At 58.6% G+C, this 114,500-nt stretch carries 107 protein-coding genes, 1 other RNA gene and 1 pseudogene (2 of these 109 cut by a window edge); 58 read left to right on the top strand and 51 right to left on the bottom strand.

Features of this window, described 5'->3' with window-relative positions:
• The 28 genes from fliI to ACP7E4_RS09800 all read left to right on the top strand — a co-directional run.
• Positions 1–815, top strand: partial view of a flagellar protein export ATPase FliI gene (gene fliI / locus ACP7E4_RS09935; protein ID WP_426113166.1) — the 3' portion only. The gene continues 544 nt to the left of window position 1, outside the view; the window shows 815 of its 1,359 coding nt (coding positions 545–1,359); the start codon falls outside the window, past its left edge; its stop codon occupies positions 813–815.
• Between the two features lie 6 nt (positions 816–821).
• Complete coding sequence (gene fliJ, locus ACP7E4_RS09930; RefSeq protein WP_065833570.1) at positions 822–1,271, top strand: flagellar export protein FliJ; 450 nt, start codon at positions 822–824, stop codon at positions 1,269–1,271.
• Between the two features lie 122 nt (positions 1,272–1,393).
• Positions 1,394–1,696, top strand: a complete 303-nt coding sequence (locus ACP7E4_RS09925) for an STAS domain-containing protein (protein WP_426113169.1) — start codon at positions 1,394–1,396, stop codon at positions 1,694–1,696.
• 4 nt (positions 1,697–1,700) lie between these two features.
• A complete protein-coding gene (locus ACP7E4_RS09920; protein ID WP_426113171.1) occupies positions 1,701–3,407 on the top strand; it encodes a SpoIIE family protein phosphatase in 1,707 nt (568 codons plus the stop codon).
• Positions 3,408–3,494: 87 nt separating this feature from the next.
• Complete coding sequence (locus ACP7E4_RS09915) at positions 3,495–3,866, top strand: Hpt domain-containing protein (protein WP_426113578.1); 372 nt, start codon at positions 3,495–3,497, stop codon at positions 3,864–3,866.
• 67 nt (positions 3,867–3,933) lie between these two features.
• Positions 3,934–5,370, top strand: coding sequence for a flagellar hook-length control protein FliK (locus ACP7E4_RS09910; RefSeq protein WP_426113173.1), 1,437 nt, complete (start codon positions 3,934–3,936; stop codon positions 5,368–5,370).
• Positions 5,371–5,919: 549 nt separating this feature from the next.
• Positions 5,920–6,420, top strand: coding sequence for a flagellar basal body-associated protein FliL (gene fliL / locus ACP7E4_RS09905; RefSeq protein ID WP_426113174.1), 501 nt, complete (start codon positions 5,920–5,922; stop codon positions 6,418–6,420).
• Positions 6,421–6,429: 9 nt separating this feature from the next.
• Positions 6,430–7,398 carry a flagellar motor switch protein FliM gene (gene fliM, locus ACP7E4_RS09900; protein ID WP_331151072.1) on the top strand — a complete coding sequence of 323 codons (969 nt, stop codon included), beginning with the start codon at positions 6,430–6,432 and terminating at the stop codon, positions 7,396–7,398.
• A gap of 60 nt (positions 7,399–7,458) precedes the next feature.
• A complete protein-coding gene (gene fliN, locus ACP7E4_RS09895) occupies positions 7,459–7,929 on the top strand; it encodes a flagellar motor switch protein FliN (protein WP_426113177.1) in 471 nt (156 codons plus the stop codon).
• Positions 7,930–7,935: 6 nt separating this feature from the next.
• A complete protein-coding gene (gene fliO / locus ACP7E4_RS09890; RefSeq protein ID WP_426113179.1) occupies positions 7,936–8,382 on the top strand; it encodes a flagellar biosynthetic protein FliO in 447 nt (148 codons plus the stop codon).
• Entirely contained in the window at positions 8,382–9,128 is a 747-nt protein-coding gene (gene fliP / locus ACP7E4_RS09885) for a flagellar type III secretion system pore protein FliP (protein WP_426113181.1), read from the top strand. The genes fliO and fliP overlap by 1 nt, the downstream gene beginning before the upstream one ends.
• A 25-nt stretch (positions 9,129–9,153) precedes the next feature.
• Positions 9,154–9,423 carry a flagellar biosynthetic protein FliQ gene (locus tag ACP7E4_RS09880; protein ID WP_020290721.1) on the top strand — a complete coding sequence of 90 codons (270 nt, stop codon included), beginning with the start codon at positions 9,154–9,156 and terminating at the stop codon, positions 9,421–9,423.
• 62 nt (positions 9,424–9,485) lie between these two features.
• A complete protein-coding gene (gene fliR, locus ACP7E4_RS09875; protein ID WP_426113580.1) occupies positions 9,486–10,214 on the top strand; it encodes a flagellar biosynthetic protein FliR in 729 nt (242 codons plus the stop codon).
• Entirely contained in the window at positions 10,214–11,350 is a 1,137-nt protein-coding gene (gene flhB, locus ACP7E4_RS09870; protein ID WP_426113183.1) for a flagellar biosynthesis protein FlhB, read from the top strand. Before fliR ends, flhB begins: the two co-directional genes overlap by 1 nt.
• A 692-nt stretch (positions 11,351–12,042) precedes the next feature.
• Positions 12,043–14,172 carry a flagellar biosynthesis protein FlhA gene (gene flhA, locus ACP7E4_RS09865; RefSeq protein WP_065833561.1) on the top strand — a complete coding sequence of 710 codons (2,130 nt, stop codon included), beginning with the start codon at positions 12,043–12,045 and terminating at the stop codon, positions 14,170–14,172.
• Positions 14,173–14,183: 11 nt separating this feature from the next.
• The gene (flhF, locus tag ACP7E4_RS09860; RefSeq protein ID WP_426113185.1) at positions 14,184–15,512 is read left to right on the top strand and encodes a flagellar biosynthesis protein FlhF; all 1,329 of its coding nucleotides are present in this window, start codon (positions 14,184–14,186) and stop codon (positions 15,510–15,512) included.
• A gap of 115 nt (positions 15,513–15,627) precedes the next feature.
• Complete coding sequence (gene fleN, locus ACP7E4_RS09855; RefSeq protein WP_020294161.1) at positions 15,628–16,461, top strand: flagellar synthesis regulator FleN; 834 nt, start codon at positions 15,628–15,630, stop codon at positions 16,459–16,461.
• Entirely contained in the window at positions 16,458–17,198 is a 741-nt protein-coding gene (gene fliA / locus ACP7E4_RS09850; RefSeq protein ID WP_020294162.1) for an RNA polymerase sigma factor FliA, read from the top strand. Before fleN ends, fliA begins: the two co-directional genes overlap by 4 nt.
• Before the next feature lie 291 nt (positions 17,199–17,489).
• Positions 17,490–17,864, top strand: a complete 375-nt coding sequence (locus tag ACP7E4_RS09845; protein WP_177325461.1) for a chemotaxis response regulator CheY — start codon at positions 17,490–17,492, stop codon at positions 17,862–17,864.
• Between the two features lie 19 nt (positions 17,865–17,883).
• Positions 17,884–18,672 carry a protein phosphatase CheZ gene (locus tag ACP7E4_RS09840; RefSeq protein WP_426113188.1) on the top strand — a complete coding sequence of 263 codons (789 nt, stop codon included), beginning with the start codon at positions 17,884–17,886 and terminating at the stop codon, positions 18,670–18,672.
• A 33-nt stretch (positions 18,673–18,705) separates the two neighbouring features.
• On the top strand, positions 18,706–20,973 hold the full coding sequence (locus tag ACP7E4_RS09835; protein ID WP_426113190.1) for a chemotaxis protein CheA: 2,268 nt from the start codon (positions 18,706–18,708) through the stop codon (positions 20,971–20,973).
• Positions 20,974–21,024: 51 nt separating this feature from the next.
• Positions 21,025–22,161 carry a protein-glutamate methylesterase/protein-glutamine glutaminase gene (locus ACP7E4_RS09830; protein ID WP_426113192.1) on the top strand — a complete coding sequence of 379 codons (1,137 nt, stop codon included), beginning with the start codon at positions 21,025–21,027 and terminating at the stop codon, positions 22,159–22,161.
• On the top strand, positions 22,161–22,901 hold the full coding sequence (locus ACP7E4_RS09825; RefSeq protein WP_426113194.1) for a flagellar motor protein: 741 nt from the start codon (positions 22,161–22,163) through the stop codon (positions 22,899–22,901). Before ACP7E4_RS09830 ends, ACP7E4_RS09825 begins: the two co-directional genes overlap by 1 nt.
• Before the next feature lie 6 nt (positions 22,902–22,907).
• Positions 22,908–23,798 carry a flagellar motor protein MotD gene (gene motD, locus ACP7E4_RS09820; RefSeq protein ID WP_426113196.1) on the top strand — a complete coding sequence of 297 codons (891 nt, stop codon included), beginning with the start codon at positions 22,908–22,910 and terminating at the stop codon, positions 23,796–23,798.
• 44 nt (positions 23,799–23,842) lie between these two features.
• Positions 23,843–24,631, top strand: coding sequence for a ParA family protein (locus ACP7E4_RS09815; protein ID WP_426113198.1), 789 nt, complete (start codon positions 23,843–23,845; stop codon positions 24,629–24,631).
• 114 nt (positions 24,632–24,745) lie between these two features.
• Positions 24,746–25,585, top strand: coding sequence for a CheW domain-containing protein (locus tag ACP7E4_RS09810; protein WP_426113200.1), 840 nt, complete (start codon positions 24,746–24,748; stop codon positions 25,583–25,585).
• Between the two features lie 56 nt (positions 25,586–25,641).
• Positions 25,642–26,121, top strand: a complete 480-nt coding sequence (locus ACP7E4_RS09805) for a chemotaxis protein CheW (RefSeq protein WP_020294171.1) — start codon at positions 25,642–25,644, stop codon at positions 26,119–26,121.
• Positions 26,122–26,523 carry a DUF2802 domain-containing protein gene (locus ACP7E4_RS09800; protein WP_426113203.1) on the top strand — a complete coding sequence of 134 codons (402 nt, stop codon included), beginning with the start codon at positions 26,122–26,124 and terminating at the stop codon, positions 26,521–26,523.
• A 417-nt stretch (positions 26,524–26,940) separates the two neighbouring features.
• Here ACP7E4_RS09800 and ACP7E4_RS09795 read toward each other — a convergent pair whose 3' ends face one another.
• Together ACP7E4_RS09795 and ACP7E4_RS09790 are read right to left on the bottom strand one after the other, a co-directional pair.
• Positions 26,941–27,264: an EscU/YscU/HrcU family type III secretion system export apparatus switch protein gene (locus ACP7E4_RS09795; RefSeq protein ID WP_331148833.1), complete on the bottom strand. Its 324-nt coding sequence runs from the start codon at positions 27,262–27,264 to the stop codon at positions 26,941–26,943.
• Positions 27,264–28,916 carry a flagellar hook-length control protein FliK gene (locus ACP7E4_RS09790; RefSeq protein WP_426113205.1) on the bottom strand — a complete coding sequence of 551 codons (1,653 nt, stop codon included), beginning with the start codon at positions 28,914–28,916 and terminating at the stop codon, positions 27,264–27,266. Before ACP7E4_RS09790 ends, ACP7E4_RS09795 begins: the two co-directional genes overlap by 1 nt.
• A gap of 198 nt (positions 28,917–29,114) precedes the next feature.
• Here ACP7E4_RS09790 and ccmA point away from each other — a divergent pair, with 198 nt between their 5' ends.
• The 10 genes from ccmA to ACP7E4_RS09740 all read left to right on the top strand — a co-directional run bounded on the left by ccmA (position 29,115) and on the right by ACP7E4_RS09740 (position 36,763).
• A complete protein-coding gene (gene ccmA, locus ACP7E4_RS09785; protein ID WP_426113207.1) occupies positions 29,115–29,756 on the top strand; it encodes a cytochrome c biogenesis heme-transporting ATPase CcmA in 642 nt (213 codons plus the stop codon).
• Positions 29,753–30,424, top strand: coding sequence for a heme exporter protein CcmB (gene ccmB / locus ACP7E4_RS09780; protein WP_065833547.1), 672 nt, complete (start codon positions 29,753–29,755; stop codon positions 30,422–30,424). Before ccmA ends, ccmB begins: the two co-directional genes overlap by 4 nt.
• 72 nt (positions 30,425–30,496) lie before the next feature.
• Positions 30,497–31,309: a heme ABC transporter permease gene (locus ACP7E4_RS09775; protein ID WP_426113209.1), complete on the top strand. Its 813-nt coding sequence runs from the start codon at positions 30,497–30,499 to the stop codon at positions 31,307–31,309.
• Positions 31,306–31,482 carry a heme exporter protein CcmD gene (gene ccmD, locus ACP7E4_RS09770; protein WP_065833546.1) on the top strand — a complete coding sequence of 59 codons (177 nt, stop codon included), beginning with the start codon at positions 31,306–31,308 and terminating at the stop codon, positions 31,480–31,482. The genes ACP7E4_RS09775 and ccmD overlap by 4 nt, the downstream gene beginning before the upstream one ends.
• On the top strand, positions 31,479–31,946 hold the full coding sequence (gene ccmE / locus ACP7E4_RS09765) for a cytochrome c maturation protein CcmE (protein WP_426113211.1): 468 nt from the start codon (positions 31,479–31,481) through the stop codon (positions 31,944–31,946). The genes ccmD and ccmE overlap by 4 nt, the downstream gene beginning before the upstream one ends.
• A 3-nt stretch (positions 31,947–31,949) precedes the next feature.
• Positions 31,950–33,923 (top strand): heme lyase CcmF/NrfE family subunit, encoded by a 1,974-nt coding sequence (locus ACP7E4_RS09760; protein WP_426113213.1) that lies wholly within the window; start codon positions 31,950–31,952, stop codon positions 33,921–33,923.
• Positions 33,920–34,456, top strand: coding sequence for a DsbE family thiol:disulfide interchange protein (locus ACP7E4_RS09755; RefSeq protein ID WP_426113215.1), 537 nt, complete (start codon positions 33,920–33,922; stop codon positions 34,454–34,456). Before ACP7E4_RS09760 ends, ACP7E4_RS09755 begins: the two co-directional genes overlap by 4 nt.
• 227 nt (positions 34,457–34,683) lie before the next feature.
• A complete protein-coding gene (locus ACP7E4_RS09750) occupies positions 34,684–35,154 on the top strand; it encodes a cytochrome c-type biogenesis protein (RefSeq protein WP_426113582.1) in 471 nt (156 codons plus the stop codon).
• On the top strand, positions 35,151–36,356 hold the full coding sequence (gene ccmI, locus ACP7E4_RS09745) for a c-type cytochrome biogenesis protein CcmI (RefSeq protein WP_426113217.1): 1,206 nt from the start codon (positions 35,151–35,153) through the stop codon (positions 36,354–36,356). Before ACP7E4_RS09750 ends, ccmI begins: the two co-directional genes overlap by 4 nt.
• A gap of 11 nt (positions 36,357–36,367) precedes the next feature.
• On the top strand, positions 36,368–36,763 hold the full coding sequence (locus ACP7E4_RS09740; protein WP_426113219.1) for a hypothetical protein: 396 nt from the start codon (positions 36,368–36,370) through the stop codon (positions 36,761–36,763).
• Positions 36,764–36,965: 202 nt separating this feature from the next.
• On the opposite strand, the gene ACP7E4_RS09735 is transcribed toward ACP7E4_RS09740, so the two are convergent.
• From ACP7E4_RS09735 to ACP7E4_RS09715, 5 genes are all read right to left on the bottom strand, one after another.
• Positions 36,966–37,724 carry a hypothetical protein gene (locus ACP7E4_RS09735; RefSeq protein WP_426113221.1) on the bottom strand — a complete coding sequence of 253 codons (759 nt, stop codon included), beginning with the start codon at positions 37,722–37,724 and terminating at the stop codon, positions 36,966–36,968.
• Between the two features lie 315 nt (positions 37,725–38,039).
• The gene (locus ACP7E4_RS09730; RefSeq protein WP_065833538.1) at positions 38,040–39,038 is read right to left on the bottom strand and encodes a sulfate ABC transporter substrate-binding protein; all 999 of its coding nucleotides are present in this window, start codon (positions 39,036–39,038) and stop codon (positions 38,040–38,042) included.
• A gap of 104 nt (positions 39,039–39,142) precedes the next feature.
• Entirely contained in the window at positions 39,143–39,976 is an 834-nt protein-coding gene (locus tag ACP7E4_RS09725) for an ion transporter (RefSeq protein WP_426113223.1), read from the bottom strand.
• A 159-nt stretch (positions 39,977–40,135) separates the two neighbouring features.
• Entirely contained in the window at positions 40,136–41,767 is a 1,632-nt protein-coding gene (locus ACP7E4_RS09720) for a methyl-accepting chemotaxis protein (RefSeq protein WP_426113225.1), read from the bottom strand.
• 668 nt (positions 41,768–42,435) lie between these two features.
• Positions 42,436–43,041 carry a TetR/AcrR family transcriptional regulator gene (locus tag ACP7E4_RS09715; protein ID WP_426113227.1) on the bottom strand — a complete coding sequence of 202 codons (606 nt, stop codon included), beginning with the start codon at positions 43,039–43,041 and terminating at the stop codon, positions 42,436–42,438.
• Between the two features lie 144 nt (positions 43,042–43,185).
• Between ACP7E4_RS09715 and ACP7E4_RS09710 the strand changes: the two genes are divergently transcribed.
• Positions 43,186–44,094: a DUF808 domain-containing protein gene (locus ACP7E4_RS09710; RefSeq protein WP_426113229.1), complete on the top strand. Its 909-nt coding sequence runs from the start codon at positions 43,186–43,188 to the stop codon at positions 44,092–44,094.
• An 18-nt stretch (positions 44,095–44,112) separates the two neighbouring features.
• Positions 44,113–44,349, top strand: coding sequence for a hypothetical protein (locus ACP7E4_RS09705; protein WP_426113231.1), 237 nt, complete (start codon positions 44,113–44,115; stop codon positions 44,347–44,349).
• A gap of 27 nt (positions 44,350–44,376) precedes the next feature.
• Here ACP7E4_RS09705 and ACP7E4_RS09700 read toward each other — a convergent pair whose 3' ends face one another.
• From ACP7E4_RS09700 to puuE, 11 genes and pseudogenes are all read right to left on the bottom strand, one after another.
• Positions 44,377–45,150, bottom strand: coding sequence for a hypothetical protein (locus ACP7E4_RS09700; protein WP_426113233.1), 774 nt, complete (start codon positions 45,148–45,150; stop codon positions 44,377–44,379).
• 144 nt (positions 45,151–45,294) lie between these two features.
• The gene (locus ACP7E4_RS09695) at positions 45,295–46,071 is read right to left on the bottom strand and encodes a phosphatase PAP2 family protein (protein WP_426113584.1); all 777 of its coding nucleotides are present in this window, start codon (positions 46,069–46,071) and stop codon (positions 45,295–45,297) included.
• Positions 46,072–46,168: 97 nt separating this feature from the next.
• On the bottom strand, positions 46,169–46,864 hold the full coding sequence (locus tag ACP7E4_RS09690; RefSeq protein WP_426113235.1) for a histidine phosphatase family protein: 696 nt from the start codon (positions 46,862–46,864) through the stop codon (positions 46,169–46,171).
• Between the two features lie 247 nt (positions 46,865–47,111).
• The gene (locus ACP7E4_RS09685; protein ID WP_426113237.1) at positions 47,112–47,897 is read right to left on the bottom strand and encodes an outer membrane protein OmpK; all 786 of its coding nucleotides are present in this window, start codon (positions 47,895–47,897) and stop codon (positions 47,112–47,114) included.
• A 381-nt stretch (positions 47,898–48,278) separates the two neighbouring features.
• Positions 48,279–48,875, bottom strand: a pseudogene (locus tag ACP7E4_RS09680) (solute carrier family 23 protein); the annotation flags it as partial.
• The gene (locus ACP7E4_RS09675; protein WP_426224889.1) at positions 48,863–48,946 is read right to left on the bottom strand and encodes a hypothetical protein; all 84 of its coding nucleotides are present in this window, start codon (positions 48,944–48,946) and stop codon (positions 48,863–48,865) included. The gene ACP7E4_RS09675 and the pseudogene ACP7E4_RS09680, both read right to left, overlap by 13 nt.
• 232 nt (positions 48,947–49,178) lie before the next feature.
• Positions 49,179–50,468, bottom strand: coding sequence for a urate hydroxylase PuuD (locus tag ACP7E4_RS09670; protein WP_426113241.1), 1,290 nt, complete (start codon positions 50,466–50,468; stop codon positions 49,179–49,181).
• Between the two features lie 205 nt (positions 50,469–50,673).
• Entirely contained in the window at positions 50,674–51,186 is a 513-nt protein-coding gene (locus ACP7E4_RS09665) for an ureidoglycolate lyase (protein WP_426113243.1), read from the bottom strand.
• Positions 51,187–51,238: 52 nt separating this feature from the next.
• Positions 51,239–52,234, bottom strand: coding sequence for an allantoicase (alc, locus tag ACP7E4_RS09660; protein ID WP_426113245.1), 996 nt, complete (start codon positions 52,232–52,234; stop codon positions 51,239–51,241).
• 63 nt (positions 52,235–52,297) lie between these two features.
• On the bottom strand, positions 52,298–52,813 hold the full coding sequence (gene uraD, locus ACP7E4_RS09655) for a 2-oxo-4-hydroxy-4-carboxy-5-ureidoimidazoline decarboxylase (RefSeq protein ID WP_426113247.1): 516 nt from the start codon (positions 52,811–52,813) through the stop codon (positions 52,298–52,300).
• Positions 52,810–53,745 carry an allantoinase PuuE gene (gene puuE / locus ACP7E4_RS09650; RefSeq protein WP_426113249.1) on the bottom strand — a complete coding sequence of 312 codons (936 nt, stop codon included), beginning with the start codon at positions 53,743–53,745 and terminating at the stop codon, positions 52,810–52,812. The genes uraD and puuE overlap by 4 nt, the downstream gene beginning before the upstream one ends.
• Positions 53,746–54,128: 383 nt before the next feature.
• Between puuE and uraH the strand changes: the two genes are divergently transcribed.
• Positions 54,129–54,482 (top strand): hydroxyisourate hydrolase, encoded by a 354-nt coding sequence (gene uraH / locus ACP7E4_RS09645; protein ID WP_426113251.1) that lies wholly within the window; start codon positions 54,129–54,131, stop codon positions 54,480–54,482.
• 191 nt (positions 54,483–54,673) lie between these two features.
• On the opposite strand, the gene ACP7E4_RS09640 is transcribed toward uraH, so the two are convergent.
• Positions 54,674–55,300, bottom strand: a complete 627-nt coding sequence (locus ACP7E4_RS09640) for a LysE family translocator (RefSeq protein WP_426113253.1) — start codon at positions 55,298–55,300, stop codon at positions 54,674–54,676.
• Between the two features lie 27 nt (positions 55,301–55,327).
• Positions 55,328–56,674 (bottom strand): NCS2 family permease, encoded by a 1,347-nt coding sequence (locus ACP7E4_RS09635; RefSeq protein ID WP_426113255.1) that lies wholly within the window; start codon positions 56,672–56,674, stop codon positions 55,328–55,330.
• A gap of 387 nt (positions 56,675–57,061) precedes the next feature.
• Between ACP7E4_RS09635 and ACP7E4_RS09630 the strand changes: the two genes are divergently transcribed.
• Entirely contained in the window at positions 57,062–57,820 is a 759-nt protein-coding gene (locus ACP7E4_RS09630) for a GntR family transcriptional regulator (protein WP_426113257.1), read from the top strand.
• A gap of 26 nt (positions 57,821–57,846) precedes the next feature.
• Here the strand turns inward: ACP7E4_RS09630 and guaD are convergent, their stop codons facing one another.
• The 4 genes from guaD to xdhA form a co-directional block, all read right to left on the bottom strand.
• Positions 57,847–59,154, bottom strand: coding sequence for a guanine deaminase (gene guaD, locus ACP7E4_RS09625; protein ID WP_426113259.1), 1,308 nt, complete (start codon positions 59,152–59,154; stop codon positions 57,847–57,849).
• Positions 59,155–59,161: 7 nt separating this feature from the next.
• Entirely contained in the window at positions 59,162–60,001 is an 840-nt protein-coding gene (xdhC, locus tag ACP7E4_RS09620; protein WP_426113261.1) for a xanthine dehydrogenase accessory protein XdhC, read from the bottom strand.
• Positions 60,002–60,108: 107 nt separating this feature from the next.
• A complete protein-coding gene (xdhB, locus tag ACP7E4_RS09615; RefSeq protein ID WP_426113263.1) occupies positions 60,109–62,520 on the bottom strand; it encodes a xanthine dehydrogenase molybdopterin binding subunit in 2,412 nt (803 codons plus the stop codon).
• Positions 62,513–63,967 (bottom strand): xanthine dehydrogenase small subunit, encoded by a 1,455-nt coding sequence (gene xdhA / locus ACP7E4_RS09610; protein WP_426113265.1) that lies wholly within the window; start codon positions 63,965–63,967, stop codon positions 62,513–62,515. The genes xdhB and xdhA overlap by 8 nt, the downstream gene beginning before the upstream one ends.
• A 274-nt stretch (positions 63,968–64,241) precedes the next feature.
• Between xdhA and ACP7E4_RS09605 the strand changes: the two genes are divergently transcribed.
• From ACP7E4_RS09605 to ACP7E4_RS09585, 5 genes are all read left to right on the top strand, one after another.
• Positions 64,242–64,901 carry a GntR family transcriptional regulator gene (locus ACP7E4_RS09605; RefSeq protein ID WP_426113267.1) on the top strand — a complete coding sequence of 220 codons (660 nt, stop codon included), beginning with the start codon at positions 64,242–64,244 and terminating at the stop codon, positions 64,899–64,901.
• 4 nt (positions 64,902–64,905) lie between these two features.
• A complete protein-coding gene (gene smc, locus ACP7E4_RS09600) occupies positions 64,906–68,394 on the top strand; it encodes a chromosome segregation protein SMC (RefSeq protein ID WP_426113269.1) in 3,489 nt (1,162 codons plus the stop codon).
• 251 nt (positions 68,395–68,645) lie between these two features.
• Positions 68,646–69,485 (top strand): cell division protein ZipA, encoded by an 840-nt coding sequence (gene zipA, locus ACP7E4_RS09595; protein ID WP_426113271.1) that lies wholly within the window; start codon positions 68,646–68,648, stop codon positions 69,483–69,485.
• 177 nt (positions 69,486–69,662) lie between these two features.
• Positions 69,663–72,011: an NAD-dependent DNA ligase LigA gene (ligA, locus tag ACP7E4_RS09590; protein ID WP_426113273.1), complete on the top strand. Its 2,349-nt coding sequence runs from the start codon at positions 69,663–69,665 to the stop codon at positions 72,009–72,011.
• 212 nt (positions 72,012–72,223) lie between these two features.
• On the top strand, positions 72,224–73,390 hold the full coding sequence (locus ACP7E4_RS09585) for a zinc-binding metallopeptidase family protein (protein ID WP_426113275.1): 1,167 nt from the start codon (positions 72,224–72,226) through the stop codon (positions 73,388–73,390).
• A 124-nt stretch (positions 73,391–73,514) separates the two neighbouring features.
• On the opposite strand, the gene ACP7E4_RS09580 is transcribed toward ACP7E4_RS09585, so the two are convergent.
• Entirely contained in the window at positions 73,515–74,000 is a 486-nt protein-coding gene (locus tag ACP7E4_RS09580) for a GNAT family N-acetyltransferase (protein ID WP_426113277.1), read from the bottom strand.
• Between the two features lie 481 nt (positions 74,001–74,481).
• Between ACP7E4_RS09580 and ffs the strand changes: the two genes are divergently transcribed.
• Positions 74,482–74,578: signal recognition particle sRNA small type (gene ffs / locus ACP7E4_RS09575), an RNA gene on the top strand.
• Positions 74,579–74,716: 138 nt separating this feature from the next.
• Positions 74,717–75,256 carry a DinB family protein gene (locus ACP7E4_RS09570; RefSeq protein ID WP_426113279.1) on the top strand — a complete coding sequence of 180 codons (540 nt, stop codon included), beginning with the start codon at positions 74,717–74,719 and terminating at the stop codon, positions 75,254–75,256.
• 175 nt (positions 75,257–75,431) lie between these two features.
• Here ACP7E4_RS09570 and ACP7E4_RS09565 read toward each other — a convergent pair whose 3' ends face one another.
• The 3 genes from ACP7E4_RS09565 to ACP7E4_RS09555 all read right to left on the bottom strand — a co-directional run bounded on the left by ACP7E4_RS09565 (position 75,432) and on the right by ACP7E4_RS09555 (position 78,545).
• On the bottom strand, positions 75,432–75,926 hold the full coding sequence (locus ACP7E4_RS09565; protein WP_426113281.1) for an N-acetylmuramoyl-L-alanine amidase: 495 nt from the start codon (positions 75,924–75,926) through the stop codon (positions 75,432–75,434).
• A 104-nt stretch (positions 75,927–76,030) separates the two neighbouring features.
• A complete protein-coding gene (acpA, locus tag ACP7E4_RS09560) occupies positions 76,031–77,707 on the bottom strand; it encodes an acid phosphatase (protein ID WP_426113283.1) in 1,677 nt (558 codons plus the stop codon).
• Between the two features lie 67 nt (positions 77,708–77,774).
• Positions 77,775–78,545: a substrate-binding periplasmic protein gene (locus ACP7E4_RS09555; protein ID WP_426113285.1), complete on the bottom strand. Its 771-nt coding sequence runs from the start codon at positions 78,543–78,545 to the stop codon at positions 77,775–77,777.
• Positions 78,546–78,709: 164 nt separating this feature from the next.
• On the opposite strand from ACP7E4_RS09555, the gene dnaX reads away from it, so the two are divergent.
• From dnaX to recR, 4 genes are all read left to right on the top strand, one after another.
• Positions 78,710–80,860: a DNA polymerase III subunit gamma/tau gene (gene dnaX / locus ACP7E4_RS09550; RefSeq protein ID WP_426113287.1), complete on the top strand. Its 2,151-nt coding sequence runs from the start codon at positions 78,710–78,712 to the stop codon at positions 80,858–80,860.
• Between the two features lie 64 nt (positions 80,861–80,924).
• Complete coding sequence (locus ACP7E4_RS09545) at positions 80,925–81,251, top strand: YbaB/EbfC family nucleoid-associated protein (protein WP_020292807.1); 327 nt, start codon at positions 80,925–80,927, stop codon at positions 81,249–81,251.
• A 158-nt stretch (positions 81,252–81,409) separates the two neighbouring features.
• On the top strand, positions 81,410–82,444 hold the full coding sequence (locus ACP7E4_RS09540; protein ID WP_426113290.1) for an NADP-dependent oxidoreductase: 1,035 nt from the start codon (positions 81,410–81,412) through the stop codon (positions 82,442–82,444).
• A 63-nt stretch (positions 82,445–82,507) separates the two neighbouring features.
• Positions 82,508–83,110, top strand: a complete 603-nt coding sequence (recR, locus tag ACP7E4_RS09535) for a recombination mediator RecR (RefSeq protein WP_426113292.1) — start codon at positions 82,508–82,510, stop codon at positions 83,108–83,110.
• A gap of 128 nt (positions 83,111–83,238) precedes the next feature.
• On the opposite strand, the gene ACP7E4_RS09530 is transcribed toward recR, so the two are convergent.
• Together ACP7E4_RS09530 and fnr are read right to left on the bottom strand one after the other, a co-directional pair.
• Positions 83,239–83,784: an adenine phosphoribosyltransferase gene (locus ACP7E4_RS09530; protein WP_426113294.1), complete on the bottom strand. Its 546-nt coding sequence runs from the start codon at positions 83,782–83,784 to the stop codon at positions 83,239–83,241.
• 78 nt (positions 83,785–83,862) lie between these two features.
• The gene (gene fnr, locus ACP7E4_RS09525; RefSeq protein ID WP_426113296.1) at positions 83,863–84,597 is read right to left on the bottom strand and encodes a fumarate/nitrate reduction transcriptional regulator Fnr; all 735 of its coding nucleotides are present in this window, start codon (positions 84,595–84,597) and stop codon (positions 83,863–83,865) included.
• A 155-nt stretch (positions 84,598–84,752) separates the two neighbouring features.
• Here fnr and ACP7E4_RS09520 point away from each other — a divergent pair, with 155 nt between their 5' ends.
• Positions 84,753–85,232 carry a chemotaxis protein gene (locus ACP7E4_RS09520; RefSeq protein WP_426113298.1) on the top strand — a complete coding sequence of 160 codons (480 nt, stop codon included), beginning with the start codon at positions 84,753–84,755 and terminating at the stop codon, positions 85,230–85,232.
• A 35-nt stretch (positions 85,233–85,267) separates the two neighbouring features.
• Here ACP7E4_RS09520 and hemN read toward each other — a convergent pair whose 3' ends face one another.
• From hemN to ccoN (ACP7E4_RS09450), 14 genes are all read right to left on the bottom strand, one after another.
• Positions 85,268–86,650 (bottom strand): oxygen-independent coproporphyrinogen III oxidase, encoded by a 1,383-nt coding sequence (gene hemN / locus ACP7E4_RS09515; protein WP_426113300.1) that lies wholly within the window; start codon positions 86,648–86,650, stop codon positions 85,268–85,270.
• Between the two features lie 73 nt (positions 86,651–86,723).
• Entirely contained in the window at positions 86,724–87,407 is a 684-nt protein-coding gene (locus ACP7E4_RS09510) for a sulfite exporter TauE/SafE family protein (RefSeq protein ID WP_426113302.1), read from the bottom strand.
• 126 nt (positions 87,408–87,533) lie between these two features.
• The gene (ccoS, locus tag ACP7E4_RS09505; protein WP_426113304.1) at positions 87,534–87,749 is read right to left on the bottom strand and encodes a cbb3-type cytochrome oxidase assembly protein CcoS; all 216 of its coding nucleotides are present in this window, start codon (positions 87,747–87,749) and stop codon (positions 87,534–87,536) included.
• Positions 87,750–87,774: 25 nt separating this feature from the next.
• The gene (locus ACP7E4_RS09500) at positions 87,775–90,222 is read right to left on the bottom strand and encodes a heavy metal translocating P-type ATPase (RefSeq protein WP_426113306.1); all 2,448 of its coding nucleotides are present in this window, start codon (positions 90,220–90,222) and stop codon (positions 87,775–87,777) included.
• A 78-nt stretch (positions 90,223–90,300) separates the two neighbouring features.
• Positions 90,301–90,840, bottom strand: a complete 540-nt coding sequence (locus ACP7E4_RS09495; RefSeq protein WP_426113308.1) for a FixH family protein — start codon at positions 90,838–90,840, stop codon at positions 90,301–90,303.
• A gap of 26 nt (positions 90,841–90,866) precedes the next feature.
• The gene (ccoG, locus tag ACP7E4_RS09490) at positions 90,867–92,282 is read right to left on the bottom strand and encodes a cytochrome c oxidase accessory protein CcoG (protein WP_426113310.1); all 1,416 of its coding nucleotides are present in this window, start codon (positions 92,280–92,282) and stop codon (positions 90,867–90,869) included.
• A gap of 348 nt (positions 92,283–92,630) precedes the next feature.
• Positions 92,631–93,608: a cytochrome-c oxidase, cbb3-type subunit III gene (ccoP, locus tag ACP7E4_RS09485; RefSeq protein ID WP_426113312.1), complete on the bottom strand. Its 978-nt coding sequence runs from the start codon at positions 93,606–93,608 to the stop codon at positions 92,631–92,633.
• Positions 93,605–93,793, bottom strand: coding sequence for a CcoQ/FixQ family Cbb3-type cytochrome c oxidase assembly chaperone (locus ACP7E4_RS09480; RefSeq protein WP_020292821.1), 189 nt, complete (start codon positions 93,791–93,793; stop codon positions 93,605–93,607). The genes ccoP (ACP7E4_RS09485) and ACP7E4_RS09480 overlap by 4 nt, the downstream gene beginning before the upstream one ends.
• Before the next feature lie 5 nt (positions 93,794–93,798).
• Positions 93,799–94,407 carry a cytochrome-c oxidase, cbb3-type subunit II gene (ccoO, locus tag ACP7E4_RS09475; protein ID WP_065836327.1) on the bottom strand — a complete coding sequence of 203 codons (609 nt, stop codon included), beginning with the start codon at positions 94,405–94,407 and terminating at the stop codon, positions 93,799–93,801.
• The gene (gene ccoN, locus ACP7E4_RS09470) at positions 94,407–95,849 is read right to left on the bottom strand and encodes a cytochrome-c oxidase, cbb3-type subunit I (RefSeq protein WP_047577856.1); all 1,443 of its coding nucleotides are present in this window, start codon (positions 95,847–95,849) and stop codon (positions 94,407–94,409) included. The genes ccoO (ACP7E4_RS09475) and ccoN (ACP7E4_RS09470) overlap by 1 nt, the downstream gene beginning before the upstream one ends.
• A 502-nt stretch (positions 95,850–96,351) precedes the next feature.
• Positions 96,352–97,302 carry a cytochrome-c oxidase, cbb3-type subunit III gene (ccoP, locus tag ACP7E4_RS09465; RefSeq protein ID WP_426113315.1) on the bottom strand — a complete coding sequence of 317 codons (951 nt, stop codon included), beginning with the start codon at positions 97,300–97,302 and terminating at the stop codon, positions 96,352–96,354.
• Positions 97,299–97,517, bottom strand: coding sequence for a CcoQ/FixQ family Cbb3-type cytochrome c oxidase assembly chaperone (locus ACP7E4_RS09460; RefSeq protein WP_047577851.1), 219 nt, complete (start codon positions 97,515–97,517; stop codon positions 97,299–97,301). Before ACP7E4_RS09460 ends, ccoP (ACP7E4_RS09465) begins: the two co-directional genes overlap by 4 nt.
• Positions 97,518–97,520: 3 nt before the next feature.
• On the bottom strand, positions 97,521–98,129 hold the full coding sequence (gene ccoO, locus ACP7E4_RS09455; RefSeq protein WP_047577850.1) for a cytochrome-c oxidase, cbb3-type subunit II: 609 nt from the start codon (positions 98,127–98,129) through the stop codon (positions 97,521–97,523).
• A gap of 10 nt (positions 98,130–98,139) precedes the next feature.
• The gene (gene ccoN, locus ACP7E4_RS09450) at positions 98,140–99,564 is read right to left on the bottom strand and encodes a cytochrome-c oxidase, cbb3-type subunit I (protein ID WP_426113318.1); all 1,425 of its coding nucleotides are present in this window, start codon (positions 99,562–99,564) and stop codon (positions 98,140–98,142) included.
• A 90-nt stretch (positions 99,565–99,654) separates the two neighbouring features.
• On the opposite strand from ccoN (ACP7E4_RS09450), the gene ACP7E4_RS09445 reads away from it, so the two are divergent.
• Positions 99,655–100,347 (top strand): alpha/beta family hydrolase, encoded by a 693-nt coding sequence (locus tag ACP7E4_RS09445; protein WP_426113320.1) that lies wholly within the window; start codon positions 99,655–99,657, stop codon positions 100,345–100,347.
• Between the two features lies 1 nt (position 100,348).
• Here ACP7E4_RS09445 and ACP7E4_RS09440 read toward each other — a convergent pair whose 3' ends face one another.
• The 3 genes from ACP7E4_RS09440 to ACP7E4_RS09430 all read right to left on the bottom strand — a co-directional run bounded on the left by ACP7E4_RS09440 (position 100,349) and on the right by ACP7E4_RS09430 (position 104,765).
• Positions 100,349–100,807: a hypothetical protein gene (locus ACP7E4_RS09440; protein ID WP_426113322.1), complete on the bottom strand. Its 459-nt coding sequence runs from the start codon at positions 100,805–100,807 to the stop codon at positions 100,349–100,351.
• Between the two features lie 95 nt (positions 100,808–100,902).
• Entirely contained in the window at positions 100,903–102,831 is a 1,929-nt protein-coding gene (locus ACP7E4_RS09435; RefSeq protein ID WP_426113323.1) for a hypothetical protein, read from the bottom strand.
• 65 nt (positions 102,832–102,896) lie between these two features.
• A complete protein-coding gene (locus ACP7E4_RS09430; protein ID WP_426113325.1) occupies positions 102,897–104,765 on the bottom strand; it encodes a hypothetical protein in 1,869 nt (622 codons plus the stop codon).
• Positions 104,766–105,600: 835 nt separating this feature from the next.
• Between ACP7E4_RS09430 and ACP7E4_RS09425 the strand changes: the two genes are divergently transcribed.
• Positions 105,601–107,514, top strand: a complete 1,914-nt coding sequence (locus tag ACP7E4_RS09425) for an autotransporter outer membrane beta-barrel domain-containing protein (protein WP_426113586.1) — start codon at positions 105,601–105,603, stop codon at positions 107,512–107,514.
• Between the two features lie 349 nt (positions 107,515–107,863).
• Here ACP7E4_RS09425 and ACP7E4_RS09420 read toward each other — a convergent pair whose 3' ends face one another.
• From ACP7E4_RS09420 to ACP7E4_RS09405, 4 genes are all read right to left on the bottom strand, one after another.
• Positions 107,864–108,382, bottom strand: coding sequence for a hypothetical protein (locus tag ACP7E4_RS09420; protein ID WP_426113327.1), 519 nt, complete (start codon positions 108,380–108,382; stop codon positions 107,864–107,866).
• 1,037 nt (positions 108,383–109,419) lie between these two features.
• Complete coding sequence (locus tag ACP7E4_RS09415) at positions 109,420–110,985, bottom strand: methyl-accepting chemotaxis protein (protein WP_426113329.1); 1,566 nt, start codon at positions 110,983–110,985, stop codon at positions 109,420–109,422.
• Between the two features lie 101 nt (positions 110,986–111,086).
• Positions 111,087–111,878, bottom strand: a complete 792-nt coding sequence (locus ACP7E4_RS09410) for a CPBP family intramembrane glutamic endopeptidase (protein ID WP_426113331.1) — start codon at positions 111,876–111,878, stop codon at positions 111,087–111,089.
• 220 nt (positions 111,879–112,098) lie between these two features.
• Positions 112,099–113,436 (bottom strand): MFS transporter, encoded by a 1,338-nt coding sequence (locus tag ACP7E4_RS09405; protein ID WP_426113333.1) that lies wholly within the window; start codon positions 113,434–113,436, stop codon positions 112,099–112,101.
• Between the two features lie 270 nt (positions 113,437–113,706).
• Between ACP7E4_RS09405 and ACP7E4_RS09400 the strand changes: the two genes are divergently transcribed.
• On the top strand, positions 113,707–113,889 hold the full coding sequence (locus ACP7E4_RS09400; RefSeq protein ID WP_426113335.1) for a hypothetical protein: 183 nt from the start codon (positions 113,707–113,709) through the stop codon (positions 113,887–113,889).
• 111 nt (positions 113,890–114,000) lie between these two features.
• A protein-coding gene (gene quiC / locus ACP7E4_RS09395; RefSeq protein ID WP_426113337.1) for a 3-dehydroshikimate dehydratase QuiC crosses the window boundary here: on the top strand, positions 114,001–114,500 show its 5' end (the start). It continues 1,408 nt past the right edge of the window; only the first 500 of its 1,908 coding nucleotides appear in the window; its start codon is at positions 114,001–114,003; its stop codon lies off the right edge, out of view.

Below are 114,500 nucleotides of genomic sequence, written 5' to 3'. Positions count from 1 at the left end.
GCGTACTGCTGGGAATGATGACGCGCTTCACCGAGGCCGACATCATTGTCGTTGGCCTGATCGGTGAGCGGGGTCGTGAGGTCAAGGAATTCATCGAACACAGTCTCGGTGAAGAAGGCCTCAAGCGTTCCGTCGTCGTGGCTTCACCTGCGGATGACGCACCACTGATGCGTTTGCGCGCGGCCATGTATTGCACGCGCATCGCCGAATATTTTCGCGACAAGGGCAAGAATGTCCTGCTGCTGATGGATTCCCTGACCCGTTTCGCCCAGGCCCAACGGGAAATTGCCCTGGCGATTGGCGAGCCGCCAGCGACCAAAGGCTATCCGCCGTCGGTGTTCGCCAAGTTGCCCAAGCTGGTCGAACGCGCCGGTAATGCTGAAGCCGGTGGCGGATCGATCACGGCTTTTTATACGGTGCTCTCGGAAGGCGATGACCAGCAGGACCCGATTGCCGACTCGGCGCGGGGCGTGCTCGACGGGCACATCGTCTTGTCGCGGCGTCTGGCCGAAGAGGGGCATTACCCGGCCATCGACATCGAAGCTTCCATCAGTCGAGTCATGCCTTCGGTGGTCAGCCCGGAGCACATGGGACAGGCCCAGCATTTCAAGCAGCTGTGGTCGCGCTACCAGCAAAGCCGGGACTTGATCAGCGTCGGCGCCTATGTGGCCGGTGGCGATCGGGAAACCGATATGGCCATTGCCTTGCAACCGGTGCTGGTGCGTTATCTGCGTCAGGGTCTGAACGACAATGAAAGCATGCAGGAGAGCAGCGCACGGCTCGCGGCAGTCTTCAATCCGGCAGCGGGCGGCTAATAACTCATGGCCAAGAGTCGTGCCGAGCGTCTGGCGCCCGTGGTGGATATGGCCGAATCCGCCGAGCGCGCGGCAGCGCAACGCCTGGGGCACTTTCAAGGTCAGGTTCGCCTGGCAGAAGGCAAGCTCGATGAGCTGGAAAATTTCCGTCTCAGCTACCAGCAGCAGTGGATCGACAAAGGCGGCACCGGCGTCTCCGGGCAATGGCTGATGAACTATCAACGCTTTCTCAATCAACTTGAAACCGCAGTCGGTCAGCAACGCAAAAGCCTGGAGTGGCATCAGAACAATCTGAATCAGGCGCGGGGCACCTGGCAACAGGCGTACGCGCGGGTCGAAGGGTTGCGCAAGCTGGTCCAGCGCTATGTGGATGAGGCGCGCAAACTTGAAGACAAGCGTGAACAAAAATTACTTGATGAATTGTCCCAACGGTTGCCGCGACACGAGCCGTTCTAGACACGTCTCCGGTTGCAGCACGTGATGCTTTCACCCGTAGCGATTCAAATCCGGTTTGCTGTCGTTGACGGGCGGTGTTAAACCTTCGTTACGTTACGAAGACCCACTGAGGAATTTCACCTATGTCGGTAACCTCCGAGCTCTCTCAAGACGAACTGCAACTGACCATCTTTATTTCCGGTCGTTTCGATTTCGCTTCTCATCAGGATTTTCGCAACGCCTACGAAAATCGGACCAATGTGCGCAATTATGTCGTCGATCTGAAGGGCGCCAATTACCTGGACAGCTCTGCGTTGGGGATGCTGTTGCTGCTGCGCGATCATGCTGGCGGCGAGCATTCACGGATACAGCTGGTCAATTGCAGCTCTGATGTCATCAAGATCCTGACGATCTCCAATTTCTCAAAACTGTTCAAGATAGGCTGAGCCTGTGCAGCCTTCAGCAGAAAGCCTGTGCATCCTGATCGCCGACGACAACACGACGGATCGCTATCTGCTGTCGACTATCATCAGTCGTCAGGGCCACACGGTTCTGTGCGCCAGTAACGGTGCCGAGGCCGTCGAGCTTTTCGAATCCGGGCGTCCGCAACTGGTATTGATGGATGCGGTCATGCCGGTCATGGACGGCTTCGAGGCGGCGCGGCGGATCAAGAAAATGGCCGGCGAGTCGCTGGTGCCGATCATCTTCCTCACCTCGATGACCGAGGGCGAGGCACTGGCCCGTTGCCTGGATGCCGGAGGCGACGATTTTATCGCCAAGCCCTACAACCAGGTGGTTCTGACCGCAAAGATCAACGCCATGAACCGCCTGCGCGTGTTGCAGGAAACGGTTCTGCAGCAGCGAGACCTCATTTCCCGCCATCACGAGTACCTGCTTAACGAGCAGCGGGTCGCCAAGGAAGTCTTCGATCAGGTCGCCCATTCCGGTTGTCTGGATGCGTCCAATATTCGTTATCTGCAATCGCCTTACGCGCTATTCAACGGTGATCTGCTGCTCGCTACCTACACGCCCGCCGGGCATATGCATCTGTTGCTCGGGGATTTTACCGGGCACGGCTTGCCGGCTGCGGTGGGCGCCATGCCCTTGGCCGAAGTGTTCTACGGCATGACCGCCAAGGGCTTCGGGCTTGCCGAAACCCTGCGCGAAATGAACGCCAAGCTCAAACGCATCCTGCCGGTGGACATGTTTTGCTGTGCGACGCTGGTGTGCATCAACTTTCAGCAGCGCCATGTCGAAGTCTGGAATGGCGGGCTGCCTGAAGGCTATCTGCTGCATACCGGCAGTGGTGAACGTACGCCGCTGGTGTCGCGGCATCTGCCGTTGGGTGTGCTGGACGTCACTGCCTTCGATGACAAGACCGAGGTCTACCCGATCGCAGCCGGCGACCGGATCTTCCTGCTCTCGGACGGTGTCATCGATACCAGCGATAGCGAGGACCGTCTGTTCGGTGCCCAGCGTTTGCATGAAGTGTTCGACGCCAATCGCCAGCCGCAGTTGTTGATTGGCGAGATCCAGCAGGCATTGACCGCCTTCGGTGGGCAGGCGCGCGATGACGTCAGTATGGTGGAGATCACTGTCGTCGATCAGGCAACGCTTGGGCCGCAAACCGTCACGTATTCCGACAGCGGTGCGTCGAGCCCGCTGGACTGGTCGGCGACGTTCGAGTTTCGCGCCTCGACGCTGCGGCGCTTCAACCCGTTGCCTTATCTGCTGCAACTGCTGCTTGAGGTGCATGGTTTGCGCAGCCAGAGCGGCGAGCTGTATAGCGTGCTTTCCGAGCTGTACAGCAATGCACTTGAGCACGGCGTTCTCGGCCTGGATTCGAAGCTCAAAAGAGATGCGGCAGGGTTTGCCCGCTATTATCGCGAGCGGGGCGAACGCCTGGTTGAGCTTGAAGAGGGCTTCATTCGAGTGCATCTGCGGGTTGTTCCGGCCGAGCGGGGCGGGCGGCTTACCCTGCAAGTCGAGGACAGCGGCGCCGGTTTCGACGCCGATACAATTCTGGCGTTGCCCCCGGTGGGTAATGAGTTGTACGGTCGCGGTCTGGGGCTGGTACGCCAGTTGACCGAGCAAGCGTCCTGGTCCCGGGACGGTCGCACTGCCAGCGTGGAGTTTTCCTGGGAGGGAATGGCATAATCCCTGAGTCTTTCGCCATTCAATGCGGCTTGCGTCGAACGGCAGCAGATTCAAGGTTCTTGATCAAGGAGTGAACAAGTGTCGGCTATGCATTTGGATTACAGCGTATTGAGTACGTTGCAGGAAATCATGGAGGATGAATATCCGACATTGCTCGACGTGTTCCTGGATGACTCAGAACACCGCATCACGCGGTTGCAGCAGATGCTGCAGGGTTACGCGGGAGGCAGTGGAGCCTTCGACCTCCAGGAATTGAGCCTGATGGCGCATAGTTTCAAGGGCAGCAGCGGCAACATGGGAGCGTTGCACCTCGCGGACCTGTGTCGCGAACTGGAAGAACGCAGCCGTCGCGAAGAGGTTTCAGGCCTTGAAGAGTTACTCACCAGAATCGATCTTGAATACGTGACCGTGCGGCGGTTGATCGATGTCGAGCGTCAGTTGTATGGTGTCCTGCCGTAAACTGGCCCGTATCTTGCTCAGGCATTAGGTAATACGCTCGCAACCAGCGATTCACGCGGAGACCGACATGCCCCTTGCCTCTAATCCACTCCTTCAGACCGCCCCGATGGCGGCGTCCAAGACCAACGCTACCAATAGCGTGGCCAAGGCGGCTGACAACGGCAAGGACGACAGTTCGAGCTTCTCCGACGTCTACGCCAAGCAGGCGCAGGCTAAATCCGCCGCCAACAATGACGTGCCGGCCAAGCCTGCGCGGGACAAGACGGTTCCAGCGAAGGACAAGGATGTTGTCGCGAAGGACCCGGCAGCCAAAGACGATGCCGCCGTGGATCAGACGACGGTTGCCGATAGCGGCAATGCCTTGCCTGCCGACGCTGCCGCCAGTGACAAAGACGCCAAGCCTGTCGACGATGCGGTCGCCATATTGCCGGTGGAAACGCCTGCCCCTGAAGTAGCTCTGGATCCAGCGCTTGACCCGGCCTTGCAGGCCATGGTCCTGCCAGTCGCAGTGCCCGTGCAGGACGCGCCTGTTGCTGATCCGGCAGCAGCGGTTTCTTCCGCCACCGCCACGATGGTGGCGGCATCAGCTGCAGCGCCTTCGGCACCGGTCGCATCCAGCACTGATTTGGCGAATGATGCGTCGTTCGATCCCGAGGCCGACCCCTTGGCAGGCTTGCCCGCCCTGCAGTTTGCCCTGGAGAACGCCAGCGCGAAGGCTCAGGCGGCGACCCAGCAAGCCAATGGCAGCAATCATCCTGACAAGACCGGCAAGTCCAGCAATAACGACTCTGCTGACTCCACGCAGAACATCGCCAATAACCTGACGGCCCTGGCCGATCAGCTGCCCACTGATGAAGCCAGCACGGAGAGCAGCGACAAATCTTTCAGTGGCTTGCTTGATGATGGGCTCAAGGATGTCAAAAGTACCGGCGGCGATACGCGCATGGATAACTTCGCCGAGCGTCTCGCGGCGATGAGCCAGGCTGCGCAAGCACCGCGAGCAGCCCTGACACCAACCGTTCCGCTGATCAACCAGCCACTGGCCATGCATCAGAGTGGCTGGAGTGAAGGGGTTGTTGATCGGGTCATGTACTTGTCCAGCCAAAACCTGAAGTCGGCGGAAATCCAGCTGGAACCGGCCGAACTCGGGCGTCTGGACATCCGCGTCAACATGGCGACGGATCAACAGACCCAGGTCACGTTCATGAGTGCCCATGTGGGCGTGCGTGAAGCGCTCGAAAACCAGATGTCGCGCCTGCGTGAGTCGTTCAGCCAGCAAGGGCTGGGCCAGGTGGACGTCAACGTGTCCGATCAGAATCGCGGGTGGCAGCAACAGCAGCAGAATCAGGACCAGGCCAGCAATAGCCAGCGCAGTTCCGGCACCACTGGCAGTTCTTCAAGCCTGGAGGGTTCGGGTGATGACGCTATTGTCGACGCCGGCATCCCGGTCAGTCAGCCTGCGGCGCGGGTGATTGGCAGCAGTGAGGTCGATTACTACGCTTGATGGGTGAATGCAGGGGCCAACTTGTTGGCGAGACTTTGATCCTGCTTACCCAGAAATACCGCCACGCGAATTATTGCTCTTATATTGAAATGCGTTTCGTCAGACACCGCCAAACGCGCGTCGGTAGGCTGAGCGCAGGTGTCGTGGTGTGGGGCGACCGGCATGGATGCCGGTCGAGCGCCGTTGCGCCATGGATGGCGCGTCGGCACGTACCCACACCACGGCGCCGGAGTCGAAGGAACTCCTGCGAAGCAGGGGCCGGACGTCAGCGCAGAATGGTTTCCCCCTTTGCCGAAACAAAGGGGGGCGACCGTCAGGGCGAAACCGATCTTGGCAGCGCCGCCAGTGCTGTTGGTGCCACACGATGTGAGGTTCGACATCAACAGGCGCGGTATCCGACTCAATGTCTCGCCAACAAGTTGGCTCCTACACGATATCGAATCCCCGCCGTTTACCCCGGCACAGCACTTCCCCCGCAACTCTGGCATAACACTTGCTCACCCTCTGTCACGCATCAACGAACCCCCCGAATAGTGACGGATTATTGGCATGGCGAAGAGCGACGACGTTAAAGACCCCGCCTCCAAAGGCAAACTCAAGCTCATCATCGTCCTGGTAGTGGCTTTGTTGCTCGCTGTCGGCCTGTCGGTTGGCGCGACCTGGTTTTTCATGCACAAGGCTGAGAGCAAACCGGATCCAGCGGCTGCTGCTGCAGAAACCGGCGTCAAGCATCCTGCGATCTTCGAAGCCATGACCCCGGCCTTCGTGGTCAACTTCAACGCCAATGGTCGTCAACGCTACATGCAGGTCAGCATCACCATGCTGGCGCGTAATCAGGCCGACCTTGAAGCGTTGAAGGTGCACATGCCGGTTATTCGCAACAATCTGGTGATGATGTTTGCGGGTATTCCGTTCGAGTCCCTGGCAACCCCGATTGGCCAGGAAATGCTCCGTCAGAAAGCGACGGCCAGCGTTCAAGAAGTAGCTCAGAAAGAACTCGGTAAAACCGTGATCGAGCAGTTGCTTTTCACTAACTTCGTACTGCAGTAGGACCACGACATGGCCGTGCAAGACCTGCTGTCCCAGGATGAGATCGATGCGCTGTTGCATGGCGTGGACGATGGTCTGGTCCAGACCGAACAAGTAGCCGAACCGGGTAGCGTCAAAAGTTACGACCTGACCAGTCAGGACCGGATTGTGCGGGGTCGCATGCCGACCCTGGAAATGATCAACGAACGTTTCGCCCGTTATACCCGGATCAGCATGTTCAACCTGCTGCGCCGCTCGGCTGATGTAGCGGTCGGCGGTGTCCAGGTCATGAAATTCGGTGAGTACGTGCATTCGCTGTACGTACCCACCAGTCTCAATCTGGTGAAGATCAAGCCGTTGCGCGGCACCGCATTGTTTATCCTCGATGCCAAGCTGGTGTTCAAGCTGGTGGATAACTTCTTCGGCGGCGACGGCCGTCACGCGAAAATCGAAGGCCGTGAATTCACGCCGACGGAACTGCGGGTCGTGCGCATGGTGCTGGATCAGGCGTTCATCGACCTGAAAGAAGCCTGGCAGGCGATCATGGAAGTGCATTTCGAGTACATCAACTCGGAGGTCAACCCGGCCATGGCCAACATCGTCGGGCCGAGCGAAGCGGTGGTGGTCTCCACGTTTCACATCGAACTCGATGGCGGTGGCGGCGATCTGCACGTGACCATGCCGTATTCGATGATCGAGCCGGTGCGGGAAATGCTCGATGCGGGCTTCCAGTCCGATGTCGACGATCAGGACGAACGCTGGGTCAACGCCCTCAAGCAGGACGTGATGGATGTGTCCGTGCCGCTCAGCGCTACGGTCGCCCGTCGTCAATTGCTGTTGCGCGACATTCTGCACATGCAGCCGGGTGACGTTATTCCCGTCGAGCTGCCGGAATCGCTGGTCATGCGCGCCAATGGCGTGCCGTCCTTCAAGGTCAAGCTGGGTTCGCACAAGGGGCATCTGGCCCTGCAAGTGATCGAACCAATAGAGCGACGTTGACCTTTTGTCTGCGTCGAAATTTTGCTGTGTAACTGAAACACTGTTCGCCGAGGACAACCGATGGCTGATGATAAAGAAATGACCTCTGCTGAAGATCAGGCATTGGCCGATGAATGGGCTGCGGCACTGGGTGAATCCGGTGATGGCGGTCAGGACGACATCGACGCACTGTTGGCAGCGGATGCCGGTAACTCGTCGGCTTCCAGCCGTCTGGCCATGGAAGAGTTCGGCAGCGTGCCGCGCAGCAACGGCGGTCAGGTAAATCTCGATGGTCCGAATCTGGATGTGATCCTCGACATTCCGGTCTCGATCTCCATGGAAGTGGGCAGCACCGACATCAACATTCGTAACCTGCTGCAACTCAACCAGGGTTCGGTGATCGAACTGGATCGTCTGGCCGGTGAGCCGCTCGACGTACTGGTCAACGGTACCTTGATCGCCCATGGCGAGGTTGTGGTGGTCAACGAGAAATTTGGCATCCGTCTGACCGATGTGATCAGCCCTAGCGAACGTATCAAGAAGCTGCGCTGAGTGAACATGATGAAGCTTGCTGGAGCATTGCTGTTCATGCCGCTCAGCGCGCTGGCGGCGGAGCCTGCGGTGCAGGCCGCCGCGCCACAGGTGGTCGGCTCGCTGCCGGTGGGGATGGGCGGGCAACTGATGCAGCTGCTGTTCGGGCTGCTGCTGGTCATCGGCCTGATCTTCGCGCTGGCCTGGACGATGCGACGCGTGCAACGCAGCGGGCCGGGCAATGCCCAGCTCATTGAGCTGCTGGGCTCGCGGGCGCTGGGTCCGCGTGACCGGCTGGTGCTGGTGCAGGTCGGCAACGAGCAAATATTGCTGGGTGTCACGCCTGGGCAGATCACGCCATTGCACGTGCTCAAGGAGCCGGTGCAGGTTCCGGTTCGCGAGCAGGCTACTCCCGAGTTCGCACGGCGCCTGATGGAAATCATGGGCAACAAGGATCAGAAGGATAAGAAGTAATGCCGCGCATTCTGTTGACGCTTCTGCTGGTGCTGGCGGCGCCTGTGGCGTTCGGCGCCGATCCGTTGTCGATCCCTGCGATCACGTTGTCCAACGGCGCCAACGGCCAGCAGGAATATTCGGTCAGCCTGCAAATTCTGCTGATCATGACGGCGCTGAGCTTCATCCCGGCATTCGTCATGCTGATGACCAGTTTCACCCGGATCATCATTGTCTTCTCCATTCTGCGTCAGGCGCTGGGCTTACAGCAGACGCCATCGAACCAGATTCTCACCGGCATGGCGATTTTCCTGACCATGTTCATCATGGCGCCCGTCTTCGACCGGGTGAACCAGGACGCCTTGCAGCCTTATCTGGCTGAAAAGCTTACCGCTCAGGATGCCGTGGCCAAGGCTCAGGTGCCGATCAAGGACTTCATGCTGGCGCAGACGCGCACCAGCGATCTGGAGCTGTTCATGCGCCTGTCCAAGCGCACCGATATCCAGTCTCCCGATCAGGCGCCGCTGACCATCCTGGTGCCAGCATTTGTGATTTCCGAACTCAAGACCGCTTTCCAGATCGGCTTCATGATCTTCATTCCGTTTCTGGTCATCGATCTGGTGGTTGCCAGCGTATTGATGGCGATGGGCATGATGATGTTGTCACCGCTGATCATTTCCCTGCCGTTCAAGATCATGTTGTTCGTGCTGGTTGATGGCTGGGCGCTGATCATTGGCACCCTGGCCAGTAGTTTTGGTGGTGTATGACCTCTCTTGAGCAGGAGTGCGTGCGATGACGCCAGAAGTAGCCGTCGATCTGTTTCGTGAGGCGTTGTGGCTGACCACGGTGCTGGTGGCGATCCTCGTCGTGCCCAGTTTGCTCTGCGGTTTGCTGGTGGCGATGTTCCAGGCCGCCACCCAGATCAACGAACAGACCTTGAGCTTTCTCCCGCGTCTGATCGTGATGCTGATTACCCTGATTGTTGCCGGTCCGTGGTTGCTCAAGGTGTTCATGGAATACATCCTGGCGCTCTACACCAGCATTCCAACCGTGATCGGCTAGCGCTTGTGGATGCTGTCCTTGCACTGACCGACGGGCAAATCGGCACCTGGGTCGCCAGCTTCATGCTGCCGATGTTTCGCATTACCTCGTTGTTGATGACCATGCCGATTTTCGGCACGACGCTGGTGCCCAGGCGCATTCGCCTGTACTTCGCGCTGGCCATTACCGTGGTGATCGCCCCCGTGTTGCCGCCCATGCCGCAGGTCAACGCGCTGGACCTCAGTGCGCTGTTGCTCATCGGCGAGCAAATCATCATCGGTGCCGGGCTGGGGTTGTTTCTGCAGTTGTTCTTTCAGGCATTCGTGATTGCCGGGCAGATCATCTCGACGCAGATGGGCATGGGCTTTGCTTCCATGATCGACCCCACCAACGGCGTCTCCGCCGCGGTGATCGGGCAGTTCTTCACCATGCTGGTCACCCTGCTGTTCCTGGGCATGAACGGCCATCTGGTAGTCCTGGAAACGCTGGTTGAAAGTTTCACCACGATGCCGGTTGGCAGCGGGCTGCTCGTGTCCAACTTCTGGGCGCTTGCCAACAGCCTCGGCTGGGTGATGGGTGCCGCGCTGACGTTGGTGTTGCCGGCGATCACTGCGCTGCTGGTGGTCAACATTGCCTTTGGCGTGATGACGCGCGCCGCGCCGCAACTGAACATCTTCTCTATCGGTTTTCCCCTGACGCTGGTGTTGGGTATGGGCATTTTGTGGATAAGCCTGGGCGACATTCTCAATCAGTACCAACCGCTGGTGGCTGATGCGTTGCGAACGTTCCGCGATATGGTGAGGGCGCGCTGATGGCCGAGGACGAGAATGGTCAGGACAAGACAGAAGACCCCACGGAAAAAAAGAAGTCGGAGGCCCGAAAAGATGGACAGATTGCTCGATCCAAGGAGCTCAACACTCTGGTGATCATGCTGGTCGGTGCCGGCGGGTTGTTGTCCTTCGGTAGCGATATAGCGCAAATGATGATGGAGTTGATGCGCTCCAACTTCATCATCAGTCGCGAAATGCTCATGGATCAAAGCTACATGGCCAGGATGCTCCTGAGCTCCGGCAAGCTGGCGCTGGTCGCCATGCTGCCATTTTTGGTGGCGCTGATGCTCGCCTCCCTCATTGCCCCGATTTCCCTGGGTGGCTGGCTATTCTCGGCCAAGACCATGGCCCCCAAGTTCAGCCGCATGAACCCGGCCTCGGGCCTCAAGCGCATGGTGTCGGCCTCGGCGCTGATCGAGTTGCTCAAGAGTTTCGGCAAGTTTCTGATTGTTCTGGTCGTCGCCCTGGTGGTGCTGGACAAGGATAAGGCCGACCTGATCTCCATCGCTCACGAACCTCTGGAAATGGCGATTATCCACAGCTTGCAGGTGGTTGGCTGGAGCACGCTGTGGATGGCCTGCGGTCTGATGATCATTGCCGCCATCGACGTGCCGTATCAGATCTGGGAAGCGCACAAGAAGCTGTTGATGACCAAGCAGGAAATCCGCGACGAGCATAAGGATGCGGAAGGGCGGCCGGAGGTCAAGCAGCGCATACGCCAGTTGCAGCGTGACATGTCCCAGCGTCGCATGATGGAGTCGATCCCCACTGCGGATGTGATCATCACCAACCCGACCCACTTCGCCGTCGCCCTCAAATACGATCCGGAGCAGGGCGGCGCGCCGATGCTGGTGGCCAAGGGTACGGATTTCATCGCCTTGAAAATCCGCGAAATCGGCGCCCACCATCAGATTCTGATTCTCGAATCGCCAGGGTTGGCGCGCTCGATCTATTACAGCACTGAGCTGGACCAGGAGATCCCGGCCGGGCTGTATCTGGCGGTGGCTCAGGTGCTGGCGTATGTCTATCAGATTCGCCAATTCCATTCGGGTCGCGGCAAACGGCCCGATCCGTTGGGGGATATCTCCATTCCGCCGGATTTGCAGCGTGATTCCTGATTGCGTTGCGCACAGCCGTAGGGGCGAATTTATCCAGATTCCGTTGGAGATTCTATGTCTGGGGGCAACCGCCAGGCGCCGCAGATGTATTGTCTGAACCGACGCCTTCCCGGCTAAAGCCGGTCCCACTGGATCGCGCTGATTGTGTGGGACCGGATTTATCCGGGAAGACGGCATTCCAGTAGACACAAATACAGCGGCTGTACGTCCTATCGTGAATGTTGCGTAGATCCGTTGGCGAGGCTTGCCCGCGAATCGATTTGGCGCACGCCTCAATCTCCGACTAAAGCTGACGCACCTTGAATGGCGCTGCGCCAACAGCATTTGCGGTGCGGCTTAGTCCGGTTTCGCCCTGACGGTCGACCCCCTTTGTTTCGGCAAAGGGGGGAAACCATTCTGCGCTGACGTCCGGCCCCTGCTTCGCAGGGGTTCCTTCGACTCCGGTGCCGTGGTGTGGGTACGCGCCGACGCGCGTTTGGCGGTGTCTACCAGATCGCGGCACGGAAAAGCGAAAATCAAAAGCCGAAGCCTCGGTTTCGTTACGACAGGTTGAGTCGCAATAGCCGACGCCACGTCCTACAGCCAATTCCCCAAATAATGGCCCTTTGTCCACTGTTGGAAAGCTTCTTGCAATAGGTCAATTCAGGTCGCCTTCGGCGTCAAAGTTTTGGTTTAGTGCAGGTGAAGAATCGGTGGATCGCTCTCAATTAATCAGTAGCGCACGCAGTAATCTCGCGGGTCTCGGTCGGGGCCAGTTAGGTGTGCCGTTGTTGCTGTTGGTCATGATGGCAATGATGATGTTGCCAATGCCGCCGTTCCTGCTGGACGTGTTTTTCACCTTCAACATCGCGCTGTCGATTGTGGTCCTGCTGGTCTGCGTCTACGCCTTGCGCCCTCTGGATTTCTCGGTATTCCCCACCATTCTGCTGGTGGCGACGCTGCTGCGCCTGGCGCTCAACGTTGCCTCGACGCGCGTGGTCATGCTCCACGGTCAGGATGGTCACGCCGCAGCCGGCAAGGTGATCCAGGCCTTCGGTGAGGTGGTTATCGGCGGTAACTACGTGGTCGGTATCGTGGTTTTCGCGATCCTGATGATCATCAACTTTGTGGTAATCACCAAGGGTGCCGGGCGGATTTCCGAGGTCAGCGCGCGTTTCACCCTGGACGCCATGCCCGGCAAGCAGATGGCAATCGATGCCGACTTGAACGCTGGGCTGATCGATCAGCCTGAAGCCAAGCGTCGCCGTCTCGAAGTTGCCCAGGAAGCCGAGTTCTACGGCTCCATGGACGGTGCCTCGAAATTTGTTCGCGGTGACGCCATCGCCGGTCTGTTGATTCTGTTTATCAACCTCATTGGCGGCATTCTGGTCGGCATGCTGCAGCACAACATGACGTTTGCCGATGCGGGCAAGATCTACACCCTGTTGACCATCGGTGACGGTTTGGTGGCGCAATTGCCATCACTGCTGCTGTCCACCGCTGCGGCGATCATGGTGACCCGTGCTTCCGGTTCGGAAGAAATGGGCAAGCTCATCAATCGGCAGATGTTTACTTCCCACAAGGCGCTGGCGGTTTCTGCCGGGATCATGATTGTCATGGGCCTGGTCCCGGGCATGCCGCACTTTTCCTTCATCAGCCTCGGGCTGGTGGCGGGCGGTGTCGCTTACTTGCTGTGGAAAAAGCAGAACGTGGTCAAGGTCCAGGCGTTGGAAGAGGTCAAGCGCCAGCAGGAAATGCTGCCGTCGCCAACCCGGGTTCAGGATTCCAAGGAGCTGGGCTGGGATGACGTGACCCCCATCGACATGATCGGCCTGGAAGTGGGCTACCGCCTGATTCCGCTGGTGGATCGCAATCAGGGTGGTCAGTTGCTGGCGCGCATCAAGGGCGTGCGCAAGAAGCTCTCTCAGGAGCTAGGCTTTCTCATGCCCACTGTGCATATCCGTGACAACCTGGATCTGGCGCCCAGTGCCTATCGTTTGACACTCATGGGCGTGACCCTGGCCGAAGCCGAGATTTACCCGGACCGGGAATTGGCGATCAACCCCGGTCAGGTGTTCGGCACCCTCAATGGCATTACCGCCAAGGACCCGGCGTTTGGTCTGGAAGCGGTCTGGATCGAAATCAGTCAGCGCAGTCAGGCGCAGTCCCTGGGTTACACCGTGGTGGATGCCAGTACGGTAGTGGCAACGCACCTTAACCAGATTCTTTATAAACACTCTCATGAGCTGATTGGGCATGAAGAAGTCCAGCAATTGATGCAATTACTGGCTAAAAGCTCGCCAAAACTGGCTGAAGAGCTGGTTCCGGGGATTCTTTCGCTGTCGGCGTTGCTCAAGGTCCTGCAGTCGCTTTTGGCCGAACAAGTGCCTGTTCGCGACATTCGCAGCATCGCCGAGGCCATCGCGAACAATGCCATGCGGAGTCAAGATACCGCCGCGTTAGTCGCGGCAGTACGCGTCGGATTAAGCCGTGCAATCGTGCAAAGCATTGTAGGGATTGAGCCGGAGCTGCCAGTTATCACTCTGGAGCCAAGGTTGGAACAGATATTGCTCAATAGTTTGCAGAAGGCAGGTCAGGGTCAGGAAGAAGGCGTTCTGCTTGAGCCAAGCATGGCTGAAAAGCTCCAGCGTTCGTTGATCGACGCGGCGCAGCGGCAGGAGATGCAGGGTTTGCCGGTTATTCTTTTGGTTGCAGGCCCGGTTCGCGCCATGTTGTCACGCTTTGGACGACTGGCTGTGCCGAACATGCATGTGTTGGCGTATCAGGAAATTCCTGACAACAAGCAAGTCACCATCGTAGCGACTGTCGGGCCTAACGGCTGAGGTAGTGAGTCATGCAAGTTAAGCGATTTTTCGCCGCCGATATGCGTCAAGCCATGAAACTGGTTCGCGATGAGCTGGGCGCAGAAGCGGCCATCATCGGCAACCGGCGGATTGCCGGTGGCGTGGAGCTGACTGCTGCGCTGGATTACAAGCTGTCTGCCCTGGCGCCTCGCGTGCCGAACATCGAGCTTGAAGACGAACTGCGCAAAACCCAGTCGCGGATTGTTTCCGCTCAGGCTGAACTGAACAATCGTGGCGACAGTGACCCGTCAGTCAACCGTCAGTTGTTCGCCGGCATGCCGCTCAGCGCTGCCGACACGCATATCGAACCGACACTTGAAGAACCACCGCGTCCATTCGTGCAAGCTCAAGCAGCCCCGTCCGAACCGGCTGGCGGCCAGCGCGCTTACGAAAACATGCGCTTCGAATTGAATGGTCTGCGTGAACTGCTGGAAGTCCAGCTGGGTTCGCTGGCCTGGAATCAACTGCAAGGCAGCCGTCCGCAGCAGGCCAATCTGTGGCGTCGCCTGCAACGTATCGGTCTGTCCGGCCCGCTGTCCCGCGATCTGCTGGCGATGGTCAGCGAAATTGAAGAGCCTCGTCAGGCCTGGCGCATGCTGCTGGCGCACCTGGCGCGGATGATTGCCACCCCGGAAATCGAGCCCCTTGAAGAGGGTGGCGTGATTGCCATGGTCGGCCCGGCTGGCATGGGTAAAACCACCACACTCGCCAAACTGGCAGCGCGCTATGTGTTGAAGTACGGCGCACAGAATATCGCTCTGGTGAGCATGGACAGTTTTCGCATCGGCGCTCAGGAGCAACTCAAGACTTTGGGTCGCATCCTCAATGTGCCGGTGACGCATGTCGATCCAGGCCAGTCGCTGGCTCAGGCACTGGAGCCGCTGCTGCGCAAACGCGTGGTGTTGATCGACACCGCAGGTCTGCAAGCCAGCGATCCGGCCCTGCGCATGCAACTCGAAAGCCTCGCCGGGCGTGGCATCAAGGCGCGTAATTATCTGGTGTTGGCAACGACCAGTCAGAAGCAAGTGCTGACCGCGGCCTACCACAGTTACAAACGTTGCGGTCTGGCCGGGTGCATCCTGACCAAACTGGACGAAACCGCCAGCCTGGGCGAAGTGCTCAGCCTGGCGATCAGTCATGAGCTTCCTGTTGCCTACCTGACTGACGGACCGCGAATACCTGATGATTTACACCTTCCGCGTCGGCACCAATTGGTGACTCGTGCGGTCAATGTGCAGATGCAGGAAGAGCCTAGCGAAGAAGCGATGGCGGATATGTTTGCCGACCTGTATCACAACCCCAGCAAGCGGGTGGGTTAGGTGAAACGAACTACTGGAATTTACCTGCATCGATGGTCTGCCACGCATTGTTCCTCAGCGAACGTGCAGCCCCCAATGTGGCTTGGGTCTACGCAAGACAAGGTAATGAAATAACATGGGCAGCATGCATCCCGTACAGGTGATCGCGGTGACCGGCGGCAAAGGTGGCGTCGGTAAGACTAACGTGTCAGTGAACCTCTCGCTGGCCTTGGCCGAGCTTGGCCGGCGCGTCATGCTGCTGGACGCTGACCTTGGCCTGGCCAATGTCGACGTGTTGCTGGGGCTTACGCCCAAGCGCACCCTTGCCGATGTCATTGAAGGCCGTTGCGAATTGCGCGACGTACTGCTTCAAGGGCCGGGCGGGATTCGCATCGTGCCAGCCGCTTCCGGCACGCAGAGCATGGTGCATCTGACGCCGGCGCAGCATGCCGGTCTGATTCAGGCTTTCAGCGATATTGGCGATAACCTTGACGTACTGGTCATCGATACGGCCGCCGGCATTGGCGAGTCGGTGGTGAGCTTTGTGCGGGCCGCCCAGGAAGTCTTGCTGGTGGTGTGCGACGAACCGACCTCGATCACTGACGCCTACGCGCTGATCAAGCTGCTCAACCGCGACTACGGCATGAATCGCTTCCGGGTCCTGGCCAACATGGCCCAGAGCCCGCAGGAAGGCCGCAACCTGTTTGCCAAGCTGACCAAAGTGACCGACCGTTTCCTCGATGTTGCCCTGCAATACGTCGGCGCCGTGCCTTACGACGAGTGCGTGCGCAAGGCGGTGCAGAAGCAGCGTGCCGTTTACGAAGCGTTCCCGCGTTCCAAATGCTCCCTGGCCTTCAAGGCCATCGCGCAGAAAGTCGACACCTGGCCGCTGCCGGCCAATCCGCGCGGTCATCTTGAGTTCTTCGTCGAGCGACTTGTCCACCAGACATTTGCGGGGCCTGTCCAATGACAGCCAGCGGCTATCAGATGTATAGCAAGACCTCCAAGAACTCTCAGTACGAGCTCATCGAGCGCTATGCGCCGCTGGTCAAGCGCATCGCCTATCACTTGCTGGCGCGTTTGCCGGCCAGTGTCCAGGTCGAGGACTTGATCCAGGCCGGGATGATCGGGCTGCTTGAAGTGTCGACCAAATACGACTGCACAAAAGGCGCGAGTTTCGAAACCTATGCGGGTATCCGGATTCGTGGCGCGATGCTCGATGAAGTGCGCAAAGGTGACTGGGCACCACGTTCGGTTCACCGCAATACGCGCATGGTCAGTGACGCAATTCGCTCAATTGAAGCTAAAACAGGTCGTGACGCTAAAGATCACGAGGTTGCGGCCGAACTCCAATTGAGTCTCGATGATTATTACGGGATTTTGAACGATACCCTGGGCAGCCGCTTGTTCAGTTTCGACGACCTGTTGCAGGACGGCGAACATGAAGGGCTGCACGAGGACGGCGCAAGCGGTTCGCTTGAGCCGTCGCGGGATCTGGAAGACGAACGTTTCCAGGCCGCGTTAGCAGATGCGATTGCCAATTTGCCAGAGCGCGAGCGACTGGTGTTGGCGCTGTACTATGACGAGGAGCTGAATCTCAAGGAAATCGGTGAGGTCCTTGGGGTCAGCGAGTCGCGAGTCAGCCAGTTACACAGCCAGTGCGCAGCTCGTTTGCGAGGGCGTTTGGGAGAGTGGCGAGCGCGTTGACAGGTATGGCGCATCCGTAGGGTTGCGCTGTGCGTGTAAGCCGGCTGTGCAAAGCGTTGTGTGGGGAGATGGACAAGGCGGGAACCGGTCATTGGCGCTACTGCGAGCTGTTGGAAGGTGGTTTACCTCTCTGGCGGCAAGTCGAGCTGCTGCCCGGTTTCTTGACTGTTGATTTACCAAGCCCGTCGTCGTTTTAGTACAGCCGATGTGAGCTGTGCCGGTATTGATTGAACAGCGCGTTCAGGTGCTGAACGCGTTAAAGACTGCTTGGAGGTCGAATTGGACAAGAACATGAAAATCCTCATCGTTGATGACTTCTCAACGATGCGGCGGATCATCAAAAACCTGTTGCGTGATTTGGGATTCACCAACACGGCCGAAGCCGATGACGGACTCACCGCGCTGCCAATGTTGCAGAGCGGTGCTTTCGACTTTCTGGTCACTGACTGGAACATGCCAGGCATGTCCGGCATCGACCTGTTGCGTCAGGTGCGCGCCGATGAACGACTCAAGCACCTTCCGGTGCTGATGGTCACGGCCGAAGCCAAGCGCGACCAGATCATCGAAGCGGCCCAGGCTGGCGTCAACGGTTATGTCGTGAAGCCATTTACGGCCCAAGTGCTGAAAGAAAAGATCGAAAAGATCTTCGAGCGCGTCAATAGCTGATGTTTGCCGCGAGGGCGCTATGGAGCATAAAGAGACATCTCAGGGCGACTTTGAGTCAACCCTGAAAAAACACGCGCATGAGCTGGTGATGTGCCTTGAAAAAGGCCGTTTCGGCGAAGCCGTGCAATTGATCCATGAGCTGAACCAGACGCGTGATCGCGGCTTGTATCAGGAAGTCGGCAAGCTCACCCGCGAGCTGCACAGCGCGATTGTCAATTTCCAGATTGACCCGAACATGCCTCAGGCCGAAGAAGTGTCCCAGATCACGGATGCTACCGAGCGTTTGTCGTATGTTGTCAGGCTTACCGAAAATGCGGCCAACCGCACGATGGATCTGGTTGAACAAAGTACGCCCTTGATGAATGGCTTGAGTAACGACGCCAAAGCGTTGAGCCAGGACTGGGGACGTTTCATGCGTCGGGAAATCGGCGCTGAAGAGTTTCGTGAGCTGGCCAAACGTGTCGACGGCTTTTTGACGCGCAGCGAGCGGGAAACTCACGAAGTCGCTGCCCACCTCAATGACATTCTGCTGGCTCAGGATTACCAGGACCTTACCGGTCAGGTCATCAAGCGCGTCACGCAATTGGTCACTGAAGTTGAGAGCAACCTGCTCAAGTTGGTGCTCATGGCCAGTCAGGTCGATCGCTTTGCAGGCATCGAACATGACGATGAATCCATCCTCGCAGAAAAAGATCCACAAAAAGGTCTCTCTCAGGGTGAAGGTCCGCAGATTCATGCCGATAAACGGGAAGACGTTGTGTCCGGACAGGACGATGTAGACGATCTGCTATCGAGCCTTGGCTTCTAGGTCTGTTGACGGTTAATTTTAGGGAGCACCCCAATGAGCTTCGGCGCCGATGAAGAAATCCTTCAGGATTTTCTGGTAGAGGCCGGCGAAATTCTGGAGCAATTGTCCGAACAGCTGGTCGAGCTGGAAAGCCGACCTGATGATGCTGACTTGCTTAATGCAATTTTTCGCGGTTTTCACACTGTAAAAGGCGGCGCCGGCTTCCTCCAGCTCCATGAGCTGGTGGAGTGCTGCCACATCGCCGAGAACGTCTTCGACATCCTGCGCAAGGGTGAACGTCGCGTCGACTCCGAATTGATGGACGTGGTGCTCGAAGCACTGGATGCGGTCAACGGTATGTTCAGCGAAGTTCGCGAGCGTACCGAAGTCACACCCGCCACGCCGGAATTGCTGGCGGCGCTGGCGCGTCTTGCCGAGCCTGCAACCGCAGACGAAGTAGCCGCTGCGCCCGCTCCGGCAGTGATCGAGGAAGCGCCGCCTGCTTCCGACGAAATTACCGACAACGAATTCGAACTGCTGCTGGACTCGCTGAATGCGGTCAAGGCTCAGGCAGCCGAGTCAGCCAGTGCGCCTGCTGCGGCAGCGCCGGTTGCTGCCCCTGCTTCGGCAGCGGCCAGCGATGAAATCAGCGACCAGGAATTCGAATCGCTGCTCGATCAATTGCATGGCAAAGGTCAGTTCGCGGTCGATGCCGTCGCAACGCCAGTGGCTGCTGCGGCTCCGGCTGCCAGCACCGGCGCTGCGGCGAGCAATGAAATCACCGACGATGAATTCGAAGCCTTGTTGGATCAGCTGCACGGCAAGGGCTCGTTTGACGCCACTGCTGCGGTAGCGCCTGCGCCTGTCGTTGCAGCGCCGGCTGCTCCGGCTGCTTCGAAAAGCAATGAAATCTCAGATAACGAATTCGAAGACCTGCTGGATCAGTTGCACGGCAAAGGCAAGTTCGAGCCTGAAGCCATAGCTGCTGCGCCAGTCGCGGCAGCTGTTGCCAAGCCAGCGCCTGCTCCGGTTGCCGCAGCCAAACCGGCGCCAGCTCCGGCTCCGGCAGCTGCGCCAGCGCCCGCCAAGGCCGCTGCACCTGTTCCAGCCAAGGCTCCGGCTGCGGCGAGTCCGGACAAGCCGGCTTCCGAAGCGGAAACCACTGTGCGGGTTGATACCGCGCGGCTGGACGAGATCATGAACATGGTCGGCGAGCTGGTACTGGTGCGTAACCGTCTGGTGCGCCTGGGCCTGAACAGCGGCGATGAAGCCATGTCCAAGGCGGTGTCCAACCTGGATGTGGTCACCGCCGATCTGCAGACTGCGGTGATGAAAACCCGCATGCAGCCGATCAAGAAAGTTTTCGGGCGCTTCCCGCGTCTGGTTCGCGACCTGGCCCGCCAGCTCAAGAAAGAGATCAACCTGGAACTGGTCGGCGAAGAAACCGACCTGGACAAGAACCTCGTCGAGGCCCTTGCCGATCCGCTGGTCCACTTGGTGCGCAACGCGGTCGACCACGGTATCGAAACCCCGGAAGAACGCGAAGCCTCAGGCAAGTCCCGTGGCGGTCGTGTGATTCTCTCGGCGGAACAGGAAGGCGACCATATCCTGCTGTCGATTTCCGATGACGGCAAAGGCATGGACCCCAATGTCCTGCGCGCCATCGCGGTCAAACGCGGTGTGATGGACAAGGACGCGGCCGATCGCCTGAGCGACAGCGACTGCTACAACCTGATTTTTGCACCGGGTTTCTCGACCAAGACCGAGATTTCCGATGTGTCGGGTCGTGGCGTGGGCATGGACGTGGTGAAAACCAAGATCGCCCAGCTCAACGGCACGATCAATATCTACTCCACCAAGGGCCAGGGCTCGAAGATCGTCATCAAGGTGCCATTGACCCTGGCGATCATGCCGACGCTGATGGTGATGCTCGGCAACCAGGCTTTTGCTTTCCCGCTGGTCAACGTCAACGAGATCTTCCACCTGGACCTGTCGACCACCAACGTTGTCGATGGTCAGGAAGTGGTCATCGTGCGCGACAAGGCGCTGCCACTGTTCTATCTCAAGCGCTGGCTGATCAGCTCGGCCGCTCACGAAGAGCAGCGCGAAGGTCATGTGGTGATCCTGTCGGTCGGCACCCAGCGAATCGGTTTTGTCGTCGATCAGCTGGTAGGTCAGGAAGAAGTGGTAATCAAGCCGCTGGGCAAGATGTTGCAAGGTACGCCAGGCATGTCGGGCGCCACCATTACCGGTGACGGTCGCATTGCCTTGATTCTCGATGTACCGAGCATGCTCAAGCGTTACGCCGCCCGGCGTATTTGATTCCGGTGTCGCGGGCGACGTCTGTCGCCTGCGTAACCTAATGGAGTGTTTATGGCAGTCAAGGTCCTGGTGGTGGATGATTCCGGTTTTTTCCGCCGCCGCGTCACGGAAATCCTTTCTTCGGACCCGAACATCCAGGTTGTCGGTACGGCAACCAACGGCAAGGAAGCGATCGAGCAAGCTCTGGCGCTCAAGCCTGATGTGATCACCATGGACTACGAAATGCCGATGATGGATGGCATCACTGCCGTGCGTCATATCATGCAGCGCATTCCGACCCCGGTATTGATGTTCTCCTCGCTGACTCACGAAGGTGCCCGCGTTACGCTGGATGCACTGGACGCCGGCGCGGTGGATTTCCTGCCCAAGAATTTCGAAGACATCTCGCGCAACCCCGAGAAGGTCAAGCAAATGCTGTGCGAAAAAGTGCACAGCATTTCTCGCAGCAATCGGCGTCTGGGCAGTTACAGCGCGTCAGCACCGACACCGGCGGCGCCTGCGCCGGCCACCACCAGGCCCGGCACGCCTGTCACGGCGCGCAGCACTCTGGCCTCGCGTCCATCGGCTTCGTCAGCGCCAGCCGCGGCAAGCAGCCACGCGCCTTCGTCCCCGGCACCCAAACGCAAAGCCTACAAACTGGTCGCCATCGGCACGTCCACCGGCGGCCCGGTCGCGCTGCAACGGGTCCTGACCCAACTGCCCGCCAACTTCCCGGCGCCTATTGTGCTGATCCAGCACATGCCCGCAGCGTTCACCAAGGCGTTCGCCGAACGCCTGGACAAGCTGTGCCGCATCAACGTCAAGGAAGCTGAAGACGGTGACATCCTGCGTCCGGGGCTGGCCTTGCTGGCGCCGGGTGGTAAGCAGATGATGATCGACGGCCGTGGAGCGGTGAAGATTCTGCCCGGTGACGAGCGCCTCAATTACAAACCCTGCGTAGACATTACCTTCGGTTCCGCTGCCAAGTCCTATGGCGACAAAGTGCTGGCCGTGGTGTTGACCGGCATGGGCGCTGACGGCCGTGAAGGTGCGCGCCTGCTCAAGCAGGGCGGCAGTCACATCTGGGCTCAGGACGAAGCGAGCTGCGTGATCTACGGTATGCCCATGGCCATCGTCAAAGCCGACCTGGCCGACGCGGTGTACAGCCTGGATGATATCGGCAGGCATCTGGTCGAGGCGTGTATCTGATGGATGTATTGAGTCTGATCGGCCTGACCCTCGCATTTGTTGCAATCATTGGCGGTAATTTTCTCGAAGGCGGACATCTGGGCGCGTTGCTCAATGGCCCGGCGGCGCTGATCGTGCTGGGCGGGACGCTCGGTGCGTCGATGCTCCAGTCACCCATGAGCGCGTTCATGCGCGCCATGCAAATTGTCGGCTGGATTCTGTTTCCGCCGCGCATCGACCTGGCAGGCGGCATCGACCGGGTCGTCAACTGGAGCCTGACCGCGCGCAAGGAAGGCCTGCTCGGTCTGGAAACGATTGCCGACACCGAACCGGATTCCTACGCCCGCAAAGGCTTGCAATTGCTGGTCGACGGCGCGGAGCCGCAAGCGATTCGCAGCATTCTGGAAGTGGATTTCATCACTCAGGAAACCCGCGATATCCAGGCGGCCAAAGTCTTCGAAAGCATGGGCGGCTACGCACCCACTGTCGGCATCATCGGCGCAGTGATGGGCCTGATCCATGTCATGGGCAACCTGGCCGACCCGAGCCAGCTGGGCAGCGGTATCGCCGTGGCGTTTGTCGCAACCATTTATGGCGTCGCGTCGGCCAACCTGATTCTGTTGCCGATTGCCAACAAGCTTAAAGCGATTGCCCTGCGCCAGTCGCGCTATCGTGAAATGTTGCTGGAAGGCCTGCTGTCCATCGCCGAGGGCGAAAACCCGCGCTCCATCGAACTCAAGCTGCAAGGTTTCATGGAGTAACACGCTATGGCTCGCCGTCGTCAGCCTGAAGAGCATGAAAATCACGAGCGTTGGCTGGTGTCCTACGCCGACTTCATCACCTTGCTGTTTGCCTTTTTCGTGGTGATGTACTCGATCTCGTCGCTGAACGAAGGTAAGTACAAAATTCTGTCTGAAGCGCTGGTCGGCGTCTTCAACGAAAGCGAACGCAGCGTCAAGCCGATCCCCATTGGCGAACAACGTCCGCTGACCGTCAAGCCCGCGCAGCCGCTGGTCAAGGACAGCGAGCAGACCGATGCCGGCATTGGTCAGAACTCCTCGGATCCACTCAAAGCCATCGCCGATGATGTGCGCGATGCGTTCGGCGACTTGATCAAGTCCAATCAGATGACGGTGCGTGGCAACGAGCTGTGGATCGAAGTGGAGCTCAATTCCAGTCTGCTGTTCGGCAGCGGCGACGCGATGCCCAGTGACAAGGCGTTCGCGATCATTGAAAAGGTTGCGAAGATCATCAAGCCGTTCGACAACCCGATTCATGTCGAAGGGTTTACCGACGACCAGCCGATCAACACGTCGCAGTTTCCAAGCAACTGGGAGCTGTCATCGGCGCGTTCGGCCAGCGTGGTGCGAATGCTGGCCATGGACGGCATCAATCCGGCGCGCATGGCCTCGGTCGGTTACGGCGAGTTCCAGCCCGTGGCGCCCAATACCACGGCCGAAGGGCGAGGGCGCAATCGCCGGGTCGTGCTGGTGATTTCCCGCAACCTGGATGTGCGTCGCAGCCTGACCGCGACGGGCACGGCGGCCAATGCACAGCCAGATGCCGCAATGCGTCGTGCTGGCACACAAACTGCAATCACGCCAGTCAAGCCAGCGGTGCGCAGCAATACCGTCAATTCTTCGTCACCCGCCCCCTAGTCATTCTCGTTATGGCCATTGCCATGGCGGGAGGAAAAAACACAATGAGAGTCTGGGCAGTAGCCAACCAAAAAGGTGGCGTCGGTAAGACCACCACTACGATCGCGTTAGCCGGATTGCTGGCTGACGCGGGCAAGCGCGTGGTCGTTGTCGATCTGGATCCCCATGGCTCGATGACCAGCTATTTCGGGCATGACCCGGACTTGCTGGAGCACAGTGTCTACGATCTGTTTTTGAACAAGGGCGCCATCACCGATGGCCTTCCCGGTCAGCTGCTGTTGCCCACCAGTGACCAGCGCATCTCGCTGTTGCCTTCAAGCACCGCGCTGGCCACGCTGGAACGGCAGTCGCCCGGGCAGAACGGGCTGGGCCTGGTCATCGCCAAGAGCCTCGCGCAGTTGTGGCAGGATTACGATTACGCCCTGATCGACAGCCCGCCGTTGCTGGGCGTGTTGATGGTCAATGCGCTGGCGGCGAGCCAGCAGTTGGTGATTCCGGTGCAGACCGAATTTCTGGCCGTCAAAGGCCTGGAACGCATGGTCAACACCCTGGCGATGATCAACCGCTCACGCAAGACGCCGTTGCCGTACACCATCGTGCCGACCTTGTTCGACCGGCGGACCCAGGCCTCGATGGGCACCCTGAAATTACTTCGTGACAGCTTTCCGGAACATGTCTGGAAGGCCTACGTGCCGGTCGATACACGTCTGCGCGATGCCAGTCGGGCCGGCGTCACGCCGTCGCAGTTCGACAACAAGAGCCGCGCGGTGCTGGCCTATCGCGCTCTGCTTCAGCATCTGTTGTCCGAGCAGCTTCTGGCGCAGGTGGCCTGACGTGGACCTTTGCTCATTCTTGCCGCGCAATGTGCAGAAGCATTCAAGTCGCGCCTCATTGCGGCCGATAACTCAATCAAGCGGTCATCGCGTCAATCATTGTGTGGCATCCGTATGAATCTTCGGCCTGTTCAAATCGCAACACGACCGCAACTGGCGCTCCAGTCCTATCTGGATGCGCTGCTTCAGGATGCCACTGAAGACCTGCCTGAACTGTCCAGCATCGATGAATTCGAGGCCGCGGTTCTTGAGGAGCAGGCTTATGACGCCCGGATGCTGGCAACTGCTGCTCCGATCGCCATTGCTGTCGCGGCTCCCGTGCCGGTTGCTGTTGCGGTGCCAGTTGTAGCGCGGGTTGACATCGCGCCGGTGCCCATCGTCGAAGAAATCATTGTGCCGGTGGTGGATTTGGTCGAGCCGGTGGCTGAGGTGTATTTGCCTTCGGCGCAACGTACGCCAACGCCGCCGCCCACCACTGACGGGCGACCTGCCTGGGCAGAAGAGCCATTCGAGTGTCTGTTGTTTGATGTTGCCGGTTTGACGCTGGCGGTCCCGCTGGTGTGCCTGGGATCGATTTATCCGCTGGCCGGGCATGATCTGACGCCATTGTTCGGTCAGCCGGACTGGTTCCTCGGCATCCTGCCCAGCCAGGGCGGCAATCTGAAAGTACTGGATACCGCGCGCTGGATCATGCCGGATCGCTACCGCGACGATTTCCGGCAGGGCTTGCAGTACGTGATTTCAGTTCAAGGCTATGAGTGGGGTCTGGCGGTGCATCAGGTCAGCCGTTCGCTGCGCCTTGATCCCAGCGAGATCAAATGGCGCGCCCATCGCGGGCAGCGCCCCTGGTTGGCGGGTACGGTCATTGAACACATGTGCGCGTTACTGGACGTTTCCGAGTTGGCCGAGCTGATTGCCAGTGGCGCGGTCAAGCAGATGCAAAAAATCAAATAATCATGGGATGACGTTTTGACGTCGCCTGCACAGCACACACGTGAGGGGTTAGGGGTATGAAGAAGTCGTCCGCACAAGGTTCCGAAGATCCTATTCTGCAGTGGGTTACCTTCCGCCTGGATAATGAGTCGTATGGCATCAACGTGATGCAGGTCCAGGAAGTGCTGCGCTACACCGAAATCGCTCCGGTGCCGGGTGCGCCGAGCTATGTGCTGGGCATCATCAACCTGCGCGGCAACGTGGTCACGGTCATCGACACCCGCCAGCGTTTTGGCCTGGAGCCGGTGGAAGTCAGCGACAACACGCGTGTCGTGATCATCGAAGCCGACAAGCAAGTGGTCGGGATTCTGGTCGACAGCGTGGCTGAAGTGGTTTATCTGCGTCAGTCGGAAGTCGAAACCGCGCCAAACGTCGGTAATGACGAATCCGCCAAGTTCATTCAGGGCGTGTGCAACAAGAACGGCGAACTGTTGATCCTCGTCGAGCTGGACAAGATGATGTCCGAAGAAGAGTGGTCGGATCTGGAGAACATCTGATTGATCCTTGAGGTTGCTGTCATCTTTCTGGGCATTCTCTGGGTCGTGACCCTGGGAATGTTCCTGGCGCATACCAAGCGCCAGCGCCGGCTTGATCTTGCACGCGAAGAAGCTGATACCTTGCGCGACCAGCGCTATCGGGATCTGGCCAGGCGTGTGGATAACTTCCAGAACGGCACGGTGAAAATGGGCGAAGCCTTGCACGAGCTACGGGCGATTGTCGGGCCTCTGCCTGACAAGCTCACCGCACTTGAACAGCGCGACCCTTCCAGCTTGTCCTTCGCCCAGGCCGCGCGACTGGTCGGCATGGGCGCCAGCATCGACGAACTCACCCAGGCCTGCGGCCTGACCCAGGCCGAAGCCCAGCTGATGACCAAGCTGCATGGTAATAATCAGCGCTGAGAGTTGCTTACGAACATAGAATCTCCAACGGTATCGCTCGGGCTTTTGATGTTCGCTTTTCCGTGCCGCGATATGACAGACGCCGCCAAACGCGCGTCGGGAGGCTGAGTGGAGGTGTCGTGGTGGGGTGCGCTCGGCATGGATGCCGAGCGAGCGCCGTTGGGCCATGGATGGCCCGTCGGCGCGTCGCCCCACCACGATGCCGGAGCGAAGGAACCGCCGCGAAGCGGGGGCCGGACGTCAGCGCAGATGGTTTTCGTCTATTTTGCCGAAACAAAATGGACTCGACCGTCAGGGCGAAACCTCAATAAGCCGCACCGCGAATGCTGTTGGTGCCACTCCGATTCGAAGCAGTCGTGAGCAAGTCTCGGTCCCTCAGGGACGGCGGGATCGTGTGCTTTCACGAAAATTCAGGCCTCACCACTTCGGCGTGATATCCCGCTCCACCGGCGGTGCGTTCGGGTCGCGGCCTTCGGGGAACTTGCCTTTCAAATGCCAGGCAAAGGCGATGATCTCGGCAATCGTGCGGTAAAGCGGTTCGGGGATACTGTCGCCCAGTTCCATGCGTGCCAGAAGTTTGACCAGCTCGGCATTTTCGTAGATTGGCACTTCATATTCCCGGGCAATGGCCAGGATCGCTTCGGCGAGCTGGTCGTCGCCCTTGGCGCTCAAGGTCGGGGTGTGCTGGCCATCGTAGCTAAGGGCGATGGCCTGGCGTGGGGCATGTTCCAATTGGCTCATCAGGCGTTCTCGTCTATCCAGCGGCGTTCGAGGGTGGTGCGCGCACCTTGAGGAGGGGTGCCCTGGCGACATTCCAGGTTACCGACGGTCAAGCCGCATGCCACCAGCCGTTCGCGAAGATGGCCAAGTTCGCGGCTGATCAACGCAGCGCTGTCGGCGCGTTCGGCCCACAGCTGGCTCGACAGGTTGCCGCGAATCAGTTGCGCTTGCACTTGCAAGGGGCCCAATGGGGCCAGGTCGAACGCCAGATCAATCTTCCAGAGTTTTTCCCTGGGTTCGCCGACCTCGCTTTCGTCCTTGTCCGTGGATTTGTCTTTTTCAGGCGTGTCTTCGCGCTGCACTTTGACCTGCAGCGGTACGATGTCGTGCGCATTGCGCATGGGGATTTCCAGCTGCCAGGTGGTCAGCTGACCGCCATCGGCCGTAGTGCGCGTCTGCTCCAGCCCGCCCAGCTGATGGCTTTGCAGGCGCGAGACGGCCGCCGCCGCCAGCTTGAGCAGCATCTCCAGGTCGTCTTCCTTGCCGCCACCTTTCACTGAGCGCGACGGCAGCGGGAAATGAATCGGCAGCGCTGGGGCGGCCACCAGGCCCATGGTGCCCAGAACGCTGCGCAGGGCGCCGGGCATGGAGCGGGTCAGCATGTTAGACGCGGCTGCGGCGTCATAACCCGGCCCACCGGGTAAGCCAGGCAGAATCTGTTGAATCACCCGCATCAGATTGGCTTTCAGGTCCGGCCCGGCCATCGGGTTCAGACCGGTCAGCAATTTGGCCTCCATGAACAACCCACTTGTGCTGATCGCCTGGGCGACGGTCTTGGGATTGGTCATCTGTTCGACGTCCGGCAAGTCCGCCAGGAGTTGGTTGATGCTCGCCTGCAAAGGCGCGGAAATCGCCGGGCTCGATGCTGGCAGGTTGCGCAGGGCATTGATCAGCACGTCCAGCGAGCCTTGGCGATTTTGCTGGGTGGTGAGCTGCTGGCTCAATGCCAATTGATCGAGGCGGGCAGGCAGGGGCACAAAGCTCAACGCCTGGGAGCCTTGCACCTGAGCGCTGAGCAAGGTCCCGGTGGTCAGCGGCCGCGGGCTTTCGATGGTCAGGGTCGTGCCGGCCAGCGCGGTATTGAGCAGCAGCACCATGGAGCGATACAGCGCTGGCTGGATTTGCTGGGCTGGCAACTGCGCGCCGGGCTGGACATTGGACTTGGTGGCGGCTTCGCCACTCATTTGACTGAGGACGTCGTTGATCACCTGAGTGGTCAAGACTCGGCCTTGCAGCAAGGTGCCCACTGGTAATTGCTTGATGTCGATGCTGGTTTGCGCGTTATTCAGCGCGGTATTGATCTGCTGCAAGTTCAGCGTCAGGGTATTGGAGGATGCTTGCGCCACGGAAAGACTGGTGCCCGGCGTGAAGGGCAGGGCGCTTTCCACTTGAACGCTGGTCTGGCCGCCATTGCTGGTGGCCAGGCTGAGCAGTAACTGAAAACTCTGACTCAGCTGTTTGAGCGTCACCACTTGGGCATCGATGGTTTCACCCGGCGGCAGGAGATTTTCCATCGGTTGCAGCAAGGTCAGGACCTGCGCGGGAGAAAGGCCGGCGCGGACCAGGGCAGCGGCCGCAGTCGTCGGTTGGAGGCTGGTGATATCACCTGTCATGGATCGTGACCTTGTTGAAATTGCCCTCTTGTACCGGGACATGCCATGTATAATGCGGCCCGGTCGCGACCGGGCCGGATATGCAATGAATTCGTATCAATATAGCGGCCGTTTTCACGCCGACTTGAACAGCCATTTCTTCGGCTTGCGCCCTGTCTGGCGTGTCTTGAGGCGACAACTCAGCGCCTGGAATCATCAATGACTCCTTCTACCCCTGTTTTGCAGGCACATGACCTGGCCTGCGAGCGTGACTGGCGGATGCTTTTCGAGCACCTGGACCTGTCCCTGCAAGCCGGCGACATGCTGCAGATCAGCGGCCCGAATGGCAGCGGCAAGACCAGTCTGTTGCGGTTGTTGTCGGGTCTGATGCAGCCGACCTTCGGTGAAATCCGCGTCAAGGGTCAACCACTGGCCGCGCAACGTGCCGAACTGGCGCGCAATATGTTGTGGATTGGTCATGCCGCCGGGATCAAGGATTTGCTGACACCGGTGGAAAACCTCGCCTGGCTCTGCGCCCTGCATTGCCCTGCGGAGTCTGCCGACATCTGGCAAGCGCTGGAAGCCGTCGGTCTGCGCGGATTCGAAGATGTGCCTTGCCACACGTTGTCGGCCGGGCAGCAGCGCCGGGTCGCGCTGGCCCGACTGTATCTGGACAGTCCACCGATCTGGATTCTCGATGAACCCTTTACCGCGCTGGATAAACAAGGGGTCGCGCAGCTGGAAAATCATCTGGCAGAGCATTGCGAGCGGGGCGGGATGATCGTCCTCACCACGCACCACACCCTGACGCGCATGCCGGCAGGTTATCGGGATATTGATCTGGGGCAGTGGTCCGTATGAGTCATGTGTTTACCCTGCTGGTCGCGCGCGAAGCACGGCTGTTGTTCCGTCGTCCGGCAGAGCTGGCCAACCCGCTGGTGTTCTTCGCCATCGTCATCGCGTTGTTCCCGCTGGCGGTCGGACCGGAGACTCAATTGTTGCAAACCTTGTCGCCGGGGTTAGTCTGGGTAGCGGCGTTATTGTCCGTGCTGCTCTCGCTGGACGGCCTGTTTCGCAGTGATTTCGAGGACGGTTCCCTTGAGCAGTGGGTCCTTTCGTCGCACCCCCTGGCCCTTCTGGTCCTGGCCAAGGTGCTGGCACACTGGGCTTTCTCCGGGCTGGCACTGGTATTGTTGGCACCGTTGCTGGCCTTGATGCTCGGTTTACCCAGCCATTGCCTGCCGGTTCTGTTGTTTTCGTTGTTGCTGGGTACGCCGGTATTGAGCCTGCTGGGAGCAGTAGGCGCGGCATTGACGGTGGGGCTCAAGCGCGGCGGCCTGTTGCTGGCGCTGCTGATTCTGCCGTTGTACATCCCGGTTCTGATTCTGGGCAGTGGCGCGTTGCAAGCAGCCCTGCAAGGCATGCCGGCAACAGGGTACCTGCTCTGGCTTGGCAGCCTGACCGCCCTTGCGGTAACCCTGACACCCTTTGCAATAGCGGCTGGCCTGAAAATCAGCGTCGGCGAATAATTGAGGTTCTGACCGGCCGATATCGGACGTGTCAGTAAAAACCCGAGCTACACCGTGATGAAAGGCGGCTTGATGAAAGGCAGCGTGACGAAAAACAGCGCTAAAAGCGGCGTGAGTTGGGCCTGGTTCCATAAGCTCGGCTCACCGAAATGGTTCTACGGCATCAGCGGACGTCTGCTGCCCTGGCTGAGCATCGCGGCGGTACTCTTCATAAGTATCGGCGTGGTCTGGGGCCTGGCTTTTGCGCCACCGGATTATCAGCAAGGCAACAGCTTTCGCATCATCTACATCCACGTGCCGGCGGCCATGCTCGCCCAGTCCTGCTACATCATGCTGGCGGTCTGCGGTGTGGTCGGTCTGGTGTGGAAAATGAAGATCGCCGATGTGGCCCTGCAAAGCGCCGCGCCCATTGGTGCCTGGATGACTGCCGTGGCGCTGGTCACCGGAGCCATCTGGGGCAAACCGACCTGGGGTTCGTGGTGGGTCTGGGATGCACGCCTTACGTCCATGTTGATTCTGCTTTTCCTGTACTTCGGTCTTATTGCCCTGGGCAACGCGATCAGTAATCGTGACAGCGCCGCCAAGGCCTGTGCGGTGCTGGCGATTGTCGGGGTGATCAACATCCCCATCATCAAATATTCGGTGGAATGGTGGAACACCCTGCATCAGGGCGTCACGTTCAGCCTCACCGAAAAACCGGCGATGCCCGCCGAAATGTGGCTGCCGTTGCTGTTCACGGTGCTGGGTTTCTACTGTTTCTTTGGTGCGGTCCTGCTGCTGCGCATGCGTCTTGAAGTGCTAAAGCGCGAGGCGCGCGCCAGTTGGGTCAAGGCCGAGGTGCTCAAATCCCTGGGCCACCCCTCTGCGAAGGAAGGCGCACAATGAATTTTGCTTCATTCGGTGAATTCCTGGCCATGGGTCACCATGGTCTGTTCGTTTGGTCGGCCTACGGCATTTGCCTGTCGGTGCTGGCGATCAACGTGGCGCTGCCGGTATTGGCGCGTCGACGTTATCTGCAACAAGAGGCGCGTCGTTTGCGCTGGGAGAGCCAGAAGTGAATCCGCTGCGTAAAAAGCGTCTGTTGATCATCGTCGCGATACTGGCCGGGGTCGCTGTTGCCGTCACCCTGGCCTTGAGTGCCCTGAAGGAAAACATCAACCTGTTCTATACCCCGAGCCAGATCGCCAACGGCGAAGCCCCGTATGACACGCGTATTCGGGCCGGCGGCATGGTGGAAAAAGGGTCGCTGCAACGCTCCGGGGATTCGCTGGACGTCAGGTTCATCGTCACCGATTTCAACAAGTCGGTGACCATCACTTATCGCGGCATCCTGCCGGATCTGTTCCGCGAAGGGCAGGGCATCGTCGCACTGGGCAAACTCAACGCCGATGGCGTGGTGGTTGCCGATGAAGTGCTGGCCAAGCACGACGAAAAGTACATGCCGCCTGAAGTCACCAAGGCGCTCAAAGAGAGCGGTCAGGCTGCACCGGCGTCGCCTTCTTCACCTTCCAGGCAGGGTTGAACCATGATTCCTGAACTCGGCCATCTGGCCATGATTCTGGCGCTGTGCTTCGCCGTCGTGCAGGCCTTCGTGCCGCTGATGGGCGCATGGCGCGGCGATCGTATGTGGATGGGCCTGGCACAGCCAGCAGCGTGGGGGCAGTTCACGTTTCTGATTTTCGCTTTCGGCTGTCTGACCTATGCATTCATGACCGACGACTTTTCCGTGGCCTACGTAGCGGAAAACTCCAACAGCGCCTTGCCGTGGTACTTCAAGTTCAGCGCCGTATGGGGCGCTCACGAAGGTTCGCTGCTGCTCTGGGCGGTGATCCTCGGCGCGTGGACCTTCGCTGTGTCGATCTTCTCCAGGCAATTGCCTCAGGTGATGCTGGCTCGCGTGCTGGCGGTGATGGGCATGATCAGCATCGGCTTCATGCTGTTCCTGATCCTCACCTCCAATCCGTTCTCGCGCATCCTGCCGCAAATTCCAGCCAACGGCCGCGATCTCAATCCGTTGTTGCAGGACATTGGCCTGATCGTGCATCCGCCGATGCTCTACATGGGCTATGTCGGTTTTTCGGTGGCCTTCGCCTTCGCCATCGCCGCATTGCTCGGCGGGCGTCTCGATGCGGCCTGGGCGCGCTGGTCGCGGCCTTGGACCATCGTTGCCTGGGCGTTCCTCGGCATCGGCATCACCCTGGGCTCCTGGTGGGCCTATTACGAACTTGGCTGGGGCGGCTGGTGGTTCTGGGACCCGGTGGAAAACGCCTCGTTCATGCCCTGGCTGGTCGGCACGGCGTTGATCCACTCCCTGGCGGTCACGGAAAAACGCGGCGTGTTCAAGAGCTGGACCGTGCTGCTGGCCATCGCGGCGTTTTCCCTGAGCCTGCTGGGGACATTCCTGGTGCGCTCCGGCGTCTTGACCTCGGTTCACGCGTTCGCTTCCGACCCGGCGCGCGGCGTCTTCATTCTGATTTTCCTGCTGTTCGTCGTGGGCGGTTCGCTGACCTTGTTCGCCTTCCGCGCGCCGGTGGTGAAAAGCCATGTGGGCTTTGGCCTGTGGTCGCGGGAAACCCTGCTGCTGGGCAACAATCTGGTATTGGTGGTGGCGGCCTCGATGATTCTGCTCGGCACCCTGTACCCGCTGGTGCTCGACGCCCTGAGCGGCGCGAAGATGTCCGTTGGCCCGCCGTATTTCAACGCACTGTTCGTACCCTTGATGGGCCTGCTGATGGCGGTGATGGCGGTCGGTGTGCTGGTGCGCTGGAAAGACACGCCGGTCAAATGGCTGCTGAGCATGCTGGCACCGGTCCTGATCGGCAGCGCTGTACTGGCAGTGATCGCCGGTTTCGCCATGGACGATTTCCACTGGGCGGTGCTGGCGACCTTCATGCTTGCTGCGTGGGTATTGCTGGCAGGCGTTCGCGACTTGCTGGACAAGACTCGCCACAAAGGTTTGATCAAAGGCGCGCGCGGCATGACCCGCAGCTATTGGGGCATGCAGGTTGCGCACATCGGGATCGCCGTGTGCGCTCTGGGTGTGGTGCTTTCCAGCCAGAACAGTGCTGAACGCGACCTGCGTCTGGCGCCCGGCGAATCCATGGAACTGGGTGGCTACATGTTCGTATTCGATGGCGCCAAACATTACCAGGGGCCGAACTTCACCTCGGATCGCGCCACCATTCGCGTCCTTGAAGACGGCAAGCAAGTGACCATCCTGCACCCGGAAAAACGCCTGTACACCGTGCAGCAATCGATGATGACCGAAGCCGGTATCGACGCCGGATTTACCCGCGACCTGTACGTGGCGCTGGGCGAACCGTTGGGTGATGGCGCCTGGGCGGTACGCGTTCACGTCAAGCCTTTCGTGCGCTGGATCTGGTTCGGCGGTTTGATCACGGCGTTGGGCGGCATATTGGCCGCGATGGACAAGCGTTACCGGGTCAAGGTGAAAAGCAAAGTGCGTGATGCCCTGGGCCTCGCGGAGGCGGCGGTATGAAGCGTTGGATTCTGTTGTTGCCGCTGGCGATTTTCCTCGCTGTCGCGGTGTTTCTTTATCGCGGTCTGTACCTGGACCCGGCCGAGTTGCCATCGGCCTTGATCAACAAGCCATTCCCCGAGTTTTCCCTGCCTCAGGTGCAGGGCGACAAGGTGCTGACCCGCGCCGACCTGCTAGGCAAACCGGCGCTGGTCAACGTCTGGGGCACCTGGTGCGTGGCTTGCCGGGTCGAGCATCCGGTGCTCAACAAACTGGCTCAGCAAGGCGTGGTGATCTACGGCATCAACTACAAGGATGTGAATGCCGACGCCCTGAAATGGCTTCAGGACTTTCATAACCCATATGTGCTGAACATCCGCGACGAACAGGGCAGCCTGGGCCTGAATCTGGGCGTTTACGGCGCGCCGGAGACGTTCCTGATCGACAGCAAAGGCATCATTCGTCACAAGTACGTCGGCGTGATCGACGAAACCGTGTGGCGTGAGCAACTGGCCGGGTTGTATCAGGGGTTGGTTGATGAGGCTCGCCAATGAAGCGCCTGGATTTGCGGACTTCTGTAGCAGCCGGGCTTGCTCGCGAATGCGACGTTACTGACGCCAAACATGCTGCGGATGCACCGGCGTTTTCGCGAGCAAGCTCGCTCCCACGGGTTGTGCAAGCTTCTGTGGGAGCCGAGCTTGCTCGCGAATGCAATGCAGCTGCCGCCAAAAAGGCTGCGGATGCACCGGCCTTTTCGCGAGCAAGCTCGCTCCCGCTGATAATTCGGCGGACGGTCGCTGCTGTCTTGCTCGCTTTAAGCTGCGCGAGCGTGGCCCACGCCGCCATCGATGCCTATGAGTTTCGCGATGACGCCGAACGCGCGCGTTATGCCGAGCTGACCAAAGAGCTGCGTTGCCCCAAGTGTCAGAATCAGGACATTGCCGATTCCAACGCCCCGATTGCCGCCGACCTGCGCAAGGAAATCTTCCGCATGCTCGGCGAAGGGCAGAGCAATCAGCAGATCATTGATTTCATGGTCGACCGCTACGGCGACTTCGTGCGCTACAAGCCGGCTCTCACCTCCCGCACCTGGATTCTCTGGTTCGGCCCGGCCGGTCTGCTGATCGGCGGCCTGTTGGTGATCGGCGTGATTGTCGTACGTCGCCGTGGCCAGGGTCGCAACGACACCGACGCCCTTTCCGACGAGGAGCGTCAGCGCCTCGCCCACCTGTTGGATAAAAACCGCGAATGATTGATTTCTGGCTAGCTGCTGGCCTGTTGTTGCTGGTGGCCCTGAGTTTCCTGTTGATCCCCGTCCTGCGTGGCCGTCGTGCGCAAAGCGAAGAAGACCGCACGGCGCTCAACGTCGCCCTGTATCAGGAACGTGTGGCCGAGTTGCAAGGTCAGCAGGCGGAGGGCGTGTTGTCTGCGGTGCAGATGGACAATGGCCGCGCCGAAGCTGCCCGAGAGCTGCTGGCTGACACCGAGGGCGTCGAACCGCTGCGCACCTTACGTCTGGGCAAGCCTCTGCCATTGCTGGCGGCGGTACTAGTGCCGGTTCTGGGTCTGGCGTTGTATCTGCATTTCGGCGCCAGTGACAAGGTCGAGCTGACTCGCGAGTTTGCGCAGCCACCTGGTTCCCTGCAGGAAATGACCAGCCGCCTGGAACGCGCAGTGAAGGCCCAGCCGGATTCGGCCGAAGGGATTTACTTTCTGGCGCGCACCTACATGGCCCAGGATCGTCCGGCAGATGCTGCGGCGATGTTCGAACGTGCCGCGGCCCTGGCCGGACGGCCGCCGGAACTCCTGGGGCAATGGGCGCAGGCGTTGTACTTCGCCGGCGGCAAGAAATTCACCGCGCAAGTCCAGGCGCTGACCGATGAGGCCCTCAAGGCCGATCCGAAGGAAGTCACCAGCCTGGGCCTGTTAGGCATCGCCGCTTTCGAGACCGAGCGTTATCAGCAAGCCGTGGATTACTGGAAGCGTCTGTTGGCGGTCCTGCCGCCGCAGGATCCGTCCCGCTCGGCGCTGGAAGGCGGCATCGCCCGTGCCAGTGAGAAACTCACGGCCAGCGGTGGCGTTGTTCAGGCACCTGCGGTTGCAGCGAGCCAGACGGCACGCATCAAAGTTCGGGTTGATCTGGCGCCGGAACTGAAAGCCAAGGTAGCGCCGGGCGACAGCGTGTTCATCTTCGCCCGCGCGATCAAAGGCCCGCCAGCGCCTCTGGCAGTCAAGCGCGTGACGATCGCGGACTTGCCCGCAGAAGTCGAACTGGCAGACGCCGACGCGATGATGCCGCAACTGAAACTGTCGAACTTCCCTGAAGTCCAACTGGTGGCGCGGGTATCCCGTGCAGGCCAGCCGACCACCGGCGAGTGGATCGGCCGCAGCAAGCCGCTGGCCAGCAGCGTCACGGCGTTGCAGACGCTCACCATCGACAGTCCAGATCAGTAGAGAATCCGCTTATGTACCGCGCAGCACGCATCACCTTGTTGGGTATGGTCCTTGGCCTGAGCGCCTGTGCGGTCCAGCCTACCGGCCCACGCAGTCAGGAGCCGATCCAGAGTTTGCCCGGCAAACCATCGGCGCCGGGTAAGCCAAGCGCTCCGCAACCGCCCAAGGCCCCTGCGGCAGGCCCGAAGACCTCGGCCAACTTCGCGCCGCCACCGGGTGGCAACAGTCACTGGGATGCGAGGCTGGGCGTTCATGTGCTGGATGACCAACCGAACACCTTCTATCGCCAGCGGACTTACTACCGCTGGAACAGCGGCTGGAGCTGGTCAACCACGGCCAACGGCCCGTGGCAGGAAACCGATTCCAGCGGTGTGCCAGCGGGTTTGAGCCGTCAGTTCGGGAATTGAAAACTCTGTAGAAAGTCGGCTGCCGGAGGTCCGAACTGCCTGCGTATCCACTCTCGCGCTCTTGAGTCGCAGTGCTCTGTTTTCGCAGCGGAGGCAAGCCGTTCGCCGATTCTGTTGGAGCGAGGCTTGCCCGCGAATGCCTCGTTCCAACAGGTGTCGGTGTTTGTCGCGCGACTACGCGGCCTCTGGACGACGGGAGATCTCAGCCCTTCGCTGTCTCAGCCGCTTCCTGCGCGTGGCGTGCGGCGTCGCGGGAGGCCAGGATGACCGCATGCGATTCTGGCGTCGCGAGTTCACCTTTGCTCCATAGCTGGTGCGAGAACCAACCCGCGATGGCTTCAGGATTAGGCGTGGTGCCTTTGGGGATGAACAACGCCGCCAGATCAATGGTGCTGGCGAAATTGTCCTTGTCCAGCTGGTAATCGCCCAGATAAGAGCCGCCCCAGGTTCCGTCGGCCGCCACCAGATCTATGGAAGCATCCCGGTAGGTGCCGGCAGCGCTTTTCAGCGAGCTGGAGGCGTTCAGCAGTTTATCCAGTTGATCCATATCGGTAGCGCTGAGCTCGCCCGCGCTGTTGAGCGCCTTGAGTTTGCCGTCGGCCTCGATGGTGAAACCGAATTTCTTCTCGGCGAGGTCCGGGAAAGCGGACGCAAGGGCTGAGTTGAACTCCTCGAACGCGGACTTCAAACCATAAAAAGCACCTTGCTGGAGCTTGGCCATCGCCGGGAAATCGGCAGACTGAGGACGACCATAGGTGTTTACGACGACCATGGGCTGAGTCGATGTGGTCTGACTTAGCGCCTGGGCTGCTTCACTTGGATGATAAATCGCCGCCGGCGTGGCGTTGCTGAACGCCGATTTCTGATCCTCGCTGATGGGCTGCGCGGTCAGGGTCTGGCTGGATGGGTTGAGTCGCATTGTCGATGCCAGGGTCGAGCCGGCAGTCAAAGAGATTTCCATGTCGTCACTCCATGTGCGTTTGGTGTAGGAAGTTTATCGACGACTTGTAGGAAATCTTTAGAGTGCTTGGCCCAGGTATGAGCGGGAGAGAAGGGGATCTTGTAACTCGATATGTAAGGGTTTGTAATCTGTACAGGCTGTGTGAAAACTACTGCGCTCGGCAATACTGCGTTAAAAACAGGCGGAAAATGCTCATTTAGAACACCTGGACTCCGCTTTTCCGCCTGTTTTTGCCTTGTCTTGCCTTCGCTCGTGACGTTTTCACACAGCCTGTAGGAGCCAACTTGTTGGCGAGGCTCCTACAGCGCGATTGAGTTACTTCGCCGGATAAATCTGGTCGAACACGCCGCCATCGTTGAAATGGGTCTTCTGCACGGTGCGCCAGTCGCCGAAGGTTTTCTCAACCGACAGGAAGTCTACTTTCGGGAACCGATCGGTGTATTTGGCCAGCACCGCCGGGTCGCGCGGACGCAGGTAGTTGGCGGCGGCGATTTCCTGGCCTTCAGGCGACCACAGGTACTTCAGGTATTCCTCAGCGGCGGCGCGGGTGCCTTTCTTGTCGACGACTTTGTCGACCACGCTCACCGGCGGCTCGGCTTCTGCCGAAACGCTTGGGTAAATCACCTCGAACTGGTCGCGACCAAATTCCCGGGCGATCATCTCCGCTTCGTTCTCAAAGGTGATCAGCACGTCGCCGATCTGGTTGGTCATGAAGGTTGTGGTCGCGCCACGGCCGCCGGTATCGAGTACCGGAACATGGCTGAACAGTTGGCCGACGAACTTCTTCGCTGCTGCTTCATCGCCGCCATTCTTCAGGGTGTAACCCCAGGCCGACAGATAGGTGTAGCGGCCATTACCCGAAGTTTTCGGGTTGGGTACGATGACTTCAACGCCGCTTTTGATCAGGTCAGGCCAGTCTTTCAGGGCTTTGGGGTTGCCCTTGCGCACGATGAACACGGTTGCGGAGGTGAACGGCGCGCTGTTGTTCGGCAGGCGGGTAACCCAGTTGTCCGGGACCAGCTTGCCATTGTCGGCCAAGGCATTGATGTCGGTGGCCATGTTCATGGTGATCACGTCGGCGGGCAGGCCGTCGATCACCGAGCGCGCTTGCTTGCTCGAACCACCGAACGACATCTGCACCGCGATATCTTCCTGGTGATCGGCTTTCCAGTGCTTCTGGAACGCAGCGTTGTAATCCTTGTAGAAGTCCCGCATCACGTCATACGACACGTTGAGCAGAGTCGGGGCAGCCTGAGCTGCGCTGCTCAAAGCCAGGCCTGCTGCCAGTAACGAGGCGGCGAAAAGTTTGTTCACTGCACATTCCTTTTGTAGATGAGCGTTCTTATAAAATTGATGGCTTATTGCCCGCGACTATAACTGGACAGCCTTAGGCCTTTATAGATTAAAAAATTATTGGGTTATGCCTTTTCACTGGTACGTGGAAACAGCTGATTGCCGCAACGCGAACAGAACGCCGCTCCGTGCTCGTGGGTGTTCTTGGCGCATACCGGGCAATCGTGCTGCAACTGTTCGCCGCGCATGGCATTGGCCAGCTCGGCAGTGAAGATCCCGGTGGGTACGGCAATGATCGAATAACCGGTAATCATCACCAGCGAAGACAGTATCTGTCCCAGCGGCGTCTTGGGCACGATGTCGCCGAAGCCAACGGTGGTCAGGGTCACGATGGCCCAGTAAATCCCGGTGGGAATACTGGTGAAGCCATGTTCCGGCCCTTCGATTACGTACATCAGGGTGCCGAACACAATGACCAGCGTCGAAACGCTGACCAGAAACACGATGATTTTCTGTTTGCTGCCGCGCAGCGCTGCCAGCAGATAGTTGGCCTGCTTCAGATAGGGGCTGAGCTTGAGCACCCGGAAAATACGCAGCATCCGTACGATCCGGATGATCAACAGGTATTGCGCATCGCTGTAATAAATCGCGAGGATCCCGGGGACGATGGCCAGCAGGTCAACCAGCCCATAGAAGCTGAATGCGTACTGCAGCGGTCGCGGCGAGCAGTACAGACGCAGGATGTACTCGGCGAGAAATAGCGCTGTGAAGCCCCACTCGATATACGCCAGCAAGTCCGCATAGTTGGCGTGGATGGTCGGGATACTGTCGAGGATCACCACGATAAGGCTGCACAGGATCACCGCCAGCAGCGTCTTGTCGAAGCGTCGACCCGCCGGAGTGTCGGTCTGGAAAATGATGATGCGCAGCTGTTCGCGCCGACTGATGTTGCTGTCCATGGTGTCTTCCGAAGCAAAAGTCGGGTGAGCCTATGAGCAATACGTCAGGCAACGCAAGCGTAGTCGGGCCTGGCAGGCTGGATTGATTGGCCGATGATCGGGCAGGACGGAGGGAAGTGAAGACAAGGCCGGGAAACTGCGTTCCCGGCCCCGGTGTATTCAGACGCGGAATTGCTTGAGCAGGCTGTTGAGTTGCTCGCTCAAATTGCGCAGATGCAGGCTGGCACCACTCGATTGCTCGGCGGCGATGGCGGTGGTTTGCGACAGTTGCGCGGCCTGGGTGACGTTCTGATTGATGTCCTCGACAACGTGGGATTGTTGCAGGGTCGCGCTGGCAATCGATGCGTTCAGGCTGTTGAGGTTGCGCAGTGCCTGACTGATGGAAGTCAGGCTCTGGCCCGCCTGATTGGCCTGCTCGATGGTCAGCTGGGACGAACGGCTGCTGTCGGCAATGACTTTGACCGCCGCGTTGGAGTGGGTTTGCAAACGCTCGATCATCGCCTGGATTTCTGCCGTGGATTTCTGCGTGCGCTGCGCCAACAAGCGCACCTCATCGGCAACCACCGCAAAACCCCGGCCCTGTTCGCCGGCCCGGGCCGCTTCGATGGCGGCGTTGAGGGCTAGCAGGTTAGTCTGCTCGGCGATGGAACTGATGACTTCCAGGACGCTGCCAATCTGCGTGCTTTCCGCCGCCAGGGTCCGGATTACTTCAACGGCCTGATTGATCGTGCCGGACAGGTGATCGATCTGGCGCAGGCTGCTGTCGATATTGACCTGGCCCTGATGGGCCTGAGCTTCCGCATCGCGCATTTCATTGGCGGCATGTTCGGCATTCTTCGCCACGTCCTGGACGCCGTAGGTGACTTCATTGACGGCGGTGGCCACCAGCTCCATCTGTTGCGATTGCTGCTGGCTGCGCGCCTGGGCCTGTTCGGCGTTATGGCCCAGGTCAGTGGAAGCCTGTTCCAGGCCATTGGCGGAGGTTTGCAACTGGCTCACCACGCCGCGCAGCTTGGCGGTGAAGGCGTTGAAATGCCTCGCCAGTTGGGTAATTTCGTCGTTGCCGTGGGTTTGCAACGTACGCGTCAGATCGCTTTCGCCACTGGCAATGTCGGCCATCGCCTGCACCGACTCGCGCAATGGCCGGACAATGCTGCGGCCAATCAGGATGACCAGCAATGCCATGACTAGCACAATCGCCAGGCTGAACAACACGGCGCGCCAGACTTGCTGCTGGAACTCGGCCGAGACATCGTCAACATAAACGCCGGAGCCCAGGATCCAGCCCCAGGGTGCGAAGAGTTGCACATAGGAAATTTTCCGCACAGGTTCGCTGGCACCCGGTTTTGGCCAACGGTACTGGATCATCCCGGCGCCTTTGGACTTGGCCACCGCAACCATTTCATTGAAGAGAGCGAAACCGTCCGGGTCCTTGATCGCTGACAAATCCTGACCGATCAATTTCAGGCTGACCGGGTGCATGATCATCACCGGGCGCAGATCGTTGATCCAGAAGTAGTCGTTCTGGTTGTAACGCAGGCTGCGAATGGCGCTGAGCGCCTGCTCCTGAGCCAGGTCTTTGGTGAGCGTTCCGGCGGTTTCCAGGCCGTGGTAGTACTCGAGAATGCCGCTGGCGGTTTGCACCACGTGCATGGTTTTCTGGGCTTTGGCGTCGTACAGATCGCTATGAACCTGTTTGAGCATCGCCGCCGTCAGCGTGCACAGCATCAATACGGACACTATGAGAATCAGCCAGAGACGGCGGCTGATCGATAAGTTGCGCATAGTCATGACGATTACTCCGTATTTTTATTGTTTTCGCAGTCTGCGCCTGAACCAAGCCAGTGCGTCGAGGGCTACTCCGGAAAGGAATAGTGAGAGCATCCATTCCGATCGTCCTCTACATACTGTCGGCCCGCGACTGCCAAACGTGAGAGACAGTTCGTAAATTTTTGTAAGGCAAATCCACGTATAGCCAAAGGCTTACACGAAGTCGGGAAGTTCGCTCTATTGCTGCCCACCGCAGAGGCATAACATTGGATCCAACAACCGCAGCCAAGGAAGCGCTACGGGATCAGGGATGATCGACCATTGCCAGGACGGCTACTGACAGGATGTTGGAATGGTCATGCAAAAAACCCGCTTCGGCGGGTTTTTTGTTGTTCGGGTTTTGGCGCGGCTCGTTGGAGATTCTATGTCTGGGGGCAACCGCCAGGCGCCGCAGACGTACTGTCTGAACCGACGCCTTCCCGGCTAAAGCCGGTCCCACTTGTGGGACCGGCTTTAGCCGGGAAGACGGCATTCCAGTAGACGCAAATGCATCGGCTGTACGTCCTGTCGCGAATGGTGCGTAGATCCGTTGGAGGCTTGCCCGCGAAGAACGATAACGCGGTGAATCTGGCGTACCAATGCGCCTGATTCGCGGGCAAGTCGGAACGCCGCCCGCTCGCTCCAACAGGTCAGTCGGGCTCACAACCCTTGAGCACCAGCCGAATAATCGTCTCAGCGGCCGCGTCGTAATCCGCATCGTCGAGCCTGGTTTTGCCGGTGACCGTGGAAATCTGCCAGTCGAAATCCGCGTAGGTCTGCGTCGCGGCCCAGATGGTGAACATCAGGTGATGGGGATCGATCCCGGCGATCTGCCCGCTGTCGATCCAGGCCTGGATGCATTCGATGTTGTGCCGCGCCTGGCCGTTGAGCTGTTCGACCTGCTCCGGCGTCAGGTGCGGCGCGCCGTGCATGATCTCGCTGGCGAATACTTTCGAGGCAAACGGCAGTTCGCGGGAAATACGGATCTTGGAGCGGATGTAGGCGCTGAGCACTTGCGCCGGTACACCTTCACGATTGAAGGGCGTCGAGGCACGCAGGATGGGCTCGATGATGCTTTCGAGCACCTCGCGATAGAGGTTTTCCTTGGATTTGAAGTAGTAATAGACATTGGGTTTGGGCAGACCGGCCTTGGCGGCGATGTCGCTGGTCTTGGTGGCCGCAAATCCCCGGTCGGCGAACTCTTCACTGGCTGCACGCAGGATCAGCTCTTTATTGCGCTCGCGAATACTGCTCATAAACCAGAGGTTTCCTTGCCCGTTCAGCGGAGGCGCATGGTAGCACCGCCCTCACGCGAGCCTCAAGATCGCGGCACTTGCCGGCACGGCTATGGTTCAATAGCGCCAGATTGATTTTCATTGATTGTTTTAAGGATATTGCCTGTGGCTGCTGGAAGCTTGCTGACTCTTCTGGATGACATCGCAACGCTGCTTGACGATGTCGCGCTCGCTACAAAGAAAACCGCCGGTGTGCTGGGCGATGATCTTGCGCTCAACGCGCAGCAAGTCACCGGCGTCAGCGCTGACCGTGAGTTGCCGGTGGTTTGGGCCGTGGCCAAGGGCTCACTGCTTAACAAGGCAATTCTGGTGCCCGCCGCATTGCTGATCAGTGCCTTCGCACCGTGGGGGATTTTGCCGCTGTTGATGATTGGCGGTGCTTTCCTGTGCTTCGAGGGTTTTGAAAAGATCGCGCACAAATGGCTGCACCCCGAAACCGAAGCGCAGCACCAGCAACGCAAGCAAGCGACCGTCGACCAGAATGTCGACATGGTTGCCTTCGAAAAAGACCGCATCAAAGGCGCGATTCGCACCGACTTCATTCTTTCCGCCGAAATTATCGTGCTGGCCTTGGGCGTGGTTTCCACCCGGCCGTTCATGGATCAGGTCGGCGTGCTGGTGATCGTGGCGGTGCTCATCACTGTCGGCGTTTATGGCCTGGTAGCCGGTATCGTCAAGCTTGATGACCTTGGGCTGCATTTGAAGAAAGGCGCCAATGCGGCGCTGCAAGGGCTGGGCAGCGCGTTGCTCTGGCTGGCACCGGTGTTGATGAAGGTGCTGTCCATTGTCGGCACCGCTGCCATGTTCATGGTCGGCGGCGGTATCCTCACCCACGGCCTGCCGTTCGCGCATCACTGGAGCGAAAACCTGACCCAGCGTGCTGCCGAGGCGGTGGGTGGCTTTTCAATGGTTGTCCCGACGGTCATTGACGCCGTCGCGGGGTTGGTAGCGGGCGCACTGCTGGTATTGCTGGTGACCGTTGCCGGGAAAATCTGGAAACGTATCAGGGCCTGAATGGCGAGGTTCGACTCAATGAGTGGTAATAGTCCTTTGTTTTCCAGCGTCGTTGCGTATGCACAACAGTGCGAGCGCCAGTTGGTAGAGATTCTTCATCTGCGACCGAGTCTTGAGCGCAAACAGGTCACGAGCTGGGTCGACGAGCAAAGCCACGCCCGCACCGACCGTGATCCGCTGGAGCTGCTGCGCTCGATCAATTCGAACATTCGCGCGGGTAAACCGTTGCCGTGGGACTTACCGCGGGATTCGTAATATGCCCAGGAATTGACGGCGACAACCTCAGTTATCCTCAACAGCGGCCAGTTGCGGCTGGTTTATTCTCGGGTTCTTCTGGCTGTTGTAGAACGTCGCCAGCACCACCAATGCGACCAGTACTGTCAGTAACACCAGTGACGAGCCTACTGTCCCGAAATCCAGGCCACCTTTTTCAGCGGGTTTGGTCAGCACATCGCCCAGCGTTGCGCCGAAAGGCCGGGTCAGGACGAACGCCACCCAAAACAGCAGCACAGACGAAATTCGGGTGAAGAACTTGAGCGCGACGACCACGGCGATGGCGGTGCCGATCAACAACGCTCCGCCTGCAAAGCCCAGTCCTGAATCGTCTGCCAGGAAGTCACCCAATGCGGTGCCCAGCGTGTTCGAGAACAATATTGCGAACCAGTAAAACAGCTCACCCTTGAGGGTGGTAATGCGGTCAACGGACAGTGATTTTTCACTGAAATACCAAACGGCGAATATCGCCAGCAGAACTGCGATCAGAATGGCCGAACCGGTGGCATAGCCAAGGCCGAGCGTGCGATCCATGAAGTCCGACATGGTTGTACCAGCCGTACTGGTAGAAAGAATCACGATCCAGTAAAGCGCCGGGTGGTAACGTTTGGAGGCCAGTTGTGTGAACAAGGTCGCGACGAAGACGCTGATCAATATCAGCGAACTCATCGCGTAGCCCACATCCAGTGTCATTGACAGCAAATCACCGGCTGTTTCGCCCAATGTGGTGGCACAGATTTTCATGATCCAGAACGCGAGCGTGATCTGCGGAAGTTTATTCATGTTTGAAACTCGAAAGTGGGCCAGCGAATTTATTGTTTGTGGATTACATCGCAAGAGTCGGACATTGCGTCCGACCCTGAATGAATAATGCCAAGTCAAAAGTAAAAAATGAGTCAGCTTTAGATGAAAAATCTCTTGATGCGGTTATTGGTTGTCTGCAGCGAACTTGGTTTGCGCCACTGAGGCCGCCGGAACATCGGCTTTACGCAGCGGTAGTTCCAGCACGCTCTGGCCATAAAAAGCCAGGGCGGTAAAGAATGCCGAGAACCAGACCAGAATACCGGCCCAGAATGTGTGCGACATAAAGTGCCAGCCTTGTAAAACCCGGGTGGTGCCATAAACCATGCCGAGCAATAACGTCCAATAAAGCAGCGCTTTGGCATGCCGCCAGCGATAACGGCGGGCGACGAAGTACAGGGCGAGCATGGTGAAACCACCGGAGGCATGGCCGCCGGGCCAGCAGCGGCCTTCGCCGGCCTCACGCAGCAGGCTGAAGTTTTCGAACCACTCTTTCTTTTCCATCGCGCCGCCATACAGCGTTGTTTCGATCGGGCAGTAAATGCTGGTGTGGCTTTTGAAGTAGTGGATAACACCGGTGGTTATCGCGAAGGAGAAGACCAGGAATAGAAAATCGCGACGGTGCCGCGTGCAGAACTGCAACAGCCTGGCGCCGTGAGTTCTCTCTAGAAAGGCAATCATCCGCCCATGTTTTTCAGCATTGAATCGGGGCCACAGAAAAGACAGCACGGCACCGATAATCGCAGCTTCACCTGTCCAGTTCGGAATGATCCGTGCCCAACGATGAGTGATGTTCTCGAACAATTTGTTGTGTTCCAGCCAGAATGTCTTGGTGTCGGCGTTATACAAGAGATTGCTGATTGCGACGTCCAGTTGCGTCAAGTCGAACACAACAAATACCATCAGTGCCAGGAACAGCGGCAGGCCAATATTGATTAGATAAAACTGATGTTTTGGATTATTCACGCGGCATGTCCCGGCTCGATGTTATTCATGATGGTTACGGGCGTTTGGCAAGTACAGACTTCCAGTCCGGCGCGTCGAGGAAACCCAGGACGTGTGCGGTATGGTCCTGGGGATCCACGGCGACGAACAGCGAGCTACCGTAATCAAGCATTGAGCGCGACGATACCTGTAGCGACCGCTCCAGCTGGTCGATGCATTCGCTGTGAGTCACCAGGATCAAATTACGGTGATCGGCTTTGTGGCGCAGCACATCCTCCAGCATGCTGCGCCGACAGTTGATCAGCCAGTCTTCACCGGCACTTGCCTGATTGAAGGCGAAGGTCGAGGTCTGCCGGGTTCGGGCCAGCGGGCTGCTGAAAATATCGGCATTGGCCAGGCCCAGCGTGCGGAAGGAATTGCCCAGCTCCACTGCCGAGCTCCGACCCTTGCGCGTAATGCCGTCGGCGACATCAAGGCAAGGATTGGTGGAGTGATCGCAGCGCTCGGCATGCCGGACCAGCACCACCAGTTCGCCTTTGGCCCAGCGCGCATACACATCCGCATTGCGCATGTTGCGGCCCTGAGCCAGGTCCACCGGCGCCGGTGCGCGCAGGAACCACATACCGATCAATACCGCCAGGATGGCAAAAGACAGCGTCACCACCAGCGTCTTATACCGCGCTGGAACGCGGGTGCCCGGTTGAGTGCTCGCGCGGCCATGAGCAATGATTCGGCTGAACAGTGATTCCATGATGAGGCGCTATCTATCGTCTGGGGCGGATTATCGATATCGACAGCGTCGTAAAACGGGGGCGTGCTGAAGACCGTAACTGGGCGAGTACTCAGGGACGAGTGACTGCCTTGGCGCCGATCTTAGGGAAGGGGTAGTGAATTAGGGGTCAAAGAGATGTGAAAAAACAATTCACATCCAGCGGCTATCAAGCGACTGCGGCCAAGTGAAATCGGCGAGGGCGCTGATGGCCCTCGCCAGCGTTCGATCAGAAGAACACTTTCACCAGCAAACTGGCCGTATTTTGATTGGTATCGAAGTACTTGGTGTCTTCGATGCCATATTTGTCAGACCAGTAGTCGTACTCGATACCGACATACAGTTGGCGATCCGGCAGGTTCAGCGCTTTGCCCAGGTCGTATTTGATCTGTGGGTTGAAGTGCACGTTGGATTTGTATTCGCCATTGTGATCGGACTTGTTATCCACGACCCAGTCCATGAAACCGTCGATCAGGATATCGGATTTGCCCACGGGAATAGTGTAGGACCACACCGGAGTCACCTGCCAGGCGCCGTAGCCTTGGCGATGGCCGTCGGTATAGCGCTTGTAGAAGTTCAGCTGGAAGTAATCGAAACCAGGGATCTTCAAGTCAAAGCCCGGACCGATCAGGTATGACTCGTTGTCGCCTTCGCCAAACTCATACGTTGCGGCGAGCAATACGTCGGAGATTGGGCCGAATTCGAATTTCTGACCAAAAATCTTGCCCATGGACAAGCGTGGGGAGATCTCGCCGTAATAGGTGTTATCGCCTGAAGTGGCGTCGCCTTTGCCGTTATAAAAAATCTTGTCGATAAACAGGAAGTTGTCGCCGTATTTCCAGCCGTCAGCATGTTCGAAGGTGAAGGTCTGTTGATTTGACGGGTTGACTGCGAAGTCGCGACCGTTCAGATACGTCAGGCTGTTGCTCTGCCATTGCAGAAGATCGCCGGCCATCGTATGTCCGGCGGCCAACAAACTGCCGGCATATACCAGACTGGAAATAGTACGTTTCATGCGTTGTTTCCCCTGTTGATAGGTCTGTTTTTGGCGCTCTGTTTTGGCGCCTTTTATTGCCGGTTAAAACATGTCTGTTTGGTCAGCTTTGAGCTGCGTTGGATACATAGCAAGAGCTGGGCCAATGCCATAAAAAAAGCGCAAAAGTGCAATCGAAAGCTGTCTGGGCTGTCGATTCAAGGCGTTTTTCCCGAAACTCATGCAGTTGACCGCTCGGTCAGCTAGCTGTCCGGTTGGTCAGGATCCAAAGATGTGCGGTTTTGGCGCGGCGGCGGAGAATACTGGCTCTCGCCATCAGGCTCAAGTGCGCTGCGACGGGGCACAGGTGACGATCCTGGGGCACGTCTGCTTGCCAGTTATCGTCCGTGCCGCCGCGTTTGTTCAGTGCGGATGCAGGGCGTCGCTCGATGATTGCCGAGCCGCGCCGCCGAGAACATTGAACAGCAGGTTTAACAGCACCACGCTGAGGGTCGCCATGGCGATGCCGCTATGGGTGATCGGTCCCATCCATTGCGGCAGGTGCGCGAAGAATTCCGGGCGCACCACCGGAATCAGGCCCATGCCGATGCTCACCGCGACCAGTAGCTGGTTGCGCCGGTCGCCGATGTCTGCTTCCTGGAGAATCTTGATCCCGGTCGCCGCCACCATGCCGAACATCGCGATGGCCGCGCCACCCAGTACAGCAGGCGGGATCGATGCCACCAGAAACGCCGCCTTGGGCAGCAGACTCAGGGCGATCAGAAAAGCGCCGGCCACCACCGTGACGGATCGGCAACGCACGCCGGTCATCTGTACCAGACCGATGTTTTGCGCGAATGAGGAGTGGGTGAAAGTATTCAGGAAACCCGCAAGAAACGACGCCGCCGCATCGCAGAGCAGACCGCGTCGCAGCATGGCCGGGGTGACTTCACGGTCGGTGATCTTGCCCAGGGCGAGGAACATGCCGGTGGATTCAACGAAGATGATCACCACAGAAAGGCGATTTCTTCCCGGGACAAGCCGGCGGCCTGACCGATGATCAGCGGCACAGCGATGGCGCCGCCGTACATCAAAAGCACGTGTTGCAGGCCCACCAGGAATAATTGCAGCAGTGGCAGGGGCTGTCTTGGTGGCGCGGCGGGGATGCGCGCGTGAGTGGACTCGGACATGCAACACCTCATTGTTTTTATTTTGGGGTTGTTGTGGGTAGTCGGGAGCAGCTACAAGTCGCAAGCTACAAGCTTCAAGAAGAGCCGTTGTGAACCTCTTCTTGCAGCTAAAAGCTTGAGGCTAGAGGCTGCCTCAATTCGTTTGCGCCCCCTTATCAATCCATTGCCCCAGCAACTCACGTTCCTGTTGGGTCATCTGGGTGATGTTGCCCAGCGGCATGATTTGCGAGACCACGGCCTGGGCCTGGATGCGCGGCGCCAGTTGCTGGATCTGCTGCGGCGTGTCGAACATGATTCCGGCCGGTGCGGTGCTGAACAGCGGGCTGGTGGGCTTGGCCGAATGACACACCGCGCAGCGCTCCTGAATCACGCTGTGTACCTTGTTGAAATCGACACCGGGGCTGGCCTTGGCAACCTCAACCGGTGCCGGAGCAGGTTCCGGCCTGGCTTCGTCATGGCGATAACCGCCAATGGCTGTACCCGGCAGCGGCTGATAGTCGATCTTCGCCGCTTCCGGCGCTCTTGGCATTTGCGCAGGACCGGTCACATAAGCCAGGCACAACATGCCGAGCGCCGCGACGGGCAGGGTCCAGGCGTATTTATGGCTGTTGTGTCGGGTGTTGAAATAGTGACGAACCAGCACCGCCAAAACCGCAATGCCGGCCAGGATCAACCAGTTGTATTGGCTGCCGTAAGTGCTCGGAAAGTGGTTGCTGATCATGATGAACAGCACCGGCAAGGTGAAGTAGTTGTTGTGTCGCGAACGCAGCAGGCCCTTGGCTGGCAGCGATGGGTCCGGCGTGCGGTTCTCGGCGATGGCCGCCACCAGCGCGCGCTGGGCGGGCATGATGATGCGGAACACATTACCGACCATGATCGTGCCGATGATCGCGCCGACATGCAGATAAGCGCCGCGCCCGCTGAACACCTTGCTGAAACCGTAGGCCGCAGCGATCAGCAGCACGAACAGGATAAAACCGAGCAGGGCAGGGCGTTTGCCCAAGGCCGAATCGCAGAGAAAGCTGTACACGAACCAGCCGACGAACAACGAGCCCAAGCCCAGGGCAACGCCTTCAAGGCCGGACAGGCTGCTGCCTGGAGCCAGCAGATACAGGGTCGGATTGGCGTAGAACACCACGCATAACAGCGCGACGCCGGACAGCCAGGTGAAATACGCTTCCCATTTGAACCAGTGCAGATTGTCGGGCATGGCCGGCGGGGCGAGCTTGTATTTTTCCAGGTGATAGATGCCGCCACCATGAATGGCCCACAAATCCCCGGACAAACCGTCACGCGGATTGACCCGGTTGAGGTTGTTCTCCAGCCAGACGAAATAGAAGGACGCGCCGATCCAGGCGATCCCGACAATCATGTGAATCCAGCGCACGCTCAGATTCAGCCATTCCATCAAATGTGCTTCCACGGTTTTTACCTTTTGCCGGATACCACTTATAGGGTATTCAGGCCCTTCTCTTATCGCAGCTGGCGTGAAAACTACTGCGGGCTGGGCACCTTCGGCGCTACGCATGCAATACTGCGTTGAAAACAGGCTCGGACTGCTCATTTAGAAGCCTAAACTCCGCGTCCTCGCCTGTTTTCGCCTTGTCTTGCCTTCGCTCGCTACGTTTTCACGCAACCTGCTGGTGGGGGTCGAGAACCAGCCTCTGGCTCTCAGTGAAGAAATGCTCATCGCAGTTATTGCCAGTTCCACTGCGATCAACCACCAGGAAGTCATCCCGCTTTTCGATCGTCAGCACCGGGTGGTGCCAGACGCCGCGATGGTAATTAACGCCCTGCCTGCCATTGGAAATGAAGGCGCGGGCCAACTCTGATTCAGGTACATCGCCAAGTGGCGCGACCACGATCAGAAAAGGGTTGCCGAGCAGCGGCACGAAGGCCTGGCTGCCCAGCGGATGGCGTTCCAGCATGCACACCGTCAACGGCATCTGCAGCGCTTCGGCGCGGAAAATACTGATGATCGCCTTGTCATCCGGCGTTGCGGTTTCCACTTCGGCCAAACGATGAAAACGCATGGTCGAGCCGTTGTTGATCATGAAGTGATCGCTGCCGTCGGTTTCGATCACATCACCGAAAGGGGCGAAGGCTTCTTTGGTCAACGGCTCGATGGTCAATGTGCGCATGTTGGGTCTTCTGTTGTATTCAGGATTTAAAAACACCACGATCCCGCAAGCGTCATTTCGACACTTTGCCTAATACCCGCAAACGACTCACCCCGCCATCCGGGAACACATTAAGCCGGATGTGAGTGATCGGCCCCAGTGCCTTGATCTGTTCGGCGAACTCATGCTCGGCGTGCATTTGCAGTTTCTGGCTGGGCAGCAATTCGCGCCAGAACAGGCTCTGGGTTTCAATCTGATTGTCGGTGCCGCCTTTGACGAATGCACCCTGGATCGAGCAGCTGTCCGGGTAGTTGCCTTTGAAATGCAGGGTGTCGACGATAACTTTCTCGACTTCCCCGGCATGACCCAGGGCGACGATCACCCAGTCATTGCCCGGCGTGCGACGGCGTGCGGTTTCCCAGCCGTCGCCCATGTTCACGCCCCGGCCTGGATTGAGAATGTTGCTCATGCGCCCGAAGTGCTCGTCGGAACACGCCAAGGCACGGCCGCCGTTGAGCGCCGAAGCCAGATCGACCTGCTCGTTGTCGGCCACCGCCGACCAGTCGCGGAACGGGATGCCATAGACCCGCAAACGCGCGACGCCGCCATCCGGATAGATGTTGAAACGCAGGTGGCTGAATGCCTGGTCATTGCTGATTTCATGGAAGTGATGGCTGTCGCCGTTCAGTTCCACTGCCGAGAGGATTTCCGTCCACTGGGTGTTGTCATCCGGTTCGCCGGAGGCCAGGAAACAGGCTTCCAACGACGCCGAAGGCGGATAGTTGCCGGTGAAGAACGAGGTGTCGATGTCCACGCCTTTGATCGAACCGGCAACACCCAGGCGGATCACCGCGCTGTCGTAACCTTCGAAACGTTTGCGGCGCGATTCCCAGCCGTCCATCCACTTGCCGTTGTCATCGAACACGCCTTCCTTGAACACGGCAGGCGTGGGTTGGAACAGACGGTTGGCGTCAGCGAACCAGTCGTCGGTGACGGAGATGATCTTGGTGCCCAGGCGCGCATCGGCCAGGTTGACGAATTTTTCGAAGGGTACGGCGTAAGCTTTCATTCTTTTTGTCTGCCTTTTTTCAGTCGGTGGCGTGGGAATGGTGGGTCGCAAAGGTGGTAAACATCACAGCGCCTGCAAACGGAACAGGGCGATCTTGTTGATTTCTGCCAGTGCGCATTTGAATTCGGTTTCCACCGGATTGTGAATGCGCGTCTCGAATGCGGCGAGGATCTGATGCCGGTTGCTGCCTTTGACCGCCATGATGAAGGGGAACGCAAACTTCGCTTTATAGGCGTCGTTCAGCTCGGTGAAGCGCTGAAACTCTTCAGCCGTGCATTGGTGGATACCGGCGCCGGCTTGTTCGTGGGTGCTGGCTTCGGTCAGTTGGCCCTGCACGGCGGCTTTGCCGGCAAGGTCCGGGTGAGCATTGATCAGCGCCAGTTGTGCGGCGTGATCAGCACTCAACAGGATGTCGCTCATACGTGCATGCAGCGTCTCGACGTCATCAAGTTCCGCGCCCTGGCTTTTGTCGTAGGCCTGTTCAGCGACCCACGGCGAATGCTCGTAGATGTCGGCGAATGTCTCGACGAAAGCTTCGCGGCTCAAAGTCGAGGGTTTCAGCGTCTTGAAGTGGCTCACAGCGTAGCCTCCGCCTGTGGATTGAACGGGTGTTGCGCGTGCCAGTGGCGGGCGATGTCGACGCGGCGGGTAAACCAGACCTGCTCATGACTTTTTGCATATTCGATGAAGCGCTTGAGTGCAGCAAGGCGGGCAGGGCGGCCGATCAAGCGGCAATGCAAACCGATGGAAAGCATCTTTGGTGCCTCGGCACCTTCGGCGTACAACACGTCGAAAGCGTCTTTCAGGTACTGGAAAAACTGCTCGCCATTGTTGAAACCCTGCACCTGGGTGAAGCGCATGTCATTGGTATCCAGGGTGTACGGAATCACCAGATGCGCCTTGCCGGTGGGATTGTTCGGCTCCCAATAGGGCAGGTCGTCGTCATAGGTGTCGCAGTCGTAAAGAAAACCGCCTTCTTCCATCACCAGCCGCCGCGTGTTCGGGCCGGTGCGGCCGGTGTACCAGCCCAGCGGACGTTCGCCGCTGATCTCGGTGAGAATGCGGATCGCTTCGAGCATGTGCTCGCGTTCCTGCGCCTCGTCCATGTACTGATAGTCGATCCAGCGATAACCATGGCTGCAGATTTCATGGCCGGCGGCGACCATGGCGCGGATGACCTCCGGATGCCGTTGCGCGGCCATGGCCACGGCAAAAATCGTCAGCGGGAGATCAAACTCCTTGAACAACTTGAGAATGCGCCACACACCGGCACGACTGCCGTATTCGTAGAGCGATTCCATGCTCATGTTGCGCTCGCCCTGCAGCGGTTGCGCGGAGACCATTTCCGACAGAAAGGCTTCGGACTCCTTGTCGCCATGCAGGATATTGCGCTCGCCACCTTCCTCGTAATTGAGCACGAAGGACAAGGCAATGCGCGCGTTGCCCGGCCAGTGTGGATGGGGCGGGTTGCTGCCGTAGCCGATCAGGTCGCGTGGGTAGTCAGCGCTCACTGCAGTCTTCCTCGTGTCTGTGTGTCGTGTCTCGCAAGAGGCAATGGTTTTGCCTGCCTTCACTGCGGCGTTGAGATTGTATACAACTTTGTTTGCAACTTGTAACTCTGTTTTTTCACCCTTCTGATGAAACGTAACGCTGCAAGAAACTTGCCTGAGTGGTCAGGTTCCACTGAAAAACCTCAACAATATCCTCAATTCCCGATAAACCGGGGAGACTCTATGGCATCTGAATTTCCTGAGGCAGAAGGTGCTTTTAATTGTGTACAACTTTTTATAAAAGTGTCTTAATCGTGCATCGCCCGCTTTTTTTGCGGCGCTGGGCAGCACCGTTTTGAGGCGAGCCCAGACATTTGATTCTTTTGAGGAGGCGCAGACGAGCAATGGGAAGATTGACGACGCACGTACTGGACGCTGCACACGGCTGCCCCGGCAGCGCGATCAAGGTCGAGCTGTACCGGGTTGAGGGCGAGCGCCTTGATCGGATTGCCAGCACCGTGACCAACAGCGATGGCCGTTGCGACGGCCCTTTGTTACAGGGCGATGATTACCGTTCGGGTGTGTATCAGCTGCAATTTCATGCAGGTGATTACTACCGTGCGCGCGGCACTGCATTGCCGGATCCGGCCTTTCTGGATGTGGTGGTGTTGCGCTTCGGCATTGACGCGGGTCAGGAGCACTATCACGTGCCGCTGCTAATCTCGCCCTACAGCTATTCGACCTATCGCGGCAGCTAGCGCGTCGCGACAGGTTCAACATTTACCTTGCCCGCCCACACTGCGGGCTTTTTTTGGTCTGCGGATTTTGGGTCGCTATTGTGGGAGCGAGCTTGCTCGCGAAGCGATGTTTCAGGCATCGAAAATGTGCCGGGTGTCATTCCCTCTTCGCGAGCAAGCTCGCTCCCACAATGGTCCGTACACATTGGACGCTACCGACTCAACAACGAAGCCGCCCCCGCCGTACCAAACAATCCGGCGCTGATGCGGTTGAACCAGGTCTGGCCCTTGCCGCTGCGCAGATAACGCGCCGCACCATGGGCGCTCAAACCGTAGGCGAGCTTGCAGGACAGATCCAGCACGGTCCAGGTCGCGATCATGATCAGCAACTGGCTGAGAAACGGCTGCTCGGCATTGAGGAATTGCGGCAGGAAAGCGGCGAAAAACAGGATGTCCTTCGGGTTGCTGGCCCCCAGCACGAAGGCGCGCCAGAACAGTGAGCCGAAACGCGGATTACTCTGCGCGAGCGGAACCTCGGCCGCCGTTGCCGGCTGACGCGATTGCTTCCAGCTTTGCCAGGCCAGATAAAACAGATACAGGCCGCCGACGATTTTCAAGGCGCTGAACAGCTGTTCCGAAGCCAGCAGCAACGCGCCAAGGCCCAGCGCCGACGCGCTGAGCAGACACACCGAAGCGACCACGCCGCCGAGAAACGCTGGATACGAACGCAGCAAGCCGTAGTTCAGACTGTTGCTGATCATCAGCAGCGATAACGGTCCCGGTATCAGAATCACCACCAAAGCGGCGCCACTGAACAGCAGCCAGGTTTCCAGGGTCATGCGGTGTGCTCCTTCAAAGGCTTGGAACTACAGAAAAATAAACTTGGCAATGAAGATCGCGCACAGCACCCACAGGCTGACCGAGATTTCCTTGTGTTTGCCGGTGCCTGCCTTGAGCGCCACATAAGTGATGAAGCCCAGCGCGATGCCATCGGCCACGGAAAAAGTCAGCGGCATCATGATTGCCGTGACAATCGCCGGAATGCTGTCGGTGGCTTCGTCCCAGTTGATGTGGGCCATGCCGCCCATCATCAACATCGCGACGTAAATCAGCGCGCCCGCTGTGGCGTAGGCGGGAATCATGCCAGCCAGCGGCGCAAAAAACATCGCTGCGACAAACAAAACGCCCACGGTCACTGCCGTCAGCCCGGTGCGTCCGCCCGCTGCAACGCCCGCAGCGCTTTCCACATAACTGGTGACTGGCGGCACGCCTACCATGGCGCCGAACACGCTGGAGGCGCTGTCGGCCTTCAATGCTCTGGAGAGGTTTTCGATTTTGCCGTCAGCCCTGACCAGTCCGGCGCGCTGGGCGACACCCATCAATGTTCCGGCGGTATCGAACATGTGCACGAACAGAAACGCCAGCACCACGCTGATCATGCTGACGTTGAACACACCTTTGATATCCATCGCCATCCAGGTCGGCGCGAGGCTCGGCGGCGTCGACAGGATGCCCTGATAATGCACCAGTCCCAGACCCCAGCCGGCCAGCGTCACGGCAATGATGCTGATCAGGATTGCGCCGAACACCCGGTGATAGCTGAGCACCGCGATCATCAGAAAACAGATCGCCGCCAGCAACGGGCCTGGCTCGCGCAGTGAGCCGAGCTTGATCAGCGTCGCCGGGCTGTCGACGACAATCCCTGCGGTCTTCAAGCCGATCAGACCGAGAAACAGGCCGACACCGGCGCCCATGGCAAAGCGCAGGCTGACCGGAATGCTGTTGAGCAGCCATTCACGCACCCGTGACAAGGTCAGGAACATGAAGATCACCCCGGAAATAAATACCGCGCCCAAGGCGGTCTCCCAGTTGTAACCCATGGTGCCGACCACGGTGTAGGTGAAGAACGCATTCAAACCCATGCCTGGCGCCAAACCCACCGGCCAGTTGGCGTACAGCCCCATCAACAGGCAACCCAGCGCCGCCGCAATGCAGGTCGCGACGAACGCCGCGCCGTGGTCGATGCCGGCGTCGGCCATGATGTTCGGGTTGACGAAGATGATGTAAGCCATGGTGATGAACGTGGTCATCCCCGCCAACAGTTCGGTTTTGACGGTGGTGCCGTGCAGGCTCAGTTTGAAAATGCGTTCCAGAAGACCGCTTCGTGGCGGCGTGAGATCCAGCGGCGTTGCTTCGGATTTGCGGCTTTCCACGGCGGTACCCCTCAAGATTTTTTGTTGTTTTAACCGACGCATCAGGCTGCGCCGTGAGGTGAAGCGTGACGGGTTTCGGTATTTGTTGACCATAAGGTCAGAAACTCGCACGTGACGGATTATGCGTTTGTATACAAATAAAGCAAATAATGTTTTTTATTTTGTATCGGAAATTATAGGGATTGTGTGCATAAGGCGGCGAGATCAGGGCGCAGTTGACCCATGGGGGAGCGAGCTTGCTCGCGAAGCGATATCTCAGTTTCAACATTGTTGGGGCTTGACCTGCCTCTTCGCGAGCAAGCTCGCTCCCACAAGGCGTTGTTGTTACCTTTACCTGTGTACAATGCGCCCATCCTTTTCACCCCGACTCACTGCCCACGAGCGTCCATGAACGAACCGTTGCAACCCCTCAAAAAACAGCCGCGCGCGCTGAAATCCGGTCGTACCGGTACTCAGGACGACATCGTCTACGCGCATATTTTCGAGGCGATCCTTGAGCAGCGTCTGGCGCCGGGGACCAAGTTGAGCGAGGAAGCGCTGGGTGAGATTTTTGGCGTGAGCCGCACGATCATTCGTCGCGCCTTATCGCGCCTGGCCCATGAAGGCGTGGTCTTGTTGCGCCCCAATCGCGGCGCGGTGGTCGCCAGCCCCAGCGTCGAGGAAGCCCGACAGGTGTTTTTCGCCCGCCGTCTGGTGGAAAAAGCCATCACCGAACTGGCCGTGGAGCACGCCACGCCGGAGCAGCTTGCCGAGTTGCGGCAGATGGTCAGCGACGAGCGGGACAGTTTTTCCAAGGGCGATCGTGGCGCGGGGATTCGCCTGTCGGGGGAGTTTCACTTGCAGCTGGCCGTAGCGGCAAAGAATGCGCCGCTGATCAGCTTTCAGCGCAGTCTGGTTTCGCAGACCTCATTGATCATCGCCCAATACGAAAGCGGCAACCGCTCGCACTGTTCCTACGACGAGCACACCCAACTGATCGACGCCATCGAAGCGCGGGACACCAAGCGCGCGGTGCAGCTGATGATGCACCACATGGATCACATCGACAGCAAACTGAACCTCGACGAAGACAACGCCTCGGACGACCTGCATGCGGTGTTTTCGCACCTGATGCTAAGCAAGAAAAAGCCCGGGCGGGTGGTGTAAAACCACGATCATCCGTTGGGTTTTTGCTAACCCCTGCTATGCACCAATTTCCCCGCCGAATACGTCTCCTGCACGGTGCGGTCATCCCCCAGGGTCATCAGCACAAACAGGGTTTCTTCGATGTTCTTCGCCTGCTTGAGGCGATAGGACAGCAGCGGCGTCGCGTGATAATCCAGCACCAGGAAGTCCGCTTCGTTGCCCGCTTGCAAGCTGCCGATCTTGTCTTCCAGACGCAGTGCCCGCGCGCCGCCTAAAGTCGCCAGATACAACGACTTGAACGGGCTGAGTTTCGCGCCCTGCAATTGCATGACTTTGTAGGCTTCATTCAGGGTCTGCAGGATCGAAAAACTGGTGCCGCCGCCGACATCGGTGCCCACGCCGACATTGACCTTGTGCTTCTCGGCCATCGGCAGGTTGAACAGGCCGCTGCCTAGAAACAGGTTCGACGTCGGACAGAACGAAATGGCCGAGCCGGTTTCTGCCAGTCGCGTGCATTCGGCGTCGCACAGATGCACGCCATGGGCGAACACCGAGCGCTGGCCCAGCAGTTTGAAATGGTCGTACACGTCCAGATAGCCGCTGCGCTCGGGGAACAGTGCCTTGACCCACTCGACTTCCTGCAAGTTCTCGCTGATGTGGGTCTGCATGTACAGATCCGGATATTCGCTGAGCAATTGCCCGGCCAGCGTCAGTTGTTCAGGCGTGCTGGTGGGCGCGAAACGCGGGGTTACGGCGTAGTGCAGGCGGCCCTTGCCGTGCCAGCGCTCGATCAAGGCCTTGCTGTCGGCGTAGCCTGATTCCGGCGTGTCGGTCAGGTAATCCGGCGCATTGCGATCCATCATCACCTTGCCGGCGATCATGCGCAGGTCGAGCTTTTCTGCCGCCTGGAAAAACGCCTCCACCGACTCCTTGTGCACGCTGCCGAACACCAGGGCGGTGGTGGTGCCGTTGCGCAGCAATTCCTTGAGAAAGATGTCCGCGACTTCGGCCGCGTGGGCCGGGTCGGCGAACTGTTTTTCGCAGGGGAAGGTGTAGGTATTGAGCCAGTCCAGCAGTTGCTCGCCGTAGGAACCGACCATGCCGGTCTGCGGCAAATGGATATGCGTATCGATGAAACCGGGTGTGATCAGCGAGTCTTTGTATTCGATGATTTCGACAGAGGCATCGAGCGTGGCGAGCAAATCAACCGCATGGCCGATGGCGGAAATCTTGCCGTCTTCAATCAGCATCAGGCCGTCGGCGAAAAATTCGTAGGAAGCTTCTATCCCGACTTCGGCAGGATCGCCGAGGCTGTGAAGGATGGCGGCGCGGTAGGCTTTTTGGCTGGACGTCATAAGAATCTCATTGGGCCTGGCTGCGGCGAGACACCGGCAGCAGTTTGGCGACAGGTTCGGCACTTGAACTGTGCTGGCCGAAATTGACGTTGTAGGTGGCGATCACTTCGGCGGCGATGGATACGGCGATTTCGATGGGTAATTTGCCCTTCACCTCGGCCAGCCCCATGGGGCAGCGCATGCGTTGCAGCAATGCCGCATCGAAACCCCGATCACGCAAACGGTGCTCGAATTTGACCCGTTTGGTCTTCGAGCCGATCAAGCCGAAATAGGCAAAGTCGCCGCGCTTGAGAATCGCGGCGGCCAGTTCCAGGTCCAGCTGATGGTTGTGAGTCATGACGATGCAGTAGCTGCCGCTGGGCATTGTGTCGATTTCATCCAGCGGGTCTTCGGTGACGATTTTGTGCACGCCGTGAGGAATCTGCGCCGGGAATTCCTGCTCGCGGGAATCGATCCAACGCACTCGGCAGGGCAGGCTGGCCAATAGCGGCACCAGCGCGCGGCCGACATGACCGGCACCAAACACCGCAATCTGCGCCTGCGGCTGGCCCATGGGCTCGAACAGCAGCACGTTCACGCCGCCGCAGCATTGGCCGAGGCTGGCGCCCAGGCTGAAGCGTTCCAGGCGGGTGTTCTGACTGCCGCCAGCGAGCATTTCCCGGGCGATTTCCATGGCTTTATATTCCAGATGCCCGCCACCGATGGTGTCGAAAATCCGCTCGGCGCTGACCACCATCTTCGAGCCGGCATTGCGCGGCGTCGAGCCACGCTCTTCGATGATGGTCACCAACACGCAAGCTTCGCCCCGGGTTTGCAGTTCGGCGAGGGCGCTGATCCAGTTGTTCATGATGAACATTCCTCAATCCTGTGGGAGGTTGTATGTATGCCTGCAAGTTCTTCTGCAACGCCACAGTCGTGGGACCGGCTTTAGCCGGGAAGGCGGCGTTGCTAACGCTACATATTCAGCGAATGAACCGGCCTCTTCCCGGCTAAAGCCGGTCCCACGGGCCCGATCACGATCTTGCGCATCTGCTCACACCCCCACAACACCCGCTCCGGCGTTGCTGGGGCGTCGATTTTCGGTTGATGGCGGTAATCTGCGAGGCTCGCCACCGCATCCTTGATCGCACACCACGCCGCGATGCCGAGCATGAACGGCGGCTCGCCGACGGCCTTGGAATGGAACACCGTGTCTTCGGGATTCTTGCGGTTTTCCACCAGCTTGACCCGCAGGTCCAGCGGCATATCCGCCACGGCCGGAATCTTGTAACCCGCCGGGCCGTTGGTCATCAGTTTGCCCTTGGCATTCCAGACCAGTTCTTCGGTAGTCAGCCAGCCCATGCCCTGAATGTAGCCACCTTCCACCTGACCAATATCAATGGCCGGGTTCAGCGACGCGCCGACGTCATGCAGGATGTCGGTGCGCAGCATTTTGTATTCGCCGGTCAGGGTGTCGACGATCACTTCGGTGCAGGCTGCGCCAAACGCGAAGTAATAGAAGGGCCGGCCACGGGCCTGACTGCGATCGTAGAAAATCTTCGGCGTCTTGTAATAGCCGGTGCTGGACAACGAAACCTGACCCATCCACGCCAGTTGTGCCAAAGACTCGAACGACAGAATCTGCTCGCCGGCGCGAACATGGCCGTTGCGAAATTCCACGTCCGCTGCCTCGACCTTGAAGTGCCTGGCTGCGAATTCCACCAGACGCTGCTTGAGGATTTCCGCTGCGTTCTGCGCCGCCTTGCCGTTCAGGTCAGCGCCGCTGGAGGCGGCAGTTGGTGAAGTATTCGGCACTTTGTCGGTGTTGGTCGCGGTGATCTGGATGCGGTCGATATTGACCTGAAACACTTCGGCCACGACTTGCGCGACCTTGACGTTCAAGCCCTGTCCCATTTCCGTGCCGCCGTGGTTCAGGTGGATGCTGCCGTCGGTGTAGATATGGATCAGCGCGCCAGCCTGATTGAGAAAGCTGGCAGTGAAGGAAATGCCGAACTTCACCGGCGTCAGCGCCAAGCCTTTCTTGAGGATCGGGCTGTTGGCGTTGTAAGCACGAATGGCTTCGCGCCGCGCCGCGTATTGACTGCTTTCTTCCAGCTCGGCGGTCATCTCTTCGAGCATGTTGTGCTCGACGGTCTGGTAATAATGGGTAACGTTGCGTTCGGTCTTGCCGTAGTAATTGGCCTTGCGCACTTGTAGCGGGTCTTTGCCCAGGTGGCGAGCAATGGCGTCCATCACTTCTTCGATGGCGACCATGCCTTGCGGCCCGCCGAAGCCGCGATAGGCGGTGTTCGAGGCGGTGTTGGTCTTGCAGCGATGGCCATTGATGGTGGCATCGCCCAGGTAATACGAGTTGTCGGCATGGAACATTGCCCGATCGACAATCGACGCCGACAGGTCCGGCGAATAACCGCAGTTGCCGGCCAGTTCCAGCTGAATGCCGTGCAGACGCCCGTTGTCATCAAAGCCAACGTCGTACTCGATATAGAACGGATGGCGTTTGCCGGTCATCAGCATGTCTTCGACGCGGGGCAAGCGCATTTTGGTCGGCTGCCCGGTCAGGCGTGCGACCACGGCGCATAAACACGCCGGGCTCGAGGCCTGGGTTTCCTTGCCGCCAAAACCGCCGCCCATGCGACGCATGTCGACGACGATTTTGTTCATCGACACGTCGAGTACTTCAGCGACCAGCTTCTGCACGTCGGTGGGGTTTTGCGTCGAACAGTAAACGATCATGCCGCCATCTTCGGTGGGCATTACCGAGGAAATCTGGGTTTCCAGATAAAAGTGTTCCTGACCGCCGATATGCAGATTGCCTTGAATGCGATGGGTCGCAGCGGCCAGCGCGCCAGCGGAATTACCCCGTTGATGGGTGTGGCTGTCGAGCACGAAATGCTTGTTGCGCAGCGCCTCGACCACATCCAGCACCGGCTCAAGGTCTTCATATTCAATGACCGCCGCCATCGCCGCCTCGCGGGCGATGTCCAGACTGCGCGCGGCAACGGCAATCACTGGCTGGCCGACGAATTCTACCTTGTCGATGGCCAGAAGAGGATCGCCGGGCAACAGCGGGCCGATGTCTTTCAGGCCGGGAATGTCTTCGTGAGTGATTGCAATGCGCACGCCTTCAAAGGCGTAGCAGGGCGTGACGTCGACGCTGACAATGCGCGCATGGGCGCGGTCAGACAGCCGCGCGTACACATGCAGTTGATTGGGGAATTCCAGGCGGTCATCGATATACACCGCCTCGCCGGACACATGTTTGTCAGCGCTGTCATGCTTGACGCTACGGCCCACGCCAGTGGTCAGATCCTGCTGAAATAGGGCGATCATTTCCGCTTGGGTTTTTGCTGCTGGATGATTAGACATAATCAGTCACCCGCGTTTCGATGTGCGGCGATTGCAGCTCGATGAAGTATTTGCGCAGCAGGTTCTGCGCACTCAGCAAGCGATATTCCTTGCTCGCGCGGAAATCCGACAGTGGCGTGAAGTCCTCGGCGAGTGCGGCGCAGGCGCGCTCGATTGTAGCGCTGGTCCAGGGCGCACCAATCAGCGCCTGTTCGCAGGCAGCGGCGCGTTTCGGGATAGCCGCCATGCCGCCGAACGCGACTCGCGCATCGACAATGGCGCCGTTCTCGATGTGCAGGCGGAACGCCGCGCACACCGCAGAAATATCGTCGTCCAGTCGCTTCGAGACTTTATAGGCACGGAACGCCTGCTTGGCGTTGGCTTTGGGTACCACGATCTTCTCGATGAACTCGCTTTCCTGCCGCGCGGTGACTCGGTAATCGATGAAGTAGTCTTCCAGCGTCAGAGTGCGACGCGTGTCGCCCTTACGCAACACGATGTGCGCGCCAAGGGCGATCAGCAGCGGCGGGGAATCGCCAATCGGCGAGGCGTTGCCGATATTGCCGCCCAAGGTGCCTTGATTGCGGATCTGCAACGACGCGAAGCGCTGCAGCAGCTCGCCAAAATCCGGGTACTCGGCGCTCAGCGCGGCGTAACAGTCGGTCAGCGACGTAGCCGCGCCGATTTCCAGGCGGTCGTCGAAATGTTCGATGCGCTTCAGGTCGACGACGTTGCCGACGTAGATCATCACCGGCAGTGGGCGATGAAACTGGGTGACTTCCAGGGCCAGATCGGTGCCGCCCGCCAGCAGTCGCGCTTGTGGGTAAGACTCATACAGTTGCGCAAGATCGGCGACCGTCAGCGGCACCAGACAGCGCTTGTCGCCACTGTTCAGCTCGCCGGTTTCCTTGGGCGCAATGGCGCGCAGGCGGCTGATGGTTTCGGCCTGCCGTTGATCGAACTGGTCAGGCTGACGATTGGCGCAGGATTGCGCGGCAGCGGCGAGGATCGGCCGATAGCCGGTGCAACGGCAAAGATTGCCGGCCAGCGCTTCGTGGGCCTGATGCGAGTCGGCCTCGGTGCTGTTTTTTTGCAGGGCGAACAGCGACATCACAAAACCGGGCGTGCAAAACCCGCATTGCGAGCCGTGACAATCGACCATGGCTTGCTGAACGCTGTGCAGTTGGCCTTGATGTTTGAGGTCTTCAACGCTGATCAGTTGTTTGCCGTGCAGCGACGCGACGAAGGTCAGGCACGAATTCAGGCTGCGGTAGCGCAGGCTTTGCTCGCCGTGTTCATCGCTGGTGAGTTCTCCGATGACTACCGTGCAGGCCCCGCAATCGCCACTGGCGCAGCCTTCCTTGGTGCCGGGTTTGTGCAGGTGCTCGCGCAGGTAATTGAGGACCGTCATGTTCGGGTCCAGAGCATGCTCGGTGCGCAGCTCGTTGTTTAAAAGAAATTGGATCACGGAAGGTCCTCTGCACATTTTTTTTGTAATCGAACATGACGCTGAATCTATCAGCTCTGACTTTTCGGTCAATAAATATTCTGACCTTTGAGTCAGGAAAAAACACTTTTCAGTCATTTGCCGATTAACGGTGCGCTCCGGTTGCAATAAACAGATACGACGCTGTCCAACGTTTTGCTTATTTCGTGCCAGTTTCCACGTGCATGGCCCTGCGCCATGGGCCTTGGTTGCGATACACTTCGCGGCTTGGTTTTAACAAGTATTTAGGATAGTCATGACGTTCAAGGCGCCGGATAGCCTCGCCGAGCAAATCGCTCATCATCTTGCCGAGCGCATCATCCGTGGCGAACTCAAGCCCGGGGAGCGCATCCAGGAACAAAAAGTCACGCTGGCGTTGAACGTCAGCCGTGGCTCGGTGCGCGAAGCACTGCTGATTCTCGAACGCCGCCATCTGGTGGCGATCCTGCCACGCCGTGGCGCGCAGGTGACCGAACTCAACGCGCATAACGTGCAGAGCCTCTGCACGCTGATGAGCGAGTTGTACATTCTGCTCGCCCTGGCGGTGGCGGAACGCTGGCAGGAGCCGGCCGATCTCGCGCCGTTCCTGCAAATCCAGCAGCGCCTGATTGCCAGTTTCGAGCGCGGGGATGTGAAGACCTTCGTCGAAGACAGCTTCAATGTCATGCGCGCCGCGTTCCCGTTCGCCGACAACCCGTATCTGCAGGAAACCGTCGAGAATCTGCAGCCTTCCATGAGCCGCAGCTATTACCTGGCGCTGGAGCAGCGCAAGGCCGACATGAACGAATACCTGACGCTGTTCGCGCAGTTGCTGGATGCCGTTGTGGCCCGTGATGCCGTGCAGATTCGCGTCGTGCTGACCCGCTACGGCCAGCGCAGTTGCCAATTGGTGCTGTCGGCGCTGGGAGCGAGCTGACCCCATGCGCCTGAAGTGCATCAAGCTGGCGGGGTTCAAATCCTTCGTCGACCCCACCACGGTGAACTTCCCCAGCAACATGGCGGCAGTCGTCGGCCCTAACGGCTGCGGCAAATCCAACATCATCGACGCCGTGCGCTGGGTCATGGGCGAAAGCTCGGCCAAGAACCTGCGCGGCGAATCGATGACCGATGTCATCTTCAACGGATCCACGACCCGCAAACCGGTCAGCCAGGCGAGCATCGAGCTGGTGTTCGATAACTCCGACGGCACGCTGGTGGGCGAATACGCCAGTTATGCGGAAATTTCCATTCGCCGCAAAGTGACCCGCGACAGCCAGAACAGTTATTACCTCAACGGCACCAAGTGCCGTCGCCGGGACATCACCGACATCTTCCTCGGCACCGGCCTTGGGCCGCGTAGCTACTCGATCATCGAGCAGGGCATGATCTCCAAGCTGATCGAAGCCAAGCCCGAAGACCTGCGTAATTTCATCGAAGAAGCGGCCGGCATCTCCAAGTACAAGGAGCGTCGCCGCGAAACTGAAAACCGCATCCGTCGTACCCACGAAAACCTCGCTCGCCTGACTGACCTGCGCGAAGAGCTGGAGCGTCAGCTCGAACGCTTGCATCGCCAGGCCCAGGCCGCCGAGAAGTATCAGGAATACAAAGGCGAAGAGCGCCAGCTCAAGGCTCAGCTGTCGGCCTTGCGCTGGCAGGCGTTGAACGATCAGGTCGGCCAGCGCGAAGCCGTGATCGGCAATCAGGAAGTGGGTTTTGAAGCCTTGGTCGCCGACCAGCGCAGCGCCGACGCGAGCATTGAGCGCCTTCGAGACGGGCACCACGACCTGTCCGAGCGATTCAATCTGGTGCAGGGACGCTTTTATTCGGTGGGCGGCGACATCGCGCGCATCGAGCAGAGCATTCAGCACGGCCAGCAGCGCTTGCGCCAATTGCAGGACGATCTGCGTGAGGCCGAGCGCGCGCGGCTGGAAACCGAATCGCATCTGGGCCACGACCGCACGCTGCTGGCAACCTTGGGCGAAGAGCTGGAAATGCTTGAGCCCGAGCAGGAAATGACCAGCGCCGCCGCCGAGGAATCCGCGGCTTCTCTGGAAGACGCAGAAACCGTGATGCACGGCTGGCAGGAGCAATGGGAAACGTTCAACCAACGCTCTGCCGAACCCAGGCGTCAGGCCGAAGTGCAGCAATCGCGCATCCAGCAGCTGGAACAAAGCATGGAACGCCTGGGCGAACGTCAGCGTCGATTGGGCGAAGAGCGTCAGTTGCTGGCCGCCGCGCCTGAAGATGCGGTGATTCTGGAACTCAGTGAAGACCTCGCCACTCGGGAAATGACCCTCGAAGCGCTGCACATCGGCGAAGAACAGGCCGTCGAACGTGTCGAACAGCTGCGCAGTGAACTGCAACAGGCCAATCAGGCCCAGCAACAAGCCCAAGGCGAATTGCAACGTCTCAATGGTCGATTGGCATCGCTGGAAGCCTTGCAACAGGCAGCGCTCGACCCGGACACCGGCACCGCCGAATGGCTGCGCGAACACGATCTGGCCGAGCGCCCGCGTCTGGCTGAAGGTTTGCAGGTCGAGGCGGGCTGGGAGCTGGCGGTGGAAACCGTGCTCGGCGCCGATTTGCAGGCGGTCCTGGTCGATGACTTCGACGGGCTTGATCTGGCCGGTTTTCAGCAAGGCGACTTGCGTCTGGTCAATCCTTCGGCCGATGCCGTGCGCATCCCCGGCAGCCTGCTGGAAAAAGTCGACAGCGCCATGGACCTGTCGATCTGGCTTGGGCAGGTCAAACCTGTCGAAACCCTGGACGACGCCTTGGCCCAGCGCGCGCAGCTTGCAGCCGGGCAAAGCCTGATCAGTCGCGACGGTTATTGGGTCGGCCGGCATTTCCTGCGGGTTCGGCGCGCCAGTGAAGCGCAAAGCGGCGTACTGGCCCGTGGTCAGGAATTGCAGCGTCTGGGCCTGGAGCGCGACGAGCGCGAGGCGACGCTGGCGGCCCTTGAAGAACAATTGCTGACCTTGCGCGAACAGCAGTCGTTGCAGGAAGAAGCCCGGGAACAGCTGCGCCGCCGTGTGCAGGACGAAACCCGGCAACAGAGCGAACTCACTGCGCAGCTGTCGGCGGCCAAAGCCAAGGTCGAGCAGCTGACCTTGCGCCGCACACGTCTGGACGAAGAGCTGGCTGAACTGGGCGAGCAGCGCGCCATCGAACACGAAAGCCTCGGCGAGTCGCGCCTGCACTTGCAGGATGCGCTGGACGCCATGGCGCTGGATACCGAACAGCGCGAGCTGCTTCAGGCCCAGCGTGACAGCTTGCGTGAGCGTCTGGATCGAGTCCGTCAGGAAGCCCGGCAGCACAAGGATCACGCCCATCAGCTGGCCGTGCGTCTGGGTTCGTTGCGGGCACAGCACGACTCCACGCGCCAGGCGCTGGAGCGGCTGGAAATGCAATCCGAGCGCCTGACCGAAAAGCGCGAGCAACTGAATCTGAATCTGGAGGAGGGCGAAGCGCCTCTGGAAGAGCTGCGGCTCAAGCTTGAAGAGCTGCTCGAACGGCGCATGGTCGTCGACGACGAAATGCGTACCGCGAAAATCGCCCTGGAAGACGCCGACCGGGAATTGCGCGACGCCGAAAAACGTCGGACCCAGGCCGAACAGCAATCGCAATTACTGCGCGGCCAGCTGGAACAGCAACGCATGGAATGGCAGTCGCTCACGGTGCGGCGCAAAACCTTGCAGGATCAATTGCTCGAAGACGGTTACGACTTGCACGGCGTACTCGCGACGCTCACGCCACAAGCCAGTGAAAAAGACGCTGAAGAAGAACTGGAACGCATCATTGCGCGGATTCAGCGTCTGGGCGCGATCAACCTCGCGGCGATTGATGAGTACCAGCAGCAGTCCGAACGCAAACGCTATCTGGACGCACAAAACGCCGATCTGGTGGAAGCGCTGGATACGCTGGAAAACGTCATTCGCAAGATCGACAAGGAAACCCGTAACCGCTTCAAAGAGACCTTCGATCAGATAAACAGCGGAATTCAGGCACTTTTCCCGAAAGTTTTCGGTGGAGGCTCTGCTTATTTGGAACTGACGGGCGAAGATTTACTCGATACAGGGGTGACAATCATGGCGCGTCCCCCAGGCAAGAAGAACAGCACCATTCATTTGTTGTCCGGTGGCGAGAAGGCCTTGACCGCGTTGGCGCTGGTTTTTGCGATTTTCAAACTCAACCCGGCACCGTTCTGCATGCTCGACGAAGTGGATGCACCACTGGACGATGCCAACGTCGGACGTTATGCCAGACTGGTTAAGGAGATGTCCCAGACAGTGCAGTTCATTTACATCACCCACAACAAGATCGCCATGGAAATGGCTGATCAATTGATGGGAGTGACGATGCACGAGCCGGGCTGTTCGCGGCTGGTGGCGGTGGATGTGGAGGAGGCGATGGCGTTGGTGGATGCCTGATTTCCGGACCGTCCGAGGCGCAAAAATGGCGCTTTGATAGCGCGTAATGCAGAGGTCTGTGCGGTAGATATCGCTTCTGGCGCAAACCAGATGTATCAGACGGTGTAAAGTTGCCTTTGGTCGTGCTAGCTTAATGTCCACTTTTTCTTTTCGCGTGGGCAAATTGCCAGTCAGAACATAGACTTGGCACCACGTTTTAAAGGGGTTTAGGCCCTTATTTTCAGCATTCTTTATTAGAGGCACGGGATTACATGGAAATCGGTCTGCGCGAGTGGCTGATCGTCATCGGCATTATTGTCATTGCCGGTATTCTTTTCGATGGCTGGCGCCGTATGCGCGGCGGCAAAGGTAAATTGAAATTCAGGCTCGACCGGAGCTTTTCCAACCTGCCGGATGACGATGAAACGTCGTCCGCCGAGGTGCTCGGGCCGCCGCGTGTGCTGGATACTCACAAGGAACCGCAACTTGACGAGCACGACCTGCCGTCGATGAGCGCCAGCCCGCGTGACAACAAACGCAGCAACAAGCGCAAGGACGAACCGCAGCAGGGCGACCTGAACCTCGACCTGGACGGCCCGAGCCTGTTTACCGGGCGCGACGACGAGTTCCCGGACGACAAACCCAAGCAGCGCATCACCGAAGACAAGGATTTGCCACCGGTGGAAGAAGTGCTGGTGATCAGCGTGATTTCCCGCGATGAAAGCGGCTTCAAAGGTCCGGCCTTGTTGCAGAACATTCTGGAAAGCGGCCTGCGTTTTGGCGAGATGGACATTTTCCATCGTCACGAAAGCATGGCGGGTAACGGCGAAGTGCTGTTTTCCATGGCCAACGCGGTCAAGCCGGGTATTTTCGATCTGGACGATATCGACCATTTCAGCACCCGCGCCGTGAGCTTCTTCCTCGGCTTGCCGGGCCCACGTCATCCGAAGCAGGCGTTTGATCTCATGGTCGCTGCCGCTCGCAAGCTGGCTCATGAACTCAACGGTGAACTGAAAGACGACCAGCGTAGCGTCATGACCGCGCAGACCATCGAGCATTACCGTCAGCGCATCGTCGAGTTCGAACGCCGCGCATTGACCCAGCGTCGTTGATTGAGGCTGAGGTGAATCACCTGTGGGAGCGAGCTTGCTCGCGAATGCGGTCCGCCTGACGGACCGTATTGTCTGAACCCATCGCGAGCAAGCTCGGCTCCCACAGGAATTGATGCTTGAGCCGCAACACCATTTGAGCAGCCCAGGCTGCTCTTTTGCTTTTTGAGAGAACACCGAATGAAAGCCGCCGAAACCCGAATCCTGGAACTGCGTGCAGAGCTGGACCAACACAACTACCGCTACCACGTGCTCGACGAGCCGAGCATTCCGGACGTGGAATACGACCGGCTGTTCCACGAGCTCAAGGCCCTGGAAGCGGAGAATCCGCATCTGGTCACCCCGGATTCGCCCACCCAGCGGGTCGGCAGCGCGGCGCTTTCGGCGTTTACTCAAGTGCGTCATGAAGTGCCGATGCTCAGTCTGGGCAACGCCTTCGAAGAAAACGACATGCGCGAGTTCGACCGCCGTGTCACCGAAGGCCTCGATTTGCCTGCAGACAAGCAGTCGGTGCAATACAGCTGCGAGCCGAAGCTCGACGGCCTGGCGGTCAGCCTGTTGTATCGCGACGGCGCGCTGGTGCGTGGCGCAACCCGCGGTGATGGCACCACGGGCGAAGACATCAGCGTCAACGTGCGCACCGTGCGCAATATCCCGCTCAAGTTGCACGGCAGCGGCTGGCCGCAGACGCTTGAAGTGCGCGGCGAAGTGTTCATGTCCAAGGCCGGCTTCGAGCGCCTCAACGCCAGCCAGCTCGAAGTGGGCGGCAAGACGTTCGCCAATCCGCGTAACGCCGCAGCTGGCAGCCTGCGCCAGCTGGATTCGAAGATCACCGCCAATCGCCCGCTGGAATTCTGCGCTTACGGTCTCGGTCAGGTTTCCGAGGAGTTCGCCGACACGCACATCGGTAACCTCAACCAACTGAAAAAATGGGGCATGCCGGTCAGTCGCGAGCTGAAACTGGCCAACGGCATCGATGAATGCCTGGCGTATTACCACGACATCGGCGAGCGTCGCTTGTCGCTGACCTATGAAATCGACGGTGTGGTGTTCAAGGTCAACAGCCTGGCTTCCCAGCGCGAACTGGGTTTTCGCGCCCGTGAGCCGCGCTGGGCCATTGCCCATAAATTCCCGGCCATGGAAGAACTGACTGAACTGCTGGACGTCGAGTTCCAGGTCGGTCGTACCGGCGCGGTCACGCCGGTTGCGCGTCTGAAACCGGTCAAGGTCGCTGGCGTAACCGTCGCCAACGCCACCTTGCACAACATGGACGAAGTCGCGCGTTTGGGCCTGATGATTGGCGACACGGTAATCATTCGCCGTGCTGGCGACGTGATCCCGCAAGTCGTGCAAGTGGTGCTTGAGCGACGCCCGGAAGACGCTCGCGCCGTGGAGATTCCCCAGACCTGCCCGGTGTGCGGTTCCCATGTCGAACGCACGCAGTTGATCAAGCGCAGCAAGGGCAAGGAAACCGTCAGCGAAGGCGCGGTGTATCGCTGCGTGGGTCGTCTGGCCTGCGGCGCGCAGCTCAAGCAGGCGATCATTCACTATGTGTCGCGACGGGCGATGGACATTGAAGGCCTGGGCGACAAGACCATCGAGCAATTGGTCGACGAAAAACTCATCGGTTCCCCGGCGGACCTGTATGGCCTGAAATTCGAGCAGATCGTTGATCTGGAAGGCTTTGCGGAAATCTCCAGCAACAAGCTGCTCAAGGCTATCGAAGACAGCAAGCGCCCGACTCTGGCGCGCTTCATCTACGCGCTGGGCATTCCTGATGTCGGCGAGGAGACCGCCAAGGTGCTGGCGCGTTCGCTGGCGTCGCTGGAGCGAGTCAAGCAGGCGTTGCCGGAAGTCCTGACTTACCTGCCGGATGTCGGCCTGGAAGTGGCGCACGAGATCCATAGCTTTTTCGAAGACGAGCACAACCGCAACGTCATCGACGCGTTGCTGGGTGAGCGCGGCCTGGAGTTGCAGGACCAAGGCGGACTGGGCGCGGAGTTCGCCGCCAGCGCGACCCTCGGCGGCTTGATCGACAAACTGAATATCCCGGCAGTCGGCCCCGGTGCGGCGCAGAAACTGGCTGACAAGTTCGGTTCGCTGCAAGCGGTGATCGAGGCTGACTGGCTGGACATGCGCCAGGCATTGCCCGAGAAACAGGCCAAGGCCGTGCGGGACTTCTTCGACAAGCCGGATAACGCCGCGCGCGGTCTGGCCATCGAAGCGCAGCTCGAAGACTTCGGCATGCATTGGCAGAGCGAGAAGAAGGTCGTTGAAGGCTTGCCGCTGGCCGGGCAGACCTGGGTGCTGACCGGTTCGCTGGAGCTGATGAGCCGTGACATCGCCAAGGAGAAACTCGAAAGCCTCGGCGCGAAAGTCTCCGGCTCGGTTTCCGCCAAGACCCATACGGTAGTCGCCGGGCCGGGTGCCGGGTCGAAGCTGACCAAGGCCAATGAGCTGGGGTTGAAGGTGCTGGATGAAGAGGCGTTTGTGGCTTTCCTTGGCAAGCATGGCATCAAGGCGGATTGAGCGTCGGCGTGACTGCCGGTTCACTCTGTGGAACCGCTTTTCTGTGGGACCGGCTTTAGCCGGGAAGAGGGCGGTGCGTTCAAAGGGGCCTCTGTATCAGGAAAAACGGCTTTCCCGGCTAAAGCCGGTCCCACAGGCCAAGGCTTCGCTAAATCATTGAACCCCCGCAAACGCCGATGATCTAGTGCTTGCACGCCTACAAGGAGATCGTCATGTACCGCTTTTTCGAGCAACTCAGTTCACGCATTGCCGCGCCGTTTGTCAGTGAAACCAAACGCGCCAGCAAGGTCTGGCAGTGCCAGTGCGGGCAGTCGATCTTCTTTCCCAATACCCAGTGCCTGTCCTGTTCCGCAGCGCTGGGCTATTTGCCGGAGCAAGGCCGCCTCAGCGCGCTGGAGCCGGGTCCTGAAGAACGCACCTGGCGCTTGAGCGACGAGCCGGGCGCCGGGCTCTATCGGCGTTGCGCCAACCTCAGCACGCCGGCGGCCTGCAACTGGCTGTTTCCCGAGCACAACGTCGGGGAATTCTGCATCGCGTGCAGCCTTAACCGGACCATCCCTGACCTGTCGATAGCGGAAAACGGCGAACGCTGGTGCAAGGTCGAAACCGCCAAGCGCCGCCTTGTGGCGCAGCTGATCTCGCTGGGCTTGCAGGTCATTCCGAAAAACCGGGACGAAGAGCGCGGCCTGGCCTTTGATTTCGTCGGCGTAGATCTGGAAGGCAAGCTGCCCACCACCGGCCATGCCAATGGCCTGATCACGCTGGATATCAAGGAAGCGGACGACGATCACCGGGAGAAGGTTCGGGTCCAGATGCACGAACCTTATCGGACCTTGCTCGGACATTTCCGACACGAAGTCGGGCATTACTACTGGGATCGCCTGATCGCCGACACGTACTGGCAAGACGGCTTTCGTAACCTGTTCGGCGATGATCGCGCCAGTTATGCCGACGCTCTGGATCAGCACTACCAGCATGGCGCTCCAGCAGACTGGCAGCAGAGCTTTGTCAGTGCCTACGCCACCATGCATCCGTGGGAAGACTGGGCGGAAACCTGGGCGCACTACCTGCACATGATGGATGCGGTCGACACCGCGTTGGGTTTCGGCATGAGTGCTCGCGACATGGATCTGGATTACCAGCCATTCCCGCTGGACACCCTCTACGACCCGCAGCACCCCGGCGGCCCGGTGTTCCTGTCGTTCGTCAATGCCTGGATCGAACTGGCGGGCATGCTTAACGAGCTGTCACGCAGCATGGGGCAACCGGATTTCTATCCGTTCGTTTTGTCACCAACGGTGATTACCAAGCTGCATTTCATCCATCTGGTAATCCAGGATTTTGGCGGCAAGGCGGATGAGGTGTTGCAGGCGCAGTGATTGCTGAAATCTCTGTGTGGGACCGGATTTATCCGGGAAGGCGGTATTTCTGACGACGAAAATGCGCCGACCGTAGCGGCCCTTTCCCGGATAAATCCGGTCCCACAATCCAACAACTTGGCTCCTACAAGGTCAGCACCAAACGTCGCTCATACCCGATCCGGCCTTTGTAGGCTTCGCCGGTATCGATCCAGCCCTGGCCGAGATACAGATTCAGCGCGGGCAGATTATCGGCGTCTACCGAGAGCATTATTTGCTGGATATCCGGCCACTTCGCTCGAACGGCGTCCGGCAGGCCTCGCAGAAAGACCTTGCCCAGCCCTTTACCTTGAACGCGTCGATCAATCTGCAGCGCGTGCAGCGTAGCCGAACCCTGAGTCGCCCAGGCCGGTAGAAACTCCCCGCGTTTGAGCATGAAGAATCCCACCGGTTGGTCATCCTCCAGCAGGACGAATCCCTCAATATCAGCCGTCGAGCGGACCAGCAGCGTATTCAACGCGCAGTAAATATCGCCCGAGTACGGAATCTGCTCGGGCAAGATCTCCAGCAGATCGAGCTGCTTTCGCTGAGCTTCGGTCAGCGTTTGATAACTCACAACCTGATTTTTCATCACTGATTAAACGCACCGTCTGACAGGAAATGTAGGCGGTGCGCAGTATGGCAATTAGTGGAAAGGCCCGCTCAGGTTAAACTGATCTCTCTTTGCTAGTGAGGCTGCCGAAATCTCACTTCCACATGAGTGGGTGGCAGCTGTGCGCGGGTGTGGAAGACCGGTCAAAGAGCAATCCGGCGCACCCGAAGGTGCCCCAGCGCACAGCCGCCATAGCGCAGCCATCGGACGCCTTAACATATTCCGATGATTGGTATGACCTCTGTACTCTTCGAACAGCCGGGCTTCCACACCCCATCGCTGATAAGCAGCGACGGCGCGACTATAAAGCTTCGATTGCGCTGCCCGCAACCCGTCCAGCCCCCGTCACACAAGTGCTTGAGCCCTATCGAGTTTTTTATCCGGGTAACGGGTTGTAACTTCGTGTGAGACCGGTACAATGGCGCGGCTTGCCGACAGGCGAGCGTCGTTATGGTGACCCCATCGGTCCCCCCGCAACGATTACCCGTGAACCTGGTCAGATCCGGAAGGAAGCAGCCACAGCGGGAACATTGTGTGCCGGGGTGTGGCTGGTGGGGTTGCCTCCATAACGCCCCTTCGCAACACCCGAATCCTCTCGTTGTATCCCCGCTAGTCACTTTCGGCAATACCATGGACAGTTTCGTCCAGACCCTCTAGCGTCCCGCATAAAGCTACTTTGCCATGGGAATTGTGCCGTGAACCGAATCCAACATTTGCAGCTGATGGCCGACTACAACCGCTGGATGAACGACAAGGTTTATCAGGCTGCGGCTGGGCTTTCCTGCGACGAGCTGCGCGCTGACCGCAAAGCATTTTTCGGTTCGATCCTTGGCACGCTGAATCATCTGATCGTCGCCGATACCCTCTGGCTCAAACGCTTTGCCCGCCATCCGGCCGGTCACCCGAGCCTCGCGCCGATCAAGCATCTGGAAGACCCGCAGGCGCTGAATCAGTTGCTGTTTGTCGAGCTGGATGCACTGCTGGCCCGGCGGCAGTTGCTGGATCAGGTGATTACCGAATGGACCGCTGCACTGACCGAAGCAGATCTGGACACGGTCATGGCGTACAGCAACACAACCGGGATCAAGGCCGAGCGTAATTACTACGGTCTGCTGATCCACTTTTTCAATCACCAGACGCACCATCGCGGGCAGGCAACAACGCTGCTCACGCAAGCAGGCGTCGATGTCGGGTCCACGGATTTGCTGGCCCTTGTCCCCAATTCCGTGGCCTGAAATAGCGTCCCGTTGGAGTAGGGCTTTTGTGGGAGAGGACTTGCCCTCGATAGCAGTGGTTCAGGCACATCGCGGTTGTCCGGTAGGACCGGACTTGTCCGGGAGGCGTGATCGAGGACAAGTCCTCTCCCACAGGGACTGGCATAACCAGACATCAGACTCTGCAACAAAGCATCTACAGATCCTTGAACGACTGCCCCACATCAAACGACGGACACGCCTTGATGAACTCGTTCGGGGTGATTTTGCCGTCGCCGTTCTTGTCGGGTGACAGGTCGCGATGGCCAAGAATCCGCGCCTGCGGATAACCCTTTTTGAGCCTGCGCAGCAGCGCCTCAAGTGTGACGAATTGGGTCGGGGTGAAGTTGTTCTCGGGCTTGTTGTTGGTATCCACGCCGCCTGCCAGACAAATGCCGATGGAGTTGCTGTTGTGCCCGCGTACATGGGCACCGATGGCGCTTTGCGGGCGGCCGGTTTCCAGTTCGCCGTTGCGGCGGATAACGTAGTGGTAACCCACCGTGTCGAAGCCGCGCTGGATATGCCATTGAGTGATTTCGCGCACGCCGATATCGGCTGTGGCTTTGGTCGCGGAGCAGTGGACGACGATCAGGTCGGTACTGTCGCGATCCTTGAAAGTCGGGGTCGGATTAGTTGCTGTTGCCGGGTTCATGCCTGCATTCCTTGCAAGGTTATTGGAACCTTGTAAGGAATACGCTTGAGGCTTGGGGCACAAGTCGGCTGCCTGCCTCGGCAGCCGACAGAGTTGTCAGCTAGTTATGTGGGAAATTGCAGCGCGTTGGTCAGATCGCCCATCGGCGCCTGGCCGCGCGCGATCATCGCGTTGTCCCGCTCCTGGAGGCCGTTGAGTTTTTCCAGGCCGTGAACGCGCGTAATCAGACGCAGGATCGAGGCGGTGTCGTACACCGTGTGATCCACCGTGCCTTTGCGGGCGAACGGCGAAACCACCAGCGCCGGCACGCGGGAACCCGGTCCCCAGCGGTCGCCTTGGGGCGGCGCGACATGGTCCCACCAGCCGCCGTTTTCATCCACGGTGATGACGATCACCATGTTTTCCCATTGCGGGCTGTTGCGCAGTACCTTGATGACGCGGTCGATGTGGCGATCTCCGGCGGCGATGTCGGCGTAACCGGCGTGCATGTTCAGATTGCCCTGCGGCTTGTAGAACGTGACCGCCGGCAATTTTCCGGCCTCGGCGTCGGCGAGGAATTTATTGCTGCGTGATTCATCTCCAAGCCCGCCATCGCGCAAGCGCTTTTTGCGCTCGGCCGGGTTTTGCGGGCCTTGCTGAACGAAATAATTGAACGGCTGGTGGTGATACTGAAAGTTGGGAATCTTCGGGATGCCGGTGGAATCCTTGAACTGATCGAGGGTGACTTGCCAGGCACCGGCGTACCACGCCCAATCGACGTTTTTCCGACTCAGTTTGTCGCCGATGTGTTCGTGGCTCTGTGGCACCAGCACGTTGGGCAGGTCCGGCTTGGAGTAGTCCGGTTTTTCCGGATCGCGCAGCCAGGTTGGCCAGTACGGCGGAGCCAGGGTATTAACCCCATAGCCGTCCGGTGTCAGCGCGCTGGGGCCGAATTGCGGCGGCCCGGTCATGGCACTGGCGGGGGATTTTTCCAGCGGTTTGAGCCGTGTGTCACGGGGGTTGTCGCTTTCCAGCGCCGCGATCTGCGATTTCGCCGCCGAGGTTGCAGCGTTCGGGTAGAACGGCGCGGTGGCGGCAATCAAGTAGTGGTGGTTGAGGAACGAACCGCCGAAAGCACCCTGAAAGAAGTTGTCGCACAGCACGAATTCCTTGGCGACATCCCACAGGCGCAACGAATATTGGCTTTGCGCGTAGTGGCCCATGGTCAAACCGCCCGCATCGGCCCAGGCGACGAAGCGGTCATTTTTGCCGCCGTTGATTTGCATCTGGTTCTGATAGAACACATGCCACAAATCTCTGGTCACCAGGCCGAACGGCAAATCCTCGCCATCCAGCCCTTTGAGCGGGTAGGGCGCATTGGGCAGGTTTTCCTGGAATTGGCCGCCAACCGGGTAGGTGACGCCATCGACGGTCTGCGGCCCGACCTGCAACACGCCGCCCCAGGCGGGCGGCAGGCTTTGCAGCAGCGAGCCGTCGCGGTCGCGTTGCTGATAGTCCTCGGGTTTGAGCGCGGACAGCGGCTTTTCCACCCCCGGAAAATTGCCAAACAGATTGTTGAAGCTGCGATTCTCGGCGTAGATCACCACCACGGTTTTCACGTTGTCGCTCAACGCCTTGTCCAGCGCCGCGCCGCTAAGCGGGGCCAGCGTCGGTGCAGTCACATGCTCATCGGCTTTTACATAGCTGCCAAGCGTTGCGCTTGCGCCCAACACGGCTACGCCGCCGAGGAAGCGCCGTCTGCTGACGTCGGGTTGGTTGTTGTCGTCCGGGTGGTCGCTCATGCTGATGCGTGCTCGCTGCTAAATTGTTGCAGGATGTTTCGCAGGAGCCTAGCGGGGCTTTATGACGTTATTGCGACAGCGAAGCGCCCGCTCTGGGCCGGGGCGCGGCGTATTTATCGATAATCCTTTGCAGCTCGCCGGATACCGACATGCGTACCAGCACGCGCAATAGCGGTTGCACCGGGATGTCGGGATCGTTACGCACGATGCAACCCACCGGTTGTTCGGTGAGGTGAGCCACGGTGCGCAGCGGTGGGTTGCCGGGATGGATGCGGTTGTACCAGTCCAGCGCCAGTTGACTCGCCACTGCATACTGATAGCGTCCGACGGCAAGTTTCTTCAGGACCTGATCCTGATTGCGGGCATCTTCGCGGATCAGTTGTTGCCGGTCGAAGAAGGGCTGCAGCACCGGATAGCGATAACCCAGGACTGTACCAATCACTTGGCGTGGAGCCAGCTGCGCGGGACCGGTGATGCTGCGGTCTTGGTTCGCGGCCACCAGTACGTCACGCTGAATCAGGATCGGCACGCTCCAGGTGTAATCCCCCGAAAGCCCCGGCGTCCAGGCTTGCGTCGCGTAGCAGCGAACATTGACCTCGCCGCGCTCCAGCGCTGCCTGAATGCGCAGCCGGGGTAGCACGTGATATTCGGCACGGCGCCCCACCTGCGCTGCGAGGCTCTGCATGATGTCGAAAAGAATGCCGTCGTTGGGCTGATTATTGACGATGTTCACCAACGGCATTGACCAGCTATCGGCGATAGAAAAGCGCAGGGGCGTCTCAGCGGCGAAGCTGGAACCGGAAATCACCAGCAAAACGCTCAAGAGCAGGTCGCGCATGAAGCCCTCAGGGTGAGCAATATGAGGCTGATGATAAGAGCCTTATCGGCTGAAGTGACATTCATTTGAATGGCAAAGACAGATTAGAAATGACACCAGATGCAATTTTGCCCCTGCTCCGCTAGCATTAGCGGTCTTCCGCTTCCCAGATGCGACGGTTTTCGATGAGTTATCAGGTTCTTGCACGTAAATGGCGTCCGCGCTCGTTTCGCGAAATGGTCGGCCAGACTCATGTGTTGAAGGCCCTGATCAATGCGCTGGACAGTCAGCGGCTGCACCACGCCTATCTGTTCACCGGCACGCGCGGAGTGGGTAAAACCACCATAGCGCGGATTATTGCCAAATGCCTGAATTGCGAAACCGGCATCACCTCGACGCCGTGTGGCACCTGTTCGGTGTGCCGGGAAATTGATGAGGGGCGTTTTGTCGACCTGATCGAGATCGACGCCGCGAGCCGTACCAAGGTTGAGGACACCCGCGAACTGCTGGACAACGTGCAGTACGCGCCGAGTCGCGGACGCTTCAAGGTCTACCTGATCGATGAAGTGCACATGCTCTCCAGTCACTCGTTCAACGCGCTGCTCAAGACCCTTGAAGAGCCGCCGCCGTACGTCAAATTCATTCTGGCGACCACCGACCCGCAAAAGCTGCCGGCGACCATTCTGTCGCGCTGCCTGCAGTTCTCGCTGAAGAACATGACCCCTGAACGCGTGGTCGAGCATCTGACTCACGTGCTCAGCGTGGAAAACGTACCGTTTGAAGACGATGCACTCTGGCTGCTGGGGCGCGCCGCCGATGGTTCGATGCGCGATGCCATGAGCCTGACCGATCAGGCGATTGCGTTCGGTGAAGGCAAAGTCATGGCCACCGACGTGCGCGCCATGCTCGGTACCCTGGACCATGGTCAGGTGTTCGACGTCTTGACCGCATTGATCGACGGCGACGCGCGCAGTTTGCTGGAGGCGGTACGCCATCTCTCCGAGCAGGGCCCGGACTGGAATGGCGTGCTCTCGGAAATCCTCAATGTGTTGCACCGCGTCGCCATCGCTCAGGCATTGCCGGAAGCGATCGATAACGGTCACGGCGATCGCGATCGCGTGTTGGCGCTGGCCCAGGCGCTGCCCGCCGAAGATGTGCAGTTTTATTACCAAATGGGTTTGATCGGCCGTCGCGATCTGCCTTTGGCGCCTGATCCACGCGGCGGCTTTGAAATGGTCCTGCTGCGCATGCTGGCCTTCCGGCCGGCGGACAGCACGGATGCGCCGAGTCAGCCGTTAAAGTCAGTGGGGATCAATCAGGCCACAGTTGATTCCCGACCAACAGTGGCCGGTGCGGCAGTTGTCGCACCGGTAATAACCGCTTCTGCTGCCGTTCAGCCAGTGCCTGTGCCTGAGCCTGTGGTTGCAAAGCCAGCTCCAGCAGTGATCGAAGCTGCGCCCGCGCCAGAAGTTGATCTGCCGTGGAACGAGCCCAAGGCATCGCCTCCAGCGGTAGAGCTGGCGGCGGAGATTCAGGCCGACCCGGAAGCCGAGCCGGTCCCCGTTCAGGAATCGGTTCCGGAACCGATGCTCGATACCGTGGCCGAGCAGCCCGAGCTGACGCCGATGCCGACTCCGGCACCCGCAACGCCGGTGCCTGATGCGCCTGAACTTGAAACAGCGCTGCCAGAAATCGCCGCCGAGTACGGCCCGGCCGTTTTGGAAGCGCCGGTCATGCTGGAACCCATCGGCGATCACGCTTACGTGCCAGCGCCCATGGACCGCGACGACGAACCACCGGCGGATGACGATTATGTCGAGCCGGATGTGGATATCGATCCGGCGTCCTACAGTTATCTCGATGAACTGGCGCACGAAAGTGTCGCCGAAGAGGTCGAAGCAGAACCCGCTCCGGCATTGATGCCGGCAACCGGTCTGGCGCTGGAATGGCTGCAGATGTTCCTCAAGCTGCCGATTTCGGGCATGACCGGCAGCATCGCCGCCAACTGTACGTTGATCGCGATGGACGGTGACGACTGGCTGCTGCATCTGGACCCGGCGCACAGCGCGCTGTACAACCCGACTCAGCATCGTCGTCTGAACGACGCGTTGAATCAGTACAGCGGCCGGACCATCAACTTGCGTGTCGAGTTGATCAAGCCTGAGCAGGAAACCCCGGCGCAGGCCGCTTCCCGGCTGCGTGGCGAGCGTCAACGGCAGGCCGAGGCGTCGATCCACGGTGATCCGTTCATCCAGCAGATGCTGCAACAGTTTGGCGCGGTGATCCGGGAGGATACGATTAAACCTGTAGATGCCCCGGTGGCTCAGACTCTTTAACAGACGGCGCGGTGCACACATGTGCCGCGTCAGATAACTACATCGATTTGCGAGGAGATATCCCATGATGAAAGGTGGCATGGCCGGCCTGATGAAGCAGGCACAGCAGATGCAGGAAAAAATGGCCAAGATGCAGGAAGAACTGGCCAACGCCGAAGTGACCGGCCAATCAGGCGCAGGCCTGGTAAGCGTGGTGATGACCGGTCGTCATGACGTCAAGCGCATCAATCTGGATGACAGCCTGATGCAGGAAGACAAGGAAGTGCTGGAAGATCTGATCGCCGCCGCTGTCAACGACGCGGTGCGCAAGATCGAACAGGCCAGCCAGGAAAAAACCGCGGGCATGACCGCAGGCATGCAATTGCCGCCGGGCATGAAACTGCCGTTCTGATCGAACGCAACGTGTCGAAAATGCCAGGCCAAGTGCCTGGCATTTTTGTTTTTGCGCGACCTGCAACGGGTTTGGGCAGGTCAATCCGACCGAACGCGCGCCCTGCATGACGGTCTGCTCTGCATACCCGTGGAAATCATCACCAAGGAGTCCCTGCGATGACCCAAGAATTAATCCTCAACCAGCGCATCGTTCTGGCCTCGCGTCCGAACGGCGCGCCAACCCCGGAAAACTTTCGTCTTGAGCGCGAAGCATTGCCGGATCTGGAAGACGGTCAGGTGCAACTGCGCACGCTGTATCTGTCACTTGATCCGTACATGCGCGGGCGCATGAGCGACGCGCCGTCCTATGCTGATCCGGTCGAAATCGACGCCGTGATGGAAGGTGGCGCGGTGAGCATCGTCGAGCAGTCACGCAATCCGAACTTCAAGCCGGGCGACCTGGTGGTCGGTCAGACCGGCTGGCAGACTCACAGCATCAGCGACGGCACACTGCTGCAACCGGTGCCCAAAGGCCTGCCCAGCGAATCGATGGCGGTGGGCGTGCTGGGCATGCCCGGCATGACCGCGTATATGGGGCTGATGGACATCGGCAAGCCCAAAGCCGGGGAAACCCTGGTGGTGGCAGCGGCATCCGGTGCAGTGGGTTCGGTGGTGGGGCAGGTGGCCAAACTGCAGGGCTTGCGGGTCGTCGGTATCGCGGGCGGTGCCGACAAGTGCCGCTATGTCGTCGATGAGCTGGGTTTCGATGCCTGTATCGACCACAAAGGCGAGAATTTTGCTGAAGAACTCAAGCAGGCCTGTGGCAGTGGCATTGATATCTACTTCGAGCTGGTCGGCGGCAAAGTCTTTGATGCCGTATTGCCGTTGCTCAATCCGCGAGCGCGCATTCCGCTCTGTGGCGTGATTGCCCAGTACAACGCGCAAGGTGTTGCAGAAGGCGAGAACAAGCTGCCGTTGCTGATGCGTACGTTGCTGACCAAGCGCGCTCTGGTGCAGGGTTTTATTGTCTATGAGGCGTACGGCCATCGCCGTGACGAGTTCATTAGCGAAATGCTGCCGCTGGTGACCGACGGCAAGGTGAAGTTCCGCGAGGACGTGGTGGAAGGTCTGGAGCAGGCCCCGGAAGCCTTCATCGGTTTGCTCGAAGGTCGCAACTTCGGCAAGTTGGTGATCAAGGTTTCCAACGCGTGAATTGACGCTGCCTACAGGGCGCGGGTATAAACCGCGTCTTGTGTTTTTGTCGGACCTTTCTCCATGAGCTTCAGCCCACTGATTCGCCAGTTGATCGACGCCTTGCGCACCTTGCCGGGTGTCGGCCAGAAGACCGCGCAACGCATGGCGCTGCAACTGCTTGAGCGCGACCGCAGCGGCGGCTCACGTCTGGCGCTGGCATTGAGCCAGGCGATGGAAGGCGTCGGCCATTGCCGGTTGTGCCGTACGCTCACCGAAGACGACCTTTGCCCGCAATGCGCGGATGTGCGACGCGACGATACGCTGCTCTGCGTGGTCGAAGGCCCGATGGATGTGTATGCGGTGGAGCAGACCGGCTATCGCGGACGCTATTTCGTGCTCAAAGGCCACCTTTCGCCTCTCGACGGCCTGGGGCCGGAAGCCATTGGCATTCCGCAACTGCTGACGCGCATCACCGAACAAGGCACCTTCACCGAGATCATTCTGGCCACCAACCCCACGGTGGAAGGCGAAGCCACGGCGCATTACATCGCGCAGTTGCTGGCCAACAAAGGCCTGATCACCTCACGCATCGCCCACGGCGTACCGCTGGGTGGCGAACTGGAGCTGGTGGACGGCGGGACGTTGGCGCATTCGTTTGCGGGGCGTAAGCCGATCGCATTGTAATTCGGGCACAGTGATTGATACCTGTGGGAGCAAGCTTGCTTGCGAAGGCGGTTTTCAACACAAAATGGAGACCGGATTTAAACACCTCTTCGCGAGCAAGCTCGCTCCCACAGTGCGCAGTTGGTGAATTACTCCGTCAACCCGAACTCGGTCAGGCAAAACGTCGGGATCTGCATGGCTTGCAGGCGCTGCGAGCCGCCCAGTTCCGGCAAGTCGATAATCGCTGCGGCTTCATGGATCTTGGCGCCCATGCGGCGGATCAGGTTGGCTGCTGCTATCAAGGTGCCGCCCGTCGCGATCAGGTCATCGAACATCACCACTGAATCGCCTTCACACAGGCTGTCGGCGTGAACTTCCAGGTACGACTGGCCATATTCGGTCTGGTACGCTTCGGACAACACGTCAGCAGGCAGCTTGCCCTGCTTGCGGAACAGGATCAGCGGTTTGTTCAGCTCATAGGCGATGATCGAGCCAATCAGAAAGCCCCGGGCGTCCATTGCGCCGATGTGCGTGAAGTCGGCGTCGATGTAGCGCTGGACGAAACTGTCCATGATCAGGCGCGTGGCTTTGGGCGACTGGAACAGCGGGGTGATGTCCCGGAAGATGACGCCTGGCTTGGGGAAGTCCACAACTGGGCGGATCAGGGATTTGAAGCAGAATGGGTCGACAGTCATAGAAGGTGATCCAGGGCAGGGGTGAATAGCGCACCTAGTCTATAGCCGCCCGCTCTGGATCGCACTCTCACAGTCTGTTCAGCTTTCGATAGCGCCGCCAGCCAGTGCGCACAGCTGGATAGGATCCAGAATCTGGATTTCCTTGCCTTCGGCTGCAATCAGCTCGTTTTGCTGGAAGCGCGTGAACACCCGCGACACGGTTTCCACCGCCAGGCCAAGGTGATTGCCAATTTCGTTACGCGACATGCTCAGGCGGAACTGGTTGGCCGAGAAACCCCGTGCGCGGAAGCGGGCGGACAGGTTGACGAGGAAAGTCGCGATGCGTTCATCGGCGGTTTTCTTCGACAACAGCAGCATCATTTGCTGGTCGTCGCGAATCTCCCGACTCATGACCCGCATCAACTGGCGACGCAGCTGCGGCAATTGCACCGACAGCTCATCCAGGCGTTCGAACGGAATTTCACAGACTGAGGTGGTTTCCAGGGCTTGCGCCGATACCGGGTAAGCCTCTGAGTCCATGCCGGACATGCCCACCAGTTCGCTGGGCAGATGGAAACCGGTCAGTTGTTCTTCGCCGCTGTCGCTGATGTTGAACGTCTTCAGCGCGCCGGAACGTACAGCGTATACCGAGACAAAGGTATCGCCCTGACGGAACAGGAATTCACCTTTTTTCAGCGGGCGGCCACGCTTGACGATTTGGTCAAGCGCATCCATGTCTTCGAGGTTCAAGGAAAGTGGCAGGCAAAGGGGAGCCAGGCTGCAATCCTTGCAGTGAGCCTGGGTATGAGCACGCAACTTGACTGGCTCGGACATTGGTTTAATCCTTGTGGGAAAACACACATAAGTCGTAAGGGTAACTCACCTGTAACGATTCCGGCCAGCACCATTAAACATACCCGGCATCAAGCTTTGGCGAATCGGGCCGATAGTTCTGGGATCATCGGCTTTCTGATCAGGGGTTTTCACTCATGTGGTCACCAACATTAACAGCCATCAGTAACGCGTTTATCAGCGCCAACAAGCCTGCGAAAACCAGCTCCAGCGAACCGGCTGCCGACGACTCGGCAACCCGTCCGACCAAAACCAGCGACAGTGTGCAAGTCACCTTGTCCGCTGCGGGTCAGGCCCGGGCCGCGCTGGCGCGTTCCACCAATCCCGACATTGCCCAAAGCGGCCTGCCGGATTCGGTGCAGAAAATCCTGACCTCCGTGCGCGAATCCCAGAAAGGCATGGACCGGCTGGAGAAGGAGTTGCAGGCGGCGATGAAGGACAAGTACCTGACTCCAGAAATGCGCCAGGCCAAAGTCTCGGCACTGCAAACCGTATCGGCGATTTATCAGCGTCAGATCAGCAACACCACGTCGGATCTGTCAGCGGTCATGAGCAAACTCAAGCTCGGTTCGGCTGACAAAATGAAAGCCAGCATGCTGGTCATGGCCAAGATGTAGCGCCGCGCCTGCTACCAGAAATTGCAGGCATCCGCTCAGATCACCCGTGAAAAGCGCTGGCGATTCTGCTGGGAAAGATGTGCGTCAAACACCATGCACACTGACCTGACCAACAAACGCCCGGCAGGCAAGACACGAATGCCGGCGGCATCCAGCTCGATCATGCCGTCAGTGGCCATCTTCGCCAACTCGGGCCACAGCTCGCTGAAGTAAGCGCGAAAATCAATCTCGAATTCGGTTTCAATATTGGCGAAGTCCAGGCTGAAATGGCAGATCAACTGCTGAATCACCGCCCGGCGCACGCGATCGTCTTCAGTGCAGATCAGGCCACGCTTGGTCGCCAGTTGATCGCTGGCCAACAGGTTCTGGTAATCGTTGAGGTCGCTGCTGTTCTGGCTGTACAGATCACCGATCTGACTGATGGCGGAAACCCCCAGGCCAATCAGGTCGCAATGGCCATGAGTGGTGTAACCCTGGAAGTTGCGTTGCAGGGTCAATTCTTCCTGGGCCACGGCCAGCTCGTCATCGGGCAGGGCAAAGTGGTCCATGCCGACGTACCGGTAACCGGCCTTCGTCAGTTGCTCGATGGTATGCTCAAGCATCAGCAGCTTGTTTTCCGGTGACGGCAGGTCGGCGGCTTCGATACGGCGCTGCGGCATGAAGCGTTCCGGCAAGTGCGCGTAGTTGAATACCGATAGCCGGTCCGGTAGCAGCGCGATGACTTCGTCGACGGTGTGGGCGAAGGCATCGGGAGTTTGCTTGGGCAAGCCGTAGATCAGGTCGATATTCACCGAACGAAATTGCAGGGTGCGCGCCGCTTCGATGATGGCCTGGGTTTCTTCCAGGCTCTGCAAGCGATTGACCGCGCGTTGCACTTGCGGATCAAGGTCTTGCAGGCCAAGGCTGACCCGGTTGAAACCGAGCTCGCGCAACAGGCCCATGGTCGACCAGTCGGCCTCCCGTGGGTCGATCTCGATGCCATAGTCGCCTGAGTCATCGTCAAGCAGATTGAAATGCTGACGCAGTTGGGCCATCAACTGGCGTAACTCGTCATGACTGAGGAACGTTGGCGTGCCACCGCCGAAGTGCAGTTGCTCCACCACCTGGCCTGGGTCCAGATGGCAGGCGATCATCTGGATCTCATGCTCAAGGCGTTGCATGTAGGCCTGAGCTCGTCCGCGATCCTTGGTGATGACTTTGTTGCAGGCGCAGTAATAACAAATGTTCGCGCAGAACGGGATGTGGACATAGAGCGACAAGGGGCGCATGGCTTTGCGGCTGTCGCGCAGGGCGTGGAGCAGGTCGAACGCCCCAATCTGTGATTGAAATTGCACGGCGGTGGGGTAGGACGTGTAGCGCGGCCCCGCCAGGTCGTAGCGGCGTATCAGATCAGAATCCCATTGAATTGCGTCGAGCATGCGGGCGTTCCCCGGATAGACTGGCAGTGCCGGTCAGTCTAGGGAGCGCAATCGAATCGGGTCTTGATGTGGGTCAATGCCCCATCAGCCAATGTTGGTGCGGGCCGGGCAAGGTCCAGATCCCGAACACAATCACCAGCAGACCGCCCGCCATCCGCACTCCGCGCTTGCGCAGCAAGGCGGTCATTCGCTCGGCCGCCAGGCCAGTCGCCAGCAGCACCGGCCAGGTTCCCAAGCCGAATGCCAGCATCAACAGCGCACTGTCCAGCGCATTGCCCTGGCTGGCCGACCACAACAGCGTGCTGTAGACCAACCCGCACGGCAGCCAGCCCCAGAGTGCGCCCAGCAACATGGCCCTGGGCAGGCTCGACACGGGCAGCAGTTTGCTCGCAACCGGCTGAATGTGGCGCCACAGGCCGCGACCGAGGCTTTCGATGCGCGTCAGGCCACTCCACCACCCGGCGAGGTACAAACCCATGGCAATCAACAGCAGCGCGGCAATGACCCGCAGCACCATGGCCGCCGGACTGTTGGCCACCGCCCAACCGGCCATGCCGATCAGCAGCCCGGCGGTGGCGTAACTGAGGATGCGGCCCAGGTTGTAGGCCAGCAGCAGCTGAAAGCGTCGACTGCGTTGTTCCTTGGGAATCGCCAGGGTCAGCGCGCCCATCAGGCCGCCACACATGCCCAGGCAATGCCCACCGCCCAGCAGACCGAGGATGACGGCCGAGATGAGGAGCGGGGCGAGGTCAGTCATGCGGGGGCAAAGTCAGTTAAACCCGTTGGAGCGAGGCTTGCCCGCGAAGAGGCCAGTACATTCAATGCAGGTACGTGTGTCGAAATAACGCCTTCGCGGGCAGGCCTCGCTCCGACAGGATTTATATCAAGCATGCGGTTCATCCTTGGCCTGCTGCTGTCCCTTATGCGCAGCCTCGTCCACTGCCGCCTGGTGATTGGGGTCCTGGTCGTCGAACAGGATGCTGTGGGCGGGACTGTCGAGGTCGTCATACTGGCCGCTGTCCACCGCCCAGAAGAAAATGTAGATCGCGATGGCGACGATGAGCAGGGCCGCCGGGATCATGATGTAAAGCGCTGGCATAAAGCCTCCGAAGCCGGTCGCCGTTTCATGTCGGCAACGGACGGGTGATGGCAACCGCTGGCGTCTGAACGCCTGGCATTCGCGTGAGGCGCAAGGCATTGAGCACCACGGTCAACGAACTGACCGACATGCCGATGGCCGCCCAGACTGGCGTTATCCAGCCCAGTGCCGCGAACGGCAACATGAGGCCATTGTACAGCCCGGCCCACAACAGATTCTCAATGATTACCCGGCGCGTGCGGCGCGCCAGACTAAAGGCCTGGACCAGCGCCTGCAAACGGTTGGACAGCAACACCGCATCGGCGCTGGTTTTCGCCAGATCGGTGGCTGAACCCATGGCCACGCTGATATCGGCGGCAGCCAGCACCGGCACATCGTTGACGCCATCACCCAGCATCAAGACCTTGCGGCCCTGGCTATGCAATTGTTGCAGCACCGCCAGTTTGTCGTCCGGACGCAAGCCGCCCCGCGCTTCGTCGATACCCAGTTCCGCCGCGACCCTGGCGACCATCGGCGAGCTGTCCCCCGACAACAACAGCGTCTTCCAGCCACGCGCCTTGCAGGCTTGCAGCAATTGGAAAGCGTCGTCGCGCAAGCGGTCATCCAGGATGAACCAGGCGAGCGGCCCATTGCTGTCGCCCAGCAACAAATGCTGGCCTGCGTCTCCCGGCATCGGCGGGATAGCGCTGGCACTGAGGGCGCAGACGAATTCGGGCTGACCAATGCGCAACCGCTGGCCGTCGACCACACCTTCGAGCCCCAATCCCGGCTGGCTATGAACGTCTTCAGCTGCGACCGGAGCGCGCCCGAACGCGCGGGCGATGGGGTGTTCGGAGCGGTTTTCCAGGGCGGCGGCCAGGCTCAGGCACGTGTCCGCATCCAGCTCACCCAACGTTTTGATGCTGCGTAATACCAGGCGGCCTTCGGTCAGGGTTCCGGTCTTGTCGAAAATGACCGTATCAATCTGATTCAAGCCTTCCAGCACGTGACCACGGGTCAGCAACAGGCCGAGTTTGTGCAGCGTGCCCGTGGCAGCGGTAAGTGCCGTCGGGGTCGCCAGTGACAAGGCGCAAGGACAAGTGGCGACCAGCATGGCGAGGACAATCCAGAACGCTCGGGACGCGTCGATCTGCCACCAAAGCAAGCCGATAGCCGCCGCAAAAATCAGCGAGATCAGCAGGAACCATTGCGCTGCCCGGTCGGCAATTTCCGCGAGGCGGGGTTTGTCTGCCTGAGCTCGTTCCAGCAGGCGGACGATGGCTGACAGCCGCGTGTCATGGCCCAGCGCCAGGACTTCAACAGTCAGCGCGCCTTCGACGTTCAGCGTGCCAGCAGTGACCGCATCTCCGGACTGCCGAGGTTGTGGCAGGTATTCGCCGGTCAGCAATGATTCGTCGACGCTGGATTGCCCTTCGACAATGCGGCCATCTGCTGGCAGCACCGAACCCGGATGCACCAGCACGTGATCGCCTATGCGCAGTTCACTGAGCAGGATGCGTTCGCTTTGGCCGTCAGCACTCAGGCGCAGGCACGAGGCGGGCAGCAGGTTGACCAGTTGCGCCGTTGCCGCAGCGGTGCGTTCCCGAGCGCGTCGTTCCAGATAGCGACCGGCCAGCAGGAACAGCGCGAACATGCCGACCGCGTCGAAATACAATTCGCCATTGCCGGTGATCGCGGTCCAGATCCCGGCGATGTAGGCGCTGCCAATGGCCAGCGATACCGATACGTCCATGGTCAGGTGCCGGGTGCGCAGGTCGCGCATGGCACCGCGAAAGAACGGTGCGCAGCTGTAGAACACAATCGGCGTGGTCAGGAACAGCGCGACCCAACGCAGGATGGTGTGCATCTCCGGGCTTAAATCGATGTTGAATTCCGGCCACGTGGCCATGGTGGCCATCATCGCCTGGAACCACAGCAGGCCGGCGACGCCCAGTTGGCGCAGGGCCAGGCGATTCTCGCCGGCCAGTTGCTCGGCCGCCCGATCAGACTGGTATGGATGGGCCACGTAGCCGATATGGCGCAGTTCGCTGAGCACCTGACTCAACGGCAGTTGGCTGTCCGCCCAGCGCACATGCAGGCGGTGATTGGACAGGTTCAGACGCGCTTCGGCCACCGCCGGCAGGCTGCGCAGGTGTTTTTCAATCAACCAGCCGCACGCCGCGCAGCTGATGCCTTCCATCAATAGCGTGGTTTCCGACAGTTCGCCGTCATGCCGAACAAAGGGTGCCTGCACGTCGGGGCGGTCATACAGCGCCAGTTCGTCAACCAACTGCACCGGCAGGGTTTCGGGGTTGGCCGAGGCTTCGCTGCGATGGCTGTAATAACTTTCCAGGCCACCAGCGACAATGGCTTCGGCGACCGCCTGACAGCCAGGACAGCACATTTCCCGGCGTTGCCCGAGCACGACAGCGGTAAAACGGCTACCGGCCGGGACGGGCAGGGCGCAGTGGTAGCAGGGGGTTGGTTGAGTCATCTAGGCAGCCGGATGGTGAGCATTGGCGCTGTTGGAGCGACCGGAGTGGCGATCCAACGGGTTCGCGCCACTCTCAGGTCAATTCTTCAGATCTTCCGCGCCTTGAATCGGCTCGTCGCCCAGGGCCAGGTCCTTGTCGTGGCTGACTTGTTCCTCTTCAAACAAGCGCCAGGTCTGGCCGTCCTGCACGCCGAGCAGTTCCACGAAGCGTCGGCCTTCGACCTTGTCGCTCAACTGGCCGATGTAGCGCCCGGCATCCGACGGGCTGCGGGTCAGGATGATCTTGCGATCCTTTTCCGGCTGGGTCGGTGAAATCAGGTTCAGCTCGACGGTTTGCGGCTGGCTGTCGCCGCTCAGACGCAGCTCGGCTTCGCCGGTCAGTTCATCCAGATGCACGCTGGCGCGCAGCTTGAGGGTCTGGGCCAGCAGCTCGCGATTGAGCGAACGGTTGATGCCTTTGCCAGCCTCGTAGTAGTTGTCGTTGACCAGATTGTCCGGGTGGTTCACGGCAATGGTCACCATGGACAAGGTCAAGGTCACCGAGCACGCCAGGATCGCGATGATGATCCATGGCCAGATGTGCTTGTACCAAGGGCTTGAAGCAGTTGCGACAGACATGGCGAACTCTCTATTAATACTGGGTGTTAACGTACTTGCGGGCCAATGAACCGGCTTTTGGTTTCAGCGTGCGTGCCGCCGTTATCGGCGTCCTGCAGGATGAACGTGACCTCGTTGGTGCTCGACGGCAGCTTCTCGGGGGCGCTCGACAGCTCCACCGGCATGGTGAAGATATCGCCCGCCGCAACCTTGAATTCACGACGTCCTTGCAGCTTCAGATCCGGCAGGCCGGTGGCATCGAGAATGTAGGTGTGGTCCACCTGATCCTTGTTCATGACTTTGAGGCTGTAGACGTTTTCGATCCGTCCTTCGGCGTTTTCCCGGTACAGCACGCGGTCCTTGCTGACATCGAAGCCCACCAGCGAGCGCACGAAGAAGGCCGACGCCAGCAGGCCGATCATCACCAGCAACACCAGCGCGTAACCAATCAGGCGGGGCCGCAACTTGTTGGTGACCTGGCCGGACAGATTGTGCTCGGTGGTGTAGCTGATCAAACCGCGCGGGTAGTTCATCTTGTCCATGATGGTGTCGCAGGCATCGATACAGGCCGCGCAACCAATGCACTCGACTTGCAGGCCGTCGCGGATGTCGATCCCGGTCGGGCAGACCTGCACACACATCGTGCAGTCAATACAATCACCGAGGCCCTGTGCTTTGTAGTCCACGTCTTTTTTACGTGTGCCACGTTTCTCGCCACGCCGTGGGTCGTAGGAGACGATCAGCGTGTCCTTGTCGAACATCACGCTCTGGAAGCGGGCGTAAGGGCACATGTAGATGCACACTTGTTCACGCAGCCATCCGGCGTTGCCGTACGTGGCGAGGGTGAAGAAGCCGATCCAGAAATAGGCCCAGCCGTCAGCCTGACCGGTGAGTAATTCGGCGGTGAGGTCGCGGATCGGCGCGAAGTAGCCGACGAAGGTCAGGCCGGTCACCAGGCCGATCAGCAACCACAGCGTGTGCTTGGCCAGTTTGCGCACGAGTTTGTTGGCACTCATCGGCGCCTTGTCGAGTTTGATGCGCTGGTTGCGATCACCTTCGGTGACTTTTTCGCACCACATGAAGATCCAGGTCCAGACGCTTTGCGGGCAGGTATAGCCGCACCAGACGCGTCCGGCATAGACGGTGATGAAGAACAGGCCGAAGGCGCTGATGATCAGAATGCCCGACAGCAGGATGAAGTCCTGGGGCCAGAACGTTGCCCCGAAGATGTAGAACTTGCGCTCCGGCAGGTTCCACCACACCGCCTGGTGCCCGCCCCAGTTCAGCCATACGGTTCCGAAATAAATCAGGAACAGCAGACCGCCGCCGACCATGCGCAGATTGCGGAACAGGCCGGTAAAGGCACGGGTATAGATTTTTTCGCGCGCGGCGTAGAGATCCACCGTGTTGTTGTCTTTTTTCGGTGGTGGCGTGACGTTGTGTACGGGAATCTGATTGCTCATCGGTGCATCCCACGGCAGTGGAAAAATGCCTCAGTCAGTGCATGCCGACTGTGGTCAGAAGAGTGCTGCTATGGCGTTAATCATACGCCTGCAGACATGGCTGAGGGCTGCGACCTCTGGTCGCATTGGGTCGCCGCGCATCTTGGTGTAGGAAATTGTAGAAGATGCTGATCTGGATCAATTGACTCGTAGATGATGTGCGGCTTTTTTGGCTGCTGTCCGGCACAAAAGAGAAGCCTTGTGGGAGCGAGCTTGCTCGCGAAGACAATGCTCCAGACGCTGAAAATGCGTCTGGTGTGCTGGCCTCTTCGCGAGCAAGCTCGCTCCCACGGGTTTTATTTCACCGGCCTACTCTGCCTGCGCCGGCTTTTCCCCATGGGAAAGGCTGTACACGTAAGCCGCCAGCAGGTGAACCTTGTCGTTGCCTTGCATCGCTTCCTGAGCGGGCATCTGGCCCTGACGGCCGTAACGGATGGTCTGCTGCAGTTGCGCGAAGCTCGAACCGTAGATGAATGCCCCCGGATGCGTCAGGTCGGGCGCGCCCATTGCCGGCGTGCCTTTGCCTGCCGGGCCGTGGCAAGCCACGCAGTTGGCCGCGAAGATTTTCTGCCCGGCTGCCGGATCGGCTTTGGCATCTTCCGGCAATTTGCGGCCATCCAGTTGCGTCAGTACATAGGCTGAAACATCACGCACGCCTTGCTCGCCGACCACTTCGCCCCATGCTGGCATGACCGCATGGCGGCCACCCATGATGGTGGTCTTGATGGTTTCAGGCTCGCCGCCCCAGCGCCAGTCGGCGTCGGTCAGGTTCGGGAAGCCGTAGGCGCCCTTGGCATCGGAGCCGTGACACACCGAGCAGTTGGACGCAAACAGGCGGCCGCCCATCTTCAGCGCTTGCGGGTCTTTGGCGACTTCTTCAATCGGCATGGCCGCGAACTTGGCGAAGATCGGCCCAAACCGCGCATCGGAACGCGCCAGCTCTTTTTCCCATTCGTGGACGCCAGTCCAGCCAGCCTGACCATTGGAAAACTCGGTCTTCTTGTCGTTATCCAGATAGTCATAGCCCGGCAGGATGCCTTTCCAGTTGCCCAGCCCCGGATACAGCACCAGATAACCCAGCGCAAAGATGATGGTGGCCACGAACAGCATGAACCACCACTTGGGCAGCGGGTTGTCGTACTCCTCGATGCCATCGAAGGAATGACCAACGGTTTCTTCCGTGGCTTCGTTGCGCTGGCCCTTGCGGGTGGACAGCAACAGCCAGGTCAGGACGAAGATCGTACCCAGGGTGAGGACTGTGACGTACAGACTCCAAAACGTACTCATTTGTTGCTCCTGGAAGCTTGCGCTTGCTCGACGTTCTTGATGGCTTCGGGATCATCCGCGAAGGGCAGCAAGGTCGCGTCTTCAAACTCTGACTTGCGCCGCGGGCTGAACACCCAGAGCGCCAGACCGATAAAGGCCACCATCACCACCAAGGTGCCAAGGCCTCGAATCATCCCGATATCCATCAAGATCACCTTTTGCTTTTGATGATGGTGCCAAGGCCTTGCAGGTAGGCCACCAGTGCGTCCATTTCCGTCTTGCCTTTTACGGCCGCCTGGGCGCCGGCGATATCTTCGTCGGTGTAAGGCGTGCCGAGGGTGCGCAAGACTTCGAGTTTTTTCGCCGTTTCCTTGCCATCGAGCTTTTTCTCGACCAGGAACGGGTAGGCTGGCATTTTCGACTCAGGCACGACGTTGCGCGGGTTGTACAAGTGCGCGCGGTGCCAGTCATCCGAGTAACGTCCGCCGACTCGCGCCAGATCCGGACCAGTACGCTTGGAACCCCACAGGAACGGATGATCCCAGACGCTTTCCCCGGCAACCGAATAGTGGCCGTAGCGTTCGGTCTCGGCGCGGAACGGACGGATCATCTGCGAGTGGCAGCCGACACAGCCGTTGGCGATATACACGTCGCGACCTTCGACTTCCAGCGCGGTGCGCGGCTTCATGCCCTCGACCGGCTTGTTGGTCACGTCCTGGAAAAACAGCGGCACGATCTGGGTCAGGCCGCCAATACTCACGGCGATGACCATGAAAAAGGCCAGCAGCCCGATATTCTTCTCGACTACTTCATGCTTCATCAGTGAGCTCCAACGACAGCGATCTGGGCGGCGGCTTCTGCTTCAACCGGGTCGGAAGCGCGGACGGTTCGCCATACGTTGTAAGCCATGAACAGCATGCCACTGGCGAAGAATGCACCGCCCACTGCCCGGACGATGAAACCCGGATGGCTGGCTTGCAAGGCTTCGACGAACGAGTAGGTCAAGGTGCCGTCGTCGTTGATCGCACGCCACATCAGGCCTTGGGTAATGCCGTTGACCCACATCGAAGCGATGTACAACACCGTACCGATGGTCGCGAGCCAGAAGTGAGCGTTGATCAAACCGATGCTGTGCATCTGTGGCCGACCGAAGACTTTCGGAATCATGTGGTACAGGGCGCCGATGGAAATCATCGCCACCCAGCCCAACGCACCGGCGTGAACGTGGCCGATGGTCCAGTCGGTGTAGTGCGACAGCGAGTTGACCGTCTTGATGGCCATCATCGGACCTTCAAACGTCGACATGCCGTAGAACGCCAGGGACACCACGAGAAAGCGCAGGATCGGGTCGGTGCGTAATTTATGCCAGGCGCCCGACAGGGTCATCATGCCGTTGATCATGCCGCCCCAGCTTGGCGCCAGGAGAATGATCGACATCGCCATGCCCAGGGACTGCGCCCAGTCCGGCAACGCGGTGTAGTGCAAGTGGTGCGGACCGGCCCAGATGTACAGCGTTATCAGTGCCCAGAAGTGCACGATGGACAGACGATAAGAGTAGATCGGACGCTCGGCCTGCTTGGGAACGAAGTAGTACATCATCCCCAGAAAGCCCGTGGTCAGGAAAAATCCTACCGCGTTGTGGCCGTACCACCATTGAATCATGGCGTCCGTTGCACCCGAATAAGCCGAATAGGACTTGAACAGGCTGACCGGCAGCGACATGTGGTTGACGATGTGCAGCATCGCGGTCACGACGATGAATGCGCCGTAGAACCAGTTGCCGACATAGATGTGTTTGGTCTTGCGTTTGACGATGGTGCCGAAGAACACCGCGCCGTAAGTCACCCAGACAATGGCCAGCAGAATGGCAATAGGCCATTCCAGCTCGGCGTACTCCTTGGTGGTCGTATAGCCCAGTGGCAAGGTAATGATTGCGCCGACGATCACCGCTTGCCATCCCCAGAAGGTGAAGGCCGCCATGCTGTCGGAGATGAGCCGCGTCTGGCAGGTTCGCTGCACGACATAATAGGAAGTGCCGAACAATGCACAGCCACCGAAGGCGAAAATCACCAGGTTGGTGTGCAGCGGGCGCAGGCGTCCGAACGTCGTCCATTCAAGGCCGAGGTTCAAATCAGGCCACACCAGTTGTGAGGCGATGAAGACACCTAATCCCATGCCAAGGATTCCCCAGACCACCGTCATGATGGCGAACTGGCGAACGACCTTATAGTTATAAGCAGTCTGACTGATTGCTGTGCTCATTCTAAGGTTCCACGGTTTGTCTATTTATTAGAGGTACTTATCCGGGGTACTGAGGGCGCAGGTATGGGGAGGGCATTGGTCAATGCAGCGCTGACAGCGCGTTGCATATGCTTTCCGAAGCTGAAACTACGGCCCTTTCAGGCGTATCCCGAACGCAAGGCACACGAATTACCGTGTCCAAGCAGACTGAAAAAGGCGGGGGAGACAGGTCTTGTGAAATAGGGCGCGTGAGTGGCGGACATCTTGGCTGCATACGGGCAAGGCTCGAACAGGCCATGGATCAGCCGGTCAGGTTTTGCCTGTATGAATGTCGGACACATTCCTTTCACTTGGCCTGTGGCCAGCTATTGCCAGTCCACTATGCGGGCAAGCTTAGACCCGAAAGCCGGGAGTGGGAAGCTGTACTAAGGAGGGGTGCGACACTTGGTCGCGTATAAGCAGGGAACTGCCGCACCCCGTTGCAGGGTGCGGCGTTCGTGTTACCCAGCATGTTGCTGAATCGTTACTCCGCCTGTTTTACCTTGGCCGCGAGTTGATCAGGACCTTTGGACAAGCTGTAAACATAAGCGGCGAGCAGCTGCACTTTGTCATTGCCCAGCAAATCGGCCTGAGCAGGCATATGACCTTGGCGACCAAGACGGATGGTCTGTTGCAGTTGCGCCAGGCTGGTACCGTAGATGAAACCGCCCGGCTGCGTCAGGTTTGGGGCGCCCATCGCTTCGGTGCCTTTGCCTGTAGCACCATGACACGCTACACAGGTTGTGCTGAACACTTGCTGTCCGGCCTCAAGGTTGGCGGTGTCATCCGCAGCCAGAGGCAAACCGGCGAGGGAGTGGCGCACGTAAGCGGCAACGTTCTTCACGCCTTCTTCGCCGATGACTGCGCCCCAGGCTGGCATCGCTGCCATGCGCCCGCCCATGATGGTGGTCTTGATGGTGTCGGCCGCGCCGCCCCAGCGCCAGTTGTCGTCAGCCAGATTCGGGAAGCCGTAAGCGCCCTTGGCGTCCGAGCCGTGGCAGACCGAGCAGTTGGACGCGAACAGGCGGCCGCCCATTTTCAGGGCCTGCGGATCCTTGGCAACTTCTTCCACCGGCATCGCGGCGAACCTGGCGAAGATCGGTCCGAACCTGGCGTCAGCCTTGTCCATTTCCTTCTGCCATTCGTTGACGCCGGTCCAGCCATTTTCGTAGCCGGGCAGTACGCCTTTCCAGTTGCCCAGGCCCGGATAGAGGATCAGGTAACCCACCGCAAACACCAGCGTGCCGGCGAACAGCATGAACCACCACTGCGGCAGCGGATTGTCATACTCCTCGATGCCGTCGAAGCTGTGGCCCATGGTCTGGTCGGTGCTGCCTTTGGTTTCGCCCTTGCGGGTACCGATCAACAGCCAGGTCAGGCCGATCAGGCTGCCAATGGTCAGCACGCAGATGTAGGTGCTCCAGAAGGTGGTCATGACTGTTTACTCCGCGCGACAGACTGCTGTTTGGAGAGTCGCTCTTGTGAAAGTTGCTCGTTGACGGGTGTCGGCAAGGGTTCATCGGCGAACGGTGCCATGCGCGCTTCAGCGAATTCCGAGTTGCGTCGGCTGCTGAAAACCCAGAGCGACAGGCCGATAAATGCGATTGCCACCACCAGCGTGCCGAGGCCGCGCAAGTCTTGAATATCCATGGCTCACCTCTTGCTCTTGATCGAAGTGCCGAGCACTTGCAGATAAGAAACCAGTGCGTCCATCTCGGTCTTGCCTTTGAGGGTCGCTACGGCGCCGCTGATATCGGCGTCGGTATAAGGCACGCCGAGGGTGCGCATGGCCTTGATCTTGGCTTCGGTATGGCTGCTGTCCAGTTGCTGGGTAACCAGCCAGGGGTAAGCAGGCATCTTCGACTCAGGCACGACGTTGCGCGGGTTGTACAAATGCGCGCGGTGCCAGTCATCCGAGTAGCGAGCGCCAACCCGGGCCAGGTCCGGACCGGTGCGCTTGGAACCCCACAGGAACGGGTGATCCCAGACGCTTTCGCCAGCAACCGAATAGTGGCCGTAGCGTTCGGTCTCGGCGCGGAACGGCCGGATCATCTGCGAGTGGCAGCCGACGCAGCCTTCGCGGATATAAATGTCGCGACCTTCGAGCTGCAGCGCGGTGTAAGGCTTCATGCCTTCGACCGGCTTATTGGTCACGTCCTGGAAGAACAGCGGCACGATCTGGGTCAGGCCGCCGATACTGACGGCGAGCACCATCAGAATCATCAGCAGGCCGACGTTTTTTTCGATTACTTCATGTCTCATGGTCGACTCCTCAGGCCATCTGCGCAGCGGCGGCAGCGTCGACAGGGTTGGAAGCCCGCACGGTGCGCCAAGTGTTGTAAGCCATCAGGAACATGCCGCTGAGGAAGATCGCACCGCCCACCATCCGCACGATGAAGCCTGGGTGGCTGGCCACCAGGGTTTCGACGAAGGAGTAAGTCAAGGTGCCGTCTTCGTTCACTGCACGCCACATCAGGCCCTGCGCAATGCCGTTGACCCACATCGAAGCGATGTACAACACCGTACCGATGGTCGCTAGCCAGAAGTGCGCGTTGATCAGGCCGATGCTGTGCATCTGCGGCCTACCGAAGACTTTCGGGATCATGTGGTAAAGAGCACCGATGGAGATCATCGCCACCCAGCCCAACGCACCGGCGTGAACGTGGCCGATGGTCCAGTCGGTGTAGTGGGAGAGCGAGTTGACGGTCTTGATGGCCATCATCGGACCTTCAAAGGTCGACATGCCATAGAACGCCAGGGACACCACGAGGAAGCGCAGGATCGGGTCGCTGCGCAACTTATGCCAGGCGCCCGACAGGGTCATCATGCCGTTGATCATGCCGCCCCAGCTTGGTGCCAGCAGAATCAGCGACATCACCATGCCCAGGGACTGAGCCCAATCCGGCAGCGCGGTGTAGTGCAAGTGGTGCGGACCGGCCCAGATGTACAGGGTGATCAGCGCCCAGAAGTGCACGATGGACAATCGATACGAATACACCGGGCGCTCGGCCTGCTTGGGTACGAAGTAATACATCATCCCGAGGAAGCCAGCGGTGAGGAAGAAGCCCACAGCGTTGTGCCCATACCACCACTGCACCATCGCATCGGTTGCGCCGGAGTACAGCGAATAGGATTTGGTCAGGCTGACTGGCAACTCAAGGTTGTTGACGATGTGCAGAATCGCAACCGTGAGGATGAACCCACCAAAGAACCAGTTACCCACGTAGATGTGTTTGGTCGTGCGTTTGGCCACGGTGCCGAAAAACACGATGGCGTACGCCACCCAGACGATGGTGAGCAGAATGTCGATTGGCCATTCCAGTTCGGCGTATTCCTTGGAACTGGTGTAACCCAATGGCAGGCTGATGGCCGCCAGCAGGATGACCAGTTGCCAACCCCAAAAGGTAAAGGCCGCCAGCTTGGGAAGAAACAGCTGGGTCTGACAGGTGCGCTGGACCGAGTAGTAGGAACTGGCAAACAATGCACAGCCGCCGAATGCGAAGATCACGGCGTTGGTATGAAGTGGACGCAAGCGACCAAAGCTTGTCCACGGAAGGTCGAAGTTAAGTTCAGGCCAAACCAGTTGGGCGGCGAGGAAGACGCCAAGTCCCATCCCGACAATCCCCCAGATCACCGTCATAATGACGAACTGGCGGACCACCTGATAGTTGTAGGCGGTGCTGTTAGTAGTGTTCATTTAGGTGTATTTCCCATCCAGCTAGGTCGGGGCCATCACGCACGGTTATAGCTCCGGGTTATTGGCAGACTCATCAAAAGCGAGGCAAGCATGAGCAATGGGCAAAATGCCTGTATTGACGAGGATCAATGCGCGCAACTGGCAAAGGACAATGGCTGGTTATGGAACCGGGCAGAACGGGATTCCGGCAGTAAAACGGCAACGCTGATTCTGGCCCATGGCGCGGGTGCGCCCATGGACAGTGCTTTTATGAATGACATGGCCGCGCGACTTGCCGCACAAGGCGTCAACGTGTTGCGCTTCGAGTTTCCCTATATGGCCCAGCGCCGCATTGACGGGCGCAAGCGCCCACCTAATCAGCAGGCGCAGCTGCTTGATAGCTGGCGGCAGGTGTATGCCAGCCTGCGACCTCATGTTTCTGGAAAGCTGGCCATTGGCGGCAAATCCATGGGCGGGCGGATGGCCAGTCTGGTTGCGGATGAGCTGGGCGCTGATGCGCTGGTCTGTCTGGGCTATCCGTTTTACGCGGTGGGCAAGCCGGAAAAGCCAAGGGTCGCGCATCTGGCCGAACTGAACACCCCGACCCTGATCGTGCAAGGCGAGCGCGACGCATTGGGTAACCGCGAGGCGGTCGAAGGCTATTCGTTGTCGAAGTCGATTGAATTGCTGTGGTTGCCTACCGCCAATCACGATCTCAAGCCGCTCAAAGCATCCGGCGTTACTTATGAAGAGTGCCTGGCGAATACGGCGCAGCGTATCGGGCAATTCCTGCTGGCTGAATGATTCACCGGCATTGCAGATCGAACACACCGTCGCTGACTTCAAAATCAATGGCGGACATGCCGAAACTGAAAAGCCCTTTGATCTGCTGCCGTGTTACGTCGGCTTCGAGCAGCGTGAACCGGCCAGTCTGCAGGTTGGCTGAGTGATAGACCACGCTGCGCCTGCCTGGACTCTCGTTATAGACAATCTTGATGTGCTCATTGGCGACAAGATCATAGGTGCCAGCGGGCAAATCCCGGTCGAAGAACAAACCGATACTGGTTCGCTTCTGACCCACCTTACCGTCGGCAATTATTTTCCAGATCCAGTGCCGCGGGGCTTCGGCCAGTTCGGGCCGAAGCGTCAGCCGGGCGCGCAGAGATTTGATGACCATAGGCCGCTGATTGACAGCCGCCTCGAAACTTCCCGTGCAGTGGGCGGGCGGAATGGAACGCTTGGCTGGCTTTGCAGGCTTGCTCATGATCAGGCTCTGGACGCACTGGATTGACGCTATCTAAAGGGCGTCACCTTTAAACGATGACGCCCCATGTAATTCAGGGTTGAGTCCGGGTCATGCTAGCGAAGGCCGACGCCATTGCTGTACTGCGAATGCTTGGTCTGGACTTCCTGGCCCAATACCAGGTTTTTCACCCAATACCAGGTTCCCAGCAAACTCTGGGAGGTGACAGTCGATGACCAGTAAGTGTTATTGCCCATTGGCCAGCGACCGCCGTAGGCCTGGAATATCTCCCGCAGTTCCTCAATGGAGGGAATCCGTGCGCCGGCATTGGCGGCGGCGATGAAGATAGGGTTGGAGGTGCTGTTGCCCAGACCGATGCAATGAATCACGCCGGTCACGGTAACTGGGTAGCTCGCGGTTATGCCCAGCGCATCAGTCACTGAAATGACCGCTTCACCCCTTCCGCGCACCGAAGTCAGCCCCGTTTCATCGACCACGGCTACCAACGGGTCACTTGAACTGTACACATAAGGCGCCTGCCCGCCACTGGCAACCCGCTGCACCGTTGTGCCGTCCGGGAACGCGGGAAGCAAGCCGGAGTAATGCGGCAGCAGATAAATCTTGCCGGCCAGAGTAACGGGCGAAGCATCGAACTCCAGTGACGGGCTGACGGTCAATTGCAACGGATTTGACAGCACCGCGTTGCTGGCGCGGGTCGCAGTGTAGGTCACTGTGGCGGGTTTGCCGGCAGTCGCGGTGATGAGGGGTTTAGGCAGGATGAATTTTAACTGTGCTGCACTGCCCACCAATTGCGGCGGAGTGTCGTGTGCAGTGACGCCTTTCCAGCTGACGATCACGCTGTCTGCGGCCTGCATATCCTGATAGGCAACGCGGACAGTTGCGCCGGATTCGGGGATTTTTCCGGGAATCAAAAGACCGTCAGCGCCGACCGTATCCATGCTAGGTGCTGGTAGTTGTTGGAGACCGCGTTGGATCTGCAGGAGGAGCGGATCAGATTGTTGCTCGGCACCGTTGCTGCGACTGACCACGTAGGATATCGAAACTGCTTCTCCTTCGTTGACAGTTACCAAGGCAGCTGCAAATAACAATGCCAACTCCTTCCCTACATCCGCCTGGGCAATCACTTTTTCCTTGGCATCGCTTCCCTTAGGCCCCTCCCACTGTACAAGCACTCGGTCGTTCAGCTTCAACTCCGCGCTAGCCCCCATCAGAACTGTTGCACCACGGGTTGCATTGGCTGGGTCAAGCGTATTCCCATTAGCTTCCTTTACAGACGGCACTGGCAGTACAGGCAAGACAGAAAGCTGAAGCTTGACGAAAACCGGGTCGGAGACGATCGAAACATTGCCGGCCAGGTCTGTCACGGTGTAGTGAACGGGTGCTTCGATGTCACCGATGGCTTCTAAAAACCGCCTGGAAAATCCAACATTAACTCGCTTCAGTCCCATGTCGTCTTTATCAACCACCACAGTCGGGCCTGCGACGCTGTTCCAATAGCTCTGGACCAAATCGTGTTCCTGCATGCCTGTATAACCGGCTATTTGGCCGACTAGTACATTGTTCATGCTTTCGAGTTCCGATGATGTCAGACCGTCCTGGACAGCCGGCGGGAAGATGATGGGGCCGAGTTGTGGACTTCCTGGGGGCCTTCTGTCGACATGAACAGGTGCTGACGGCGAATCAACTTTAACGCCGTTTTCAGGGTTCGTTAGTTGGTAGGCTACCCGATGCCGACCGGCAGAGAGTACGGACACAGGGATTTCTAAATTCATTAGATCGCCCGGATTGTCTCCCGCCTGAACGAATTTAACGGGTCCAGTCCCGCCTCCATTCCATAGAAGTTGATAAGCAGTTCCTAGGACAGCGTTGGATCCAAGCGGGAAAGTTACGGATACTGGTTTTTCGAGTTCATGGACAGGCAGCAAACCTTCATCATTCAAAGCAATTTTGATAGTAGGCGCTACAAGGTCTTCAGTGCCGAAATTCTGCAGTTGACTTTCCTTGCGGTTTTTTAAGTTGCTCATAGTTATTCCTCATATTTTGGGCTTAGCTAATGTAGGTTAAATAGCTAAGCTTTAAAGGTTTAGTGTTAGATTTTCCAGTTGCAACCAGATGTGGGTTTGCTCATGTTGATTCTAACCCTGGTCACGCGGGACGTAGCAGGGCTTTGGTTGCTATCCTCAGCTGGTAGAACTTTATAAGAGGCTTCACCATAACCGACACATACGCGTTTGAGATTCGCGCCCGGAATCTTGAATCTATAACCATTGGCCACGTCGTTGGAGTCCAGCTCGCGTTCACCGTAGAAGCCGGCATCTACGATTGGGTTATTGTCATCATCGAAGCCTACGAAGGTAAACTGAATGATTTGATTTTTCAGAATGTTGGTATAAGGCACGATGGTGACTTCTGCTCCATCAGGATTTTCAATAGGCCCGACGACACCATTCTCGTGGGTGTTGAAGGTTGGTCCATTCAAACCATCTACGCCTCCAGGGGTTTCCTCCTTGGATCGTACAATTACCAACTGGGTAGGAGAGCCAGCGGGATTGGGGTTGTCGAAACGAGTGAGCGTATATCTAACCGGAATTTCAGCTCCGGTACCTTGAGCTTTTATAATAGAGTTCGGAATAGGGACATTCAAGTCTCGCGCTGCGGCAATATCGCTTGCCTTGATTTGATACCACTGCGGTACGAATTCCTGGCCCCAATATAAATTGAGGTCGTCGCTAAGTTCAAATTTGTCCCTCCACTGAATAATGGCGCGACCATTTAGTTCGTAATCGTCTTCGTCGATAAAATTGTCATCGGTATTGGGACTGGTTACGCTGGTGCCCTGGACGACAGGCGCTTCCAAAGCCTCTTCCACTGGACGCGTGAGAAAAACATCGATAATGCTAGGTAGCGAGCTACCCAATAATTTTCCCTGCCGGACAACATCATAAGTAATGCGAGGGCTTCCTACGGGTTCAACTGCAATGGTTTCATATGGCACGAGAATGGATAGAACAACATCTTCGCCTTCATTCCCCTCAGGTAGAGGAAAGGGAGAAGAGGAATTTCCCTCACCCCAATGTAAGGTGATCAAATCCAAAGGCTCGGCACCGGGATATCCGGGAATATCGACGTTGATGCCGGCTTTCGCCTCTGCGTGATCTATCAAATCTCCAACCGTCGGGTCGATGATAGGTGCGGGAAAGTCGTTTGGCGCTTCCTTCAACAGGAGATGTATAAATATGCCAAGCGAGCGAGCAGATAGGTTTCCCGCACGGTCGTTGATCGTATAGCTCACCACTCCATTAAAGTCACCAAGGGTTTCCAGAAACTCTCTTGTGTAGGTAATAATGACGCGTTGAACGCCCATGTCATCGGCATCGACGATTGCTCCTAGTCCTTCGATATCTCCCCAGAAGGTTCGAATCACGTCATGCTTTGCCATTCCTGTATAGCTGCCGATTTCAACATCCAGCTTGTCGCCCAACTGCGTAAGCTCGTTTGACGTCAGGCCACCGTCTACTTCTGGAGGGAATTTTATAGGTCCTAGCTGAGGTTTACCGGGCGGCGTTAAATCCACCTCAATTCTAATCGGGAGTGATTCTTCCGTCACACCATTCTCATGATTGGTTGTCTGATAGGCGAGCTTGTGTACGCCCTCAGTCAAAAATTCTACTGGTATCTCCAAAAAGAGTGGGTCGCCAATTTGTTGATCGCTGGAAATTAATTTTGGTTCCCCTACGCAAGCTTCGTCCCAGTAAATTTGGTACAGATCATCCGGGACTGCAGTAAGCCATACTTTAAGGTCAACTCGTACTGGTTTAGCCAGTGCGCTGATTGGTAACAACCCTTCACTGTCTTCGTCATGGAATGCGACTTCTACTCTAGGTAGTTCTAGCTCCAGTGAAACTTTTCGAAAGTTACGCATAGGATTGGACGTCGGGTGTTTATTTGAGATTTTCATAAAACTGCCTCTTGGTTATATGAGTGCATGCCATCACTGTCTGTCATTGACGTTGAAGTTCACCTACCGCAACGGCGGGATATAGGCTAATGGCGATACAGAACTAATCTATCAATCATGTAAGATCGCAGCTTTGGCTGCTGTCTCCATTTTTAACTAATCGGCTTTTTCGTTGCCTGTCAATACGTCAGGCGTTAATTATTTTCTATTTTTCGTATGGTGCCCATAGGAACTGGAAAAATCTTATGGGCCGGGCTTGGCATTGAAGAAACAATTAGAAACATGCTTCCTACAATAGCCTGTAGTCCGTAATTTTGTTCCTGCTTGCATTTGAGAAATATCCTACAATTTACCAGTTTCTGCGTAGGTGTTTCAAAGCGCTGCTCTCTGCGAAAGTAATTCCTCACTAAGAGCGGAGAGATCTATGTTGATGATAAGGCGGGGCATAAGCCTAGTGCCTAAATTCAAAGTGGCCATGATAGGAATTTTTATGGGCGCAAGTTCAGGTCTCGGTATGGCAGCAGATCTAAATGGTCATGTGATATCGGCTGTCACTGTTAATGATATTGACAGTCACGGACCTATTGTGCAGTCAGTGCCAGCAAAGATTGATATATTCGATGATAATAATGTTAAAGAAGTAATAGTTGATGGCAGGATTGAAGATGTATATGCCTCACGCCTTCCAGATAGCTATTCAGTCAAAAATAAAGGCGTGTTAAATGTATTTGATGGGGCTGTAGTTAATGCAATTGTGGTTACATCCTTATCTAAAGCTAATGTAAATAGTGCAAATGTTCGCGAAGGTTTGTGGGTTAACGATGGTGCGGCTGTTGTGCGAGATAGCGCAATATTCAATGACCTCGGAGAGGCAATTAGATCGAGCACCAGTACAACGAATGGCATAGGACCCGGTTCGAATGTGATTGTTGAAGACAGCACTGTATCGGGCGTCGGTGCTGGGGTCGTAGTCGGCCCCGTGAGTCTTGTGAGCTTAAGCGGCACAAGTGTTCATGGGAGAAGCGATAGCAAGACTGTTGAGGGGGAGGGTGTAAGGGTAAGTGGTGGGTCGTTGCAAGCCATCCAAAAAAGTTTTATCGAAGGCACACAGCAAGGGATAAAAATCATTGATAACGTACCCTCGGGTTTTTTGGGAGGTAATATCGTAATCATTGACGAGTCGGTCGTCCGAGGTGTGATAGGTGCGGCGATATTTGTTAATGCCTCTAAAATTGACACGGATATCGAAATACGTAACGGCGCTGATCTCTTCGCCGGCAACGGTAACCTTTTGCAGGTCGAAGGATCAGGCACGACTCGGCTGAAAGTCGACGACAGCCGCCTAAACGGCAACCTAACCGCCGATGACACCAGCACCCTAAACGTCACTCTGCAAAACTACGCGCAGCTCACCGGTAATATCATCAACAGCAACACGTTGGCGATTACTTCCGGGGCGAGTTGGCAGATGGTGGATGACAGTAACGTCAAGGCTTTGTCTATGAATGGCGGGCGGGTGAGTTTTGGGGAGGGCGCTTTCAAAACGCTGACCCTCGGCGAGTTGTCCGGCAACGGCACGTTCGATATGCGCATTAATCTGGATAACCATTCCGGAGATTTGCTCAAGGTGAACGGTCAGGCCAACGGTAATCACACGTTGAAGGTGCAGAACACCGGGCTGGAGTTGGTAACGCCTGAAGTTGAGCCCTTGATGGTGGTGGATACCGAAGGCGGGGATGCGCAGTTTGGTCTGCTGGGTGGCAAGGCGGATCTTGGGGTGTATTCCTACGAGCTGGAGCAGCGCGGCGATGACTGGTTCATTGTTGGTTCCGGCAAGACCATCAGCCCGTCGACGCAAAGTGTGCTGGCGCTGTTCAACGCGGCGCCGAACATCTGGAACAGCGAGCTGACTACTTTGCGCAGTCGCATGGGCGAGGTGCGCGGCAAGCCATTGGGCGGCGCATGGATGCGCAGCTACGGCAGCCGTTTCAACGCCTCGACCGGTGATGGCGTGGACTACCAGCAGAAGCAGAGCGGCTTGACCCTGGGTGTTGATGCGCCGCTGCAAGTGGGCATCGGCGAGTTGTCGCTGGGCGTGATGGCCGGTTACAGCAAGAATGACCTGGACCTGAGTCGTGGTACCACGGGCAATGTCGACAGCTACTATGTCGGCGGCTACGGCACCTGGCTGCTGGACGATGGCTACTACCTGGACGGCGTGCTCAAGCTCAACCGCTTCCGCAACGAGTCGAAAGTGGCCATGAGCGATGGCACCAAGGCCAAGGGCGACTATGAAAGCAGCGCTGTCGGTGGCTCGCTGGAGTTCGGCAGGCACATCAACTTTGCCGATGGCTATTTCCTCGAACCCTACGCGCAGTTGTCCAGCGTCTGGGTGCAAGGCGACAGCTACACGCTGGACAACGGCATGCAGGCCAACAACGAGCGCACGCAATCGACGTTGGGCAAAGTAGGGACCTCAGCCGGACGCAGCATCGCCCTCAAGGATGGCGGCGTGTTGACACCTTATCTGCGGGTGGCGATGGCGCAGGAGTTCTCGCGCAGCAATGACGTCAAAGTCAACGACAAGCGTTTCGGCAACGATTTGTCTGGCTCGCGTGCCGAGTTGGGCGCGGGTGTTTCGGTATCGCTGTCGGAGCGGCTGCAACTGCATGCTGACTTTGATTACATGAAAGGCAAAAACGTCGAGCAACCGTGGGGGGCCAATGTCGGGTTGAGGTTGGCGTTCTAGACCGTCGCGCTGCAATAGGAGCTGAAAAGGATGCCGCCGTTTCTCTGAAACGGCGGCATGCTTGGTTTTCATAAGTCCGTTGGAGCGAGAGCTTGCCCGCGAAAGCGTTGTGTCAGATTCGGAAATCGCTGGATGCACCGGACTCTTCGCGGGCAAGCCTCGCTCCCACAGGTGAAATGCGGTCATCCAGTGGGACCGGCTTTAGCCGGGAAGGCGTCGGTTCAAACAATACTTCTGCAGCGCCTGGCGGTTGCCCCCAGACATAGAATCTCCAACGAGGAATTGTTCGTCTTAGGCATCTGAACATCAGAACCCCGGTGCATTGCACCGGGGTTTTGCTTTTTTTTTGTCAGAAGCGGTTTTTATCAGGTTTTTTCGCGTACCTGCGGATCATATTGCGCTTGCGTTGCCGTTGCCTGGGAGTCACCGGTGAGTTGCGGTTGACCGTTACCACCAAGGCCGGCGATGTGCCGATCAAATGCTGGTCCCGATAAACCTCGAAGTACAGATCCACCAACCCGTATTGCACGCACTCAATAAAGTGATAACTGATGCACAGCACGCGCACCACGCTGTTTGAGTTTACGTGCTTGAGCAATATGGGAGTCGAGGAGCTGTTGACGCCCCAGTAGAACACCAGCTCGTCGCCGAACAACATCTTCGCTGATCCTGGAATATGGACGCAGACACCCGTGTGCACTTCCTCATAACTGATCGCGTCCGGTTTTACATGCGGCAGAAAGGGCGCTTTCAGACTATTCGAGATATCTCCTAAGACCGGCTTGGTGTGAGATATATCGACAACGGTGCTGGGTGTCTCCTGTTGTTTGTTTTTGTCGGTGTTATCGTGTGGCGGCGTTTCTTCCATTTGATTGTTTTCCTTGTTTTGTGTTGGCTAGTTTGATGTTGGAACTCATCAGTGCCGCTCATGGCGGGTTTTTTTTGCGCATTAAATTGCTTCAGCGCTTGATCGTCAAGTCAGAAAATTTCTCTGGAAATGGGTGTTTCTGACTTTTTGATTGTTTCTCTGGAAGACATAAAGTAGCGATTTTTAAATGATGATTTTTAGGTATAGTGCAGGAATTACAGGGGGTAAATCTGTTGTCTTGAAAGTGGTTGTAGGAGTTGACGAGATCAAACTGTAGGTCAAGGACTACAATTGTTGCCGGAGACGAACTAATGAGCGGCGCTGATTTTTGGGGTTTTATAGTCCTAGGAAATTTCCTTCAGTGGATTAATACTAATCCCGCACGCAAATGCGTGCAGGATTAATAAGTTTTAATACGTTTGAGTACTAAGTTTAATCAGGGTTGCAGCGTTAATTCAACCGGCTCCGCGAGAATCGAGCGATTACCGGCTCGGTCGGTGATCTGACAGGTGATATTCACTGCTTCGCTGTTGAGGCTTTCAAGGAACTCACGGGTGAAGGTGATCTCGATGGGTTGAGTGGTCAGGTTTTCGGCGACGATGACGTAGGCAGGGCCTACGGTATCGTTGCAGAGGGTCTAAAGGGTATCGCCCACTTCCATCCCGATATAGCCGGGAATTTTGCCGGTTACATTCGCCAGCGAAATACTTGGCAGAAGTAGGGGGCAAGTAGCGGCTCGCCGGGAGGCGTTCGATCGATACGAATCTGGGTCTGAAGGACGGGGTGAGCATAGCCGCCTGGATAGGTAATCACCAAGTAGCCAACTTTGTAGCTTTTATCTCTGTTCAGGTTTGTGAGGAGAATCGCCGCAGTCAGTAAAGTACCCTCGTCAGGTCTGGATCAGGGAGTGCGATTTCGCACCTATAGGAATTTCATCCAGAGTTAGTTGAAAACCGTCGTCGGGCATCCCCAAAAAACACCCAACAAAAAACCCCAATAAACCAGGTTCATTGGGGTTCTTTTATTGCGTGCTGAAACTACCGATTAAACCGCTCCACCAACGAATACTGCGAATGGGCAGTGTTGGTCAGTTCGCCGCTTAGTGTTGCCGAGCGTTGGGCTTCTTCGGAGGTTTGGTCGGCCAGGTGGGAGATGGTGGCGATGTTGCGGCTGATTTCTTCGGCCACCGAGCTTTGTTCTTCGGTCGCGGCTGCGATCTGCGTGGTCATGTCGGTGATGTTGGCCACCGCTTCGCTGATGCCGATCAGTGCCTGGTCGGCTTCGAGAACCTTGGCGACACCTTCTTCGGCCTGGCGATGGCCGGAGTTCATGGTTTGCACTGCGGCGTTGGCGGTCTGTTGCAGCTTGGCGATCAGGCCATGGATCTGGCCGGTGGATTCTGTGGTGCGTTGCGCCAGTTGGCGGACTTCGTCGGCGACGACTGCGAAGCCACGGCCCATTTCCCCGGCGCGTGCGGCTTCGATGGCGGCGTTGAGGGCCAGCAGGTTGGTCTGGTCGGCGATGCCTTTGATGACGTCGACCACGCCGCCGATTTCATCGCTGTCTTTCGCCAGTTGGGTCACGGTCAGGCCGGTTTCACCCACGGAAGTGGACAGGCGCTGGATGGCTTCACGGGTTTCCCCGGCGATGTCGCGGCCGCGACGCGTCAGCTCGTTGGCCTGCTGCGTAGCGTCAGCGGTGCGTTGTACGTGGCTGGCGACTTCCTGCGTGGTGGCGGCCATCTGGTTGATGGCGGTGGCTACTTGTTCGGTTTCGATCCGCTGACGCTCCAGGCCGGTGGAGCTGGCGTGGGCCAGGGTATTGGACTGACGAGCCTGGCCGTTGAGTTGCTCGGCGGTGTCCTGCAAGCGCGTCAGGCAGGTTTTCATCCGCGCTTCCTGGCTGAGGATCGACATTTCCAGACGCGCCTGCGGGCCACGGCTGTCGGTGTACATTTGCGCAATCAGCGGGTCGGATGTGGTTTGTTCCGCCAGGCGCAACAGACGTTTGATGCCGCGCTGTTGCCAGGTCAGGCCCAACAGGCCCAGCGGCACCGACAGCCCGGCGGCCAGGGCAAAACCCCAGTGGGAATTGAGCCAGACGCCGATCAGGAAACTCAGTTGGCTGACCATGATGAATGGCAACCAGTCCTGCAGCACCGGCAGCCACTTGTCCCGGCGCGGAATCGCCGACTTGCCATTGTTCAGCCGCCCATACAGCGCTTCGGCACGTTCGACCTGCTCGGCGGTGGGTTTGACCCGAACCGATTCGAAGCCGACTACCTGCTGGTTCTCGAACATGGGTGTGACATACGCATTGACCCAGTAATGATCGCCGTTTTTGCTGCGATTCTTGACGATGCCCATCCACGGCAGACCGTTTTTCAGTGTCGTCCACATATGTTCGAAAACGGCGGCCGGCACGTCGGGATGGCGAACGGTATTGTGCGGCGCCTTGAGCAGTTCTTCCCGGGAGAAGCCGCTGATCTCAACGAAAGCGTCGTTGCAATAGGTGATGACACCTCGGGCGTCAGTGGTTGAAATCAACCGCTGATTGGCTGGAAACGTCCGTTCGCGTTGAGTGATGGGCTGGTTATTACGCATGAGCTTCGATCCGCTAGGCTTTGGGATGCTATCGGCACTAATACCAATACATTGAGCGTGTGGTCGAAATGACCAAATAGCCACTAGTGGAACCAAGCGGTCTACCGATCAAACATGGGGTAAGTGAAAAAGCTGAAATGCAGGAGATTGACGCCGAAGTGGGTAATCACCGCTGCCGGCAACCCACCCAAGCGAAACGCCAGGCCGTAGCCGACGCCCGCCAGGCCCGCGAGCAGCATCCATTGCCATCCGCTGCCCAGATGCGTCAAACCGAAAAGCAGCGCGGCGCAGCCCAGTGCCAGTGCGCTTCCATAACGCAGCGGTTTGAATAGTTGTTGCAGGCCTCCCTGAATATAAGCGCGAAACAGTAGTTCTTCGGTCAATGTCACCAGTAACAGATTGTTTGCCAGCCACAGTGAGCTTTGCGCCGGCCAGGTCGGGTCCCAACCGATAAGTCCCAATGCCATGGCTGCGCTCAAACAGACGAACGCAGTGCCGGGCAGTGTCAATGATGCGGTCTTTACAACTTGCCCGATGACGACGTTGCGCAGCAGCCAGGGGCAGGCCAGCAGGATCCAGAATCCGATCAGCGGTTTATCCAGATTCAGGTACATGGAAAAAGGCGCGGACTGCGGCGTCAATCGTTGCGCGGCGATGACCCGCTCACTGAAGAAACCCGGCAGCCAGTGGCTGGCCAGCCCCACCGCCAGCGCGATGAACAGACAATGCCCCAACCCCTTCACCGCGCGCTGTTTGAACTGCGTCACGCAGATCCCGGCCATGATCAACAGCGCAAAGGTGACGACGACCGGCAGGCTGAAATGACCATAGGCAATGGCGAGGCTGTAGCCCAGGGTCAATAACGTCAGGCTGGTCCAGCGCGTGGCAAACATGGGGAGTTCCTTGAGTCCATTCAGTAGGAGCTTGAGCGCAGATGCCCACGCTCGGACGCGAGGGCATCTGCCGGCGCCAAGCTTCACTGATCGGCAAGGAAAATTTCCAGTTGTTTGTCAGTTTTTTCTGAAAGAAATGTTTGTCGGATATTTCCCTGTGATGTTTTTTTGCCATAAAAAAGGCCGCTTGCAACAAGCGGCCTTTCAAATGTGCAGCTATTTACTGCTTGATCGTCGGAACCTGGCGCGGCGCCATGAAGTACATCCAGATCAGGGCGATGAAGTACATGGCCGGGATCATGGTGAAGAGCACGTTGTAATTGTTGTTGGTCGCGGTGAGGACTGCGCCGACGATCTGCGTCATGAACATGCCGCCAATCGCTGCGCACATGCCGCCGAAGCCGAACACCGTGCTGATCAGATGCTTGGGCGTGTAGTCCATCACCAGGCTCCAGATGTTCGCGGTCCAGGCCTGATGCGCACCCACCGCCAGAGCGATGGCCAGCACCGCGACCCAAAGACCGCTGGCGTTGGCCGCAAAGATCACGCTGATGATGGTGATCGCAAATACCAGCATGGACAGCAATCGCGCGGTAATCGGGCGCATGCCACGGCCGATCAGCCAGGACGAAAGAATCCCGCCACCGATGCTGCCAAAATCTGCCGTCAGCCAGATGAGGATCAACGGAATCCCCATTTGTGTGACGCTGATCCCCAGGTTGTATTGCTGATTGAGGAAAGGCGGCAGCCAGTACAGGTAAAACCAGAACACCGGCGCGGTCAGCGAATACGCGAGGGCGAAGGCCCAGGTGCCGCGCATTTTCAGGATATGCGTGAACGGAACCTTGACCGGCTCGGGTTCCACCGCCTGATGGATGTAGTCCAGTTCAGTCTGGCTGACGGTTGGATGCTCGTCCGGATTGAAGTATTTCAGGCGCCAGATCACCACCCAGCTCAAACCGAGCAGGCCCATGCACAGAAACGCAGCCTGCCAGCCCCAAACGGTGAGGATGATGGGCAGCAGGGCAGGGGTCACCATGGCGCCGACGTTGGTGCCGGCGTTGAAGATGCCAGTCGCAATGGCGCGTTCGCCAGCGGGGAACCACAGCCGGGTGGTCTTCACGCAGGCCGGATAGTTGGCGGCTTCGGTCAGGCCCAGAATGAAGCGACAGACCATGAATCCGGCGGCCGAGGTGGCCAGGCCGTGCGCGCCAGTGGCAACGCTCCAGAGCAATACCGCGAGGAAGAACGCGCGTTTGACGCCGACCTTGTCGATAAAGCGGCCTTGCAACAGGAACCCTGCGGCGTAGCCGACCTGGAACCAGAAGTTGATATTGGCGTAATCCATCGCCGTCCAGCCCATTTCCTTGGCGAGAACGGGCTGCATGACGCCCAGCGCGGCGCGGTCGATGTAGTTCAGCGTCGTGGCGAAGAACACCAGGGCGAGCATGCCCCAGCGAGTCTTGCCCACGGCCATGGCGCCACGAATCTTTTCGCCGATACCGGCATGGGGATGCGCGGTCTTGGCCGCCGTTGAAGTGGAATGTGTAGAAAGCATGGTCTGGCCATCCGTTCAAGGATCGCGGCATGGGCCACGATCGAACTGAAAAGGCGACTCGAATAAGGGCCGTTGACGGGCCGTGGGCGATCCTGCAAGCGTCAATGCTGCAAGGGCCACTCTTCGAGGGCGCTGGATTTTAATCAGGCGAAGCGCGATCCGATACCCATTGAGCGAGTAATAAAGGAGCGTTCAACTGATTGGGTCGACGAGGCCGATGATCGGGGCGGGTGGCCGCAAGGGCAAACAGTGCAGTTGTGGTGAGCGTTCATGGCGATTGACCGTCTTATTGAAATTGTTATGGGGCAGCTTGAACCAAGCTTTTTGAAGCTGGATACATTAGCGATGACGACGTCAGAATTAACCCTGTCCGACAATGTGCAGCTGATCTTGGGCATCACGAGCAGCACCGTCAATTGGCTAAAAAGGGTTTTGGGCGATTATCGAACGTAAAACTAACCAGTTGGTACATTTAGTTTGCGGTGGCGGTTGGCGAGGCGAATAATTCGTTCAGAAGCATTAACACGCGATCCGCAGAGGTCGCGATCTCAAAGGAGTGCAAGCATGCAACGTTCGATTGCCACCGTTTCCTTGAGCGGGACCCTGCCGGAAAAACTTGAAGCCATCGCTGCCGCCGGTTTCGACGGGGTGGAGATTTTCGAGAACGATCTGTTGTATTACGACGGCAGCCCGCGCCATGTTCGGCAGCTGTGCGCCGATCTGGGCATTGCCATTACTCTGTTCCAGCCATTTCGCGACTTCGAAGGCTGTCGTCGGGAGCGTCTGCAACGCAATCTCGACCGCGCCGAGCGCAAGTTCGATTTGATGCAGGAGCTGGGCACCGATCTGGTGCTGGTGTGCAGCAACGCCGCCGCCGATTCACTCGGCGACGAGAACATTCTGCGCGACGACCTGAGCCTGCTGGCCGAACGGGCCGGTGCCCGACAGTTGCGCGTGGGTTATGAGGCGCTGGCCTGGGGCCGCCATGTGAATACCTGGCAACAGGTGTGGAATCTGGTGCGTCAGGTCGATCATCCGGCACTCGGCGTATTGCTCGACAGTTT

The sequence above is a fragment of the Pseudomonas sp. DSP3-2-3 genome (genome assembly GCF_049898225.1).
Taxonomy (GTDB): domain Bacteria; phylum Pseudomonadota; class Gammaproteobacteria; order Pseudomonadales; family Pseudomonadaceae; genus Aquipseudomonas.
This window is presented reverse-complemented; position numbering and strand designations above follow the sequence as displayed.

Coding starts and splice junctions, on each gene's coding strand:
- fliJ (WP_065833570.1), top strand. CDS start 822: ATGGCCAAGAGTCGTGCCGAGCGTCTGGCGCCCGTGGTGGATATGGCC.
- ACP7E4_RS09925 (WP_426113169.1), top strand. CDS start 1,394: ATGTCGGTAACCTCCGAGCTCTCTCAAGACGAACTGCAACTGACCATC.
- ACP7E4_RS09915 (WP_426113578.1), top strand. CDS start 3,495: ATGCATTTGGATTACAGCGTATTGAGTACGTTGCAGGAAATCATGGAG.
- ACP7E4_RS09910 (WP_426113173.1), top strand. CDS start 3,934: ATGCCCCTTGCCTCTAATCCACTCCTTCAGACCGCCCCGATGGCGGCG.
- fliL (WP_426113174.1), top strand. CDS start 5,920: ATGGCGAAGAGCGACGACGTTAAAGACCCCGCCTCCAAAGGCAAACTC.
- fliM (WP_331151072.1), top strand. CDS start 6,430: ATGGCCGTGCAAGACCTGCTGTCCCAGGATGAGATCGATGCGCTGTTG.
- fliN (WP_426113177.1), top strand. CDS start 7,459: ATGGCTGATGATAAAGAAATGACCTCTGCTGAAGATCAGGCATTGGCC.
- fliO (WP_426113179.1), top strand. CDS start 7,936: ATGATGAAGCTTGCTGGAGCATTGCTGTTCATGCCGCTCAGCGCGCTG.
- fliP (WP_426113181.1), top strand. CDS start 8,382: ATGCCGCGCATTCTGTTGACGCTTCTGCTGGTGCTGGCGGCGCCTGTG.
- ACP7E4_RS09880 (WP_020290721.1), top strand. CDS start 9,154: ATGACGCCAGAAGTAGCCGTCGATCTGTTTCGTGAGGCGTTGTGGCTG.
- fliR (WP_426113580.1), top strand. CDS start 9,486: ATGCTGCCGATGTTTCGCATTACCTCGTTGTTGATGACCATGCCGATT.
- flhB (WP_426113183.1), top strand. CDS start 10,214: ATGGCCGAGGACGAGAATGGTCAGGACAAGACAGAAGACCCCACGGAA.
- flhF (WP_426113185.1), top strand. CDS start 14,184: ATGCAAGTTAAGCGATTTTTCGCCGCCGATATGCGTCAAGCCATGAAA.
- fleN (WP_020294161.1), top strand. CDS start 15,628: ATGGGCAGCATGCATCCCGTACAGGTGATCGCGGTGACCGGCGGCAAA.
- fliA (WP_020294162.1), top strand. CDS start 16,458: ATGACAGCCAGCGGCTATCAGATGTATAGCAAGACCTCCAAGAACTCT.
- ACP7E4_RS09845 (WP_177325461.1), top strand. CDS start 17,490: ATGAAAATCCTCATCGTTGATGACTTCTCAACGATGCGGCGGATCATC.
- ACP7E4_RS09840 (WP_426113188.1), top strand. CDS start 17,884: ATGGAGCATAAAGAGACATCTCAGGGCGACTTTGAGTCAACCCTGAAA.
- ACP7E4_RS09835 (WP_426113190.1), top strand. CDS start 18,706: ATGAGCTTCGGCGCCGATGAAGAAATCCTTCAGGATTTTCTGGTAGAG.
- ACP7E4_RS09830 (WP_426113192.1), top strand. CDS start 21,025: ATGGCAGTCAAGGTCCTGGTGGTGGATGATTCCGGTTTTTTCCGCCGC.
- ACP7E4_RS09825 (WP_426113194.1), top strand. CDS start 22,161: ATGGATGTATTGAGTCTGATCGGCCTGACCCTCGCATTTGTTGCAATC.
- motD (WP_426113196.1), top strand. CDS start 22,908: ATGGCTCGCCGTCGTCAGCCTGAAGAGCATGAAAATCACGAGCGTTGG.
- ACP7E4_RS09815 (WP_426113198.1), top strand. CDS start 23,843: ATGAGAGTCTGGGCAGTAGCCAACCAAAAAGGTGGCGTCGGTAAGACC.
- ACP7E4_RS09810 (WP_426113200.1), top strand. CDS start 24,746: ATGAATCTTCGGCCTGTTCAAATCGCAACACGACCGCAACTGGCGCTC.
- ACP7E4_RS09805 (WP_020294171.1), top strand. CDS start 25,642: ATGAAGAAGTCGTCCGCACAAGGTTCCGAAGATCCTATTCTGCAGTGG.
- ACP7E4_RS09795 (WP_331148833.1), bottom strand. CDS start 27,264: ATGAGCCAATTGGAACATGCCCCACGCCAGGCCATCGCCCTTAGCTAC.
- ACP7E4_RS09790 (WP_426113205.1), bottom strand. CDS start 28,916: ATGACAGGTGATATCACCAGCCTCCAACCGACGACTGCGGCCGCTGCC.
- ccmA (WP_426113207.1), top strand. CDS start 29,115: ATGACTCCTTCTACCCCTGTTTTGCAGGCACATGACCTGGCCTGCGAG.
- ccmB (WP_065833547.1), top strand. CDS start 29,753: ATGAGTCATGTGTTTACCCTGCTGGTCGCGCGCGAAGCACGGCTGTTG.
- ACP7E4_RS09775 (WP_426113209.1), top strand. CDS start 30,497: ATGAAAGGCAGCGTGACGAAAAACAGCGCTAAAAGCGGCGTGAGTTGG.
- ccmD (WP_065833546.1), top strand. CDS start 31,306: ATGAATTTTGCTTCATTCGGTGAATTCCTGGCCATGGGTCACCATGGT.
- ACP7E4_RS09760 (WP_426113213.1), top strand. CDS start 31,950: ATGATTCCTGAACTCGGCCATCTGGCCATGATTCTGGCGCTGTGCTTC.
- ACP7E4_RS09755 (WP_426113215.1), top strand. CDS start 33,920: ATGAAGCGTTGGATTCTGTTGTTGCCGCTGGCGATTTTCCTCGCTGTC.
- ccmI (WP_426113217.1), top strand. CDS start 35,151: ATGATTGATTTCTGGCTAGCTGCTGGCCTGTTGTTGCTGGTGGCCCTG.
- ACP7E4_RS09740 (WP_426113219.1), top strand. CDS start 36,368: ATGTACCGCGCAGCACGCATCACCTTGTTGGGTATGGTCCTTGGCCTG.
- ACP7E4_RS09735 (WP_426113221.1), bottom strand. CDS start 37,724: ATGGAAATCTCTTTGACTGCCGGCTCGACCCTGGCATCGACAATGCGA.
- ACP7E4_RS09725 (WP_426113223.1), bottom strand. CDS start 39,976: ATGGACAGCAACATCAGTCGGCGCGAACAGCTGCGCATCATCATTTTC.
- ACP7E4_RS09720 (WP_426113225.1), bottom strand. CDS start 41,767: ATGACTATGCGCAACTTATCGATCAGCCGCCGTCTCTGGCTGATTCTC.
- ACP7E4_RS09715 (WP_426113227.1), bottom strand. CDS start 43,041: ATGAGCAGTATTCGCGAGCGCAATAAAGAGCTGATCCTGCGTGCAGCC.
- ACP7E4_RS09705 (WP_426113231.1), top strand. CDS start 44,113: ATGAGTGGTAATAGTCCTTTGTTTTCCAGCGTCGTTGCGTATGCACAA.
- ACP7E4_RS09700 (WP_426113233.1), bottom strand. CDS start 45,150: ATGAATAAACTTCCGCAGATCACGCTCGCGTTCTGGATCATGAAAATC.
- ACP7E4_RS09695 (WP_426113584.1), bottom strand. CDS start 46,071: ATGGTATTTGTTGTGTTCGACTTGACGCAACTGGACGTCGCAATCAGC.
- ACP7E4_RS09690 (WP_426113235.1), bottom strand. CDS start 46,864: ATGGAATCACTGTTCAGCCGAATCATTGCTCATGGCCGCGCGAGCACT.
- ACP7E4_RS09685 (WP_426113237.1), bottom strand. CDS start 47,897: ATGAAACGTACTATTTCCAGTCTGGTATATGCCGGCAGTTTGTTGGCC.
- ACP7E4_RS09675 (WP_426224889.1), bottom strand. CDS start 48,946: ATGTACGGCGGCGCCATCGCTGTGCCGCTGATCATCGGTCAGGCCGCC.
- ACP7E4_RS09665 (WP_426113243.1), bottom strand. CDS start 51,186: ATGCGCACATTGACCATCGAGCCGTTGACCAAAGAAGCCTTCGCCCCT.
- alc (WP_426113245.1), bottom strand. CDS start 52,234: ATGAAAGCTTACGCCGTACCCTTCGAAAAATTCGTCAACCTGGCCGAT.
- uraH (WP_426113251.1), top strand. CDS start 54,129: ATGGGAAGATTGACGACGCACGTACTGGACGCTGCACACGGCTGCCCC.
- ACP7E4_RS09640 (WP_426113253.1), bottom strand. CDS start 55,300: ATGACCCTGGAAACCTGGCTGCTGTTCAGTGGCGCCGCTTTGGTGGTG.
- ACP7E4_RS09630 (WP_426113257.1), top strand. CDS start 57,062: ATGAACGAACCGTTGCAACCCCTCAAAAAACAGCCGCGCGCGCTGAAA.
- guaD (WP_426113259.1), bottom strand. CDS start 59,154: ATGACGTCCAGCCAAAAAGCCTACCGCGCCGCCATCCTTCACAGCCTC.
- xdhC (WP_426113261.1), bottom strand. CDS start 60,001: ATGAACAACTGGATCAGCGCCCTCGCCGAACTGCAAACCCGGGGCGAA.
- xdhB (WP_426113263.1), bottom strand. CDS start 62,520: ATGTCTAATCATCCAGCAGCAAAAACCCAAGCGGAAATGATCGCCCTA.
- ACP7E4_RS09605 (WP_426113267.1), top strand. CDS start 64,242: ATGACGTTCAAGGCGCCGGATAGCCTCGCCGAGCAAATCGCTCATCAT.
- smc (WP_426113269.1), top strand. CDS start 64,906: ATGCGCCTGAAGTGCATCAAGCTGGCGGGGTTCAAATCCTTCGTCGAC.
- zipA (WP_426113271.1), top strand. CDS start 68,646: ATGGAAATCGGTCTGCGCGAGTGGCTGATCGTCATCGGCATTATTGTC.
- ligA (WP_426113273.1), top strand. CDS start 69,663: ATGAAAGCCGCCGAAACCCGAATCCTGGAACTGCGTGCAGAGCTGGAC.
- ACP7E4_RS09585 (WP_426113275.1), top strand. CDS start 72,224: ATGTACCGCTTTTTCGAGCAACTCAGTTCACGCATTGCCGCGCCGTTT.
- ACP7E4_RS09580 (WP_426113277.1), bottom strand. CDS start 74,000: ATGAAAAATCAGGTTGTGAGTTATCAAACGCTGACCGAAGCTCAGCGA.
- ACP7E4_RS09565 (WP_426113281.1), bottom strand. CDS start 75,926: ATGAACCCGGCAACAGCAACTAATCCGACCCCGACTTTCAAGGATCGC.
- acpA (WP_426113283.1), bottom strand. CDS start 77,707: ATGAGCGACCACCCGGACGACAACAACCAACCCGACGTCAGCAGACGG.
- ACP7E4_RS09555 (WP_426113285.1), bottom strand. CDS start 78,545: ATGCGCGACCTGCTCTTGAGCGTTTTGCTGGTGATTTCCGGTTCCAGC.
- dnaX (WP_426113287.1), top strand. CDS start 78,710: ATGAGTTATCAGGTTCTTGCACGTAAATGGCGTCCGCGCTCGTTTCGC.
- ACP7E4_RS09545 (WP_020292807.1), top strand. CDS start 80,925: ATGATGAAAGGTGGCATGGCCGGCCTGATGAAGCAGGCACAGCAGATG.
- ACP7E4_RS09540 (WP_426113290.1), top strand. CDS start 81,410: ATGACCCAAGAATTAATCCTCAACCAGCGCATCGTTCTGGCCTCGCGT.
- recR (WP_426113292.1), top strand. CDS start 82,508: ATGAGCTTCAGCCCACTGATTCGCCAGTTGATCGACGCCTTGCGCACC.
- ACP7E4_RS09530 (WP_426113294.1), bottom strand. CDS start 83,784: ATGACTGTCGACCCATTCTGCTTCAAATCCCTGATCCGCCCAGTTGTG.
- fnr (WP_426113296.1), bottom strand. CDS start 84,597: ATGTCCGAGCCAGTCAAGTTGCGTGCTCATACCCAGGCTCACTGCAAG.
- ACP7E4_RS09520 (WP_426113298.1), top strand. CDS start 84,753: ATGTGGTCACCAACATTAACAGCCATCAGTAACGCGTTTATCAGCGCC.
- hemN (WP_426113300.1), bottom strand. CDS start 86,650: ATGCTCGACGCAATTCAATGGGATTCTGATCTGATACGCCGCTACGAC.
- ACP7E4_RS09510 (WP_426113302.1), bottom strand. CDS start 87,407: ATGACTGACCTCGCCCCGCTCCTCATCTCGGCCGTCATCCTCGGTCTG.
- ccoS (WP_426113304.1), bottom strand. CDS start 87,749: ATGCCAGCGCTTTACATCATGATCCCGGCGGCCCTGCTCATCGTCGCC.
- ACP7E4_RS09500 (WP_426113306.1), bottom strand. CDS start 90,222: ATGACTCAACCAACCCCCTGCTACCACTGCGCCCTGCCCGTCCCGGCC.
- ACP7E4_RS09495 (WP_426113308.1), bottom strand. CDS start 90,840: ATGTCTGTCGCAACTGCTTCAAGCCCTTGGTACAAGCACATCTGGCCA.
- ccoG (WP_426113310.1), bottom strand. CDS start 92,282: ATGAGCAATCAGATTCCCGTACACAACGTCACGCCACCACCGAAAAAA.
- ccoP (WP_426113312.1), bottom strand. CDS start 93,608: ATGAGTACGTTTTGGAGTCTGTACGTCACAGTCCTCACCCTGGGTACG.
- ACP7E4_RS09480 (WP_020292821.1), bottom strand. CDS start 93,793: ATGGATATCGGGATGATTCGAGGCCTTGGCACCTTGGTGGTGATGGTG.
- ccoO (WP_065836327.1), bottom strand. CDS start 94,407: ATGAAGCATGAAGTAGTCGAGAAGAATATCGGGCTGCTGGCCTTTTTC.
- ccoN (WP_047577856.1), bottom strand. CDS start 95,849: ATGAGCACAGCAATCAGTCAGACTGCTTATAACTATAAGGTCGTTCGC.
- ccoP (WP_426113315.1), bottom strand. CDS start 97,302: ATGACCACCTTCTGGAGCACCTACATCTGCGTGCTGACCATTGGCAGC.
- ACP7E4_RS09460 (WP_047577851.1), bottom strand. CDS start 97,517: ATGGATATTCAAGACTTGCGCGGCCTCGGCACGCTGGTGGTGGCAATC.
- ccoO (WP_047577850.1), bottom strand. CDS start 98,129: ATGAGACATGAAGTAATCGAAAAAAACGTCGGCCTGCTGATGATTCTG.
- ccoN (WP_426113318.1), bottom strand. CDS start 99,564: ATGAACACTACTAACAGCACCGCCTACAACTATCAGGTGGTCCGCCAG.
- ACP7E4_RS09445 (WP_426113320.1), top strand. CDS start 99,655: ATGAGCAATGGGCAAAATGCCTGTATTGACGAGGATCAATGCGCGCAA.
- ACP7E4_RS09440 (WP_426113322.1), bottom strand. CDS start 100,807: ATGAGCAAGCCTGCAAAGCCAGCCAAGCGTTCCATTCCGCCCGCCCAC.
- ACP7E4_RS09435 (WP_426113323.1), bottom strand. CDS start 102,831: ATGAGCAACTTAAAAAACCGCAAGGAAAGTCAACTGCAGAATTTCGGC.
- ACP7E4_RS09430 (WP_426113325.1), bottom strand. CDS start 104,765: ATGAAAATCTCAAATAAACACCCGACGTCCAATCCTATGCGTAACTTT.
- ACP7E4_RS09420 (WP_426113327.1), bottom strand. CDS start 108,382: ATGGAAGAAACGCCGCCACACGATAACACCGACAAAAACAAACAACAG.
- ACP7E4_RS09415 (WP_426113329.1), bottom strand. CDS start 110,985: ATGCGTAATAACCAGCCCATCACTCAACGCGAACGGACGTTTCCAGCC.
- ACP7E4_RS09410 (WP_426113331.1), bottom strand. CDS start 111,878: ATGTTTGCCACGCGCTGGACCAGCCTGACGTTATTGACCCTGGGCTAC.
- ACP7E4_RS09405 (WP_426113333.1), bottom strand. CDS start 113,436: ATGCTTTCTACACATTCCACTTCAACGGCGGCCAAGACCGCGCATCCC.
- ACP7E4_RS09400 (WP_426113335.1), top strand. CDS start 113,707: ATGGCGATTGACCGTCTTATTGAAATTGTTATGGGGCAGCTTGAACCA.